Here is a 111729-nt window from a genome sequence, read left to right on the forward strand (position 1 = left end):
CGCGGGCTCGATGTGGCCCGCGGTTCCTCCGCCGGCGAGTACGACATGCACCGAAATTCACCGCTCTCCGGACGAACGCGCCGCCGAGGCGCGCCGTCGCATCGTGTTCCATCTCCGGGGTTCCCTGGTGGCAGCGGAACCCCCGGCACCCCGCTTTCTACCAAAGCGGGGTTGCCGCATCGAAAGCGCCGCCCGCGCAGCGGGCTCGTCACGTGCGAAGGCGATCAGCAGCCCGATGGCGAACATGGTCGGCAGCAGGGCCGACCCTCCGTAGGAGAACAGCGGGAGGGGGACACCGGCGATCGGCAGCAGACCGAGCACCGCACCGATGTTGATCACCGCCTGAGCGGTGATCCAGGTGGTCACGCCTCCCGCGGCATACCTCACGAACGGGTCTTCCGTACGTCCGGCCACGCGGATACCCGCATAGCCTAGAGCCGCGAACAGGGCGAGCACCGACAGCGTCCCCGCCAGGCCCAGTTCCTCACCGGTGACGGCGAAGATGAAGTCGGTGTGGGCTTCGGGCAGTTGTCCCCATTTCTCCACACTCGCCCCGAGCCCGGAACCGAAGATCCCGCCGGAGGCGAGCGCGTAGATCCCGTGCACCGCCTGCCAGCAGGCGTCGCCGGGCCCGGGGTCGGTGGCGGCCAGGCACTGCAGGCGGGCCATCCGGTTCGGGCTGGTCTTGATGAGGATCAGCCCGATCAGTCCGGCGACCGACAGCACCGCCACGAACAGCCGGGTCGGCGCGCCCGACAGCCACAGCAGGCCGAACAGGATCGCGGTGAGGATGATCGCGGTGCCCATGTCGCCGCCGAGCATGATCAGTCCGAGCAGCATGAAGGCGACCGGGACCAGTGGCACCAGCATGTGCTTCCACTGGATCAGCAGCTTCTTGTCCTGCTTGCGGGCGAGCAGGTCCGCGCCCCACAGCACCAGCGCCAGCTTGCCGAACTCGCTGGGCTGGAGCTGGAAGGGGCCGCCGACGGAGATCCAGTTCTGGTTGCCGTTGACCGCGACTCCTATCCCGGGCACCTGCACCAGGGCCATCAGGAAGACGGCGCCCGCGAGGATCGGATAGGCCAGCGCCCGGTGCAGTTTGATGGGCATCCGGGAGGCGGCGAGCAGCAGTCCGGCGCCGATCGCGGCGGCCAGCAGCTGCTTGCGGAAGAAGTACGAGCCCGGCAGCGACATCTGCAGCGCCGTGATCTGGGAGGCCGAGTAGACCATCACCAGACCGAGCACGGTGATCAGCAGACTGCCGCCGAGGATCAGGTAGTACGCGGTCAGCGGCCGGTCCCAGGCCCGCTTGGCGCGCAGGTACAGCCGGCGGACCGGGTTCTCGCGCGGGGTGCGGGTCGCAGTGGGGCGGCGGCCGGTCCGCTGAAGGGGAGGACGCCCCGTACGGCTACTGGACATCACCGGCTCCTCGCACCCGACCGCCGATCCCGAGCCACATCCGAGTCACCCCGTCCCTTAGTGGGTCCCGAAGCACCCTAAGCGGCCGAGACCCTCCGTCAGGCGCCGGCCGCGAGTTCGCGGACCGCTTCCGCGAACGCGTCGCCGCGCTTGTTGTAGTTGGCGAACATGTCCATCGAGGCGCACGCCGGGGCCAGCAGCACCGTGTCGCCCTCGGTGGCGAGCCGCTGGGCCTCCCGGACCGCCGCGAGCATCGCCCCAGTGTCGGTCCGGTCGAGGTCGACGACGGGCACTTGCGGGGCGTGTCGCGCGAGCGCTTCGCGGATCAGGGCCCGGTCGGCGCCGATCAGGACGACACCGCGCAGCCGCTTCGCCGACTTGCTGACCAGTTCGTCGAAGGTGGCGCCCTTGGCCAGTCCGCCGGCGATCCACACGATGGACTCGTAGGCGGCCAACGAGGCTTCCGCGGCGTGGGTGTTGGTGGCCTTGGAGTCGTCGACGTAGGCGACCCCGGCCACGTCCGCCACGTGCGCGATGCGGTGGGCGTCCGGGGTGAAGGCCCGCAGCCCGTCCCGTACGGCCTTGGCGGGGACGCCGAAGGCGCGGGCGAGGGCCGCCGCGGCAAGGGCGTTGGCGATGTTGTGCGGGGCGGGCGGGGTGACGTCGGAGACCTCGGCCAGCTCCTGGGCGTTCTTGTGCCGGTTCTCCACGAAGGCGCGGTCGACCAGGATGCCCTCGACGACGCCGAGTTGGGAGGGGCCGGGGGTGCCGAGGGTGAACCCGATGGCCCGGCAGCCCTCCTCGACGTCCGCCTCGCGCACCAGGTCCTCGGTCGCCTTGTCGGCGACGTTGTAGACGCAGGCGACGCGATTGCCCTCGTAGATACGGCCCTTGTCGGCGGCGTACGCCTCCATGGAGCCGTGCCAGTCGAGGTGGTCCGGGGCGAGGTTGAGGACCGCGGCGGAGTGGGCGCGCAGGGAGGGCGCCCAGTGCAGCTGGTAGCTGGAGAGTTCGACGGCGAGGACGTCGTACTGCTCGTCGCCGAGGACCGCGTCCAGCACGGAGACGCCGATGTTGCCGACCGCCGCCGTGCGCAGGCCCGCCGCCTTGAGGATGGAGGCGAGCATCTGCACGGTGGTGGTCTTGCCGTTGGTGCCGGTAACGGCGAGCCACGGCGGGGCGTCGGGACCGCGCAGCCGCCAGGCGAGTTCGACGTCGCCCCAGATCTCCACACCGGCGGCGCGGGCCGCCTCGAAGAGGGGCTTGTCCGGCTGCCAGCCGGGCGCGGTGACGACGAGTTCGGTGCCCTCGGGCAGGGTGGCGCCGTCGCCGAGGCGGACGGTGACGCCCAGCTCCTGGAGTTCCGCGGCCTGTTCGCGCGCGCGGGCGTCGTCGCCGTCGTTGACGACGGTGACGATCGCGCCGCGCGCGTGCAGCACCTTGGCGGCCGGGACGCCGGAGACGCCGAGCCCGGCGACGGTGATGTGCTTGCCCTGGAAGTCTTCGGGCCCCGAGGAGGTCACTTGTCCGCTGCCCATCCCGCGTAGAAGATGCCGAGGCCGACGATCACGCAGATGCCCTGGATGATCCAGAACCGGACCACCACGAGCACCTCGGACCAGCCCTTGAGTTCGAAGTGGTGCTGGAGCGGTGCCATCCGGAAGACGCGCTTGCCGGTGAGCCGGAAGGAGCCGACCTGGATGACCACCGACATGGTGATCAGCACGAACAGGCCGCCGAGGATGGCGAGCAGCAGCTCGGTGCGGGAGCAGATGGCGAGGCCGGCGAGGACACCGCCGAGCGCCAGCGAGCCGGTGTCACCCATGAAGATCTTGGCGGGCGAGGTGTTCCACCACAGGAAGCCGAGGCAGGCGCCCATCAGCGCGGCGGAGACCACCGCGAGGTCGAGCGGGTCGCGGACCTCGTAGCAGGCGCCCGGGTTGGTCAGGGTCTGCGCGTTGGCGCAGGACTCCTGGTACTGCCACACACCGATGAAGGTGTAGGCGCCGAAGACCAGGACGGAGGCGCCGGTGGCGAGGCCGTCGAGACCGTCGGTGAGGTTCACGCCGTTCGACATCGCGAGGATCATGAACAGCGCCCAGACCACGAACAGCACCGGGCCGATGGTCCAGCCGAAGTCCGTGATGAACGACAGCTTGGTGGAGGCCGGGGCGTTGCCGCGGACGTCCTCGAACTGCAGTGAGAGCACCGCGAAGGCGATACCGCCGAGCAGCTGTCCGGCCATCTTCGCCTTGGCCCGCAGACCCAGCGAACGCCGCTTGACGATCTTGATGTAGTCGTCGAGGAAGCCGACCAGACCCATGCCGACCATCAGGCCGAGCACCAGCACACCGGAGTACGTCGGCGGCTTGCCGGTGATGAGCTTCGACAGGAAGTAGGCCGCGACGGTCGCCAGGATGAAGGCGATACCGCCCATCGTGGGCGTACCGCGCTTGCTGGCGTGCTCGCGCGGGCCGTCGTCCCGGATGTACTGGCCGTAGCCCTTGCGGGCGAGCAGCTTGATCAGCAGCGGTGTGCCGATCAGTGTCAGGAAGAGGCCAATGACTCCTGCGAACAGGATCTGCTTCATCATCGGGCGGCAACCTCACCCTCGGCACCGGTCTCGATGAGCGCCTGCGCCACGCTCTCCAGGCCGACCGACCGGGACGCCTTCACGAGCACGACGTCCCCCGGGCGCAACTCGCTGCGCAACAGGTCGACCGCCGCCTGTGCGTCGGACACGTGCACCGACTCCTCACCCCACGAACCCTCGTTATATGCGCCCAGTTGCAGCCAGGACGCTTCCCTGCCCCCGACCGCGACGAGCTTGCTGACGTTGAGCCGGACGGCGAGCCGTCCGACCGCGTCGTGCTCGGCGAGCGCCTCGTCCCCGAGCTCGGCCATCTTGCCGAGCACCGCCCAGGTCCGCCGCCCCTTGCCCATCGCCGCGAGCGCGCGCAGGGCGGCTCGCATGGACTCGGGGTTCGCGTTGTAGGCGTCGTTGACGACCGTCACGCCGTCCGGGCGCTCGGTGACCTCCATCCGCCAGCGGGAGAGGGAGCCCGCCTCGGAGAGCGCGGTGGCGATCTCTTCCGCGGACATGCCCAGCTCGTGGGCGACGGCGGCCGCGGCGAGCGCGTTCGACACGTGGTGCTCACCGTACAGGCGCATGGTCACTTCGCTTGCACCGGAGGGTGTGTGAAGCATGAAGGAGGGCTGTCCGCTGTCCGTGAGTCGCACGTTCTCGGCGCGAACGTCCGCTTCGTCGGACTCTCCGAAAAGGAGCACCTTCGCCTTCGTTCGGGCGGCCATGGCCCGTACCAAGGGGTCGTCGGCGTTGAGGACCGCGACACCGCCGTCCGCCTCGGCGGGCAGCGCCTCGACGAGTTCGCCCTTGGCCTCGGCGATCTGCTCGCGGCCGCCGAACTCGCCGATGTGGGCGGTGCCGACGTTGAGCACCAGGCCGACGCGGGGCGGGGTGAGCCCGGTGAGGTAGCGGATGTGGCCAAGCCCGCGGGCGCCCATCTCCAGCACCAGGAAGCGGGTTTCCTCGGTGGCGCTGAGCGCGGTGAGCGGCAGCCCGATCTCGTTGTTGAGCGAGCCGGGCGTGAACACGGTCGGCGCCTTGCGCCGGAGCACCTGGGCGACCAGGTCCTTGGTGCTGGTCTTGCCGGCCGAGCCGGTGAGCGCCACAAGGGTGGTGCCGAGCTTGGCGACGACGTGCCGGGCGAGGGCTCCGAGGGCGGTCTGGACGTCGTCCACGACGATCGCGGGCACGCCGACGGGCCGCGAGGCCAGTACGGCCACCGCGCCCGCCTCGACGACCGCGGCGGCGAAGTCGTGGCCGTCGACGCGCTCGCCGACGAAGGCGACGAAGAGGCTGCCGGGGACGGCCTCACGGGAGTCCCGGACGACTGGTCCGGTGACCTGGACGGACGGATCCGGTATGTCGTACGTCTGCCCGCCGACGACTTCTGCGATCTCGGCGAGAGAGAGGGCGATCACAAGTTCATCCCTGGGTCTGCTGAATGGCTTCGCGGAGCACCTGGCGGTCGTCGAAGGGACGCACCACCCCGGCGATGTCCTGGCCCTGCTCGTGGCCCTTGCCCGCGACCAGCACGGTGTCGCCGGGCTGTGCGCGGGCCACGGCGGCGGCGATGGCGGCGGCCCGGTCCTCGAAGACCTGGACCTCGCCGCGCTCGTGCCGGGGCACGGAGGCCGCGCCCTGGAGCATGGTGGCGAGGATCGCGAGGGGGTCCTCGGAGCGGGGGTTGTCGGAGGTCAGTACGGCGGTGTCGGCGAGCCGGGCGGCGGCGGCGCCCATCGGCGCGCGCTTGGTGCTGTCCCGGTCGCCCCCGCAGCCGAGCACGATGTGCAGCTTGCCCTCGGTGACCTTGCGCAGGGCGCGCAGGACCGATTCGACGGCGTCGGTCTTGTGGGCGTAGTCCACGACCGCGAGATACGGCTGGCCCGCGTCCACCCGCTCCAGCCGCCCCGGCACGCCCGGAACGGCGGCGATGCCGTCGGCGGCGGCCTGCGGGTCGAGGCCCGCCTCGGCCAGGGCGACCACGGCGGCCAGGGTGTTGGCCACGTTGAACGGACCGGCCAGCGGGGAACGGGCGGCGATCCGCTCGCCCTTGGGGCTGACCACGGTGAACGTGGAGTCCATCGGGCCGACCTTGACGTCCTCGGCGCGCCAGTCGGCGTCGGGGTGGCCCTCGGCGGAGAAGGTGACGACGGGGACGGTGGCTTCCTTCACGAGCCTGCGCCCGTACTCGTCGTCGAGGTTGACCACGCCGCGTTTGCTGCGCTCGGGCGTGAACAGCTGCGCCTTGGCCCGGAAGTAGTCCTCCATGTCGGAGTGGAACTCCATGTGTTCCGGGCTGAGGTTGTTGAAGACTGCGATGTCGAAGACGCAGCCGTCGACCCGGCCGAGGACCAGCGCGTGGCTGGAGACCTCCATGGCGACCGCCTCGACGCCGCGCTCGCGCATGACGGCGAACAGGGCCTGCAGGTCGGTGGCCTCGGGCGTGGTGCGCTCGGACTTGATGCGCTCCTCGCCGATGCGCATCTCCACGGTGCCGATCAGGCCGGTGGAGCGGACGGTCTTCAGGCCGCCCTCGACGAGGTAGGCGGTGGTGGTCTTGCCGGAGGTGCCGGTGATGCCGATCTGGAGCAGGTCCCGGCCGGGGTGGCCGTAGATGGTGGCCGCCAGTTCGCCCATCTGCCCGCGCGGGTCGTCGACGACCAGGACGGGCAGGCCGGTGACGGCGGCGCGGTCGGCGCCGGTGGGGTCGGTGAGCACGGCGACGGCGCCGAGGCCGGCGGCCTGGGCGACGAAGTCGGCGCCGTGCAGCCGGGCCCCCGGCAGGGCGGCGTACAGGTCGCCGGGGCGGACGGCGCGCGAGTCATGGGTGATGCCCGTGACCTCGGCGTCCTGGTCCGGCTCGGTGGCACCCAGCTGGTCGGCGAGCTCCGCGAGGGGTGTGGCGGAGGGCTGGACCGGCCGGGGCGGCCCGGGATATGTCACGGGTGCGCCCTTCTGGGTGGTTTGGGACTGATCAGCGTGTGGCACGGCGGTGAGCGTACCGGGCTGACCCGCCTCGGAGCGAAGCGAGTGGGCCGACGGCTCCTGGTTCCCGGAGTCGGGGGTGATCGTTGTCACGGGGTGGTTCCTGGCTGCTCGGTGCTGGTCAGGGCTTGTAGGTGACCGGGAGGTTGGCGGGCGCGGCCCCGGTCGGGGGGACCTGGAGGGTCTTCAGGGCGAACTCCATGACCTGCTTGTAGACGGGGCCGCAGATCTGGCCGCCGAAGTAGCTGCCCTTGGTGGCGTTCTGGATGGCGCAGTAGACGGTGATCCGGGGCTGGTCGGCGGGGGCGAATCCGGCGAAGGAGGACGTGTAGCCGTGGTACTTGCCGGTGGCCGGATCCACGCGGTTGGCCGTACCCGTCTTGCCCGCGACCCGGTAGCCGGGGATGCGCGCCTTGGTGCCGGTGCCCTCCCGGTCGTCCACGACCGACTCCAGCATCCGGGCGAGGGTCTTCGCCGTCTTGGCGCTGACGACCCTTGTCCTCTCGGGCTTCGGGGCGGGGGTGAAGCGCCCGTCGGGTCCCTTGGTGCCGCGGACCAGGGTGGGTTCGACGCGGACTCCGCCGTTGGCGACGGTCGAGTAGACCGAGGCGGCCTGCATCGCGTTCACCGAGACGCCCTGGCCGAAAGGAATCGTGTACTGCTGCGAGGTCGACCACTCCTCGGGCGGGGCGAGGATGCCCTTGGTCTCGCCGGGGAAGCCGAGTCCGGTGTGGCTGCCCAGGCCGAACTTGCGCAGGTAGGAGTAGAGGACCTTGTTGGCCTCCTGCTGCGTCTTCCCGAGCTGGCCGGTGGCCAGGATGGTGCCGATGTTGCTGGACTTGGCGAGCACGCCGTTGAGGGTCAGGTACCAGGTCTCGTGGTCGATGTCGTCGCGGAAGAGGCGGTCACCGCGGTGCAGTCGGTTGGGGACCACGACATGCGTCTCGGGGGTGGCGGCGCCCTCCTCCAGGACGGCGGCCATCGACATCACCTTGGCCGTGGAGCCGGGCTCGTAGGCGTCCTCCAGGCTCCAGTTGTGCAGGGAGGCGCTGTCGGCCTTGGAGAGGTCGTTGGGGTCGAAGCCGGGCGAGTTGGCCATGGCGAGGATCTCGCCGGTGCGGGTGTCCTGGACGATCACATAGCCGCGGTCGGCCTTGGACTCCTTGACCTGCTCGCTGATGGCGTTCTGCGCGGCCCACTGGATGTCGCGGTCGATGGTGAGCTCGACGTCGCTGCCGGGCACCGCGGGGGTCTCGGTGGACCCGGCGGTCGGCACCTGGCGCCCGCCGGACTGGGCGTAGCGGATCTTGCCGTCCTTGCCGGACAGCTCCTTGTCGAGCTGTGCCTCGACGCCGCCGCCGCCCTTGCCCTCGTAGTTGACCCAGCCCAGTATCCCGGCGGCGAGGTCGCCGTTGGGGTACACCCGCTTGCTGCTGGAGACGGAGAAGACGCCGGCCAGGACGTTGACGGTGCCGGGGTCGGTCTCGGACTTGGTGGCCAGTGCGCGCTTGAGGTCCTTGATCTGCTTCCAGACCTGCGGGGTCTGCCGCCGGGCGAGCAGCACGTACTGCCCCTTGGCGCGGAGCTTCCTGGTGAGTGCCTCCTGCTCCTGGCCGAGGATCGGCGCGAGCAGCGCGGCGGCCTGCTCGGGACCGTCGCCGGTCTTGAGCGCCTTGCGCGTGAACATCGTGGGGTCGGCGGTGATGTCGTACGCGTCCACACTGGCCGCGAGCGCCACGCCGTTGCGGTCGGTGATCCCGCCGCGCTCGGCGGCCAGGGTGTAGCCGACGTACCGGTTCTTCTCGGCCTTGGCGGCGTACGTACTGGCGTCCACGGCCTGCACCTGGAGCAGCCGCACGGTGAAGGCGATCAGCACGAGGGTGAGCGCCAGCCCGACCATGCGCAGCCGGGGCCGGGGGCTGCCCAGCCGGAGCGGCTGCGGTGCCGCGGCGCTGCGGGGCCGCGCCGGGCGTCTGGCCGGCCGTGCGCCGGGCGAGGGAGTACGCCGGTTCCCCGCGCGCTCGGGCCTGGCGGGCCCGGGAACCCGGCGGCGCGGCGGTTGTTTCCCTGAGTCGGCCACGGGTGCGTCACCTGCCGGGGGTTGTCGGGGTCGCGGACGGCGTCGAGGTCGGGGTCGGCGACTTCGTCGGGTATGCCTCGGGGGTCAGGACCAAGGGGTCGGGGGCCTTGGTCGGGCGGGCCGGGGCGGCGGCCGGGGCGGGGACGCCCTTGACGGTGCCGTCGGGGTCGAGGAAGGCGGGGTCGCCGCCGGGCACCATGCCCAGTTCGCGGGCGCGGCGCTGGAGGGCGTCGGGTGCGGAGTAGGCGTCGACGTCGCGCTGGAGCGCCTGTTCCTCGTCGGTGAGGCTCTTGGTCTCCCGTTTCAGGTCGTCGAGCCGGAAGGCGCCCTCGCTGAGCGCGCTGTTGAGGACGAGCAGCCCGATGAGGCCGCCGCCGAGCAGGAGGACCACCAGCAGGACGAAGGGCGTACGGGCGGCCCGCCCGGGCCCCGCCGGAAAGAGCTGTGCGAGCCGGGCCGCCCGCCCCTTGAGCTCGGGTTTCCTACTCACTGGCCCTCCCGTGAGTACGGCTCACTCGACGTCCTCCCTGATGCGCTCCGCTCCCCGAAGACGCGCCGGCGCGGCCCGGCGGTTCTCGGCGACCTCTTCCTCGGTGGGAAGTTCGGCACCGCGGGTGAGCAGCTTGAGCCGGGGCTGGTACTGCTCGGGGACGACGGGCAGACCGGGCGGCGCGGTGGTGGCGGCACCGGCCGCGAACACCTGTTTGACCAGCCGGTCCTCCAGCGAGTGGTACGACAGCACGGCGATCCGTCCGCCCACCGCGAGGGCCTTCACGGCTGCCGGGATGGCCCGCTCCAGCACGGACAGCTCGCCGTTGACCTCGATGCGCAGCGCCTGGAAGGTGCGCTTGGCCGGGTTGCCGCCGGTGCGCTTGGCGGCCTGCGGCAGCGCGTCGCGGATCAGCTCCACCAGCCGCGCGCTGTTGCTGAACGGCTCCTTCTCCCGCTCGCGCACGATGGCGGCGACGATCCGCTTGGCCTGCTTCTCCTCGCCGTAGGCGCGCAGGATCCGCACGAGTTCACCGGCGGGGTAGGTGTTGAGGACCTCGGCGGCGCTGATGCCGGTCGTCTGGTCCATGCGCATGTCCAGGGGGGCGTCCTGGGCGTAGGCGAAGCCGCGGTCGGCCTCGTCGAGCTGCATGGAGGAGACGCCGAGGTCGAACAGGACGCCCTGGACGCGGGGGATGCCGAGCCGGGCGAGGACCTCGGGCAGTTCGTCGTAGACGGCGTGGACGAGCGTGGCGCGCTCGCCGTAGGGGGCGAGTCGCTCGCCGGACAGGCGCAGGGCCTCCTTGTCCCGGTCCAGGGCGACCAGGCGGGCCTCGGGGAAGCGCTGCAGAAGGGCCTCGCTGTGGCCGCCGAGCCCGAGGGTGCAGTCGACGACGACCGCGCCGGGGTCCTTGAGGGCGGGGGCCAACATGTCCAGGCACCGCTGGAGCATCACCGGGACATGTCGACTGTTGCTCAAGGGGCCCTCTCAGGTCCGGCGGGCGGTACGCACCGCCGGGTCCCCGCCCGCTCGTGAAGGGGAGGCCGACCGGCGCCGGAAGCGTCAGCCGGCCGGGAGCGGGAGGAGGCCGAGCCGTACGTACGCGCCGCGCACGTGGGGAAAACTCCGGCGGGCGCGCCGGGTCCTACGGGAAGTTCAGTCCAGCAGGGAGGTCTCGCCTCCCGCTTCGCGTCACTTTAGTCCACGGTGTCTCGCGGTCAATCAACCGGCCTGCGCGGCGCGGCCCGGGGTCGCGGTGAAGCGGTCGGCAGGTGTTTTTCACTCCTACAGGCCCCCTCGTACCCCCCTTGTGGGTTAGCTCACAACAGACCTCAATGACGTTCTTTGTCCCCTCTCACAGCGGGACGGGACAGGAGGTGACCAGTACCGTCGTAGCCATGACGACATCTGCACCGGTACCCGCGGGACCTCACGGCTCGATAGCCGACGCCGGCACGGTCACCGACCGCCTTGTCGAGGCCAACGCCCAGTACGCCGCCGCGTTCTCCGATCCGGGCATGGACGCCCGTCCGGTCCTGCATGTCGCCGTGGTGGCCTGCATGGACGCCCGGCTCGACCTGCACGCCGCGCTCGGCCTGGAACTCGGCGACTGTCACACCATCCGCAACGCGGGCGGAGTGGTCACGGACGACGTGATCCGCTCCCTGACCATCAGCCAGCGCGCGCTCGGCACCCGCAGCGTGGTGCTGATCCACCACACCGGCTGCGGCCTGGAGTCCCTCACCGAGGAGTTCCGGCACGACCTGGAGATGGAGGTCGGCCAGCGCCCGGCCTGGGCCGTGGAGGCGTTCCGGGACGTCGACCAGGACGTCCGCCAGTCCATGCAGCGCGTGCGGACCTCCCCGTTCCTGCTGCACACCGACGATGTGCGAGGCTTCGTCTTCGACGTGCGCACCGGTCTGCTGCGCGAGATCGACCCCGCCTGAACCCCTGCGGAAGCTGTCGTTCCGCTGTTGATTTCCAGCTACGGACCGCCCAAAAGGCAGTAAAGCTGGACATAACTCCGGCACTTGTCCACAGGCGAGTGACACGAATCGGTAACGGCAGCAAGAATGCCCGTGTGGCGTCGCGCGGAACTTTTCCCGTGTGGTGTCCGTGTTTCGGGGTGGGCCGGTCCGCATCGCAGCGTCGGCCCGGAAAGAACGGGCCGAGGAGGGCCGGGTGACGACCTATGACGATCGAGCGAGCCTCACTGATCTGACCGCCACCGTGGAGCGTGTCCGCAGTTCGGTGGAGGGAGTGATCGAGGGCAAGCCCGAGGTCGTACGGCTTTCGCTGACCGTACTGCTCGCCGAGGGGCATCTTCTGATCGAGGATGTGCCCGGCGTGGGCAAGACAATGCTGGCCAAGGCACTGGCACGGTCCATCGACGGCTCGGTGCGGCGTATTCAGTTCACTCCCGACCTGCTGCCCTCGGACATCACCGGGGTGTCCATCTGGGACCAGCAGCGGCGGGACTTCGAGTTCAAGCCGGGCGCGATCTTCGCGCAGATCGTGATCGGCGACGAGATCAACCGCGCCTCGCCCAAGACCCAGTCCGCGCTGCTGGAGTCCATGGAGGAGCGGCAGGTCACCATCGACGGGCAGACCTACGAGCTGCCCAGCCCGTTCATGGTGGTGGCCACCCAGAACCCGGTCGAGATGGAGGGCACCTACCCCCTGCCCGAGGCCCAGCGTGACCGCTTCATGGCCCGCGTCTCGATCGGCTACCCCAGCCCGGAGGCCGAGCTGCAGATGCTCGACATCCACGGCGGGGTGAACCCGCTGGACGACCTCCAGCCGGTGGCCCACACCCACGAGATCGTGAAGCTGATCGACGCGGTCCGCGGCGTCCACGTCGCCGAACCGGTCCGGCGCTACGCCGTGGACCTGGTCGCGGCCACGCGTACCCACCCCGACCTCAGACTCGGCGCCTCCCCGCGCGCGACGCTGCACCTGCTGCGCGCGGCGAAGGCGTCCGCGGCGCTGAGCGGCCGGGAGTACGCCCTGCCGGACGATGTGCAGGCGCTCGCCGTGGCCGTCCTGGCCCACCGGCTGCTGCCCACCGCCCAGGCCCAGCTCAACCGCCGTACGTCGGAACAGGTCGTGCAGGAGATCCTGCAGCGCACCCCGGTGCCCGCCGCGCCCCAGCAGGGCGGCCTGGCCGGCCTGCGCGGCGCCCCGGCCTACCCGCAGCAGCCGCCGCGGAGGCTGTGATGAGCACTGGGGGGACAGGACCGTCGCAGCCCGACCGGGGTGAACCGGGCGGAATGCGCACCGCGCTGTCGGGGCTGACCACCCGGGGCCGGTCCTTCCTGGCCGCCGGAGTGGCCGCCGCGATCTGCGCGTACGTCCTCGGCCAGAGCGATCTGCTCAGGGTCGGCCTGCTGCTCGCGGTGCTGCCCCTGGTCTGCGCGACCGTGCTCTACCGCACCCGCTACCGGGTGGCCGGCAGCCGCCGGCTCTCCCCCGCGCGGGTGCCCGCGGGCAGCGAGGCTCGGGTCCATCTGCGAATGGACAACGTCTCGCGGCTGCCCACCGGCCTGCTGATGCTCCAGGACCGGGTGCCCTACGTCCTCGGCCCGCGCCCCCGCTTCGTGCTGGACCGGGTGGAGGCGGGCGGCCGCCGCGAGGTGTCCTACCGGGTCCGCTCCGACCTGCGCGGCCGCTATCCGCTGGGCCCGCTCCAGCTGCGGCTGAGCGATCCCTTCGGCATGTGCGAGCTGACCCGCTCCTTCTCCACGCACGACACCCTCACGGTGATCCCGCGCGTGGAGGCACTGCCCCCGGTCCGCCTCAGCGGCGAGGCCAAGGGGTACGGCGACGGACGGCAGCGCTCGCTGGCGCTGGCCGGCGAGGACGACGTCATCCCGCGCGGCTACCGCTACGGCGACGACCTGCGCCGGGTGCACTGGCGCTCCACCGCCCGCTACGGCGAACTGATGGTGCGCCGCGAGGAGCAGCCGCAGCGCGCCCGCTGCACGGTGCTGCTGGACACCCGTGACCTGGCCTTCCACGGCGCGGGCCCCGACTCGGCCTTCGAGTGGGCGGTCTCCGGCGCCGCCTCGGTGCTGGTGCACATGCTGGAGCGGGGCTTCTCGGTGCGGCTGCTGAGCGACACCGGCAACTCGGTGCCCGGGGAGGGCGCCGACGGGTTCGCGGGCGCCAGCCAGGAGTCGGCCGACGCGGCCGGACTGATGATGGACACCCTCGCCGTGATCGAGCACTCCGACGGCACCGGCCTGTCCCGGGCCTACGACGTGCTGCGCGGCGGGAACGAGGGGCTGCTGGTCGCCTTCTTCGGCGACCTGGACGAGGAGCAGGCCGCGGTGGCCGCCCGGATGCGCCAGCGCAGCGGGGGCGCGGTGGCGTTCCTGCTGGACAGTGAGACCTGGACGCGCGAGCCCGCCGACGGGACCGGTCCCTCCCAGGCCGCCGAGGAGCGGCTGCGGATGCTGCGCGAGGCGGGTTGGACGGTGGTGAGCGTGCCGCGCGGTGCCGCGCTGGAGGAGCTGTGGCGGCAGGCGGACCGGGAGCGCAACGGCGTCGTCGCCGCGAGCGGTGGGGAGGTACCGGCATGAGCGGGCGGGCTCGACTGGCGGTGTGCGCCGCCGTGGCCACCCTGGCCGCGGCCTGCGCCCTGCTGCCCCTGGTCGACAAGGCCACCTGGCTCTTCCAGGCACTGTTCATCCTCACCGTGCAGACCGGCGTCGGCATGGCGGCCCGCCGGGTGCCGCTGGCCCGATCGCTGACCGTGTTCGCGCAGGCCCTGGTCACCCTGCTGCTGCTGACCCTGGCCTTCGCCCGGGAGCAGGCACTGTTCGGGCTGCTGCCGGGCCCGGAGGCCATCAGGCACTTCGCCGACCTGCTCCAGGCGGGCTCGGACGATGTCTCCCGGTACGCGATCCCGGCACCGCTGACCGACGGCATCCGGCTGATGCTGGTGGGCGGGGTGCTGATCATCGGTCTCGCGGTGGACGTCCTCGCGGTGACCTTCCGCAGCGCCGCCCCGGCCGGGCTGCCGCTGCTGGCGCTGTACTCGGTCGCCGCGGGCCTGTCCGACGGCGGTGCCGACTGGCTGTGGTTCCTGGTGGCCGCGGCCGGCTATCTGATGCTGCTGCTGGCCGAGGGCCGGGACCGGCTCTCGCAGTGGGGCCGGATCTTCGCCGGTGCCCCGCGCACTCCGGGGGCCGAGCCGGGCGCGGTGGCTCCGGTGCGCACCGGGCGGCGGATCGGCGCGGTCGCGCTCGGGATCGCCCTGGTGGTGCCGCTCGGGCTGCCCGCGATGAACGGCGGCCTGCTGGACGCGGCGGGCACCGGGGTGGGCACCGGGACGGGTGGCGGCGGGACGATCTCCGCGGTGAACCCGCTGGTCTCCCTGCGCGACAGCCTGAACGTGGACGAGGACCGCGAGGTCCTCACCCTGCGCACCACCTCGGAGAACCTCTCCGACCTGTACCTGCGGATCGTGTCCCTGGACGACTTCGACGGCACCACCTGGAAGCCGGCCAAGCGCAACATCACCGCGGTCCCGGACGACACCTTCCCCACGCCGATCGGGCTGAGCCCGGACATCAAGCGCGCGGAGGTCGCCACCCGGATCTCGGCGGCGAACTGGTACGCCCAGGACTGGCTGCCGATGCCCTACCCGCCGAGCGGCGTGGACGTCGAGGGCAACTGGCGCTACGAACCGCTCGGCATGACCCTGGTAGGCGACCACGGCCAGAACACCCGCGGTCTGACCTACACCGTGCGCAGCCTCGACGTGCAGCCCACGGCGGAGCAGCTCGCCTCGGCGCCGGAGCCTCCGGCGGCCATCGAGCGGGAGTTCACCAAGCTGCCCAAGTCGCTGCCGGACGTGGTCGCGGAGACCGCGCGCGAGGTCACCGAGGACGCGAAGAACCCGTACGAGCAGGCCGTCAAGATCCAGGAGTACTTCACGCTCACCGGTGGCTTCGAGTACGACACCGAGGTGGACGTCGGCAGCGGCTCCCGGGCGATCGCCAAGTTCCTGAGGGACAAGCGGGGCTTCTGCGTCCACTACTCCTTCGCGATGGCGTCGATGGCCCGCTCGCTGGGCATCCCGGCCCGGGTGGCGGTCGGCTTCGCGCCGGGCACCCCGCAGGGCGACGAGTCGGTGACGGTGGGCCTGAAGGACGCGCACGCCTGGCCGGAGCTGTACTTCGAGGGCGTCGGCTGGACCCGCTTCGAGCCGACCCCGTCCCGCGGCTCGGTCCCCGAGTACACACAGCCGGACACCTCCGGCAGCACGCTGCCGGACGTGGCGCGGCCGACCCAGTCGGCCAGTGCGGCGCCGAGCACCGAGCCGTCGCAGAGCGAGAGCTGTGCGACGGGCCGGCCGGAGCTGTGCGCGAGCGAGTCGCCCGAGGCCGCGTTGGTCACGAGCGACGACGGTCCGAAGTGGTGGGCGCTGCTGGCCTGGTCGCTGGCCGGGGCGGCGGCGCTGCTGATCCCGCTGTCACCGATGCTGTGGCGGCTGCGGACCAGGGCGGCGCGCCTCGGGGCGCACGGCCGGGGCGAGGACGACGCGGCCCCGCACATCCTGGCGGTGTGGCAGGAGCTCACCGACACGGCGTGGGACTTCGGGATCACGCCGGAGGAGTCGCAGACCCCGCGCAAGGCGGCGGCCCGGATCGTCCGGCTCGGCCATCTGGATCCGGAGGCCGCGGCCGCGGTGCACCGGGTGGCGGACGCGGTGGAGCAGGTGCTGTACGCGCCCCGGCCGCGACCGGCCGCGGGGCTCGCTGAGGACGTCCGCCGTGTGGTGGCCGCCCTGCGGGGCAGCCTCAGCCGCTCGACCCGGCTGCGAGCGCTGTTCATGCCGCGCTCGACCGTTCGTGTGGTGTGGACGGCCTCGGACCGCTGGCGCGGGTTCACCGCGCGGCTCGCCGCGCTCCGGCCGACGTTCCGCAGGCCCTCGGGGCAGCGGGGCTGACGGCCACCGGTCGCAGCGGAAAGGGCCCGGGCGGGTGCTCCCCGCCCGGGCCCTTCGTCGTACGCGCGTCCCGCGCCGAGGCATGCGTGAGGGGGCGACCACCCGACGGTGGTCGCCCCCTCCGCTATGTCCAGGAGCTGAGGCTCTCAGTGGCCCTGTTCGTCGCGGCGCCGCTGCCAGCGCTGCTCGATCCGGTCCATCATGGAGCGCTTGGTCCGACCCTGACGGCCGGTCTGATGACCGCCCGTGGGCTGTTCACCCGGCTTGGGAGCCTTGCGCCAGCCGGTCACGGCGAGTACCGCGCAACCCAGCATGACGAGGAAACCCACCACGCTGAGCCAGACCTGCTTGGCGACCATTCCAGCCATGAGGAGCGCGATACCCACGAGGAAGCCGGCGACTGCCTGGTACACCCTGCGTCGGGTGTACGTGCGCAGCCCGCTTCCCTCAAGCGCTGTCGCGAACTTGGGATCTTCGGCGTACAGCGCTCGCTCCATCTGCTCGAGCATGCGCTGCTCGTGCTCCGAGAGCGGCACGGAGTCCTCCTCATCGTGCAGTCGCCGGGGCGACCCGGGGGGTCCCTTCAGGATAGGCAGGGAATCGCCCCCGTGAAACCCGCCCCTCTACGCCAATTGGCCAACCGGGATCCGCCATGGACGTCCGGCCCGCTGAGATCTGCATTCCCCAGCAGCCGACCCGTCATGCCGGGCGGTCTCCCTCGATCATACGGCTCTGAGCGCTCGATCGGGGGGCCTGTGGCGTACTCCATGTGCCGTCAAGTCCCTGATCAGCGATGCGCCCCGGGAGGCGGCTCAGGCCCCGGCGCTCCCCCGGGTCTCACCGAGCACATGGAGCTGGGTGGCCACGGAGTGGAAGGCGGGCAGCTCGGCCGCCGCCTCCTCCAGCTTGAGCAGCGCCTCCAGGGCGCCGGGCTCGGTGTCCACCAGGACGCCGGGCACGAGGTCGGCGAAGACGCGCACACCGTGCACGGCGGCGACGCTCAGGCCCGCGCCCTCGACCAGCGAGGTGAGCTGCTCGGTGGTGAAGCGGTGCGGCACGGGGTCACCCGCGCCCCAGCGGCCGTTCGGGTCCTCCAGGGCCTGCTTGGCCTCCTTGAAGTGCCCGGCGAGGGCACGGGAGAGCACGGCGCCGCCGAGTCCGGCGGCGAGCAGGCTGAGCACGCCCTCGGGGCGCAGGGCGGCCACCGCGTTGCGCACGCCCTCGGCGGGGTCGTCGACGTACTCCAGGACGCCGTGGCACAGCACCGCGTCGTAGCGCCCCCGCTCGACCACGTCGAACAGGCCGTGGGCGTCGCCCTGGACCCCCTGGACGCGGTCGGCGACCCCGGCCTCGGCGGCGCGGCGCTCCAGTGCGAACAGCGCGTTCGGGCTGGGGTCGACCACGGTGACCCGGTGGCCGAGGCGGGCCACCTGCACGGCGAACTTGCCGCTGCCGCCACCGGCGTCGAGCACGTCCAGCGCCTCCCGGCCGGTGGCCTTGACCTGGCGGTCGAGGGCGTCCTTGAGGACCTCCCAGACCACGGCGGTCCGCAGCGACGCGCGGGGTCCGAAGGGGTCGGAACGCAGCGACGCCGGTTGCGGGTGCTGGTGGGCGACGGGCGGGCGCATCGGATCCGACACGGCTGTTGACTCCTCGGCGCGGCACCGCCTCAGGCGCGGCGGAGCGAACGGGGCGCCGTCCGGCCCGGAGTACCGGAGCGGGACGGCTTCAGGCTGGTCCCACCCTATTGCCTTCGGCACCGGTCCAGGTCACCGCATGGCCTGCGGCCTGCTGATCGCCGGCTGCCGCAGGACCGGCACGCCCCGGTCCGGGCCGCCGCCCGGCCCCGGCACCCGTCCGGGTCGGCGCGGTGTCCTCAGCCCGCGTCCGGGAAGTCCTGGCCCGGTGGCCCCTCCTCCGGCCGGTCGGTGTCCTGGCGGGGCTGCGGCAGCACGGGCTGGAGGACGAGCATCTTCTCCACCAGGCGCAGGAACATCGCGACGTCGCGGATCAGGTCGTCGGCGTCCCGGCGAGTGGCCGCGCCCTGGATACCGGCCTCGGCCCGGGCGCGGCGGCGGGCCCCGGAGGCGAACAGCGCGCTCCACTCGGTCAGCTCGGGCGCTATCTCGGGGAGCACTTCCCAGGCGCTCCGGATGCGGGCCCGGCGTCGGGGGTTGGGTTCGGGGCGGCCGCGGGCGGCGAGGACGGCGGCGGCGGTGCGCAGGGCGGCGAGGTGGGCGGTGGCGTAGCGCTCGTTGGGGGTTTCCAGGACGGCGGCCTCGTCGAGTCCGGCGCGGGCCTGGGCGAGCAGGTCGAGGGCGGCGGGCGGGGCCGTGGTCCGGCGCAGCACGGGGTGTACGTCGCTCGCCGGGCCGGTCAGTGAGGGGGCAGGGCCGGTGGCGCGGCGCCGGCGTGCGGCGGCTGCGTGGTAGCTGGCCATGACGAACCTCCTGTCGTCTGTGTGACGGCACGGGTGCCGTATGTGCCCATCGTGAGGTATGCCACTGACAATCCGTTCTGACCTGGGGTTTTGCTTCGATCGACAGTTCGGGCTAGTTTTTGCACTGACCAGTCAGTTCAAAAGACCGTGGACTACTCAGGGGAATGGGGGGAGCCGTGACGCCCGATGTCGGCATCGCGGCCCGGGGGCTCGGACTCGAAGGACCCCGCGGATGGGCATTCCGCGGGGTCTCCTTCGAGGCCGCCCCGGGATCACTGATCGCAGTGGAGGGGCCGTCCGGTACCGGGCGCACCTGTCTGCTGCTCGCGCTCACCGGACGGATGAAGGCCACCGAGGGCACCGCCCGGGTGGGCGGTGCCGCGCTGCCCAAGCAGCTCGGGGCGGCCCGCCGGTGCAGCGCCCTCGCCCATGTCCCCGGGGTCACGGATCTCGACCCCGCCCTCACCGTCGCCGAGCACCTGCACGAGCGGGCGCTGCTCCAGCGGCGGTTCGGCGGCTCCCTGCGGGGCCTGCTGCGCCCCCGCGCGGAGCGGGCGACGGAGACCCGGCTGCGGATCCGGCGGGCGCTGGACGCGGCCGGGCTCGACCCGGCGGCGCTGCCGAAGGGCTCGCGCACCGCCGTACGGGATCTGGAGCGGGTGGAGGCGCTGCGGCTGTCCGTGGCGCTGGCGCTGATCGGCGAGCCGGGGCTGATCGGCGTCGACGACACCGACCTCAAGCTCTCCGACGCCGAGCGCGAGGAGGTCTGGGCGCTGCTGCGGTCCCTCGCCGACGGGGGGACGACGGTGGTGGCGGTGTGCAGTGAGGCACCGGAGGGGGCGGTGCGTGTGTCGACGGTGGCTCAGGACGAGCCGGAGACCCCGGACGAGGACGACGCGTCTACCGAGGCCCCGGACGAGGACGACACGACCCCCGCGGCCCCGGACAAGGCCGACCCGGCCCCCGAGGCCGACGACGACACCCCCGAGGAGGTGCCCGCCGATGCGATCGCCGAGGCTGGCCGCGCTTGAGATCCGGCGGTTCGGGCGGGGGAAGCTCCCGCGGGCCGCGCTGGTGGCACTGCTCGTGCTGCCCCTGCTGTACGGCGCCCTGTACCTGTGGTCGTTCTGGGACCCGTACAGCAGACTGGACCGCATCCCCGTGGCGCTGGTCAACGACGACCGGGGTGCGCGGGCCGAAGGCAAGCGGATCACGGCCGGCGACGACATCGTCGAAGGGCTGCGCGACAGCGAGGTCTTCGACTGGCACGAGGTCAGCGCCGAGGAGGCACGCGCGGGCGTGGAGGACGGCCGCTACTACCTGTCGCTGACCATGCCCGCCGACTTCAGCGAGCGGATCGCGTCCAGCTCGGGCGACTCCCCCGAGACCGGCGCGCTCCAGGTGCGCACCAACGACGCCAACAACTACATCGTCGGGCAGATCTCCCGGACGGTGTTCGGCGAGGTGCGCGACGCGGCGTCGACCAAGGCGTCCCGTTCCTTCCTGGACCGGATCTTCATCTCGTTCTCCGACATCCACGGCGCCACCGTGGAGGCCGCCAAGGGCGCCGACAAGCTGGAGACCGGCATCGGCAAGGCGGAGAAGGGCTCGCGGGACCTCGCCGACGGGCTGAAGGACGCCAAGGCGGGCAGCGGCAAGCTGGCCAAGGGCCTGACGAAGCTGCACAAGGGCGCGGGGGACCTGGAGGAGGGCTCCGCCGACGTCGCCGACGGCACGCAGAAGCTCGCCGACAGGGTCAACGGCACCGTGGCGGAGGTCGGCCCCTTCATCAAGGACAACGAGAAGGCGATCGGCGTCACCGCGCAGCTGGTCGCCGACGCCTCCGGGACCGTCCGCGACAACCTCGACGCCCTGGTGGAACGCGCCCCCACCGCCGCCCAGGACGCCCGGGAGTCCGCCAAGGACCTCGGCCGTGTGTACAAGTCGCGCTGCGAGGACGCTCTCCTCGACGACACCGCCTGCCCCGACCTGAAGACGGCCAAGGACGCCGCCGAGACCGTCTCCGGGCTGGCCGCCGACGTCAACACGCTGGTCACCGACCACGCCGAGGAGTTGGAGAAGCTCGACGGCCACCTGGCCACCTTGGAGAAGCAGGCCCAGGCCCTCGCCGACCGCGCGCCGAACCTCTCCGAGGACATCGACGACGCCGTCACCAAGATCAACAAGCTGAACGAGGGCGCCGGCAAGGTCGCGGCCGGGGCGAAGAAGCTGAACAAGGGGCTGGGCACCGCCGACACCGGCGCCACCGACCTCGACAAGGGCGTCGGCGACCTCAAGGCCGGCGCCAAGGGCCTCAAGGCGGGCCTGTACAAGCTGGTCGACGGCTCCGGGGAGCTGTCCGACGGGCTGCACGACGGTGCGGAGCAGATCCCCGACTACGGCAAGCGGGACCGTGACGAGCGCACCGAGGTGATGGCCGACCCGGTCCGCCTGGTCGCCGAGGACCTGCACAAGGCGCCGAACTACGGCACCGGTTTCGCCCCGTACTTCATCCCGCTGTCGCTGTGGGTGGGCGCGATGGTGGCGTACATGCTGATCGCGCCGATGAACCGGCGGGCGCTCGCGGCGGGCGCCTCGGCCTGGCGGATCGCGCTGGCGGGCTGGCTGCCCGTGGTCGCGATCGGGGTGCTCCAGACGGTGGCGCTGATGTCGGTCCTGCACTGGGCGGTCGGGCTGCAGATGGCCCGCGCGGCCGGGACGGTGGGCTTCCTGTTCCTGGTGACGGCGTGCTTCGCGTCCCTGATCCAGTGGCTGAACGCCCGGTTCGGGGCGGCCGGACGGATCCTGGTGCTCGCCCTGCTGATGCTCCAGCTGACCTCGGCGGGCGGCACCTACCCGGTGCAGACCAGTCCCGGGTTCTTCAACGCGCTGCACCCGTTCCTGCCGATGAGCTACGTCGTGGAGGCCCTCAGGCGGCTGATCACCGGCGGCGGACTGGAACCGGTCTGGCACGCGTGCGTGGTGCTCGCCGCCTTCACCGCGGGCGCCCTGGCGCTGACCGCGCTGTCGGCGCGGCGCCGCCAGGTGTGGACGCTCGACCGGCTGCACCCGGAGCTGAGCCTGTGACGGGGCGCGGGACAATCATGGCCATGGAAAGCAGCAGCGCCGCACCGGGCGGCAGCACCCGCCGTGAGGCCACCCGGCAGAAACTCTACGAGGCCGCCGTCACGCTCATCGCCGAGCAGGGCTTCTCCGCCACCACCGTGGACGAGATCGCCGAGCGCGCCGGAGTCGCGAAGGGCACGGTCTACTACAACTTCGCGAGCAAGTCGGTCCTCTTCGAGGAGCTGCTGCGGCACGGCGTGGGTCTGCTCGCCGCCTCCCTGAAGGACGCGGCCGAGCGCACCGAGCGGGAGGGCGGCAGCAAGGTCGACGCCCTGGACGCGATGATCCGCGCGGGGCTCGGCTTCATCGCCGCCTACCCGGCCTTCACCCAGCTCTACGTGGCCGAGCTGTGGCGCACCAACCGGGCCTGGCAGTCCACGCTGATGGTGGTCCGGCAGCAGGTCGTGGCCATCGTGGAGGGCGTGCTGCGCGACGGTGTGGCGGCCGGTGAGTTCAGCGAGGAGATCGACATCCAGCTGACCGCCGCCGCGCTGGTCGGCATGGTCCTGGTGGCCGCCCTGGACTGGCAGTCCTTCCAGCCCGAGCGCTCCCTGGACGACGTCCACGCGGCCCTGTCCCGGCTGCTCCAGGGCCGGGTGAGCGGCCGGGGCTGAGACTCTCCCCGGCAGCCGACCCTCCCCACGCATACGAAAGCGCCGGTTCCCGCGGCCCTGTCCCCCGACTCGGGCCGCCGTGAACCGGCGCTTTCGCCGTACTCCCCCGTTCCCCCGTTGGTCCCCCGTCCGGTCGTTTTCCCCGGGTTCCCCGTGTCTCGCTTCCGCCGACGCGCGGCCGGCGGAAGGAGCGGATCAGGGCGGCTCCGTTCCGGCGCCCCGTGTCGCCGGTGCCGGAGCCGGTCCCCTTCTCCGTGTCTCCACTGTCTCGTCCGCGCAGGTCGGCCCCCATCCGCGCGCGTACTCATCTCCACGACTAGGTACGCGTACTCAGTCCTGCGCGCTCAGACCCACTCCGGACCTCCGCCGCGGTCACTGTCGGTGGCGGCGGATAAAGTCCCTGGCATGGCACGGATTGCGGTGATCGGCGCCGGGATGGGCGCGATGGCGGCCGCTGCCCGGCTGGCCGTCGCGGGCCACCGGGTGGCGGTGTACGAGCGGACGGAGACCTACGGCGGGGCGGTGCGCCGTCTGGCGCGGGACGGCTTCCGCTTCGACACCGGTCCCGGGCTGCTGACCCTGCCCGCCGTGTGGCGCGATCTGTTCCTGAAGACCGGCAAGGAGCCTCTGGAGGACCGCGTCGAGCTGGTCCAGGTCGACCCCTCCTCGCGGCACGTCTTCGCGGACGGCACCGAGGTGGCGCTGCCGAACGCCTCCCGCGCGGGGGTGGTCGCCGCCCTCGACGAGGCGCTCGGCGCGGGCGCGGGCGGACGCTGGGGCGATGTGCTGGTCCGTGCCCGGGAGGCCTGGGACCGCGGCCGCAGACCTCTCCTGGAGGAGCCGCTGTGGCCCAACTGGGACGTGCTGGCCTCCCGCGAGCCGTACCCGGCGGTGCCGCACAAGCGCCTGTTGCGCACCCGCCGCGCCACCACCCTCGCCGAGGTCGGTGCCTGGGAGCTGCGCGACCCCCGCCTCACCGCGCTGCTGGAGAGCCACGCCCTCGCGCACGGCCTGGACCCGGCGGCGGCCCCGGCCTACGCGGCGGTGCTGCCGTACATGGAGCACGCCTTCGGCACCTGGTACGTCCGCGGCGGCATCCGGGAGCTGGCCCGCGCGGTGCACGAGCGGTGTCTGGCCCGCAAGGTCGAGTTCCACTTCGGCGCCGAGGTGACCGGGGTGCTGGAGAAGGACGGCCGGGCCGCGGGACTTGAGCTGGCGGACGGCACCGTGGTGGAGGCCGACCTGGTGGTGGGCTGCGGGCCGTGGCGGCTGCGCGGGCTGGTGCCGGGCCGGGAACTGTACGGCGCCGAGGACGTCCGGCCCCGCCCCGAGGCGCCCGCCCGGGGCCGGGTGGTGGTCTGCCTGGCGCTGCGCGGGGCGCGGGCAGCGGGTGCCGCGCACCGGACGGTGGTGCACACCCCGGACCGGCAGAGCGAGCTGGACGCCCTGCGCCGGGGCGAACCGGCCGCGCTGCCGACGGTACGCGTGGACCGCCCGGACGATCCGGCGCTGCGGCCCGACGAGGAGCACGAGTCGGTGGTGCTGACCGCGACGGCACCGCCGCAGGGGACCTACGACTGGACGGCTCCCGGCGCCGCCGACGCCTTCGCGGACCGCATGGTGGAGGCCGCCGAGCGGGCGGTACCGGACCTTCGCGCGCGGACGCTGTGGCGCGAGGTGCGCACCCCCGTGCACACCCGCGCGGAGACCGGCGCCGAGGGCGGCGGGGTGCCCGCGCCCGCGCTGGCCGCGGCCGAGGGGGCGTACCTGCTCCCGGCCAACAGCACACGCGTGCCGGGGCTGTTCACGGTCGGCGGCTGGTCGCACCCCGGGGGCGGACTCCCGCACGCGGGCATGTCGGGGGCGCTGGTGGCCGGGCTGATCGTGGAGGGGCCGGACTTCCGGGGGTCGCAGTGAGCGCCGGGCGGGTCGCGCCGGGGACCCGAAGATCGCTCAGAAGCGGTACTGCTCGTCGTACCCGCCGCCCTGACCCTGCTGGCCGCCCTGGTACGGGTACTGCTGCTCCGGCGGGAGTTCACCGCCGTAGGAGTCGTCGCTGCGCTGCTGCGGGACCCACACCCCGCCGGCCGGGGTCGACTCGCCGGTGTAGGTGCCGGTGACGTACTGGTCCTGCGCGTAGCCCTGGCCGTACTGCTGGCCGTAGCCGTTGGTGTCGTAGGAGCCGCCGCCGTAGGTCTGGGTGCCGATGTACGGGTCCGAGTAGGCGGCGTACTGCTGCTGGCCGGTGGTGTCGTAGCCGTACTGCTGCTGGTCGTACCCGGTGTAGCCGTCGTAGCCGTAGCCCTGGTCCGTGCCCTGGGAGGCGGTCGCGTACTGGTCCTGGGGCTGGGCCGCGGCGTAGGAGTCGGTGCCGTAGACGCCGTAGGAGCCGGTGTCGTCGGGCAGCGGCTGCGGCTCGTAGACGGCGGTGGTCTCGGCGGCCGGGGACTGTGCCGGGCGGGAGGGCGTGAAGACGTCGTCGTGGTCGTAGGCGTCGTCGTCGCCGTAGCCCGCGCTGTCGCCGCGGTACCCGGGCTCGTCGCCGTACCGGCCCTCGCCCGCTTCGAGGTCGGAGACCTCCAGCGTGGGCTCCTGGCGGCCGAACCTGTCACGGTCGCGCTTGGAGCCGCCGAGCCCGGGGGCGTTCACCGCCCAGCCGGCCGCGAAGCCACGGCGGAAGGAGAGGGTGACGTAGGTCTGGCCGACCGCGAAGGTGGAGGCGCCGAGGCCGATGACGACCACGGACCGCGTCAGTACGCCGAGCACCACGATGAGGAAGCCGACGAAGGCGATCAGCCGCCAGCGCAGGCGCGCCTTGTACTGCAGCAGCACCTCGCCCAGCAGCCACAGCGCGACGATGCCGAACGCGATGTAGAGGACCGTCCAGCCCATGTACGCCCCTCTCCCAGTGGCCGTTACGCATAGTGTCGTACAGCGGTACGGCCGGTCTAGACCCGCGGGGGATGATGCAGGCCCAGGTTCTCGTAGATCTCCAGTGTCGCCGTGGAGTTGTTGAGCGTGATGAAGTGCAGACCCGGCACTCCCTCGGCCAGCAGCCGTGCGCAGAACTCCGTGGCGAATTCGATTCCAATGGAGCGTACAGCGGCCGGATCGTCTTTCGCTGTGAGGATCCGCTCTTTCAGGGCCGCCGGGAAGGCGGCGTTGGTGAGGGACGGGATCCGCTCCAGTGTCCGCACGCTGGCGATCGGCATGATCTCCGGGATGATCGGGGTGGCGCAGCCGGCCGCGTCGACCCGGTCGCGCAGCCGCAGGTAGTCCTCCGGCTGGAAGAACATCTGCGTGATCGCGTAGTCGGCGCCCGCGCGGCACTTGTCGACGAAGTGACGGACGTCCGACTCCCACTCCGCGGAGCGCGGGTGCATCGCCGGGAAGGCGGCGACGCCCACGCAGAAGTCACCGGAGTTCTTGATCAGCTCGACCAGTTCGGCGGCGTAGGTCAGGCCCCGCGGGTGCGGGACCCACTCACCCATCGGGTCGCCGGGCGGGTCGCCGCGCAGCGCGAGCATGTTGCGGATACCGGCGTCCGCATACTGACCGATGATGTTCCGCAGATCGGCCACCGAGTGGTCGACGGCGGTCAGGTGGGCGATCGGGGTGAGCGTGGTGTCGGAGGCGATGGCCTCGGTCGCCTTGACGGTGCCGGCCCGGGTGGTGCCGCCCGCGCCGTAGGTCACGGAGACGAAGTCGGGGGCCACGGCCTCGACCCTGCGCAGCGCGTTCCACAGGTTGCGCTCACCCTTGGGGGTCTTGGGCGCGTAGAACTCGAACGAGTACGTCGTCTTGCCGGTCGCGAGCATCTCGCGCACGGTACGAGCGTGGTCCGACCTGGTGGATGCGGTGCCTAGGGCCATACCCGCAGGTTAGCCAGGGGTTGCGGGTCCCCCAACCGGATCCCGGATATTTGCCCGATTTGCCGGTTTCTTGTCCAGTCCGTGGACAAAACGCGGACAACAGCGGCCACCCCGCCCCTCGGCTACGCCTCCCGGAGCCGCTTCACGAACTCCGCCGCCGCGGCGCCCGGGTCGTCCGCCTGCGTGATCGCCCGGACCACGACCACCCGGCGGGCGCCCGCCGCGAGCACCTCGTCAAGGTTGCCGAGGTCGATGCCGCCGATGGCGAACCAGGGGCGGTCGGTGCCCAGGGCGGCGGTGTGCCGGACCAGGCCGAGGCCCGGGGCGTGGCGGCCCGGCTTGGTCGGGGTGGGCCAGCAGGGGCCGGTGCAGAAGTAGTCCACGCCCTCCTGGACGGCGGCGGCCTCCGCCTCCGACTCGGCGTGGGTGGAGCGGCCGACGAGGACGTCGTCGCCGAGGATCGCCCGCGCGGCCGGGACCGGCAGGTCGCCCTGGCCGAGGTGGAGCACGGCGGCGCCCGCGGCGTGCGCGACGTCCGCGCGGTCGTTGACCGCGAGCAGCTTGCCGTGCCGGGCGCAGGCGTCCGCGAAGACCTCCAGGTGCTCCAGCTCCTCGGCGGCCTCCATGCCCTTGTCGCGCAGCTGCACGATGTCGACCCCGCCCGCGAGGGCCGCGTCGAGGAACTCGGCGAGGTCGCCCTGGCGCTTGCGGGCGTCCGTGCACAGGTAGAGCCGGGCGTCGGCGAGGCGTTCGCGTGCGGTGACGGACATACGTGTTCCCCCGTGATCGGTGGCGCACGGGCCGCGGACGCGCCGGGGCCCGTGCACCGGGACTGCTTCGGATCAGGCTCGGATCAGACGGCGAGCGCCTGGGCGCGGCGCTTCACCTCTGTGCCGCGATTCTCGCTCAGCGCCTGAGCCGGGGTGCCGGGCAGGCTGTCGTCGGGGGTGAAGAGCCACTCCAGCATCTCTTCGTCGGTGAAGCCGTCGTCCCGCAGCAGGGTCAGGGTCCCGGACAGGCCCTTGACCACCTTGTCCCCGTCGATGAAGGCGGCGGGGACGTGCAGCGCGCGGTTCTCACCGCGGCGTACGGCGATGAGCTGGCCCTCCTTGACCAGCTGCCGCACACGTGTCACCTCGACGCCGAGCATCTCGGCGATGTCGGGGAGGGTGAGCCAGGCGGGGACGAGAGCATCGATCTTTGCGTCAATCTCGGTCACACGACAAGCCTGCCATCCCGCACTGACATCAGGAAGCCGGCCCACTCCGGCCCGCGCCGGGACAGCCGGGGCGGGCTACACCGACACCGCCGGGCGGACCTACGCCGTGGCCGCCTTCAGCGGTCTCGCCGGGTCCGCCAGCAGCTCCGGGTCCATGTGGACGCCCGCCTCGATCAGGCGGCGGCCCTGCGCCAGATCGCGGGGGCGGCCCACCGCCAGGAGGGCGACGAGGCGGCCCTCGCGGAGCCAGCACACCGTCCAGGCGGGACCGGCCGGGTCACCGCGCCACACCGTGCGGTCGGCCGAGGCGTGGTGGCCGGCGTACTGGACGAAGCGGCCGAACTGCTCGGACCAGAAGTACGGCACCGGGTCGTAGACCACCGGCCCCTCGCCCACGATGTCGGCGGCGACCGTGCGCGGGCCCTGGAGGGCGTTGTCCCAGTGGTGGACGAGCAGGCGCTCGCCGTAGCGGCCGGACGGGAAGGAGGCGCAGTCGCCGACCGCGTACACGTCCGGGGCCGAGGTGCGCAGCCGCTCGTCGGCGACCACCTCGCCATGGGCGCCCAGCTCGATCCCGGAGCCCGCGAGCCAGCCGGTGGCCGGGCGGGCCCCGATGCCGACCACGACGGCGCCCGCGGGCAGGCGAGTGCCGTCGTCCAGGACGACCACGCCCGGCTCGACGCGGTCCACGCGCGCGTGGGTGCGCAGTTCGGCCCCGCTGTCGGCGTACCAGGCGGCCATCGGCGCGGCGACCTCGGCGGGCAGCGCGCCCGCGAGCGGCCGGTCCGCGGCCTCCACGACGGTCACCGCGCAGCCCGCCTCCCGGGCCGCGGTGGCGAACTCGGCGCCGATCCAGCCCGCTCCGACGACCACGATGTCGTGCTGCCGGGCCAGCACCGGCCGCAGCCGCTCGGCGTCGTCCAGCGTGCGCAGCAGATGCACCCCGGGGACGCCCTCGGCGCCCGGCAGCCGGATCGGTTCGGCACCGGTGGCGACGACGAGCACGTCGTACGGGACGGGCCCCGCCTCGGTGTCCAGCTCGTGGTCGGCCGGGCGCACCCCCAGCACCTCGCGGCCCAGGACGAGCTCGATGCCGAGCCCCTCGAAGTCCACGTCGAAGGCGGAGTCCTCGGCCTTGCCGAGCAGGACCGCCTTGGACAGCGGGGGCCGGTCGTAGGGCTGGTGCGGCTCGGCGCCGATCAGCGTGATGGTGCCGGTGAAGCCCTGCTCCCGCAGGGCGACCGCGGTCTGCACCCCGGCCATGCCCGCGCCGGCCACCACCACCCGCCGCTGCGACGTCGTCGTCTGCTCGCTCACCTGATCACCATAGACAACTGACAAATTGTCAGTCAGCCGTCGTGCCGCGTGACCTGCTCCACAACGCTGGTCCCGCTGCCCTCCTGGGACTCCCACTCCCAGCTCTCCTCCAGCCGCACCCGCCCGTCGGGCAGCTCCACGACCGTCGACACACAGTGCCCGGAGGAGGTGGTGCCGTCCTGCTTGAGCTGCACGTACCGGAAGTCCAGCCGGTCCCCCTCCCGGGTGCCGACCAGATACCCGCGCACGACGTCGCCGCCCGCGTAGTCGGCCCAGATCCGGCCGTCCTCCTCGTGGTAGGCGAAGCGGGTACGGGTGCCCACCTGGCCGGGTGCCTGATCGGCGACCGGGGCGAGGACGAGACCGTCGAGCGAGCGGGCCATGGTGACGAGGCTCCCTACAAAAGGCACGGAACGAGCGGCTAGGGTGGCCAACGTACAAGCACTCGCGGGAGCCCGGACGCACCGGGCTGAGAGGGAGGCTGGCGGCCTCCGACCGTACGAACCTGATCCGGGTCATGCCGGCGAAGGGAGGGGCTGGACGCCCATGTCGCCTACGCGTTCCTCAGACGTCCTCGTCCTCGGGGGCGGAATCATCGGCCTGGTCACCGCGTGGCGGGCCGCACAGCGCGGGTTCGCCACCGCCGTGGTGGACCCCGAACCGGGCGGCGGCGCCGCCCAGGTGGCGGCCGGCATGCTCGCCGCCGTCACCGAACTGCACTACGGCGAGCAGACCCTGCTCGGCCTCAACCTCGCCTCGGCCCGTCGCTATCCGGGCTTCGCGGCCGAGCTGACCGAGGTGACCGGGCTGGACGTCGGCTACCGCCAGTGCGGCACGCTCGCCGTCGCGCTGGACGCCGACGACCGGGCCCACCTGCGTGAACTGCACGCCCTGCAACGGGAGTCGGGCCTGGACTCGGAGTGGCTGTCCGGCCGGGACTGCCGCCGTCTGGAGCCGATGCTGGCGCCGGGTGTGCGCGGCGGGCTCCGGGTGGACGGCGACCACCAGATCGACCCGCGCCGTCTGGCGAAGGCCCTGGTGACCGCCTGCGAACGGGCGGGCGTGGTCTTCCACCGGGTGTGGGCGACCGGACTGGCCGTCGCCCACGGCCGGGCCGCGGGCTGCGTGACCGAGGACGGAACCCTGCTCCCCGCGGGCCAGGTGGTGCTCGCCACCGGCAGCCTCAGCGGACAGCTCAACGGCGTCCCCAGGGACGTCCTGCCCCCGGTACGGCCCGTCAAGGGCCAGGTGCTGCGGCTGTCCGTGCCGCGCCGCCACGCTCCCTTCCTCAGCCGCACCGTGCGCGCCATGGTCCGCGGCAGCCAGGTCTACCTGGTGCCCCGGGAGGACGGCGAACTGGTCGTCGGCGCCACCAGCGAGGAGCAGGGCTGGGACACCACGGTGACCGCGGGCGGCGTCTACGAGCTGCTGCGCGACGCCCACGAGTTGGTGCCCGGCATCACCGAACTGCCGCTCACCGAGACCCGTGCGGGCCTGCGCCCCGGCTCCCCCGACAACGCCCCGCTGCTCGGCCCCACCGAACTCGACGGACTGCTGCTGGCCACCGGCCACTACCGCAACGGCGTGCTGCTCACCCCGGTCACCGGCGACGCCCTCGCGCACGCCCTGGCCACCGGTGAACTCACCGAGGAGGCCCGCCCGTTCAGCCCCAAGCGGTTCGCACTCACGGAGCAGCCCGTATGAACATCTCGGTCAACGGCGAGCCGCGCCGCATCGAGCCGGGCACGGCTCTCGACGCGCTCGTGAAGTCCCTCACCGCGGCCCCCTCCGGCGTGGCCGCAGCCCTCAACGAAACCGTCGTCCCGCGCGCGCAGTGGCCCGTCACCCCCCTCTCCGAGGGTGACCGTGTCGAGGTCCTGACCGCCGTCCAAGGAGGCTGACCCATGGCCGACGATCCCTTCGTCCTCGCCGGAACCACCCTGTCCTCCCGGCTGATCATGGGCACCGGCGGCGCGCCGAGCCTGGACGTGCTGGAGCGGGCGCTGGCGGCCTCCGGCACCGAGCTGACCACGGTCGCCATGCGCCGCGTGGACCCCTCCGTGCACGGCTCGGTCCTGTCGGTGTTGGAAAAGCTCGGCATCCGCGTCCTGCCCAACACGGCGGGCTGCTTCACCGCCGGAGAGGCCGTCCTCACCGCCCGCCTGGCCCGCGAGGCCCTCGGCACCGACCTGATCAAGCTGGAGGTCATCGCCGACGAACGGACCCTGCTGCCCGACCCGGTCGAGCTGCTGGACGCCGCCGAGACCCTCGTCGACGACGGCTTCACCGTGCTGCCGTACACCAACGACGACCCGGTCCTCGCCCGCAAGCTGGAGGACGTCGGCTGCGCGGCGATCATGCCGCTGGGCTCCCCCATCGGCTCCGGGCTCGGCATCCGCAACCCGCACAACTTCCAGCTGATCGTCGAGCAGGCGGGCGTGCCGGTGATCCTGGACGCGGGCGCCGGCACCGCCTCGGACGTGACGCTCGCCATGGAACTGGGGTGCGCGGGTGTGATGCTCGCCTCGGCCGTGACCCGCGCCAAGGAGCCGGTGCTGATGGCCGACGCGATGCGGCACGCGGTCGAGGCGGGCCGCCTCGCCCACCGCGCGGGCCGTATCCCCAAGCGCCACTTCGCCCAGGCGTCCTCACCCGTGGACGGCAGGGCGGTCCTCGACCCGGAGCGCCCCGCGTTCTGACAACGGTGGGTTGCGTCACAGGTCGGCTTCAGTACCGCCCCTGTTCCCGACGGGACGGCAGTCCTGTCAGCCACGGCTCGTACACTCGCCTGCGTGGATACGACCCTTCAGGACCCGCTGGTCGGGCAGGTGCTCGACGGACGTTATCGCGTCGAGGCGCGGATCGCCGTCGGGGGGATGGCCACGGTCTACCGCGCCGTGGACACCCGGCTCGACCGCGTGCTCGCGCTGAAGGTGATGCACCCCGGCCTCGCGGCCGACGGCACTTTCGTGGACCGGTTCATCCGCGAGGCCAAGTCGGTCGCCCGGCTCGCGCACCCCAACGTCGTGCAGGTCTTCGACCAGGGCACCGACGGGTCGTACGTCTACCTCGCCATGGAGTACATCGCCGGCTGCACCCTGCGCGACGTCCTGCGCGAGCGCGGCGCGCTCCAGCCGCGGGCCGCCCTGGACATCCTGGAGCCGGTCCTGGCCGCGCTGGGCGCCGCGCACCGGGCCGGGTTCGTGCACCGGGACATGAAGCCGGAGAACGTCCTCATAGGGGACGACGGCCGGGTCAAGGTCGCCGACTTCGGTCTGGTCCGCTCGGTGGACTCCGTCACCAACACCACCGGCGCCGTCCTCGGCACCGTCTCCTACCTCGCCCCCGAGCAGATCGACCAGCCGGGCGCCGCCGACGCGCGCGTGGACGTGTACGCGTGCGGTGTCGTGCTCTACGAGATGCTCACCGGCGAGAAGCCGCACGACGGGGACTCCCCCGCGATCGTGCTCTACAAGCATCTGCACGAGGACGTCCCGCCGCCCTCCGCCGTCGTCCCGGGCCTGCCCTACGCGCTGGACGCGCTGGTCGCCTCAGCCACCGCCCGCACCCCCGACGTCCGCCCGTACGACGCCGTCGCCCTGCTCGCCGAGGCCCGCGAGGCCCGCGCCGCGCTCAGCGAGGAGCAGCTCGACGCGCTGCCGCCGCAGGCGCTGTCCGCCGAGCACGACAACGCCGAGGACCGCACCAGCGTCATCCCGCGTTCGCTGACCGTGCCGCGCCCGCTGCCGGTCAACGAGCCCGAGGACCCGGCCCTCGCCAACCGGACCAGCCGCTTCGAGCTCCCGCCGCCGCCACCGACGCCGTCCCGGCCGCGCCGCGGACTCGCCCGCGGCCCGCTCGCCGCGGTCGTCGGGGTCCTGCTGCTGCTCGGTGTCGGCGTGGGCGTCTGGTACATCAACTCCGGCCAGTTCACCCGGGTCCCGGCGCTGCTGAGCCAGCCCGAGGCCAAGGCGAAGGAGCGGCTGGCGGACGCCGGTCTGGAGGTCGGCGAGGTCGAACGCGCCTTCAGCGACACGATCAAGCGGGGCCGGGTCATCAGCACCGACCCCGAGGTAGGCAGCCGTATCCGGCAGAACTCCTCGGTGAACCTGGTCGTCTCCAAGGGCCCGCAGGTAGTGAAGGTCCCCGACGTGGCGGGCTACAGCCTGGACAAGGCGCGCGAGCGGCTCAAGGCCGAGGGCCTGGAACCGGGCATGGTGACACGGGAGTTCGACGACACCGTCCCCCGGGGCTTCGTCGTCTCCACGACCCCGCAGGCCGGTACCGAGCGCCGCTCGGGCTCCGCCGTCGCCCTGGTCGTCAGCAAGGGCAGGCCCGTCGACGTGCCCGACGTCACCGGCGAGAACCTGGAGGACGCCAAGGAGGAGCTGGAGGAGGCCGGTCTGAAGGTGAAGGTCGCCGACGAGCCGGTGACCTCCGCCGAGTTCGACAAGGGCGAGGTCGCCGCGCAGACCCCGGAGCCCGGCAGCCAGGCCGTCTCCGGCGACACGGTCACGCTGACCCTGTCCAAGGGACCGGAGATGGTCGAGGTCCCGGACGTGGTCGGGGAGAAGGTCGACGACGCCAAGGCCGAGCTGGAGGCCGCGGGCTTCCAGGTCGACGAGGACCGCGGACTGCTGGGCCTGTTCGGCGACACCGTGGAGAGCCAGTCCGTCGAGGGCGGCGAGACCGCGCCCAAGGGCTCGACGATCACCATCAAGATCAGGTGACGGGACACGCACGACCGATGAACCGCAACCCCGTCGGCGGCCATGTCCCCGTGGCCGGCGGACTCCACCGCGTCGGCCTGGCCTACGCCCGTGAGCTGGAGGCGGAGACCGTGCAGGTCTTCGTCGCCAACCCGCGCGGCTGGGCCACCCCGGCGGGCAACCCGCGCCAGGACGAGGAGTTCCGCGCGGCCTGCGCCGAGGAGTCGATACCGGCGTACGTGCATGCCCCGTACCTGATCAACTTCGGCTCGCACACGGAGGCCACCGTGGAGCGGTCGGTGGAGTCGATGCGGCACTCGCTGCGGCGGGGCAGGGAGATCGGCGCGCTCGGCGTGGTCGTGCACACGGGCAGCGCGACCGGCGGCCGGGACCGCGCGGTGGCGCTGAAGCAGGTACGCGAGCACATGCTGCCGCTGCTGGACGAGCTGACCCACGACGACGACCCGTTCCTGCTGCTGGAGTCCACCGCCGGACAGGGCTCCTCGCTCTGCTCGCGGACCTGGGACTTCGGCCCGTACTTCGAGGCCCTGGACGCCCACCCCAAGCTGGGCGTCTGTCTGGACACCTGCCACATCTTCGCCGCCGGGCACGACCTGACCGGCCCGCACGGTATGCACCAGACCCTGGACCTGCTGGTGGAGACGGTCGGCGAGGGCCGCCTGAAGCTCATCCACGCCAACGACTCCAAGGACGTGGTCGGCGCCCACAAGGACCGGCACGCCAATATCGGTGCCGGTCACATCGGCGAGGACCCGTTCCGGGCACTGATGACCCACCCGGCCACCGCGGGCGTACCGCTGCTCATCGAGACGCCCGGCGGCAAGGAGGGGCACGCGGCGGACGTGGCGCGGCTGAAGGAACTCAGGGACGCATAACGCCCCGCGCTCCTACAGCTCCGGGCCCTCCCCCGGTTCCTCCTGGTAGGAGTAGCGCTGTTCCTTCCAGGGGTCGCCGACGTTGTGGTAGCCCCGCTCCTCCCAGAAGCCGCGGCGGTCGGCGGTCATGTACTCCACGCCGCGGACCCACTTGGGGCCCTTCCAGGCGTACAGGTGCGGCACCACGAGGCGGAGCGGGAAGCCGTGCTCGGCGGTGAGCAGCTCACCGTCCTTGTGGGTGGCGAAGATGGTGCCCTCGGCGGTGAAGTCCGACAGCCGCAGATTGGAGCTGAAGCCGTACTCGGCCCACACCATCACATGGGTGACGGCCGGGTCGGGCGGCGCGATCTCCAGGATGGTCCGGGCGGGGATCCCGCCCCACTCGGCGCCCACCATGCTGAACTTCGTCACGCAGTGCAGATCGGACACCACGGTGGTGTACGGAAGCGCCGTGAACTCCTCGTGGTTCCAGCAGTGCTTCTCGCCGTCGGCGGTGGCCCCGAAGACCCTGAATTCCCAGCGCTCGGGACGGAACTTGGGCACCGGCCCGTAGTGGGTGACCGGCCAGCCGCGCTGCAGGCGCTGCCCCGGCGGGAGCTCCGGCTGTACCGCCCCTCCAGATTCGCTCTCCACCGGCTGACCCATGTCTCCATCCTGACAGACCTGAGGCAGTGCCCTTGACCACGAAAGCCCAAAGCGGTCGAAGCGGTCAAATAACGGTAAGCATGCCCTTACTTACTAAGCCCAGACTTACTGGACGATCTTCAGTGCCGGTGCAAGGATGCGGCGCAACCTGCCAGTTCCCCCCGTTCTTCTGGAAGGAGCCTCTGCGATGCAGGGCGACCCCGAGGTCATCGAGTTCCTGAACGAGCAGCTCACCGGCGAGCTGACGGCGATCAACCAGTACTGGCTGCACTACCGGATCCAGGACAACAAGGGCTGGACCAAGCTCGCCAAGTACACGCGTGAAGAATCCATCGACGAGATGAAGCACGCGGACAAGATCACCGAGCGCATTCTGATGCTGGACGGCCTGCCGAACTACCAGCGGCTGTTCCACGTCCGGGTCGGGCAGACCGTCACGGAGATGTTCCAGGCCGACCGGCAGGTGGAGGTGGAGGCGATCGACCGCCTCAAGCGCGGGATCGAGGTGATGCGCACCAAGGGCGACATCACGTCCGCGAACCTCTTCGAGTCGATCCTGGAGGACGAGGAGCACCACATCGACTACCTGGACACCCAGCTGGAGCTGATCGACAAGCTCGGCGAGGCGCTCTACATCGCCCAGCAGATCGAACAGCCGAGCTGATTCATTAAGGGATGCGTCAGGCCGCGTCGGCCAGGTTCGTCAGGACCGGCTTGCCCTGGTCGGCCAGCTCACGGCGGGGGCACGCGCCCCGGCCCAGCAGGGCCTGGATCCGGCGTACGCACGACCCGCAGTCCGTGCCCGCCTTGCAGGCGGAGGCTATCTGGCGGGGGGTGCAGGCACCGTCCTCCGCGTGCTGCTTGACCTGCTGCTCGGTGACTCCGAAGCAACTGCAGACGTACACGCGGTTCACCTCCCCGGCGGGATCGATGTGCCATCCCCTTGATCGGTGAGGCTAACCTAACCTTACCCGGCTCACCGGAACCACAAAAGTGCTGAGGGGCGCGGATCGCATGTGATCCGCGCCCCAAGCAGGTGGCTGTAATAACCGAACCGGCTACTGGTCCCTGTACATCTCCGCGACCAGGAACGCCAGGTCAAGCGACTGGCTGCGGTTCAGCCGCGGGTCGCAGGCCGTCTCGTAGCGCTGGTGCAGATCGTCGACGAAGATCTCGTCGCCGCCGCCCACGCACTCGGTGACATCGTCACCGGTGAGCTCGACGTGGATGCCGCCCGGGTGCGTGCCGAGCGACTTGTGCACCTCGAAGAAGCCCTTGACCTCGTCGAGCACGTCGTCGAAACGGCGCGTCTTGTGGCCGGAGGCCGCCTCAAAGGTGTTGCCGTGCATCGGGTCGGTCACCCAGGCCACGGTGGCACCGGAGGCGGTGACCTTCTCCACCAGCTCGGGAAGCTTGTCCCGGATCTTGTCGGCGCCCATCCGGACGATGAAGGTCAGCCGGCCCGGCTCGCGCTCCGGGTCCAGACGCTCGATGTACTGCAGCGCCTCCTCGGCCGTCGTCGTCGGGCCGAGCTTGATGCCGATCGGGTTGCGGATCTTCGAGGCGAACTCGATGTGCGCGTGGTCCAGCTGCCGGGTGCGCTCACCGATCCACACCATGTGCGCCGAGACGTCGTACAGCTGCCCGGTACGGGAGTCGACCCTGGTCAGGGCGGACTCGTAGTCCAGCAGCAGCGCCTCGTGCGAGGAGTAGAACTCGACCGTCTTGAACTCCTCCGGGTCGGCCCCGCAGGCGTGCATGAAGTTGAGCGCGTTGTCGATCTCCCGGGCGAGCTGCTCGTAGCGCTGGCCGGACGGGGACGACTTCACGAAGTCCTGGTTCCAGGCGTGCACCTGGCGCAGGTCGGCGTAGCCGCCGGTGGTGAAGGCGCGCACCAGGTTGAGCGTGGAGGCGGAGGCGTTGTACATCCGCTTCAGCCGCTCGGGGTCCGGGACGCGGGCCTCCTCGGTGAAGTCGAAGCCGTTGACGGAGTCACCGCGGTAGGTCGGCAGCGTCACGCCGTCACGGGTCTCGGTCGGCTTGGAGCGCGGCTTGGAGTACTGGCCGGCGATCCGCCCCACCTTCACGACGGGGACGGAGGCGGCGTACGTGAGCACGGCGCCCATCTGCAACAAGGTCTTCAATTTGTTGCGGATCTGGTCCGCGGACACCGCGTCGAACGCCTCGGCGCAGTCGCCGCCCTGGAGGAGGAACGCCTCTCCCTTGGCGACGGCCGCCATGCGGGCGCGCAGCTGGTCGCACTCGCCCGCGAAGACGAGCGGCGGATACGACTCAAGGTCCGCGATCACTGCGCGCAGAGCCTCGGGGTCGGGGTACTCGGGCTGCTGCGCCGCGGGCAGGTTTCGCCAGGTGTTGCCAGCGCTCGCGCTGGTCTTAGCGTTCACGGTCACGCCCTCAACATTACGGGGTCGTGTCGGGCGTCCAGCCCCATGCCCAGCAATTGAGACACGGGGTACATCACGTGGACATCGGGTAAGGTGCCCCACATGTTCGCGCACTCGACCCAGAACTGGTGGTGGACCGCTCATCCGGCGGCCCACTGACTGCGCGTACGCAAGACTTCGCGAAGGCCGCCCGAGGGGCGGCCTTCGGTGTTTCCCGGGGTCCGTTCCTCTCCAGCCCACCTCACGGACCAGGAGTACGGACCCCATGAATCTGCTCGGCCTGCTCGACGACCCCCGACCGTTCGCCCTGCTGCGCCGCCGCACGCCCGGGCACGACGAGAACACCGTGGAGGTGTTCCTCGGCCCGGTCTCCACCCGTGACCGGCTCGCCGACCTGCCCGACGAGGGGCTCGCCCTCGTCCCGTTCCGGCAGATCCGCGAGCGCGGCTTCGACGTCCGCGACGACGGCACCCCGCTGACCGTGCTGGTCCCCGAGGAGTCGTACGCCCTGCCGCTCGCCGACGCGCTCGACCAGCTCCCGGCGCACGAGGTGCGCGTCGAGGGCGGGGGCTTCGACGTCGGGGACGAGGAGTACGCGCGGATCGTCGGGCGGGTGCTGGACGAGGAGATCGGGCGGGGCGAGGGCGCGAACTTCGTCATCCGGCGGACCTACGAGGGGCAGATCCCCGGGTTCGGGCGCGCCGACGCGCTCGCGCTGTTCCGGCGGCTGCTCGAAGGGGAGCGGGGCGCGTACTGGACGTTCGTCGTGCACACCGGGGAGCGGACCCTGGTCGGGGCGAGCCCCGAGGTGCATGTGCGGATGTCCGGCGGCACCGTCGTGATGAACCCGATCAGCGGGACGTACCGCTATCCCGCCGAGGGCCCGACCCCGGAGCATCTGCTGGACTTCCTCGCCGACGGCAAGGAGATCGAGGAGCTGTCGATGGTCGTCGACGAGGAGCTGAAGATGATGTGCACCGTCGGCGACATGGGCGGGGTCGTCGTCGGCCCCCGGCTGAAGGAGATGGCGCACCTCGCGCACACCGAGTACGAGCTGCGCGGGAAGTCCTCGCTGGACGCGCGGGAGGTGCTGCGCGAGACGATGTTCGCGGCCACCGTGACCGGGTCGCCGGTGCAGAACGCCTGCCGGGTGATCGAGCGGCACGAGGTGGGCGGGCGCGGCTACTACGCCGGCGCCCTGGCCCTGCTCGGCCGGGACACCGGCGGCGCCCAGACGCTGGACTCCCCCATCCTCATCCGCACCGCCGACATCGACGCGGACGGCGGGCTTCGCGTCCCGGTCGGCGCGACCCTCGTGCGGGGCTCGGACCCGGGGAGCGAGGTCGCCGAGACCCACGCGAAGGCGGCGGGGGTGCTGGCGGCGCTGGGTGTCACCGCGGGCCGGCCGCGCGAGGAGGCCGTACGTCCGGGGCTGGCCGACGAGCCGCGGGTGCGGGCCGCGCTCGACGGGCGCCGGGCCTCGCTGGCCCCGTTCTGGCTGCGGATGCAGGAGCGGTCCGCCGAGCTGACCGGGCATGCCCTGGTCGTGGACGGCGAGGACACCTTCACCGCGATGCTGGCGCACGTACTGCGGTCGGCCGGGCTTGAGGTGACGGTACGGCGCTACGACGAGCCGGGGCTGCGGGAGGCGGTACGGGCGCACGAGGGTCCGGTCGTGCTCGGTCCCGGACCCGGGGACCCGTCCGACACGGCCGATCCCAAGATGCGGTTCCTGCGCGCGCTGACGGCGGAGGTGATCCGGGGGCACCGGCACGGGGTGCTCGGGGTGTGCCTGGGGCACGAGCTGATCGCGGTCGAGCTGGGTCTGGAGATCGTCCGCAAGGAGGTGCCCTACCAGGGCGCCCAGACGACGGTCGATCTGTTCGGGCGCCCGGAGACGGTGGGCTTCTACAACAGCTTCACGGCCCGCTGCGACGACGAGGCGGCCGAGGAGCTGGCCGCGCACGGCGTCGAGGTGAGCCGGAGCGCCTCGGGCGAGGTGCACGCGGTGCGCGGGCCCGGCTTCGCCGGGGTGCAGTTCCACCCCGAGTCGGTGCTGACGCTGAACGGTGCCGAGATCGTCCGGAAGCTGGTGGGTCAGGTGCGCGGCACCAGTACGTTCGCCGAGCGGCGGCCCTCCGTGTAGTCGAGGACGTTCTCCACCGTGGTCGCCACGATCTGGCCGACGGCGTCCTCGGTGTAGTACGCCTGGTGGGAGGTGACCAGGACGTTCGGGAAGGTCATCAGGCGGGCCAGGGTGTCGTCCTCGATCGCCTCCAGGGACTTGTCGAGGAAGAACAGGCCCGCCTCCGCCTCGTACACGTCGAGGCCGACGCCGGTGAAGCGGCCGGCGCGCAGTTCGGTGACGAGGGCCGCGGTGTCGATCAGGCCGCCGCGGCTGGAGTTCACCAGGATCGCGTCGTCACGCATCGTCTTCAGCGCGGCGGCGTCGATCAGGTTCTGGGTCGAGGGCAGCAGCGGGACGTGCAGGGAGATCAGGTCGGACTCGGCGAGGAGGCGTTCCTTGGGGACGTAGGTCATGCCGAGTTCCTTGCAGGCCGGGTTCTCGGCGACGTCCCAGCCGAGCAGTTTCATGCCGAAGCCGTGGGCGATACGGGCGAAGGCCTCGCCGATCTTGCCGGTGCCGATGACGCCGGCGGTGCGGCCGTGCAGGTCGCGGCCCATCAGTCCGTCGAGCCGGAAGTCGAAGTCCCGGGTGCGGATGGAGGCGCGCACGATACGGCGGTTGACGGCCATGGCGAGGGTCCAGGCGAACTCGGCGACCGAGTACGGGGAGTAGTACGAGACCCGGGCGACCGTCATGCCGAGCCGTTCGGCGACGTCGAGGTCGATGTTGTTGAAGCCGGTGGAGCGCTGGGCGACCATCCGGGTGCCGCCCGCCGCGAGGATCTCCAGGACCCGGGCGCCGAGGTCGGCGTTGACGCTGGTGGAGATGATCTCGTGGCCGGCCGCGATGGGGGCGGTGTCCTCGTTGAGGAAGACATCCAGGCAGCGGACGTCGTGGTGGCCGGCGAAGGCCCGCTCGATCAGGGGCTTCTCGTCCGCCTGGACACCGAAGGCAAGGATCTCCAAGGCTGCTCCCGCTGCTGGTGGGTTATGGGCCGAATATACGGCCCATAACCCTGAGGTGCGGGGTGGTGCCGGTCAGCCGAAGAAGACGCCGACCTCCTCGTACAGCGCAGGGTCCACCGTCTTCAGCTTCGCCGTCGCCTCGCCGATCGGGACGCGGACGATGTCCGTGCCGCGCAGGGCGACCATCTTGCCGAAGTCGCCGTCGCGGACCGCCTCGATGGCGTGCAGTCCGAAGCGGGTGGCGAGCCAGCGGTCGAAGGCGCTGGGGGTGCCGCCGCGCTGGACATGGCCGAGAACGGTGGTCCGGGCCTCCTTGCCGGTGCGCTTCTCGATCTCCTTGGCCAGCCACTCGCCGACGCCCGACAGCCGCACATGGCCGAAGGAGTCCAGCGACTCGTCCTTGAGCACCATGTCGCCGTCCCTGGGCATGGCGCCCTCGGCGACGACCACGATGGGCGCGTAGGACGCCTTGAAGCGGGAGGTGACCCACCCGCAGACCTTCTCCAGGTCGAAGCGCTGTTCGGGGATGAGGATGACGTTGGCGCCGCCCGCGAGGCCGGAGTGGAGTGCGATCCAGCCGGCGTGACGGCCCATCACCTCGACCACGAGGACCCGCATGTGGGACTCGGCGGTGGTGTGCAGCCGGTCGATGGCCTCCGTCGCGATGCCGACGGCGGTGTCGAAGCCGAAGGTGTAGTCGGTGGCGGACAGGTCGTTGTCGATGGTCTTGGGCACGCCCACGCAGGGCACGCCGTACTCGTCCGACAGCCGCGCGGCCACCCCGAGGGTGTCCTCGCCGCCGATGGTGATGAGCGCGTCGACCTCCTGCTTGGCGAGGTTGTCCTTGATCCTGCGGATGCCGTTGTCGTGCTTGAGCGGGTTGGTGCGCGAGGAGCCCAGGATGGTGCCGCCGCGGGGCAGGATGCCGCGCACCGCGGGGATGTCGAGCCGTACGGTGTCGCCGTCGAGCGGACCGCGCCAGCCGTCCCGGAATCCGGTGAATTCGTAGCCGTACTCCTGTACGCCCTTGCGGACGACGGCCCGGATGACGGCGTTGAGCCCGGGGCAGTCGCCGCCTCCGGTGAGTACTCCGACCCGCATGGAAATGTCCCTTCGCCGCGGTTGCTGGTGAGGCAACGCTAGTAGTGATCCAGGTCACACAGCGAGGGTCGGGTTCGGGCAATTCCGGTGAATCGCCGGGCGGTTGGTTTACGCGTCGTCAAGCCCGCGTTCTATGGCGTACCGCACGAGTTCGACGCGGTTGTGCAGTTGGAGCTTGCCGAGGGTGTTCTGGACGTGGTTCTGCACGGTGCGGTGGGAGATGACGAGGCGTTCGGCGATCTGCTTGTAGCTCAGGCCCTTGGCGACCAGCCGCAGTACCTCGGTCTCCCGCTCGGTGAGCTGGGGGGCGCCCGGCTGGTCGGAGTCCCGGTCGGCGGGCGCGGGTTCGGCGGCCAGGCGGCGGTACTCGCCGAGGACGAGACCGGCGAGGCCGGGGGTGAACACCGGGTCGCAGACGGCGGTGCGGCGCACCGCGTCCAGCAGTTCCTCGGTGGAGGCCGACTTCAGCAGGTAGCCGGTGGCGCCGGACTTGACGGCCTCCAGGACGTCGGCGTGCTCGCCGCTGGCGGAGAGCACCAGGACGCGCAGGGCGGGGTTGTGGGCGACGAGTTCCTTGCAGACCTGGACGCCGGGTTTGGCGGGCAGGTTGAGGTCGAGGACGAGCACGTCGGGGCCCGCGGCCTTGGCACGGCGCACGGCCTGTTCGCCGTCGCCCGCGGTGGCGACCACCTCGAACCCGGACTCGGACAGGTCGCGGGCCACGGCGTCGCGCCACATGGGGTGGTCGTCGACCACCATGACCTTGATCGGGCCGGTCTGCTGCTCGCTCATCGCGTCCCCCGGGACATCTGCTTCGGTACTTTCAGTTCGACTTCCGTGCCCTGGCCGGGCACCGAGATCAGCTCGGCGCTGCCCCCGATGTCGCGCAGCCGGCCCCGGATCGACAGGGCGACCCCGAGCCGCCCCTCGCTCTCGGCCTGCGCGAGGCGCCCCTCGGGGATGCCGGGGCCGTCGTCCCGGACGGTGACGACGACCTCGTCGGGCTCGTCCTCGACCAGGATCCAGGCGCGGGCCTGTTCGCCCGCGTGCTCCCGCACATTGTCCAGGGCGGCGCCGACGGCAGCGGCCAGCTCGCGGGCCGCGGCGGGGGGCAGTTCCACCGGCGCGCCGGGTTCGGCGAGGCTGACGCGGGAGCCCGCGTAGCGGGAGAGCAGTCCGCGCAGGTCGAGCGGCCGGTCGTCGTCGGGTTCCTCCTCGACGGCCCGGACCAGGGCGCCTTCGGAGGCGTCGGTGGAGACCCGGGAGACGGGGGTGAGGCCGCCGGAGACCAGGGTGCGCAGGGCGACCTCCTGCTCGCCGGCCAACCGGCCCAGTTCGGCGGCCTCCCCGCCGATGACCGCGCCGCGCCGCTGCACCATGGCGAGCACCTGGAGCACGCTGTCGTGGATGTCCCGGGCGAGGCGCTCGCGTTCGCGGGTGGCGGCCTCGATCTCCAGGGCGCGGGCGAGGGTGCGCTCGGAGGCGCGGGCGACCTCGACGACGTAGCCGATGGCGATGGAGGCGACCCAGACGAGGATCACGGCGTGGACGGTGTCGCGGGTCGGGGAGCCGCGGTACGCCAGGTTGGCGGCGGCGACCAGGGTGGAGGCGAAGGCGGCCCAGCGCCAGCCGCCCTTGATGGCGAAGGCCAGGACGGAACCGGCGGTCCATATCGACGGCAGGGTGGGGGCGCCGGAGTCGATGTGGGCGGCGGAGTCGGCGAACCGGGTGAGCAGGATCCCGAAGAGCGCGAGGGCCAGGTCGGCGGCGAGGAAGCGCTTGGTGCAGGCGGCGGCGCCCGCGACCTTGGGGAGGGTGGCGAACGTCCACACCGCGAGTACGGCGAAGTAGGCGATGGCCGCCCAGGGGCGGGCGAACTGGTCGTAGGCGCTGATGAACAGGCCTATCGCGTACAGGAGGGTGAGGACGCGGTAGCCGCGCAGCGCGCGCCACAGCGGCTGCTCCACGGACATCCTCAGAACGCGTTCGCGCTTGGCCAACTCCCCCACCCCCGAACCGACGACGCCGTCGTCAGGACCCGGACTTCTCTTTGTCCGCCTGGTCCTGGTCGGCCTTGGCGAGTGCGGCTCTGGCCGCCTTCTCGGCTTCCTTCTCGGCCTTGGCGGCCTCCGCGATCTGCCGCTTGGCGGCGGTCGCGTACATGTCGACGTACTCCTGGCCGGAGAGCTGCATGATCTCGTACATGACCTCGTCGGTCAGCGCGCGCAGGACGAAGCGGTCGTGCTCCATGCCCTGGTAGCGGCTGAAGTCGAGGGGCTTGCCGATCCGGATGCCCGGGCGCATCAGCTTGGGCACGACCTTGCCGGGCGGCTGGATCTTCTCGGTGTCGATCATGGCGACCGGGATGACCGGGGCGCCGGTGGCGAGCGCCACGCGCGCGAGGCCGCCGGGCTTGCCGCGGTACAGGCGGCCGTCGGGCGAGCGGGTGCCCTCGGGGTAGATGCCGAACAGCTCACCGCGTTCGAGGACCTCTATGCCGCTCTTGATGGCGGCCTCGCCCGCGCCGCGCGCCCCGGAGCGGTCCACCGGGAGCTGGCCGACCCCCTTGAAGAACGCGGCGGTCAGCCGTCCCTTGACGCCCGGGGTGGTGAAGTACTCCGCCTTCGCGATGAAGGTGACCTTGCGGTCGAGGACCGCGGGCAGGAAGAACGAGTCGGAGAACGACAGGTGGTTGCTCGCCAGGATGGCGGCACCCTCGGCGGGAATGTTCTCCAGGCCCTCCACCCAGGGCCTGAAGGCGACCTTCAGCGGTCCCCCGATGGCCACCTTCATCGTGCCGTACAACAACCGAGTGCCTCCTGTGTCTGTCGGTCAGACCTTAACCCGGAGCGGCGGCAAAGACTCCGACGACCCTGGTCGGTGTCAGTGCGGTCGCGTACGGTGAAGTACCTGCAACCGACCTCATGAACAGGAGACCGAAGGTGCCGGTCCTTCCTGGAGCCGAGCCGTACCGCCATGAGGGCGGGGAGATCTCCGTCCTCCTCTGCCACGGCTTCACCGGTTCCCCGCAGTCGCTGCGCCCCTGGGCGGAGTATCTCGCCGAGCGCGGTCTGACCGTGTCGCTGCCGCTGCTGCCCGGGCACGGCACCCGCTGGGAGGACCTCCAGCTCACCGGCTGGCAGGACTGGTACGCGGAGGTGGACCGCGAGCTGCGGCGGCTGCGGGAGCGGCCCGGGCCGCTGTTCGTGGCCGGCCTGTCGATGGGCGGCGCGCTGGCGCTCAGGCTGGCGGCCAAGCACGGGGACGCCATCGACGGCGTGGTCGTCGTCAACCCGGCGAACAAGGTGCACGGCCTGGCCGCGCACGCCCTTCCGGTGGCCCGGCACCTGGTGCGCTCGACGAAGGGCATCACCAGCGACATCGCCAAGGGGGGCAGCGAGGAACTGGGCTACACCCGGGTGCCGCTGCACGCGGCGCACTCGCTGCGGAACTTCTTCCGGCAGGTCGACCGCGAGCTGCCGCAGGTCACGCAGCCGCTGCTGCTTCTGCACAGCGCGCAGGACCATGTGGTGCCGCCCGCCGACTCGGCGCGGGTGCTCAGCCGGGTGTCGTCGGGAGACGTGACGGAGATCGTGCTGGAACACAGCTACCACGTGGCGACGTTGGACCATGACGCGGAGCGGATCTTCGCGGAGAGCCATGCGTTCATGAGCCGGCTCGCCCAAGGTCTCGGCAAGGAAGGGACGGCTGTAGGTGGCTGAGCACGACTCCGACCGCGGGGAGCGCGAGCCGGACGACCAGGGCGCCCGTTTCGACGAGGACGCGGCCTGGGCCGCCATCGTGGCCGGGTACGGCGAGGAGCCGCCGGACCCGCCGGGCGCCAAGCCGTTCAAGTCGGTGGAGGACCTGGCCCTGCTGGAGGCCGAGACCAACGAACCCGAGGAGGCGGAGCCGGAGGAGAAGCGCCCCGCGGCCCCGCTCGGCGGCTCGGTCACCTTCGCCCCCGGGGTCGGCCCGCGCGACTACTCCCCGCCGGAACCGGCCGAGCACGACATGGCCGAGGACGACGACGAGGAGGGTCACTTCGTCCCGCCGGAGCCCCCGCCGCTGCCGGAGGCGGACACCACCACGAAGTTCGCCTGGCTGGCGGTGCTGGGCGGACCGATACTGCTCCTGCTCGCCGTGCTGCTGGGCTGGGAGATGACCTGGTGGCTGACCACGGTCGGCATCGGCGGCTTCCTGGGCGGCTTCGCCACGCTGGTGATGCGGATGCGCCCGGGCGACGAGGACGACGACGACCCGGGGCGCGGGGCGGTCGTCTGATCCCGCGTCCCACCGCACGCACCAGGGCACATGCGCGCCTCGGGCGACGGCGAGGACAACCTAGGACACGGGAACTTCGAGGGTGGCCAGGACCGGGAGGTGGTCCGTGGCCGCCCTCAGGTCTTTTCCGGTGATGCCGGGCAGGTCCAGGGGGACTCCGCAGCCGGTGACCTCGATGCCCTTGGTGGCGAAGATGGCGTCGATGCGGCTGTGCGGCTCGGTGCGGGTCCAGGTGTGCTCGCCGCCGCGGGGGGCGGTGGCCCAGCAGTCCTGGAGGGTGCCGGTCAGTCGGGTGAAGGTGCGCCCGCCGGGGCGTTCGTTGAGGTCGCCGCCCGCGACGGCGTGGTCGACGCCGAGGCCGGCCAGGCGGTCCAGGAGCATGCCCGCCTGTTCGTGGCGCTCCCGCTTGTCCAGGCTGAGGTGACAGCTCAGGACGCCCAGGCGGGCGCCACCGAGGCGGACGACGGCGGTGGCGAAGCCGCGGCGGTGCTGTCCGGGGGTGAGCGGCAGCAGGACGTCCTCGGTGCGTTCGACCGTGGCGCGCAGGCCGCACAGGATCGCGGGACCGGCCGCGGTGGCCCCGCCGGTGAGAATGACCAGGTCGGAGGCCTTGGCGAGGCGGGCCAGTTTCTTGCGCCAGCGGAAGAAGCGGGGGGCTTCCTGGACCAGGACCAGGTCCGGGGAGCAGGCGCGGATCACCCGGGCCAGGGCCACGGTGTCGTCGCGCATCGAGCGGATGTTGTAGCTCAGGACTCGGACGAGGGCTGAACCGTCAGGCATGCGGATCAATCTACGCCTCATGGCTCGGGGCGCGAGGTTCATGCGCGACCGCCTTTCGGCCAGTCGTCGGTCGCGCCGTCCCCGCGCCCCCCGAGTGAGAGCGTGCGCCCCGCTTACATGATCGGGTCGGGCTCCCGGGCCAGGTCGGCCGCGCCCACCAGGCCCGCCTTGTTGCCCAGCTGGGCGGCGATCACATCGGCCACCGGGCGCCAGTTGCCGCCCACCAGCCAGCGCTTGTAGGACTTGCGGATCGGGTCCAGGACCAGGTCGCCCTCGTCGGACAGGCCGCCGCCGACGATGAAGGCGGACGGGTCGAAGAGGGAGGCCAGGTCGGCGAGACCGGCACCGGCCCAGCGGGCCAGCTCGCGGTAGGAGTCGACGGCGACCGGGCAGCCCTGGCGGGCGGCCATGGAGATGTGCTTGCCCTCGATGCCGTCGGGCGTGCCGTCGCCGAGCGCGAGCAGCACCTCGGCGCGCTCGGGGGTGGCGTTGGCGCGCTGCTTGGCGTACCGGACGAGGGCGCGGCCGGAGGCGTACTGCTCCCAGCAGCCCTGCGAGCCGCAGCCGCAGAGCAGGCCGTCCGGGACCATGCGGATGTGGCCGAACTCGGCGGCCACGCCGAAGTGGCCGCGGCGCAGCTTGTTGCCGATGATGATGCCGCCGCCGAGGCCGGTGCCGAGCGTGATGCAGATGACGTTGCGGTGACCCTTGCCCGCGCCGAACTTGTACTCGCCCCAGGCCGCCGCGTTGGCGTCGTTCTCGACGACGACGGGGAGGCCCACGCGGGCCTCGACCTTCTCCTTGAGCGGTTCCTGGCGCCAGTCGATGTTCGGCGCGAAGTAGACGGTCGAGCGCTGGCGGTTGACGTATCCTGCGGCACCGATTCCCACGCCGACGATGTCATGACCGGCGCGCGCCCCCTCCACCGCGGAGGCGATGGCGTCCACGATGCCCTCGGGCGTGCCCGGTGTCGGCACCGTGTGGGTCGAGAGGATGTTGCCTTCCTCGTCGACCACGCCGGCCGCGATCTTCGTGCCGCCGATGTCGACGCCGATGGTGAGTCCCATGAATCCCTCAGTTTCGGTCGAGCCCCGCTATGGCCAACCGTACCCGAGCGGCTTCAGTCCAAGTCGATGCGTTCCCCGGGACCGGACTCGTCGCCGGGGTCCCGGCGCTCGCGCAGATCGCGGTCGTCGCCGGTGGTCCAGCGGCGTTCCTGGGCCTGGACGGCGGAGCGGTAGGCGGCGAGAAGTTCGTTGCCGGCCGCGGCGAGGTGGTCGAAGACGTCAGGGTTTCGTTCGATGACGGGTTCGACGGCGGCCTTGGCCTGCTGGACGACCTGCTTGACCACCTGCTGGGCGGCGGGTCCGGCGACCGCGCCGAGCAGCGGCGAGTTGAGCGAGGTCAGCTTCTCGCCGACGGCGTCGACGAGCTTGCGCAGTTCCTCGGCGGCCGAGCCGGGCGGCGGGCCGTACTGGGTGCGGCGGCGGGCCTGCTCCTCGGCGAGGTCCTCGGCGCACGCCGTCGCCCAGGCGTCGGCGTCCGTCGCCCGTACCTCGTCGAGCGGCTCCTCGCCCGGGACGTCGGAGGGCTGGGCCTCTTCGCTCATGACGGACTCCTGACTACGGTTCGTCCCTACGACGTTACCCGAACGGGCGTATCGGGTTCACCGGGCCGCGGGCCACAGCGCCGGATCGGGCGCGAACCGGACGCGCAGTTCGCCCTCGCGCAGGGAGGCGCCGTCGACGGTGCAGCGGCGCAGTGCGGAGGGCAGCGGGACGATCCGGCGGAACGGCCCGGCGGTGACGACGAGTTCGTCACCGCGCCGGACGAGGTCGAGGTCCTCGCGTATGGCGCCGGGCAGCGGGATGGTCCACACCAGGACGCCGTCGTCGGAGAGGTGGTCGGTGATGGGCCACTCGACCGTGGAGGGTGCCGCGTTGACGGCCGTCCGCGCGCCGAGCGCGGCGAGGTCGTCGGCGCCGCGCGGGTCGTGCCCGAGGTGCGGGAGGACCTGGACGTCGTAGGACTCCTGCCATTCCTCCAGCGTCTTGCGCTGCTGGGCGACGAGGGCGGGCGGCCAGTCCTCGGGGACGGCCCGGTTGGCGATCAGGGCCTCGGGGCGCAGTCCGCGCAGGGCGAGGGCGAGGACGGCCTCGCGTACGGCGTCGGAGCCGGCCGGGCCGGGCTCGGCGACCAGGCGTACGGCGGTGTCGCGGTCGGCGACGACGGCTTCGACGGCGGCGAGTTCGAGGTCCCAGCGGGCTGCGGTCTCGTAGAGCCACTCGGCGGGCATGGGGACCCCGGCCAGGCGGCCGAGAACGGGGCGCAGGGCGCGGGCGGCCTGGCGTTCCGGCGGGAGCAGGCGGCGCAGGTAGCGGCGGAGCTGCTCGGGGAGGGCGAGCAGGGCGAGGGCCTGCGCGGTGGCGGGGAGGTCGACGACGAGGAGGTCGTGCCGCTCGGAGAGGGCGGCGTCGCGCAGGGCGCGCAGCAGGGTCAGTTCCTCGGCGCCGGGGAGGGGGGTGACCTCCTCGGGGTCGAGGCGGGAGGCGCCGAGCAGGTCGAGGGCGGCGGTGGCGCGTTCCTGGAAGGCGGCGAGGTCGGCGCGGAATCCGGCGGCGGCGTCGGGTCGCCAGAGGGTGAGCCGTTCCCCGGCCCGCACCGGCGCGGGGCCCGTGGCGGTGCCGAGGACGGCGCCCAGGGTGTCGGACCGGTCGGCGCTGAGCAGGAGGACCCGCTCGCCGTCACGCGCGGCGGTGAGGGCGGTGGCGGCGGCGACCGTGGTACGGCCGCTGCCGCCGGGCCCGGTGATCAGGAGGGTGCGCATGAGGGTGAACGGTAGGGCACGGCTCCGCGCTACTTGCTACCCGACTCCACCCGCTTCTTCAGTCCGGCCAGCGCGCGGTCGATGATGACCTTCTCCGCCTTGCGCTTGATCATGCCGAGCATGGGGATCTTGACGTCGACGGTCAGCACGTAGGTGACCTCGGTGGAGCCGGCGCCGGCCGGCTTGAGGATGTACGAGCCGTCCAGGGAGCGCAGCATCTGGGACTTCACCAGGGTCCAGGAGACCTCGTGGTCGCCGGTCCAGGTGTAGGCGAGCACCTGGTCGTCCTTGATCGCGCCGGCGTCCATCACCAGGCGCACCTGCTCGGCGCGGCCCTGGGCGTCGGTGGCCAGCACCTCCGCCTCCTTCACCTCGCCGGTCCAGTCGGGGTAGCGGGCGAAGTCGGCGATCACCCCCATGACGTCGGCCGGTGCAGCCTCGATCGTGATGCTCGAACTGGTGTGTTCCGCCATCGTCGTGGCTCCTCCAGATGCGGGCCGAAAGGTCGTCCTCATACGCACGTGTGTGCAGCGTGAAGGCTACCGCGCGGCCGACCCGCCGAACTCCAGCGCCCATGGCTTCCCGGTCCCGGCGAAGTGGCCGACGTTCACGCACTCCGTCGATCCGACCCGCATCCGGCGCACCAGGGGCTGGTGCACATGCCCGAACAGGGAGTAACGGGGCCGGGTCCGCCGGATCGCCTCCAGCAGGGCCCGGCTGCCCCGCTCGAAGCGGCGGGCGACGGTGTCGTAGACCAGTTCCGGGACCTCCGGCGGGATGTGGGTGCACAGCACGTCCACCTCGCCGACCGCCTCGATCTTCGCGGCGTACTCCTCGTCGCTGATCTCGTACGGGGTGCGCATCGGGGTCCTCAGGCCGCCGCCGACGAAGCCGAAGGTCCAGCCGCCGATCTCGACGCGCTGTCCGTCCAGCACGGTGGTGCCGGGCCCGGCGTACTCCGGCCACAGGGGCGGCATGTCGACATTGCCGTAGGTGGCGTACGTCGGGGTCGGGAAGGCCGCGAAGAGTTCGGCGTACTGCTTGCGGACCGCTTTCTCGATCACCGCGCCCCGGTCGGCGCCGATTCCGGCCCACAGCCGGGCGCCGAATTGGCGGGCTTCCTCGTAGCGGCGGGCGGTGCGCAGCTCCACGATGCGGTCGGCGTTCTCCACGCCGAACAGATCGGGGAAGATGCCGCGGGAGTGGTCGGCGTAGTCGAGGAAGAGGACCAGGTCACCCAGGCAGATCAGGGCGTCCGCGCCGTCGCCGGCTCTGGCCAGGTCACGGACGTTGCCGTGTACGTCGCTGACCACATGAACGCGCGTCCTGCTGTTACCGGCTGGTGTGGATGCCATGGCGATCAAGCGTAGGCCTGTGCGCCATGCGTGAACAGTGGCGGCCGGACCTGCGGTTACTGGCTAGTCGTCAAACCGGTCGACTACTGTGCGCAGCAGAAGCACCCATGCTTGCGGTAGCGAACCGTGTGACGCAGCGAACATCTCGCCGGACCCTCTGTCGAAGAAGCCATACCGGCGGGTAACGTCCGGGCAGTCCAGTCGTGCTCAGGATTTCAACCACCGGGATTCCTGGGTACCTGCCCGAGCCTTGGACCGCACCGTCGCATCACACAATGTCGTGGCGCCGGCGCCCTATGAGGAGCAGCAGTCTTGCGCGAGTTCAGCCTTCCGGCTATGTACGAGGTCCCCGCGGACGGCAATCTGACCGACATCGTCCGCAGAAACGCCGCGCAGCATCCCGACGTCGCCGTCATCGCCCGCAAGGTCGACGGTGTCTGGCAGGACGTCACGGCCACCGCTTTCCTCGCCGAGGTGCGCGCCGCCGCCAAGGGCCTGATCGCGGCCGGGGTGCAGCCGGGCGACCGGATCGCCCTGATGTCCCGCACCCGCTACGAGTGGACCCTGCTGGACTTCGCGATCTGGTCCGCGGGCGCGATCACGGTCCCGGTGTACGAGACCAGCTCGGCCGAGCAGGTGCAGTGGATCCTCGGCGACTCGGGCGCGACCGCCATCGTTACCGAGCTGGACACCCACACCGCGGCCGTGGAGTCGGTGCGCGACCGGCTGCCCGCGCTCAAGCACCTGTGGCAGATCGAGGGCGGCGCCGTCGAGGAGCTGACCCGGCTCGGCCAGGACGTCAGCGACAAGTCGGTCGACGAGCGCAGCTCGCTGGCGAAGGCCGACGACCCGGCGACCATCGTGTACACCTCGGGCACCACCGGCCGTCCCAAGGGCTGTGTGCTCACCCACCGCAACTTCTTCGCCGAGTGCGGCAACGTGGTGGAGCGGCTGCGGCCGCTGTTCCGCACCGGTGAGTGCTCGGTGCTGCTGTTCCTGCCGCTGGCGCACGTCTTCGGGCGGATGGTGCAGATCGCGCCGATGGTGGCGCCGATCAAGCTGGGCACGGTCCCGGACATCAAGAACCTCACCGACGAGCTGGCGACCTTCCGCCCGACGCTGATCCTGGGCGTGCCGCGGGTCTTCGAGAAGGTCTACAACTCGGCCCGCGCCAAGGCGCAGGCGGACGGCAAGGGCAAGATCTTCGACAAGGCCGCGGACACCGCGATCGCCTACAGCAAGGCGCTGGACGACCCCTCCGGCCCGTCGATCGGCCTGAAGCTCAAGCACAAGGTCTTCGACCGGCTGGTCTACAGCAAGCTGCGCGCGGTCCTGGGCGGCCGGGGCGAGTACGCGATCTCCGGCGGGGCGCCGCTGGGCGAGCGGCTCGGTCACTTCTTCCGCGGTATCGGCTTCACGGTGCTGGAGGGCTACGGCCTGACCGAGACCTGCGCGGCCACCGCGTTCAACCCGTGGGACCGGCAGAAGATCGGCACGGTCGGCCAGCCGCTGCCGGGCTCGGTGGTGCGCATCGCGGACGACGGCGAGGTGCTGCTGCACGGCGAGCACATCTTCAAGGAGTACTGGAACAACCCGGGGGCCACCGAGGAGGCGCTGCGGGACGGCTGGTTCCACTCGGGCGACATCGGCACCCTCGACGAGGACGGCTACCTCAGGATCACCGGCCGCAAGAAGGAGATCCTGGTGACCGCGGGCGGCAAGAACGTCGCCCCGGCGGTGATCGAGGACCGGATCCGGGCGCACGCGCTGGTCGCGGAGTGCATGGTGGTCGGCGACGGGCGGCCGTTCGTGGGCGCGCTGGTCACCATCGACGAGGAGTTCCTGGGCCGGTGGGCCGCCGAGCACGGCAAGCCGGAGGGGTCCACCGCGGCGTCGCTGCGTGAGGACGCGGACCTGCTGGCCGCCATCCAGTCGGCGGTCGACGACGGCAACGCCGCGGTGTCCAAGGCGGAATCGGTGCGGAAGTTCCGCATTCTGTCCTCCCAGTTCACGGAGGAGTCGGGCCACCTGACGCCGTCGCTGAAGCTGAAGCGGAACGTGGTGGCGAAGGACTTCGCGCAGGAGATCGAGGCGATCTACGCGAAGTAGTCACGGCCTGCGGCTATGGCGCGGTGTCCTCCACGAGGACCCGCGCCATCGTGCGTTCGGCCAGCGCGGTGATGGTGACGAAGGGGTTCACCCCGAGCGAGCCGGGCACCAGCGAGCCGTCGGTGACATAGAGCTTCGAGTAGCCCTTGACCCGGCCGTAGTCGTCGGTGGCCCGGCCGAGCACACAGCCGCCCAGCGGGTGGTACGTGAAGTCGTCGGCGAAGGCCCGGTTGCCGCCGAACAGGTCGTACCGGTAGATCGTGGCGTTGGCCCGGTTGATCCGGTCGAACAGTTTCTTGGCCATCGCCGAGGAGACCGCGCTCTGTGCCGCGGTCCAGCTGAGCGCCAGTGAGCCGCCGGAGTACGAGAAGGTCGCGCGTTCCTGGTTCTTGGTGATCGCCAGGTAGAGGCTGACCCAGTGTTCGAGCCCCATGGGCAGGGGCGCGATCTCGGCGAAGACGGGGTTGGCGGTGTTGGCCCAGTCGTCGATGCCCATGACCGGCACGGTCGACTGGTGCGCCCCGACCGTGTCCCACAGGTGGTTGGCCCGGCCGAGCATCACATTGCCGTTGGTGCCCCAGCCGGTGCCGACACTGGCGTCGAGGTCGGGCAGGGCGCCGGTCTCCCGGGCGCGCAGCAGCAGCTCGGTGGTGCCGACGCTGCCGCCGCCGAGGAAGAGGTAGCCGCAGCCGTACTCCTTGGTCTCGACGACGTTCCCGGCGTTGTCGATCCGCTGGGTCTGCACGACGTACGTCCCGCCCTCCCCGAGCCGGATCGCGCTGACCCGTTCCAGGGTGTGGATGGTGACGTTGCCGGTGCCGACGGCGGCGGCCAGGTAGGTCTTGTCCAGGCTGCGCTTGCCGTGGTTGTTGCCGTAGAGCAGCTCGGCGGCGAGCGCGGACTTCGGGGCGGTGCCGGCCTCCTCGCGCTGCATGTGGCCGAAGTCGTAGACGTTCGGCACGAAGGTGGTCCGCAGGCCGGTCCGCTCGGCGTGCTTGCGCGAGACGCGGCTGAAGCGGTACCAGTCGGTGGCCTCGAACCAGGCCGGGTCGATGGGGTTGACGCCGAGCTGGGAGCGGGCGCGGGGGTAGTACGTGGAGTACATCTCGTCCGCGTCGACGGTGGGGAACTGCTCGGCGAAGTACGACTTGAGCGGGGTGACGGCCATGCCGCCGTTGACCAGCGAACCGCCGCCGACGCCGCGGCCGCAGTAGACGGACATGTGGGCGAAGCGCACACGGTCCAGGACGCCCGGGTAGGGGCTGATGTCCTTGTTGACGAGGTCCAGCCACAGGAAGGTGGCCAGCGGGGCCTCGGTGCGGGTGCGGAACCACGTGGAGCGGTGGTCGGGGGCGGTGGTGGAGCAGAACACCTTGCCGTCGGGGCCCGCGGAGTTCCACAGGCGGCCCATCTCCAGCACGATCGTGCGGATACCGGCCTGGCCGAGGCGGAGGGCGGCGACGGCGCCGCCGTATCCGGAACCGACCACGATGGCGGGGGCGTTGTCGAGGGCGGGGGGCTCGGCCGCGTGGGCCGAGGAGAGGCCGATACGGGTGAGGCCGGTGGCGGCGGCCGTCTGGAGGGCGACCATGCCCAGTATTTGACGTCTTGTCAGCTGACGCTGCATCAGGTTTGATGTCATGTGCGCAGCATGGGCGGAATTTCGGGTTCCGCCTAGGTTGTCGGCGTGTTTTGAACCGGTGTCTTCAACCAGTTCTCACAGCAGCGTCCTCAACCTCTCCGCCAGCAGGTCCCAGCGCCACTTCTCCTCGACCCACTCCCGTCCCCGCTCCCCCATCCGGCGCCGCAGTTCGGCATCGCCGAGCAGGGCGGTGATGCGGTCGGCGGCCTGGCTCGGGGAACCGCCGCGGACCACCCAGCCGGTCTCGCCGTCGAGGACCGCGTCGGGGGCCCCGCCGGAGTCGCCCGCGACCACCGGCAGCCCGGTCGCCGAGGCTTCGAGGTAGACGATGCCGAGGCCCTCCACGTCCAGGCCCCGGCGACGGGTGCGGCACGGCATGGCGAACACGTCACCGGCGCCGTAGTGGGCGGGCAGCTCGGCCCAGGGCACCGAGCCGGTGAAGCGGACCGAGTCGGCCACGCCGGTGTCCCGGGCCAGCCTGCGCAGATCCTGCTCGTACGGGCCGCCGCCGACGATCAGCAGCACCGCGTCCGGCTCCTTCGCGAGGATCCGGGGCATCGCGAGGATCAGCGTGTCCTGTCCCTTGCGCGGGACCAGCCGGGAGACGCACACCACCACGGGCCGGTCGGTCAGCCCCAGCCGGGCCCGGACCCCCGCGCCGCCGGAGCCGGGGTGGAAGGTCTTCTCGTCCACGCCCGGGGGCAGCTGCACCATCCGGGAGGCCGCCTCCGGAGAGAGCGCGCCCGCGATCCGCGACCGGGTGTACTCGCCGAGATAGGTGATCGTGTCCGTGGAGTCCCCGATCCGCCGCAGCAGTTGCCGCGAGGCGGGCAGCTGGGCCCAGCCGGCCTCGTGCCCGTGGGTGGTGGCGACCAGCCGCCGCGCCCCCGCCTTGCGCAGCGCCGGAGCCATCAGGCCGAGCGGGGCCGCGGCCCCGAACCACACCGAGGTGCAGCCGTGCTCCCGCAGCAGCCCGACCGCGCGCCGGGTCACCCCCGGGGTCGGCAGCAGCATCGTCGTGGAGTCGCGTACGACGGTGAAGGGCTGTTCCGCGTCGAAGGCGGCCGTCGCCTCGGCGCCCTCCCGGCCGCGCTTCCAGGTGGAGGCGTAGACGACCAGCCGCTCCGGGTCCAGCCGCAGCGCCATGTTGTGCAGGAAGGCCTGGATGCCGCCGGGGCGGGGCGGGAAGTCGTTCGTCACGATGAGCGTCTTGTGCATCGCGGCCGACCCTATCGGAGGCGCCGCGCACAGCGCGTCACGGCCGCCCTGGTGGCCGACCCACAGCCCGGCGGGACATCATGGTGCCCTCGACGGCGAGCACGAACGGCAGGGGACCAGGTGGAGACGACGGGCGCGCGGTGGTCCCTGGCCGGCCTCCTCGGCATCTGGTCCGCGACCAGGATCGTGCTGCTGCTCCTCGTGTTCAAGGTGTGGGTCTTCCCCGGCCCGGACGTCACCTCCGACGTCGCCGTGATCTACCAGGGCTGGTCCGAGGTGCTGGGCACCGGATCGTTCCCGCAAAACGACGTCACCTGGCAGTACCCGCCCGCCGCCGCGCTCGCGATCCTCTCCCCCAAGCTGCTGTTCCACCTGGACTACGCCTCCGCCTTCTTCGTCCTGGCCTTCACCGCCGACCTGGCCGTCCTCGCCCTGCTGCTCTACACGGGCCCGCGCCCCGGCCGCAGCATGCGCGGCGCCTGGGTCTGGGCGGTGGGCGTCCCCCTGCTCGGGCCGACCGTGTACGCCCGCTACGACGTGATGGTGACCGCGGTCGCGGTGGCCTCGCTGCTGGCGGGCGCCCGGCACCCACGGGCCCTGGGCGCGCTGGCCGCGTTCGGGGCGCTGCTGAAGGTGTGGCCGGTGCTGCTGCTGGTGGCCGTCCGCGACCGCACCGCCTGGGCGTCGGCCGCGGTGACCGGGGCGGTCCTGGCGGCGCTGTTCGCGGCGGGGATGCCGGGCGCGTTCGCGTTCCTGACCTTCCAGCGGGACCGCGGCACCGAGGTGGAGTCGCTGGGCGCGCTGGTCTTCCATGTGGCCCGCCACCACGGCTGGGACGGGGAGGTGCTGCTGAACTACGGCTCGGTGGAATTCCTCGGCCCGTACGTGGACGTGGTCAGCACGGCCGCCCTGGTGCTGTCCGCGCTGGCCTTCGGCTGGCTGCTGCTGTGGCGGCTGCGGGCCCGGCGGTTCCGGTCGCACACGGTCGCGGACGCGGCGTTCGTGGCGGTGCTGCTGTTCACCACGACCAGCCGCGTGATCAGCCCCCAGTACCTGGTGTGGCTGGTCGGTCTGGCGGCCGTCTGCCTGTGCTTCCGGGGCAGCCGGATGGGCCCGCCGGTGCTCGCGCTGCTGGCCGCCTGCCCGGTGACGATGCTGGAGTTCCCGCTCTGGTTCGCGCACGTGGTCGCCAGCGACGGCCTCGGCATCACCCTGCTGTCCGTCCGCAACGGCCTGCTGGTGCTCGCCACCGTCCTCGCCGCCCGCGTCCTGTGGCGCTCCACGGTGTCCGGGGCCGCCGCCACCCCGCTGCCCGCTCAGGCCACCCGCACGAGGGAGACCTCGCTGCCCTCCTGACGCCGGGCCCGCCACCCGAGCAGGGCGCACTGGAGGGTCATGGCGAGCGCCAGCGCCAGACACACCCCCGGCAGCCCGAGCCCGGACAGCAGGTACGCCAGCGGCAGTTGGACGGCCGTCCCCAGCAGCGTCACGCGCAGCAGCAGCGGGGAGCCGCCGCTGCCCTCGAAGACCCCGCCCAGGGCGATGAAGCAGCCCATGAGCAGCAGGTAGGGGCCGATGCAGCGCAGGAAGAGCACGCCCTGGTCCGCGACCCGCGGTCCGGCGCCGAAGGCGGCCATGAGCCAGGGCGCGGCCACCGCCAGCAGCGCGGACGCGGTCAGCGCCACCGCCCCGGCCACCAGGACGACCTGCCGTCCGATGGCCCGCCGCTCGTCGTGTCCGGCGCCGCGGGTGTGCGCGGTGTGGATGGCGGCGGCCTGGCGCAGCGCGTAGAAGGCCATGGTGGCGACGTAGAGGACCTTGTAGGCGATCGCGTACGCGGCCACCGCGGTCACCCCGAGCCGGGCCACGATCGCCACCAGGGCCAGCGCGCCGGTCTGCCGGACGGTGAAGTCGGCGGCCATGGGCAGGCCGGTGGCCAGGGTGCGGCGGGGCGAGAACGGGGCGGGTGAGCGGGAGGCCTCGCGCAGCAGTGCGTTGCGGCGCAGGGCGATCAGGCCGACCGCGAGGGCGGCGGTGCGGCACAGGACCGTGGCGGCGGCGGCGCCCTCAACGCCGTAGTAGTGGATCGCGAAGGGGTCGCAGACCAGGATCAGGCCGTTGGCGAGGAGCGCGAGGCGCATCGGGGTGCGGGTGTCGCCGGTGCCCTTGAGGATGCCGTCGAGCAGGGTCTGGGCGAAGAAGACTGCGATGCCGGGCAGGGAGATCGCGAAGTAGGCCGTGGCCAGGGGCACCGCCGGGCCGTCGCCGCCGAGGACCAGGCGGGCCAGGGGCTCGCACAGCAGCAGGCCGCCGCCGATGACCACGGGGGTGAGAAGGGCGTACAGCGCCCAGCCGCCGCGTACGGCCGCGCGTACGGCCGCCGGGTCGCGGGCGCCCCTGGCGTGCGCGACCAGCACGGTGGTGCCGGAGCCGAAGACCAGGGCGACGCCGAGGAGCACGTTCTCGGTGTTGGTGGCGACGGCCACGGCGGCGACGGCGGGGCCGCCGAGCCGGGAGACCCAGACGGTGTTGATGATCCCGGCGGCGACGGAGGCCAGGAGCGAGAAGTAGACGGGGTGGGCGAGCGAGACGAGTGTCCGGCGATGAGCGTCCATCAGCGAGTTCCCTCTTTCCGAGCTACATCGAATCGAGGTAGCTCGGAAAGAGGTAGCATGGCGGCCACGTCACCCGCAAGGAGGTACCGGTGCTGGAGCTGTCGATCCTGGGCTTCCTCGCCGAGCAGCCGCTGCACGGCTACGAGCTGAAGGAGCGCATCAAGGCGCTCAGCGGGCACGTCCGGCCGGTGAGCGACGGCGCGCTGTACCCCGCGATCACCCGGCTCACCAAGGCGGGCCTGCTGGACCAGCGCACCGAGCCCGGCGCGAGCGCCGCCCCGCGCCGGATCCTGTCACTGACCGAGGAGGGCCGCGCCGAGTTGCTGGAGCGGCTGCGGCACCCCAAGCCGGTGGAGATCAGCGACCAGGTCCGCTTCAACACCGTGCTGTCGTTCCTGCGGCACCTGCCCGACCGGCGCGAGCAGGCCGCCGTCCTGCGCCGTCGCCTGGAGTTCCTGGACGCGCCGTCGAGCTTCTTCTACCGGGACGGCGAGCCGGTGCGGGCGGAGGAGGCCGGCGATCTGTTCCGGCAGGGCATGCTGCGGGTGGCGCGGGCGACGGGGGCGGCGGAGCGGGCGTGGCTGACGGAGGCGATCGAGGTACTGGACCCGGCCGACGGGGCTCAGTCGAACTGACCGCGCAGGTACTCCTGCCACTGCGCGGTGAACTCCTCCGGGCTCGTCCCGAGCACCTGCTCCATCGCCTGCTCGACCGCGCCGGAGCGGGTCTCGTGCGCGCCGACGGCCCGGTAGAACTCCCCCAGTTTCGCCTCGCCCCAGCGGTCGGCGATCATCCGGCAGGCCATCCAGCCGCTCTCGTACGCCTGGGCGAGGCTCGCCGAGTCCCCGGTGAACGCGAAGTCCTCGTCGGTCGGCAGCCCCGACGGGATCTCGTCCTCGCTCACCGCCCGCCACAGCTCGGGCGCGGCGTCGGAGGGCTTGCGGCCCGAGCCGAGGTAGCCGACCCAGTCGGCGTAGCCCTCGGAGAGCCACAGCGGGGTGGCGGGGCCGGTGTGGGCGCGGGTGGCGACATGGGTGGTCTCGTGGGTGAGCACGACCTGCTTGCCACTCTGGCCCAGGACGCCGTACGCGACCGGGTTGAGGATGATCCGGTCCGCCGGCGCGTGGGCGCGGGTGCCGGTCTCGCCGGTGGTCACGGCGGCGATCCCCCGGTACGAGGAGGCGGGCGACCCGAGCAGCCCGGCCATGCCCTCCAGCGACTCCGGTACCAGCACGACGGTGCCGCGCGGCCACTCGGTGCCCCAGGCCCGGTTCACCGCGGGCACGGCCCGGTCGGCCATCCCGGCAAAGGCCCGCAGCCGCTCGTCGGACTGCCCCACCCCGAGGACGGTGCTGTGCTCGCCCCGGACGACCTCCACCCGCCCCTGGTCCCACAGCTGCTCGGGCGCCTTGGCCGCGGGCCGCTCGGAGGCCACGTACCACTCCCCCGAGGCGTCGAGCCCGAGCCGCACGGTACGGCGGACGACGACCGGGGCCCGGTCGTGTCCCTCGATCCGGTAGCTCAGCTCGACATCGGCGGTGGCGCTGTCGCCCGCCCGCTCCACACCGGTCACCCGGTACACCCAGTCGGCGAACGGCACCGCCGCGAGCTCCTCGAACCCGGTCCGCGTCCCGGTCCGCGCGAAGGCCGCCGCGTCGTCCGCGACGACGGCCTCGGCCCGCCGGTCCAGCACCCGCTGCACCGAGTCCCGGGCCGCGTCGGTGACATCCCGTTCCCCGCACGCCACCAGCGACCCGAGCAGCATCCAGAGCACCACCACCCCGGACGCCCACCGCCGACCAGCCATGCGGAGATCGTACGGTGCGAAACGGACGAAGGTCAGACCGTGTGACGGGACCGGCCCGGTCAGACCCTGGTCACCGTCGCACCCGGCATCATCCCCACCGGGTCGTAGCGGACCGGGGCGCCCGGGTAGGGGGCGTGGATGACCTGGCCGTTGCCCACGTACATGCCCACATGGCTGGCGTCGGAGCGGTAGGTGACCAGGTCGCCGGGGCGGGCCTGGGAGAGCGGGACCTGACGGCCCGCGTGGCGCTGGGCCTGGGAGGTGCGCGGCAGGGAGACGCCCGCCTGGGCGTAGGACCACTGCATCAGGCCGGAGCAGTCGAACCCGCTGGGGCCGTTGGCGCCCCAGACGTACGGCTTGCCGAGGGCGGAGCGGGCGGCGGCGATCGCGGCGGCGGCGCGGCCGGAGGCCGGGACACCGCCCCCGAGGTCGGGCATACGGCCGGAGCGGGAGGCCCGGTCGTAGGCGGCGCGCTCGTCCAGCGGAAGGGAGTTGAGGAGCCGGCGGGCCTTGGCCAGCTTGTTCTCCACCGTCCGCTTGTGCGCGGCCACGGCCTTGCGGCTCTTCTCCAGTTCCCCGAGCTTGCGCGTGGCCTCGGCGCGGTCCTGCGCCAGTCCGCGCATCGCGTCCTGAAGGTCCTTCAGCTCGCCCGCCTGGTGCGAGGTGATCCGGTCCAGGACGGAGGCCTTGTCGAGGTAGTCGTCCGGGTCGTCGGAGAAGAGGAGGGCGAGCGACGGGTCGATGCCCCCGGACCGGTACTGCGCCCCGGCCAGCGAACCCAGCGACTCCCGCATGGAGTTGATGCGCTCCTGCTGCCGTGCGATCCGGTCCTGTGCGGTGCTGACCTGCGTGCGCAGCGAGTCGGCGCGTTCATCGGCCTTGTTGTACGCCTCGGTGGCTTTCTCGGCCTCCTCGTAGAGGCGGTCCACCTCGGCCCGGGTGTCGTCGTGCGGCGCTGCCGAGGCCGGTACGACCGCGAACGCGGCGGCCGCCGCTGAGATGACGCAGAGCGCGGCACTCGCGCCGCGGTCGAACCCGGACGGTACAAGGCGACGATGGGACCCCACAGGAAGCCGCACCCCTTCCGCTGGCGGACAAGGACCGTTCCCCGTCGAGGGGGAAACGCGGCAGACAGTAGCCCCGCGGCAGGGCACCGACCAACGACCTCCGTGCCCGCAAACGGTGACGCCCCGCCTATGACGCAGGTCATGGGCGGGGCGCGGGGTCAGTTCCGCTCGGTGTGATTCGCCCGAACGGGCGGCACCGTGTCCTGATCTTGGAAGGGTCAGATCCGGACGCCGAACTGGAACGGCATGTTGTTGATCGACTCGTAGCGCACGACCGTGCCGGTGCGCGGGGCGTGCAGCACCTGGCCGTTGCCGGCGTAGAAGCCGACGTGGTGCAGGTCGCCGTAGAAGATGACCAGGTCGCCGACCTTGAGGTCGGACTGGCTGTAGATCCTGGTACCGGCGTTGGCCTGCGCCTGCGAGGTGCGCGGGATGGAGACGCCGGCCTGGGCGAAGGCCCAGGAGGTCAGGCCCGAGCAGTCGAAGGAGGACGGGCCGGAGGCGCCGTAGACGTAGGGCGAGCCGATCTTGCTCTGGGCGGCCTGGAAGGCGGCCATGGCCCGGCCGGAGCCCTGCGCGGCGTTGCCGAGGTCGACGCGGTCGGCGGAGGAACGCGTGGCGCGCTCCTCCTCCTTGGCGAGGGCGGCCTTCTCCGCGGCGGTGAGGGAGTTCAGGAGCTTCTGCGCCTCGGCGAGCTTGTCCTGGACTTCCTGCTTCTTCTTGCCCAGTTCGGTCCGGGTGGAGGCCAGGTCCTTGAGCTTCTCGGTGGCCTCGGCGCGGTCCTGGGCGAGTTCGCGCTGCTTGTCCTGGATCTTCTTGAGCTGCTCGACCTGCTGGCTGCTCAACTGGTCGAGCGTGGAGGCCTTGTCGAGGTAGTCGTCCGGGTCCGCGGAGAGGAACAGCTGGACCGAGGAGTCGATGGAGCCGGTGCGGTACTGCGCGGCGGCGGCCAGGCCTATGGAGTCACGCATGTCGTTCAGGTCTTCCTGACCGCGCGCGACGTTGTCCTGGATGGTGGAGATCTCCTTCTGGAGCTTCTCCTGCTTCTCCTTGGCCCCGTTGTACTTCTCGGTGGCCTGCTCGGCCTCCTCGTAGAGCTTGTCGACCTTGGCCTTGACCTCGTCCTTGCTCGGCTTCTCGCTGGGCGCGGCGTTGGCCGCCTGAGAGCTGATGGCCACGGCGGCGGCAGCGGCGGTGGTCAGCACGGTCACACGTGCGCGGCTCGGCTGCTTGGGTCGACGGTGGGACGCCACGGAGGCGAACTCCTTCTTCTCAGTGATCTTCCGATCGAAGGTTCGAAGGCAGACCCTAGTGATACCGCTGTGATGAGTTCAAATCCCTGGGCGATTTATCCCGCGCTTAGCCCGGATTCTTTACCTTCAACCCACGTGCCGTGATAGCCACTTGACGCTGGGTTGCGCGACAGACCCGCCAATTCGGGCATTACCGCTCTACGTTGACCTTCAGGACAGTCGCTTCAGAAGCACCGCAGAAGCCACCGGCCGGGCGCCCGCCCTGGCGATGCCGTCGGCCACCTCGCGGTCGGTCGAGACGACGATGACCGGACGCCCCGGCGGCTCCGCCCGCACCAGCTGGCGGATCAGCTCGTCCGCGGTCACCCCGGGCTTGGAGAACAGCACCCGCACCCCGCGCGGCGGCGCCAGCAGCACCGGCGCGGCCAGTTCGGCCCCGTCGAAGACGCAGGTCACCTCGGCGCCGGTCTGCGCGGCGAGCTGGGAGAGCTGGCCGAGGAGTCTGAGCCGCTGCTTCTCCAGCGGCATCTGGGGATAGCCGGTCTTGGTGACGTTGTAGCCGTCGACCACCAGATGCGCCTGCGGCAACGCCAGCAACTGGTCGAGGATGGCCGGATCGTTCTCGGACAGCGCGCGGGCGGCGATGTCCTTCGGGGTCATACGTCCCGGTTCGACCGCGTCCACGGTCTCCGCGGGACGCACCGACACCGGGGGCAACGCCAGCTCCCGGCGCAGCCCTTGGGTGGCGTCCAGCAGGGTGTCCAGCAGCAGCCGCACCCGCATGTCCTCCACGCTGCGGCCCTCGCGCGCCGCCTTGCGGGTGGCCTCCAGGGCGGCCTCGGCCTCCCCCAGCCGGGACTTCAGCCGCCGGGTCTCGCTCTCGGCCGCCGACACCTGCCCGTGCGCCTCGGCGCGCACCGCCTCGATCTCGCCCTGCGCCTTGCGCAGCGCCGCCTCCCCGCGCTTGACATCGCTCTGGGCGGCGCGCAGCTTGCGGTGAAGCGATTCGGCTTCCTTCCTGGCCGCGTCCAGCTCGGTGCGCAGCCGTTCGGTCTCGGTGCGGACCTGCTCCCGCGCCTGGGCGAGTTCGGCGCGCAGCCGCTCCAGCTCGGCCCGGCTCTCCTCGTCGGCGCGCTCGGCGTGGGCCCGCTGGGCCTCCTCGCCGGCCGCGGTGACCAGCTTCACCCAGTCGGTGGGCCGCAGCACATAGGCCGCGGCCGCCACATCGAGCGGGTCCGCGGCCGGGGGCGGCGAGCCGGAGTCCAGGGCGCCGGCGAGTTCCGGCTGCGCCTCTCTGAGCTTCTCCCCGATCCGCTGGCGGAAGAGCGGATCGGTCTCCAGCGCGGCGGCCATCGCGTTCCCGGCGAACTTGGCGCGCCGGTTCGGGGCGAACCGGGCGTACTGCCGCAGCTGTGCGGGCAGTTCGCCGATCGTCAACTGGCCGAAACCGTCCGAGACGATCTGGACGACCCGCTTGCGCACGCCCTCGGGCAACGGACGGTCGAGCACCTCAGCGGCGCCGTCGCCCGGCCCCCCGCCTGCGGTCTCCACCATCCGTCGTCACCCCAATACCTGTGCGGGATCCCCCGGCTGAGGGGATCACCCGAACGGGGCCCGCTCCCGCTCAGGAGCCGGCGCCCGGCCTGTCCACGAGTTCCACCTGGTCCACGGCGTTGCACCAGCGGCAGCGCACCGACTCGATGGTCTCATTGACCACCTCGCGCTCCTCGACCTTGGGCTCACCGGCGAGGTCGAGGTGGACGTACTCGACGACCTTCGACGAGCGCGTCACATCGAAGCGGGTGAGGTTGCCGCAGAGCGTGCAGCGCCACCGCGTGGTGGCGGTCGGCAGGGGAACCGTCATCTCGACCGTTCTTTCCTTCCAGTGTCGGTGACCCACCGGTATCCCGGTGCGTATGGCTCGTAACCCTACGGCCTGTGCACGACTCGCCGCTCGGCTGTCCACGGCGGCGAGGCACTCTGTCAGAGTTGCTCCCTTTACGTCATGCTCTGTGTTCATGATCAGCAAGTGGAGCAGCACGGTCCGAGGGCTGCGGATGCCGTCCGCACCGGTCACATACACCCTGGTCGGGCTGTGCACACTGATCTTCCTGATCGGGCCCGCCTCGGGCCTGAACCCGGGGTACGGCACCGGCGAGGAGCTGATCGCGACCCAGCGGGCCTACTTCCGGCGCTGGGGGGTGGTCCCGGCGGTGCTGTTCGAGGGCGAGGCGCGGGCCGCGCTCACCCCGGCGACCGCGCTGTTCGTGCACGGCAGCTGGGTGCACCTGCTGGGCAACATGCTCTTCCTCTACGTCTTCGGCGTGATGACCGAGGAGCGCATGGGCCGCGTGCAGTTCCTCCTCTTCTACCTGGGCTGCGGCTATCTCGCGCTGCTCGGGTACGCGGCCGCCAACGCCGACTCCGAACAGTCACTGGTCGGCGCGTCCGGCGCGATCTCGGCGGTGCTCGGCGCCTTCCTCGCGCTGTTCCCGCGGGCCCGGGTGACCAGCCTGCTGCCCTTCCTCCTCTTCCTGCCCCTGCGCTTCCCCGCGTATGTCGTGCTGCCCTTCTGGGCGGCCCTTCAGTGGCTGGCGGCGGGGCAGGCCACGAGCGGTCCCGGAGTGGCCTATCTGGCCCATCTCGTGGGCTTCGGCCTGGGGTGCGGCTTCGCCTGGGTGCGGTTCGGCCGTACGACTAGAGTGAGGCCGAAGCCTGCGACGCCGGCCCCCGAGGGAGAGAAACAGCCGTGATCACCGCGATCGTCCTCATCAAGACCAGCGTGGACCGGATCCCCGAGATCGCGGAGCAGATCGCTTCGCTGGACAGCGTGAGCGAGGTCTTCTCCGTCACCGGCACCTACGACCTGATCGCCATGGTCCGGGTCAAGGAGCACGAGGACCTCGCCGAGGTCATCCCCGGCAGCATCAGCAAGATCCCCGGCGTCGAGGCCACGGACACCCACGTGGCCTTCAGGACGTACTCCCAGCACGACCTGGAGGCCGCGTTCTCCATCGGCCTCGACGGCTAGCCCGGCTCGCATTCATACCGCCGGGACGCAGCGGCCGTCCTCGGTGCGGTAGTTCCACTTGGCGCCGTCGCGGACCAGTTCGCGGGCCGCGGCGACGAAGCGGTCCACGTGCTCGTCGGGGGTGCCGGCGCCGAAGCTGACGCGGATGGCGTTCAGGGACTTCTCGCCGGGAGCCGCCTCGGGGGCCCCGCACTCGCCCTGGGTCTGCGGGTCGCTGCCGAGCAGGGTGCGCACCAGGGGGTGGGCGCAGAACAGACCGTCGCGCACCCCGATGCCGTACTCGGCGGAGAGGGCGGCGGCGAAGTGTGAGCTGTTCCAGCCCTCGACGACGAAGGACAGCACACCCACGCGCGGGGCGTCGTCGCCGAAGAGGGAGAGGAAGCGGACCTCGGGCACGTCCGCGAGACCCTCGCGGACCTTCTCGATCAGGTACCGCTCGCGGGCCACCAGGGTGTCGAACCCGGCCTCGGTGAGGGCCTTGCAGGCCGAGGCGATGGAGTAGGCGCCGATGACGTTCGGGGAGCCCGCCTCGTGCCGCGCGGCGCTCTCGTGCCACTCCACGTCCACTCCCCCGTCCGCGCGCCGGGTCACCTTGCGGCTGGCGCCGCCGCCCGCCAGGTACGGCCGCGCCTCCCGCAGCCAGTCGGCGCGTCCCGCGAGCACGCCGGAGCCGAAGGGGGCGTACAGCTTGTGCCCGGAGAAGGCGACCCAGTCGACGTCGAGGTCCTGGACGGAGACCGGGTGGTGCGGGGCGAGCTGGGCGGCGTCGAGGACGATCCGGGCGCCGTGCGCGTGCGCGGCGGCGGCCAGCTCCCGCACCGGCCACAGCTCGCCGGTGACGTTGGAGGCGCCGGTGACGCAGACCAGGGCCGGTCCGTGCGGGTCCCGGTCGGCGAGGGCCCGCTCCAGGGTTGCCACGGCCTGCTCGGGGGTGCGCGGGGCGTCCAGGTAGGTGACCTCGGCGTCCTGCCAGGGCAGCAGCGAGGCGTGGTGCTCGGTCTCGAAGACGAAGACCTGGCAGCCGGCCGGCAGCACGGCGGCCAGCAGGTTCAGCGAGTCGGTGGTGGACCGGGTGAAGACCAGCTGGTCGTCGGCGCGGCAGTCGAGGAACTCGGCGACGGTCCTGCGGGCGTTCTCGAACAGGTCGGTGGACAGCTGCGAGAGGTACCCGGCGCCCCGGTGGACGCTGCCGTAGTACGGGGCGTAGGCGGCCACGTCGTCCCAGACGCGCTGGAGCGCGGGGGCGCTGGCGGCGTAGTCGAGCGCGGCGTAGGTGACCTCGCCGCCGGTGACGAGCGGGACGGTGACATCCCGCCCCAGAACGGGCAGCGGGGCACAAACGGAACGGTCGGAGGCAGCGGTGAGGACGGACATGGCGAAGCTCCCGTGAAAGGACGGCGCGCAGAGCGCAGCGCGAAGTGAAGGAAGGAAAGGGGGTACGCGGAGGCGGGGCTCGGCGGCCCTATCGCATTCGCTTGCTCACGGAAGACTCCCTCGAACGACCAGGACCCCTGGTTTCGAGAGGGGTCCGCGCTTGCCGCAGACCTCGCTGCCTACGGCCTGGTCTTCACCCGGGGCACCCCGCCACGGACGGAGGGTTGCCGGACAGTCGGCCGGGGCCTCATGACTGTCACTCATGACCTGGTACAGGAACCTAGGGCAAAAGATCGCCGTCCCGCAACCCGAGTCCGGATTGCGGGACGGCGACACCTGACGTCTTACGCGTTGCTGGCGGCGACCCAGCGCTCCAGGGTCCGCTTGGCGGACCCCGAGTCGATCGACTCCGCCGCCTTCGCCATACCGGCCCGGATCTGCTCGGCCAGCGGCTCCTCGGTGGGGTGCAGGGCCACCAGGGCGGCCGCCGAGTTGAGCAGGACGGCGTCCCGGACGGGGCCGGTCTCGCCGTTCAGCAGGCGCCGGGCCACATCGGCGTTGTACGAGGCGTCGGCGCCGCGCAGCGCCTCCACCGGGACGAGGTCGATGCCGACCTCACGGGGGTCGAAGGTCTCCTCGACGACCTTGCCGTCGCGGACGATCCAGACCCGGGAGGTCGAGGTGGTGGTCAACTCGTCGAGGCCGTCGTCGCCGCGGAACACCAGGGAGGAGTTGCCGCGCTCGGCGAACACGCCCGCCACGATCGGCGCCATCCGCGGATCGGCGACGCCGACCGCCTGCGCCCGTACCCGGGCCGGGTTGGTGAGCGGGCCGAGCACGTTGAAGACGGTCCGGATGCCCAACTGCCCGCGCGCGGCGCCCGCGTGACGCATCGCCGGATGGAACTTGGCCGCGAAGCAGAAGGTGATCCCGGCCTCCTCGGCCACCTGGGGCACCCGGGCCACCGGCAGTTCCAGGTTCACCCCGAGCTTCTCCAGCACGTCCGAGGAGCCGGAGGCGGAGGAGGCGGCCCGGTTGCCGTGCTTGACGACCTTGGCGCCCGCGCCGGCCACCACGATCGCGGACATGGTGGAGATGTTGACGGTCTTGGCGCCGTCGCCGCCGGTACCGACGATGTCGACGGTGTCGCCGGACACCTCGATGACGTTCGCGTGCTCGTACATCGTGCGGACGAAACCGGTGATCTCCTCCACCGTCTCGCCCTTGGCCCGCAGCGCCACCACGAACCCGGCGATCTGCGCGTCGGTCGCCTCGCCGCGCATGATCAGGTCCATCGCCCAGGCCGTGTCGTCGGCGCCGAGGTCCCGCCCCTCCAGCAGACCGTTCAGCAGCAGGGGCCAGGAGCGGCCCGCCGCGGTGTCGCCTCCAGCGGGGGTCACAGCGCTCATAAGGCCGCTCCTGAGTGTCGTAGCAGAGTGTCCGCCCCGGTACACGGGGTTGTGCTCCCACCCTATCCAGCCGGGGGCACGGAGAAGGGCCCCCGTCCGACAACCGGACGGGGGCCCTTCTACCGCGCGTGGCGAGCGCAGCGATCAGTGGTGGCCGTGGCCGCTCGTGATCTCCTTGTACTCCTCGACGGTCGGCTTCGGAATCTGGGACTCCTCGCCGTAGTACGCCTTGCTGAGCTTGGCGCGCAGCTTCTCGGTGCCCTTCACCTTGCGCTCGACGCCGTTCTCGTCGACCGTCGGGCCGATCTCGACCGGCTTGTACTGCTCGTGCGCGGTGAGGGTGTGCAGCGCGTCCTGGCTGAGCGGCTCGTGCACCTCGATGAACTCACCGTGCGGCAGGCGCTTGATGATGCCGGACTCGCGTCCGTGCAGCACCTTGTCCTTGTCCCGGCGCTGCAGGCCGAGGCAGATCCGCTTGGTGACGATGAAGGCGACGACCGGGCCGACGAAGAACGCGATCCGGACGAACCAGGTGATGGCGTTGATCGACAGGTGGAAGTGGGTGGCCCACAGGTCGTTTCCACCACCGATCAGCAGGACCATGTACCAGGTGATCCAGGCGACACCGAAGGCCGTGCGGGTCGGGGCGTTGCGCGGGCGGTCCAGGATGTGGTGCTCGCGCTTGTCGCCGGTGACCCAGGACTCGATGAACGGGTAGACCGCGATCGCGACCAGGACCAGCGGGAAGATCATCAGCGGGATGAACACACCCAGGACGAGCGTGTGGCCCCAGAAGTTGATCTCCCAGCCCGGCATGACACGGATCAGGCCCTCGGAGAAGCCCATGTACCAGTCGGGCTGGGCGCCGGTGGACACCTGGTCCGGACGGTACGGGCCGAGCGCCCAGATGGGGTTGATCGTGGCGATCGCCGAGATGACCGCGATGACACCGAAGACCAGGAAGAAGAAGCCTCCGGCCTTGGCCATGTAGACCGGCAGCAGCGGCATGCCGACGACGTTCTTGTTCGTCTTGCCCGGACCCGCGTACTGCGTGTGCTTGTGGTAGACGACCAGGATCAGGTGGCCGACCACCAGACCGAGCATGATGCCCGGCAGCAGCAGGATGTGGACCGAGTAGAAGCGCGCCACGAAGTCGCCGCCCGGGAACTCCCCGCCGAACAGGAAGAACGCCAGGTAGGTACCGACGATCGGCACGGACAGGACCGCGCCCTCCATGAAGCGGACACCGGTGCCGGAGAGCAGGTCGTCCGGGAGCGAGTAACCGGTGAAGCCGGTGAACATGCCGAGGACGAACAGCAGGAAGCCGAAGACCCAGTTGATCTCGCGCGGCTTGCGGAACGCGCCGGTGAAGAAGACGCGCATCATGTGCACGAACATGCCCGCGAGGAAGATCAGCGCGGCCCAGTGGTGGATCTGCCGGATGAGCAGACCGCCACGGACGTCGAAGGAGATGTGCAGCGTGGAGCTGAACGCCTCCGACATCAGCTGGCCCTGCAGCGGGACGTAGCTGCCGTGGTACTCCACCTCGTTCATCGACGGGTGGAAGAACAGCGTCAGGTACACACCCGTGAGGATGATGATGATGAAGCTGTAGAGGCAGACCTCACCCAGCATGAACGACCAGTGGTCGGGGAAGATCTTGCGCATGTTGGCCTTGGCCAGGCCGTAGATGCCCAGCCGGCCGTCGGCCCAGTCGGCGACGCGCTCGCCGGCCGGCGCCTTCCCGCGTGCGCGGGACTCAGTGGTCTCTGTAGTGCTCATCCGCGCTCCCAGAAGGCAGGACCGACGGGCTCCTCGAAGTCGCCGAGCGCTTCGAGGTACCCCTCGTCGTTCACGCCGATGCGCAGCTGCGGCAGGGCGTGACCGGCGGGACCGAAGATCACTCGGGCACCGTCGGACAGGTCGAAGGTGGACTGGTGGCAGGGGCACAGGGCGTGGTGCGTCTGCTGCTCGTACAGGGAGATCGGGCAACCCACGTGGGTGCAGATCTTCGAGTACGCCACGATGCCCTCGTGCGACCACTCAAGCTCGCGCTTGTCCTTGATGTTGTCCGGCTGGATCCGGACGATCATCAGGGCGGCCTTGGCGATCTCCTTCTGGAAGTCGTGGTCGTGCTCCTCCAGGCCCTCCGGCTTGGCGAAGGTGAGGGAACCGACGACGACGTCCGAGGGACGCAGCGGCTCGTTGGTGTTCATGTTGACGAGCAGCTTGCCCTTGGACCACAGGGTGTGGCGGAGCTTGGTGCCGGGCAGCGGACCGAGGTCGCGCAGCAGGACGACACCGGAGAGCGGGAACAGGGCCAGCGCGCCGAACATCGTGTTGCGGATCAGCTTGCGACGGCCGAGCGCGGACTCCTTGGCGCCCTCCTTGAAGTCGGCCAGGACCTTGGCCTTGACCTCAGGGGCGGAGGCGACCGGGTGCCGCTCCTCGGCGACCTCGACGTCCGACATCAGCGTGCGGGCCCAGTGGACCGCGCCGGCGCCGATGCAGAACAGGGAGACGCCGAGCGTCATGCCGAGGGCGAAGTTCAGCGCGCTGATGTGACCCAGCGGCCAGATGTAGACCGACTGGTCGGCGTCGATCGCCACGTAGGAGGCGATGAAGCCGATGGTGGCCAGCATCGACACCGTGAACAGCAGGGCGACCGTGCGCTCGGACCGCTTGGCGGCCCGCTCGTCGATGTCCTGGATCCGGTGCTCGTGGGGCGGCAGACCGGGGTCCGCGAACGGGTCCTTGTCGTCCGCGACGCCTACCGCGCCGTGTGCGTCCTGCGCTGCGGGCAGGTTCTCTTCAGGAATGTCTTGGCTACTCATGACTTCTTGGCCTTTGCGGTCCGAGCGGCGACCCAGACGGCGACCGCGATCAGCGCGCCGAGTCCGAAGACCCAGGCGAACAGGCCCTCACTGACCGGACCGAGTCCGCCCAGCTCAAGACCACCGGGGCTCTCGGTGTCATCGCCGTTGACCGCGTCGAGGTAGGCGATGATGTCCTTCTTGTTCTGCTCCGACAGGATCGTGTCGGGGAAGGAGGGCATGTTCTGCGGGCCGGTCTGCATGGCCTCGTAGATGTGCTTCGGGTCGACACCCTCAAGGGACGGCGCGTACTTGCCGTGGGTCAGCGCGCCACCCTTGCCGGTGAAGTTGTGGCACTGCGCGCAGTTGGTGCGGAACAGGTCGCCACCCTTGGCGATGTCGGCACCCTCGGGGCCGTACTCCGCCTCGGTCGGAATGTTCGGACCGGCGCCCAGCGAGGCGATGTACGCCGCGAGCTGGTCGATCTCGGCCTGCGTGTAGACAACGTCCTTCCGCGGCACCTGGGCGCCCTGGGAGGTCGCCGCCGGCATACGGCCGGTGCCCACCTGGAAGTCCACGGCCGCGGCGCCGACGCCCACCAGGCTCGGGCCGTCGGAGGTGCCCTGACCGCCGGTTCCGTGGCAGCTGGCGCAGCCGACGGCGTAGAGCTTCTTACCCTCGTCGATGGCGAGAGACTGGGCGGTTTCATCGGCCTGCGCCTTGCCCGTGGGCGCGACAAAGGCGTACAGCCCCCCAGTGGCCGCCAGCGCGAGGAGTAGGACGACGACCGCCGCCAGCGGATGGCGTCGTCGTGCGGAGAGCTTTTTCACGGATTACCCCGGTGTCAGGATCTTCTGCGTCGATGCTTCTGGGATGTGCTGCTCGCGTGCCTGCTCGCAGCGCTCGGGACGGGCCCGGCTACTTGATCATGTAGATCGTGGCGAAGAGGCCGATCCAGACGACATCGACGAAGTGCCAGTAGTAGGACACGACGATGGCGGCGGTCGCCTGCTCATGAGTGAACCTCTTGGCCGCGTACGTACGGCCGAGGACCAGCAGGAAGGCGATGAGGCCACCCGTCACGTGCAGGCCGTGGAAGCCGGTGGTCAGGTAGAAGACCGAGCCGTACGGATCCGAGGAGAGCGAGAGGCCCTCGTGCTTCACCAGCTCGGTGTACTCGTAGACCTGGCCACCGATGAAGATCGCACCCATGACGAAGGTGACGATGAACCACATCCGGAGCTTCTTCACGTCACCGCGCTCGGCGGCGAACACGCCGAGCTGGCAGGTGAGGGAGGAGAGCACCAGGATCGTGGTGTTGGTAGCCGAGAAGGGGAAGTTCAGGAAGTCTGCCTTCTCCTTCCAGAACTCGGCTCCGGTCACCGATCGAAGGGTGAAGTACATCGCGAAGAGGGCCGCGAAGAACATCAGCTCGGAACTCAGCCAGATGATGGTTCCGACGCTGGTGAGGTTCGGCCGATTGACCGACGGGTGCGCGTGCCCGGTTTCTACTGTCGTTGCTGTCGCCACGACCGACATTATGTCGGTCGCTTATCCCGCCCTCACTCCGGGGGGTGCCGTTCGGAGTGTCTCCCTGCTCCATACCGGTGTTGACGTGGTGTTCAAGGGAGTAGCATCCGCCTCAACGGGCTTGTCCTTACGACGCTGACGTCACGGAGGAACCATGCGGCCGACCGCCACGGTGCTGGTCTACAGCGACGACTCCAACACCCGCGAGCAGGTGCGGCTGGCCACCGGCAGGCGGCCCGCTCCCGATGTACCGCTGGTCGAGTTCGTGGAGTGCGCGACCCCGGCCGCCGTGCTCAAGGAGCTGGACAAGGGCGGTATCGACGTCTGCGTCCTGGACGGCGAGGCCGTGCCCATGGGGGGCATGGGGATGTGCCGTCAGATCAAGGACGAGGTGTTCAACTGCCCGCCGGTGCTGCTGCTCATCGGGCGCCCGCAGGACGCCTGGCTGGCCACCTGGAGCCGCGCCGAGGCCGCGGTGACGCATCCGGTGGACCCGGTGGAGTTCGCCTCCGCCCTGGCCTCCCTGCTGCGCACCCAGCGGCTGCAGAGCGCCTAATACGGGCGGCCGGGGGCACTCAGACCGCCGCCGGCCGCAGTCTGGCCACCTGTTCCGGCTTCGGGGTCTCGGGGGTACCGCCCACCAGGGCGCTGCCCTTGCGCCACTTCTGCCAGTCGACGTTCCAGTCGCCGAAGCCGTTGCCGAACGGTTCCATGGTGTCGCCGTAGGAGTTGACCACCTTCACCAGGTCGCCCTCGCGCACGTTCTTGAAGAACCAGGCCGCGTTGCCGGTGCTCATGCCGGTGCAGCCGTGGCTGACGTTGGCGGCGCCCTGCGATCCGACGGACCACGGGGCGGCGTGCACGTACTCGCCGCTCCAGGTGACCCGGGTCGCGTAGTAGACCGGCAGGTCGTACGACTCCGCCGAGCCCTCCGCGATACCGATGCTGGTACCGCGCATCCGTACGAAGTACTCCTTGGCCAGCACCACCTTGACGCCGTTGCGGGTCTCGAAGCCCGGCTTGCCGGTGGTGACCGGGATGGAGTTGATCTCCTCGCCGTTGCGGTAGACCGTCATCCAGTGCGTGGCGGCGTCCGTGACGGCGACGATCTTGTCGCCGGTGGTGAGGCGCAGCGGCTTGGCCTTGCCGCCCCGGAGCCGGTCGCTGATCCGGACGCCGTCCAGTTCGCTGCGGACGCGGATGGTGGCGTGGGCCGGCCAGTACTCCTTGGGCCGGTAGTGGAGTTTCTTGTCGTCCACCCAGTGCCAGGTGCCCTCGACGGCGGGTACCGACTCGACCCTCAGGCCCCGTTCCACGACGGCGCGCTGGGCCCGGTCCTTGACCGGCTTGCTCAGTTCGGCGGTTATCGGCTGGCCCACGCCGTACGTGCCCGACTTGGGGCCGAAGGTGACCTTCAGCCGCTTCTTGGTGAGCGGCTTGCCGGTGTCGAAGGTGAGCAGGCGGCGGCCGGGGGCGCCGTCGTCGTCCTCGGTGGACACCCGGACCGTGTAACGGGCGTCGGCGGCCAGCGGGGAGGTGCTGTGCCACCGGCGGCCGTCGGCGGAGAGTTCGCCGCTGACGTGGCGTCCTGTGGCGTCCTTGGCGGTGACGTCCGTGATGCGTCCGTCCTCGGCGGTGACCTCCAGGGGCTTGTCCGGGTCGGCCTTCTTCCCGTCCTCGGTGGAGGCGTTGAAGGCGATCTGGTCCGCCGCGTCGTAGGGCGCGGCGGACAGCGGGTTGCCGTCGCCGCCGCACGCCGTGCCGCTCGCGCCGAGCGCGATCACCAGCAGCGTGCATCCGACGACGGTGCGGGTGCGCGGATGTGTGTTCATGGAGTTGACGCTAGGGAGCCGCGTCAAGGGCGGCGCGCCGGGCAATCCGTACGAGTGACCAAACGCGCGGCAAAAGGGGGAGCCCGGACCCTCCTGTCGGAGTGTCCGGGCTCCTGAGCGCTCGGCGCGTGTTACTGGGTGCGGTTCTCACCGCGGTAGTACTCGAAGACCCAGCCCCAGATACCGACCAGGATGAGCGGGGCCGAGAAGTACATCAGCCACCAGCCGATGGCGACCGAGAGGAACGCGAGCGCGCCACCCAGGGCCAGCGAGAGCGGCTGCCAGCTGTGCGGGCTGAAGAACCCGACCTCGCCGGCGTCGTCCGCCACATCGGCGTTCTTGTTGTCCTGGGCGCCCACGTCGACCCGCCGGGCGGTGAAGCCCAGGTAGAAGCCGACCATGATGCACAGGCCGAAGGCCAGGAAAAGGGCCGTCGTACCGGCCGGCTCCTTCGACCACACGCCATAGACGATCGCCATGGCGAGGACGAAGACGCTCAGCCAGATGAACATCCTGCCTTGGATCTTCACTTGCCGGCCTCCTTGCCGCCAGCCAGGGCCTTGTCACCGTGAGGGGCGTTCTCAAGCTGGTCGAGAGCGGCGATCTCAGGGTGGTGCAGGTCGAACGCCGGGGATTCGCTGCGGATCCGCGGCAGGGTGAGGAAGTTGTGCCGCGGGGGCGGGCACGAGGTGGCCCACTCCAGCGAACGGCCGTAGCCCCAGGGGTCGTCGACCTCGATCTTCTTGCCGTACTTGGCGGTCTTCCAGACGTTGTAGAAGAACGGCAGGAGCGACAGACCGAGGACGAAGGAACTGATCGTCGAGATCGTGTTCAGGGCGGTGAAGCCGTCGGCCGCGAGGTAGTCCGCGTAACGACGCGGCATGCCCTCGGCACCCAGCCAGTGCTGGACGAGGAAGGTGCCGTGGAAGCCGAAGAACAGCGTCCAGAACGTGATCTTGCCGAGCCGCTCGTCGAGCATCTTGCCGGTGAACTTCGGCCACCAGAAGTGGAAGCCGGAGAACATCGCGAACACCACGGTGCCGAAGACGACGTAGTGGAAGTGCGCCACCACGAAGTACGAGTCCGAGACGTGGAAGTCCATCGGCGGCGACGCCAGGATCACACCGGTCAGACCACCGAAGGTGAACGTGACCAGGAAGCCCGTCGCCCACAGCATCGGCGTCTCGAAGGACAGCGAGCCCTTCCACATCGTGCCGATCCAGTTGAAGAACTTCACGCCTGTCGGCACCGCGATCAGGAACGTCATGAAGGAGAAGAACGGCAGCAGCACACCGCCGGTGACGTACATGTGGTGCGCCCACACCGTGATCGACAGACCCGCGATCGAGATCGTCGCCGCGATCAGACCCATGTAGCCGAACATCGGCTTGCGGGAGAAGACCGGCACGACCTCGGAGATGATCCCGAAGAACGGCAGGGCGATGATGTACACCTCTGGATGCCCGAAGAACCAGAACAGGTGCTGCCACAACAGCGCGCCGCCGTTGGCGGAGTCGAAGACGTGGGCACCGAACTTGCGGTCCGCCTCCAGCGCGAACAGAGCCGCGGCCAGCACCGGGAAGGCCAGCAGGACCAGCACACCGGTCAGCAGCACGTTCCACGTGAAGATCGGCATCCGGAACATCGTCATGCCCGGGGCGCGCATGCAGATGATCGTGGTGATGAAGTTGACCGAGCCGAGGATCGTGCCGAAGCCGGAGAAGGCCAGACCCATGATCCACATGTCGGCGCCGATGCCCGGCGAGCGCACCGCGTTGGACAGCGGGCTGTAGGCGAACCAGCCGAAGTCCGCCGCGCCGTCCGGGGTGAGGAACCCGGCCACCGCGATGAGCGAGCCGAACAGGTACAGCCAGTAGGCGAACATGTTCAGCCGGGGGAACGCCACGTCGGGCGCGCCGATCTGCAGCGGCATGATCCAGTTCGCGAAACCGGCGAACAGCGGCGTCGCGAACATCAGCAGCATCACGGTGCCGTGCATCGTGAACGCCTGGTTGAACTGCTCGTTCGACATGATCTGCAGACCGGGCCGGGCGAGCTCGGCGCGCATGAAGAGCGCCATCACGCCACCGATCACGAAGAACACGAACGACGTGATGAGGTACAGCGTTCCGATCGTCTTGTGGTCAGTGGTCGTCAGCCACTTGACCACGACATTGCCGGGCTGCTTGCGCCTGACCGGCAGCTCGTCCGTGTAGTGGGACTCCGCCGCCGCGGCACCCTGGGGTTCGTTGAGGATGCTCACAGGTTGTTCGTCTCCCGGTTCTTCTCGTGGCTCGTCTGCGCGATGCCTGCGGGAACGTAACCGGTCTGCCCCTTCTTCACGAGGTCCTGAAGGTGCTGCTCGTACCGCTCCTGGGAGACGACCTTCACGTTGAACAGCATCCGGGAGTGGTCGACGCCGCAGAGCTCGGCGCACTTGCCCAGGAAGGTGCCCTCCTGGTTCGGGGTCACCTCGAAGGCGTTGGTGTGGCCGGGGATGACGTCCTGCTTCATCAGGAACGGCACCACCCAGAAGGAGTGGATGACGTCGCGCGAGGTGAGCACGAAGCGGACCCGCTTGCCCTCGGGCAGCCACAGGGTCGGACCCGGGTTGCCGGTCTGCGGGTTCTTGGTGCCCGGGATGCCGCAGTCGTAGACACCGCCGGCGTTGGCCGGGAAGTCCTTCTTGTAGCGGTCCGGGATCGCGTTCAGGTCCTTGGACTTGGTGGCGTCCCCGGTGGAACCTTCGACGTCCGCGATGTAGTTGAAGCACCAGCTCCACTGGAAGCCGACGACGTTGACGGTGACGTCGGGCTCGTCCTTGAGCTCAAGGAGCTTCGACTCGTCGCGGGCGGTGAAGTAGAAGAGCACCGAGACGATGATGAGCGGGACCACCGTGTACAGAGCCTCGATGGGCATGTTGTACCGGGTCTGCGGAGGCACCTCGACCTTGGTGCGGCTGCGCCGGTGGAAGATGGCGCTCCAGATGATCAGACCCCACACCAGCACGCCGACGGCGAGCGCGGCGGCCCAGGAGCCCTGCCACAGGGAGAGGATCCGCGGAGCCTCTTCCGTGGTCGGGGTGGGCATACCAAGGCGGGGGAAGTCCTTGTATGTGCAACCGGTGGCGGTCGCCAGGACCAGGCCCGCGGTCATTGCCTGCAGCAGCTTCCGCCGCATCGGGCGCCGCGGCGAGCGGTCGGAGCCGTTGGGACTCACGTAGCGCCTTCCCGAGAGTCTCGCCCGCGCGGTTCGGCTGCGGCCTGGCCTTCTCGCTGGTCGGTCGCCGCCCTGCGTCGGGCAGGGGTTTGGATGTTTATGCGGACCAAACCCTAGCCGACGCTCTTCGAGGGTTCGCAGGGAGGGGTGCCTAGTGGGTTGGGGGTTCGCTGGATTGGCCGCTGCGGGTTTGTTGTGGCTGGTCGCGCGGTTCCGTGCGCTCCCGCGGAGCTAGCGTGTTCATGTGTCCTATTTCGATGCTGCTTCCGGTGCCCCGCTCCATTCCGTCGCCCGTCAGGCGCTGTTGGCCTCCCTGGATGAGGGGTGGGCCGATCCCGCCCGGTTGTACCGGGAGGGGCGACGGGCCCGGATGCTGCTGGACGCGGCCCGGGAGGCCGCTGCCGAAGCCGTGGGGTGCCGTCCCGACGAGCTGAGTTTCACCACCTCGGGCACCCAGGCCGTGCATGCCGGGATCGCGGGCGTGTTGGCCGGGCGGCGGCGGGTGGGACGTCACCTCATCGTGTCAGCCGTTGAACATTCTTCCGTGCTCCATTCGGTCGAAATCCAGGAGCGGGAGGGCGGCTCGGTCACCCGGGTGACCGTCGACCGCTCGGGAGCCGTCGACCCGGCGGCGTACGCGGAGGCCCTGCGCCCGGACACCGCGCTGGCCTGTCTCCAGTCGGCCAACCACGAGGTGGGGACCGTGCAGCCGGTGGCCGAAGTGGCCGCGCTGTGCCGGGAGGCGGGGGTGCCGCTGCTGGTGGACGCGGCGCAGTCGCTGGGGTGGGGGCCGGTCGAGGGCGACTGGTCGGTGCTGGCGGCCAGTGCGCACAAGTGGGGCGGTCCGGCGGGGGTGGGACTGCTCGTGGTGCGCAAGGGGGTCCGGTTCGCTCCGCAAGGTCCGGTGGACGAGCGGGAGTTCGGGCGGGTCCCCGGGTTCGTGAATCTGCCGGGCATCGTGGCGGCGGCGGCCTCGCTGCGGGCGGTGCGGGCGGAGGCGGACCGGGAGGCGGCGCGGCTGCGGGAGCTGACGGAGCGGATCCGGGCGCGGGTGCCGGAACTGGTGCCGGATGTGGAGGTGGTGGGCGATCCGGAGCGGCGGCTGCCCGGGATCGTCACCTTCTCCTGTCTCTATGTCGATGGGGAGACATTGCTGCACGAGCTGGACCGGGCCGGTTTCTCCGTGTCGTCCGGATCGTCCTGTACGAGCAGCACGCTGACGCCCAGCCATGTGCTGAAGGCGATGGGGGTGCTCAGCGAGGGGAACGTCCGGGTGTCGCTGCCACTCGGGGCGCCCGAGGAGGACGTGGAGCGGTTCCTCGACGTACTGCCGGGGGCGGTGGCCGCGGTACGGGAGAAGCTGGGTGCCCCGGCCCCTCGTACCGCCGTCGAGGAGGACGCGCTGGTGGTGGACGCGCTGGGCAAGCGGTGCCCGATCCCGGTCATCGAGCTGGCGAAGGTCATCGGTGACGTGCCGGTCGGCGGTCTCGTCCGGGTGCTCTCCGACGACGAGGCGGCCCGGCTGGACATCCCGGCGTGGTGCGAGATGCGGGGGCAGGAGTACCTCGGGGAGGAACCGGCGGACCGAGGCACCGCGTACCTGGTCCGCCGGGTGAGCTGAGGCGCGGGTCAGCTCAGGTGACCCTGGACCTCGGCCGCGGCCTCGTCGCCGTACGCCTTGGTGAAGCGCTCCATGAAGTGGGCGCGGCGCAGCTGGTACTCCTGGGTGCCGACGGTCTCGATGACCAGGGTGGCGAGCATGCAGCCGACCTGCGCCGCGCGCTCCAGGGAGACACCCCACGCCAGGCCGGACAGGAAGCCGGCGCGGAAGGCGTCGCCGACGCCGGTGGGGTCGGCCTTGCGCTCCTCGTCGGGGCAGCCGACCTCGATGACGGGCTCGCCGACGCGCTCGATCCGCACACCGCGGGAGCCGAGGGTGGTGACGCGGTGGCCGACCTTGGCCAGGATCTCCTCGTCGCTCCAGCCGGTCTTGGTCTCGATCAGGCCCTTCTCGTACTCGTTGGAGAAGAGGTAGGTCGCCCCGTCGAGCAGTATCCGGATCTCGTCGCCGTCCATGCGGGCGATCTGCTGGGAGAAGTCCGCGGCGAAGGGGATGCCGCGGGTGCGGCACTCCTCGGTGTGGCGGAGCATCGCCTCGGGGTCGTCGGCGCCGATGAGGACCAGGTCGAGGCCGCCGACGCGGTCCGCGACGGTCTTCAGCTCGATCAGCCGGGCCTCGCTCATGGCGCCGGTGTAGAAGGAGCCGATCTGGTTGTGGTCGGCGTCGGTGGTGCACACGAAGCGGGCGGTGTGCAGGGTCTCGGAGATGCGCACCGACTCGGTGTCCACGCCGTGCCGGTCCAGCCAGGCGCGGTACTCGTCGAAGTCGAAGCCCGCGGCGCCGGCCAGGATCGGCCGGGTTCCGAGCTGTCCCATGCCGAAGGCGATGTTCGCGCCGACACCGCCCCGGCGTACGTCCAGGTTGTCGACCAGGAACGACAGCGAGACCGTGTGCAGCTGGTCCGCGACGAGCTGGTCGGCGAAGCGGCCGGGGAAGGTCATGAGGTGGTCGGTGGCGATGGAGCCGGTGACTGCGATGCGCACGGCTGGGATTCTCCTGCACTGCGGAGGCGGATTGACAGTTAACGCTACTAGGTTTCGGGCACCGCTCAGAAGCAGCCAAAACTACCTGATAGTAGATCTTTCTTGGCGGCCCGGACCGTGCTTACGGTTCCGCTATGACGAAACTCAAGGCTCCGCTTCCTGTCACGGCGGACACGGACGGCGATCTCGCGTCGCTGCGCGGCGACTGCGCCCGGATGGCTCCGCACTGGCACGCTCCCGACCGGGTCAACGCACACCCGGTCTCCCCCTCGCTGATCCACGGGGTGGAGGTGCCGAGCGCCTACGCGCGGCTGCTGGACGCCATGTCGGACTACGGCGACTGACCGGACCGCCCGACGGGAACCGCGGGCTCGTCTGTCGCGTCCCATCGACGTCCCCCGGAAAGGGGATGCGGGATACGACTCAAGGAGCGATGCGGTGAACACCGAGCGACCCGGGAACGACGACGCGGCCGAGCCCGACGCCGTCGGGGCCGAAGAGAAGACGGAGCCCGGTGAGGGCTCCGGTCCGGGGCGACGCCGGTCCCTGGTGGTCATCGCCTCCGTCGCCGCCGCCGTCCTGCTCGTCGGTGGCGGCGGGGCGTACCTCGCCGCCACCGCGGCCTCCTCGGACGGCTCCGGCGGCGGTACGTCCTCGGGCAAGCCCGGGGACACTCCCCCGCCGCTCGCCCTCGACGGGTACTCCGAGGAGTCCGGCGGCCCCGGGATCGCGCCCGGGGAGCCGAACCCGTACGGCAGCACCTTCCGGGCGGACGGTCCGCTTCCGAAGGGGCCCGGTTCGGCGCCGGTCCACTACGCCCGGGGCCAGGTCACCGAGGACGAGGTGGCCCGGCTGGCGAAGGCGCTCGGGGTGGACGGGAAGCCGGTGCTGAGCGGGCAGACCTGGCGGATCGGCGGCCAGGACGGCTCGGGGCCCTCGCTGCAGGTGAACCGGCAGGCGCCGGGGACCTGGACCTTCCAGCGGTACGCGCCGGGCACCGACAACTGCGAGGGCACCACGACGTGCGGCAAGAAGCCGAGCGGCGCGACCGCCGACCCGGTGGGCGAGGCGGCGGCGAAGAAGGCCGCGGCGCCGGTGCTGAAGGCGGTCGGGCAGGACGACGCCAAGGTGGACGCGAGCCAGGTCATGGGCGCCGAGCGGGTGGTGAACGCCGATCCGGTGGTCGGCGGGCTGCCCACCTACGGCTGGACGACCGGCATCCGTATCGGCGCGCAGGGTGACGTGGTCGGCGGCGGCGGGCAGCTGAAGGTGCCGGTCAAGGGCGACACGTATCCCGTGCTGAGCGCGGAGAAGACCCTGGAGCGGATGAACGAGGCGCCGGGGCAGGACCCCCGGTCGGGCATCGCCGGCTGCGCCAGCCCGGTGCCGCTGGAGGGCGAGGAGACCTGCGGGAAGCAGGACAAGCCCGGCAACCAGGAGACCATCGAGGTCGAGAAGGCCGTCTTCGGGCTCGCCGCGCACTACGTGGACGCCAAGCAGGCGCTGGTGCCGTCCTGGCTGTTCCAGGTGCGCGCGCCGGGCGCGCAGGACAGTTTCACGGTGACCCATCCGGCCGTGGACCCGAAGTTCCTGGCCTCGCCGGCATCGTCCGCCGGTCCCACCGAGCAGCCGAGCCCGCGGCCGACCGGCCCGGACTCGGGGCAGACCACGAGCAAGGTGGCCGTGCAGGGCTACACCGCCGAGGGCAAGGAGCTGACGGTGTACTTCACCGGCGGGGTCTGCGCCGACTACGACGTCAGCGTCAAGGAGAGCGGCGACAAGGTGACGGTCACGGTGACCGAGACCCCGTGGCCGGACAAGGTCTGCATCCTGATCGCCAAGGTCTACGACCGCACGGTCCGGCTCGACAAGCCGCTCGGCGACCGCGAGGTGGTGGACGCGGACGGCGCGAAGGTCCCGCAGGAGAAGCCGGGTGCCCGGCTGCCGGAGACCTCCGGGGCCCGGTAGGACACCTGGGAACACGACGAAGGCGGCGACCCCTCTCAAGGGGCCGCCGCCTTCGTCGTAGGTCCTTCTGAGCGGGACCGGAAGGGCTTAGCTGAACGAGTCGCCGCAGGCGCAGGAGCCGGTGGCGTTCGGGTTGTCGATCGTGAAGCCCTGCTTCTCGATGGTGTCGACGAAGTCGATGGTGGCGCCACCGAGGTAGGGGGCGCTCATGCGGTCGGTGACGACCTTCACGCCGCCGAAGTCCTTCTCCACGTCTCCGTCGAGGGAGCGCTCGTCGAAGAAGAGCTGGTAGCGCAGGCCGGAGCAGCCACCGGGCTGGACGGCGACACGCAGGGCGAGGTCGTCACGGCCTTCCTGGTCGAGCAGGGCCTTGACCTTGGACGCGGCGGCGTCGGTCAGGACGATGCCGTCGGTGACGGTGCTGGTCTCGTCCGATACGGACATCTACATCTCTCCCGGGTTGTACGGAGACTGCTTGCCGACGGTTGTAACCGGCGCGGCGGCGGATTCATTCCGGACCGGGCGCGTGTCTTACCGGTTCGTGCGGTTGCTTTCTCATGCTCGCACACGCGCCGGGGAGCGGAAAACGGCCCTTTCGGGAATGAAAGACCGCTCACAGGGATTCACGTCACATGGACGCTATGGCCCATCGTCAAACTGACGTGAAGCGGTTATGATAGATAGCGTCATTTCGACGAAAAGCCAGATGGTGACCCCGCCGCCCGGACCCCACCGGGCGGCGAGCCGCAGAACAGAAAGGGTGCGTGTCGTGACCACCGCCCAGACCCAGGAGCTCGACGTACAGCCGACGCCCCTCGCCCTGCTGCTCCTCGGCCGGGAGGCCGACCCGAAGAGCGAGCGGGGTGTGGAGTGCCCCGGTGACCTGCCCTCGCCGTCCGACCCGGACCTGGTGGAGCGGGCCCGCGCGGCCAAGGCGAAGCTCGGCGACAAGGTCTTCGTGCTCGGCCACCACTACCAGCGCGACGAGGTCATCCAGTTCGCGGACGTCACCGGCGACTCCTTCAAGCTGGCCCGGGACGCGGCCGCCCGCCCGGAGGCCGAGTACATCGTCTTCTGCGGTGTGCACTTCATGGCCGAGTCGGCGGACATCCTGACCTCCGACGACCAGAAGGTCGTCCTGCCCGACCTCGCCGCCGGCTGCTCGATGGCCGACATGGCGACCGCCGAGCAGGTCGCCGAGTGCTGGGACGTGCTCACCGAGGCCGGCATAGCCGAGCAGGTCGTCCCGGTGTCGTACATGAACTCCTCGGCCGACATCAAGGCGTTCACCGGCAAGCACGGCGGCCTGATCTGTACGTCCTCCAACGCCAAGCGGGCTCTTGAGTGGGCCTTCGAGCAGGGCGAGAAGGTCCTCTTCCTGCCCGACCAGCACCTGGGCCGCAACACGGCCGTGCGGGACATGGGCATGTCCCTGGACGACTGCGTGGTCTACAACCCGCACAAGCCGAACGGCGGTCTGACCGCCGAGGAGCTGCGCGCCGCGAAGATGATCCTGTGGCGCGGCCACTGCTCGGTGCACGGCCGGTTCAACATGGACTCGGTCAACGACGTGCGCGAGCGCATCCCGGGCGTCAATGTGCTGGTGCACCCCGAGTGCAAGCACGAGGTCGTGGCCGCCGCCGACTACGTCGGCTCGACCGAGTACATCATCAAGACCCTGGAGGCGGCCCCGGCCGGCTCGAAGTGGGCCATCGGCACCGAGCTGAACCTGGTCCGCCGGCTGGCCAACCGGTTCGCGCCGGAGGGCAAGGAGATCGTCTTCCTGGACAAGACGGTCTGCTTCTGCTCGACCATGAACCGCATCGACCTCCCGCACCTGGTCTGGGCGCTGGAGTCGCTGGCCGAGGGCAAGCTCGTCAACCGCATCGAGGTCGACAAGGAGACCGAGGCGTTCGCGAAGCTGGCCCTGGAGCGGATGCTCGCCCTGCCGTAGCCCGCGAACCCCGCACGCTCACCCCGGCACGGGCTTCCGGTCGGGGTGGGCCGGGTCGAGGGAGAAGACGTCGCCGTCCGGGGTGTTGACCACCACGGCGCCCCGGTCGAGCAGCACCTCGGGCACCTGCCAGTTCGGGGTCACCCGCTCGGCGCGCGGCAGGGTCTCCCACAGCAGTTCGCCGTTCCCGGCGTCGAGGGCGGCGACCCGGCCGCTGACGCTGGCCATGTAGACCACCTGGTTGCGCGGGTCGTGGGTGACACCGCTGGGCTCCTCCAGGCTGGTCGGGGTCCGCCACAGCTTCTTCCCGGTCTTCGCCGACACGGCCGTGACCTGGCCGGAGGTGCCGGTGAACCACAACGTGCCGCCCGAGAGCGTGACGTTGCCCTCGAACCGTTCGGCCAGCTTCGTCGTCGTGGCCCGGCCGCTCTCCACATCCACCAGCCGGATCCGGGAGAACGGTCCCGTCTCCCCGGTCGCCGGTTCGCCCTCCTCGTCCTCGGCCGGGTCCAGGATGAGCAGCCGCCCGTCCAGCGTCCCGGCCGGGGTGCCCTCCGAGGGCACCGAGGCCCGCTGTTCCTCGCCGTCGTCCGGATCGAAGCGCACCAGCAGTGCCTGCTTGGCGGGCGCGTTTCCCGGACCGCAGGTCAGCAACGGCCCGCCGTCGATGTTCAGCAGCCCGCAGTACAGGCCCTTCGGCAGCGGCGCCGTCCAGTGCTTGGCGCCGGTGCGCGGCGAGCGCGCGGTGACGGTGCTCCCGTCGCCCTCCGGGACGACGACCAGGTCGTCCGCGAGGTACGCGCCGTCCGTCCAGCGGGTGTTGACCTCGCGGTGCCACAGCCGCTTGCCGGTACTGGTGTCCAGGGCGACGACCGTGGTCACGTACTCGCCTCCGCTGGGCTCGGGGAAGTACCGCTGCTGGACCAGCAGCGCGTCGTCCGCCGCCCCCAGAACCGTGTACTCGTAACTCCCCTCGCCGGTGCCGGGCGGTGCCACCCCGGCACGCCAGTCGACCCGCCCGGTGAGCCCGTCGACGCGCATCGGGAGCACTCCGGCGCCCGCGCAGTAGACGGCGCCGCGGTGCACGCTGCACTGCGGGGCGTCGGACTGGTAGTCGGCGACCGTCCGCCCCTTGCGCACCCCGCGCCCGGCGTCGGCGTGCACCGTCGTCTGCCAGGGACGCCAGCCGTCCGGCAGGACCGCCCAGCGGGAGGGGGCGGCCGCCTCCTCGCTCACCGTGCCGCCCTCGCCCCCGACCTCCGCCCAGCCCGGGACGGTCAGCAGATACACCGTCAGCGCCAGGGCCACCGCACCGGTCGCGGCCAGCACCGGCCGCAGTCGACGGCGTCGGCGGGCCGGAGCGGTGAACGGCGGGGCGTCGGTGTCGGACTCGTGCGGCAGGGCGCCGCCGGGGGCCACGGTCGGCAGGTCGTCGGCCGGGTCCTCCTCGGGCAGCAGCCGGGCGAACTCCTGGGCGAGGCGGTCCAGTCCGGGCCGCTTCGCGGGGTCCTTGGCGAGGCAGCTCTCCAACACCTCGCGCAGCGGCTGCCGTACGCCGTCCAGGACCGGCTCGTCGTGCACCACCCGGTACGCCGTCAGATAGGGGCTGTCCGCGTCGAAGGGGCCCCGGCCGGTCAGGGTGTACGTCAGCAGCGCGCCGAGGGAGAAGACATCGGAGGGCGGGCCCACCGAGCGGGCGTCCGTGAGCTGTTCCGGGGACATGAACGGCGGGGTGCCGATCATCTGGCCGGTCTCGGTGAGCGGGAGGTTCTCCGCGGCCCGGGAGATACCGAAGTCGATGACCCGGGGGCCGTCGTCGGCGAGCAGGACATTGGCCGGTTTCAGGTCCCGGTGGACCACCCCGGCCCGGTGGATGTCGCGCAGCGCCTCCACCAGCCCCAGCGCCAGCCGCCGCAGCCGCTCCTCGGGCAGCGGGCCCAGCTCACGGATGCGCGAGGCCAGGGAGCGGCCGGGCACGTACTGCGTGGCCATCCACGGGCGGTCCGCCTCCGGATCGGCGTCCACCACGGGCGCGGTGAAGGCGCCGCTGACCTTGCGGACGGCCTCGATCTCCTGCCGGAACCGGGTGCGGAAGACGGCGTCCGCCGCGTACTGGGCGTGCACCACCTTGACCGCGACATCACGCCCGGAGCGGGCCCTGCCCCGGTAGACGACGCCCATGCCGCCGGCGCCCAGCCGGTCGACGAGCCGGTACCCGCCGAGCGACTTCGGATCGTCCTTGTGCAGCGGCACTCCCCGATCCCTCTCCCCCGTGTGTCGATTGGGACCACAGAATACGGCCGGGCCCCGTACCTGCGTGTACGGGACCCGGCCGTGCGGTGACGCGTCAGACGCCCGCGGGTTCCGGCTCCTCGGAGGTGGCCGGGGCGGGCACGCCCGCCTTCTTCAGCCGCTTCGCCGCGCGCTTCTTCGCCCGGCGCTCCTTGCGCAGCTCCAGCATGGCGTAGAGCGTCGGGACGAGGAGCAGGGTGAGCAGCGTCGAGGTGATCAGACCGCCGATCACCACCACCGCCAGCGGCTGGGCGATGAAGCCGCCCTCGCCGGTGACGCCGAGCGCCATCGGGAGCAGGGCGAAAATCGTCGCCAGGGCGGTCATCAGGATCGGGCGCAGCCGGTGGCGGCCGCCCTCGATCACGGCCTCGACCACGCCGTAACCCTGCCCGCGGTACTGGTTGATCAGGTCGATCAGCACGATCGCGTTGGTCACCACGATGCCGATCAGCATCAGCATGCCGATCATCGCGGGGACGCCCATCGGGGTGCCGGTGAGGACCAGCAGGCCGATCGCGCCGGTGGCCGCGAACGGGATGGAGACCAGCAGGATCAGCGGCTGGGCCAGCGACCGGAAGGTCGCCACCAGCAGCATGAAGACGATCGCGATGGCCGCCAGCATGGCCAGGCCCAGGTTGGCGAACGCCTCGTCCTGGTCCTCGGAGACCCCGCCGATCGCTGCCGTCGCGCCCTCGGGCAGGTCCAGGCCGTTGATCGTCGACTGCAGGTCGGCGCTGACCGCGCCGGTGTTGTCGCCGGTCGGCTTGGCCGTGATGGTCGCGGCGCGCTGCCCGTCGATCCGGGTCATCGACACCGGTCCGTCGACCAGCTTCACGGTGGCCACGTCGGACAGCTTCACCGGGCCGAGGCGCAGGGCCTTCAGTTCGGCGAGCGTCTCGGCGGGCTTGGCCGAGCGGATGACGATGTCGCGCTCGGCGTCGTCCAGGGTGGCCCGCGCGGCGGTGGTGCCGCGGACGGCCTGGGCGACGGCCGCGCCGAGGGTGGCGTCGTCGAAACCGGCGGCCGCGGCCCTGTCGTTGGCCTTGACCGAGATGCGCGGCACGCTCTGGGAGAGGTCGCTGGTGACGTCGGTGACGTCGTCCAGTCCGGCCACGGCCTCGCGGACGTCCTCCGCGGCCTCGCGCAGGACATCGGCGTCGGCGGCCTTGACGACCACGCTGAGGTCCTGGTTGCCGAAGCCGTCACCGGCGGCGATGGTCGTGGTGCCGATCCCGTCGAGCTTCTTCAGCCCGGACTCGATGCGGTCGATGACGTCGTCGGAGGAGGCGGAGTCCTCCAGCATCACCGAGTAGGACGCCTGGTTGGTGTCCGTGCCGCCGCCGAAGGCCGCCATGAAGCCGGACGAGCCGATGGTGACCTGGTAGTCCTTGACACCCTCGGTCCGGCCGAGGAGCCGCTCGACCTTCTTCGCCTGCGCGTCGGTCGCCGCCAGGCTGGTGCCGGGCTTGAGCTCCTGCTTGACGGTGAGGACCTCCTGCTCGCCCTGGTCGAAGAAGTTCGTCTTCAGCAGCGGCGCCATGCCGAAGGTGCCGAGCAGGACGACGACCGCGAGGGCCACGCTGGTCAGCCGGCGCCGGGTGGCGAACCGCAGGACCGGCACGTACAGGCGCTGAAGGCGGCTCCTGGCCTCCTTCTCCTCCGCGGCGCGGCGGGCCTCCTCGGCGTCCTCGGGGGTGCCCTTCGGGGCGCGCAGGAACCAGTACGAGAGCACCGGCACGACCGTCAGCGACACCAGCAGGGAGGCCAGCAGCGCGGCGGTGACGGTGAGGCTGAACGAGCCGAACAGCTCGCCCACCATGCCGCCGACCAGGCCGATGGGCAGGAAGACGGCGACCGTGGTGAGCGTCGAGGACGTCACCGCGCCCGCCACCTCGCGGACCGCCTTGAGGATGGCCTGCTCGCGCTCCTCGCCGTAGCCGAGGTGGCGCTTGATGTTCTCCAGGACCACGATCGAGTCGTCCACGACCCGGCCGATGGCGATGGTCAGGGCGCCCAGCGTGAGCATGTTCAGGGACAGGTCCCGGGTCCACAGCACGATCAGCGCGAGGACCACGGACAGCGGGATGGACACCGCCGTCACCAGCGTGGAGCGGACGGACGCCAGGAAGACCAGGATGACCAGGACCGCGAAGAGCAGACCGAGCGCGCCCTCGGTGGTCAGGCCGTCGATGGCCTTGGCCACCGCCGGGCCCTGGTCGGCGACGACGGTCACCTCGGCACCGGCGCCGAGGTCGGCGCGCAGCTGCGGCAGCTTGTCCTCGACGGCGTCGGAGATGGCGACCGCGCTGCCGTCGCGGTCCATGGTGACCATGACCGCGAGGCTCGGCTCGCCGTTGGTGCGGGTCAGCGAGTCGGCCGGGGCCTCCTCCTGCTTCACGTCCGCGACATCGGCGAGCCGGACCGGCTTCTTCTCGCCCTTGATCCGCAGGTTCTCGATCTGCTCCAGCGAGGTGAAGCCGCCGCCGACCTGGACGGTGCGGTTGGCGCCCGCCTCGTCGAAGGAGCCGGCCGGCACGGTCGCGCCGCCCGCCTGGAGGGCCTGGGCGAGGGACTGCGCGGTCAGCCCGGCCGCAGCCAGCTTCGGCTCGTCGGGCGTGACGGTGACCTGGAGGTCGCGCACCCCGTCGACGGTGACCTGACCGACGCCGTCGATCTCCTTCAGCGCCGGGACGACCGTGGTGTCGAGCTGGTCGGCCAGCGCCTGCTGGTCCTTGTCGGCGGTGACGGCGAGCACCACGGTGGGCATGTCGTCCGTGGACCCGGCGATGACCTGCGGGTCGACGGAGTCCGGGAGCTGCGCGCGGGCCCGGTTGACGGCCTGCTGGACGTCGGCGACGAGCTGCTGGGTGTTGTTGCCGTAGTCGAAGGACGCCATGATCACGGCGTTGCCCTCGCTGGCGGTGGAGGTGACACCGGTGATGCCGTCGACGCCTTCGAGGCTGTCCTCGATGGGCTCGACGACCTGCTTCTCCACCACGTCCGGCGAGGCGCCCTGGTAGGGGGCGAGCACCGAGACCATGGGCAGTTCGATGGACGGCAGCAACTGCTGCTTGAGCTGGGGTATCGCGATCGCTCCGAAGGCGAGCGCGATGATCGACACGAGCCCGATCAGGGCTCGTTGCGCGAGGCTGAATCTGGACAGCCAGGACATGGGATCAGGGTCTCTCTTCTGTTGAGACGAGCGGCGCCTTAAACCCTGATCCATCCGGAACCCCTGATTCGTAGGCCCGAGGTCCCGTTTCCTTATCCCGCGCCTACTCCACTCGCAGTACGCCCGGCCGCCCTCACTCCACCCTTGGACGGACCAGCCCGGACTCGTAGGCGATCACCACGAGCTGCGCCCTGTCCCGTGCGCCCAGTTTGGCCATGGCCCGGTTGACGTGCGTCTTCACGGTGAGCGGGCTGACTTCCAGGCGCTCGGCGATCTCGTCGTTGGAGTGGCCGGCCGCGACCTGCACCAGCACCTCCCGCTCCCGCACGGTCAGCGCGGCCAGCCGCTCGGAGCGGACCGGGCCGGCGTCCTCGTCGCCCGTGTCGCCCTGGGCGAGGAAGCGGGCGATCAGGCCCTTGGTGGCGGCCGGGGAGAGCAGTGCCTCGCCGCCCGCGGCGACCCGGATGGCGTTGAGGAGTTCGTCGGGCTCGGAGCCCTTGCCGAGGAAGCCGGAGGCCCCGGCGCGCAGCGACTGCACGACGTAGTCGTCGACCTCGAAGGTGGTCAGGATGACCACGCGGACCTGGGCGAGGGACGGGTCGGCGCTGATCAGACGGGTGGCGGCGAGGCCGTCGGTGCCGGGCATCCGGATGTCCATCAGGACCACGTCGGCGCGCTGCTCCTTGGCCAGTTGCACCGCCTCGGCGCCGTCGGAGGCCTCGCCGACGACCTCCATGTCGGGCTCGGAGTCGACCAGGACGCGGAAGGCGCTGCGCAGCAGTGCCTGGTCGTCGGCGAGCAGGACGCGGATGGTCATACGGTCTCCCCCGGCTCTCCCGTGGCGGTACGGGTCCTGACGGGCAGGATCGCATGGACGCGGAAGCCGCCGCCGTAGCGGGGACCCGTGGTGAGGGTGCCGCGCAGGGCGGTGACGCGTTCGCGCATGCCGAGCAGTCCGTGGCCGCCGCCGGAGTTCGGGGCCGTGTCGTCGGGGGTGCCGTTGTCGAGGACGGTGATCTCCATATGGGGTCCCACCCGGACGACGCTGACCTCGGCCTTCGCCGAGTTGCCGGCGTGCTTCTGGACGTTGGTGAGGGCTTCCTGGATGACCCGGTACGCGGCGAGGTCGACGGCGGCGGGGAGGGTGGTGCCCTGGTCGGCGCGGGCCACCTCGACCTGGAGACCGGCGCTGCGGAAGGTGCCGACCAGTTCGTCGAGGAGGTCCAGGCCGGGCGCGGGTTCGGTGGGGGCCTCCGGGTCGCCGGACTGGCGCAGCAGGCCGACGGTGGCGCGCAGTTCGTTCAGCGCGGAGCGGCTGGCCTCGCGGACGTGGGAGAGGGCCTCCTTGGCCTGGTCGGGGCGCTTGTCCATGACGTGGGCGGCGACTCCGGCCTGCACATTGACCAGGGCGATGTGGTGGGCGACCACGTCGTGCAGGTCGCGGGCGATGCGCAGGCGTTCCTCGGCGACCCGGCGGCGGGCCTCCTCCTCACGGGTGCGCTCGGCGCGTTCGGCGCGCTCCTTGATGGCGTCGACGAAGGCGCGGCGGCTGCGGATGGCGTCGCCGGCGGTGGCGGCCATGCCGGTCCAGGCGAAGATCGCGAGGTTCTCCTGGGCGTACCAGGGCAGGGGGCCCGCGAGCATGGCGGCGCCGGTGAGCACGGTCATGGTGAGCAGGCCGATGCGCCAGGTGGTGGGGCGGTCGGTGGTGGAGGCGACGGTGTAGAGCGCGATGACCGCGGACATGGCGACGGGGGCGCGGGGGTCGTCGCCGGTGACGCTCTCGATGACGGAGAGGGTGCCGGTGACGGCGAGGACGGTTCTGGGGGCGCGGCGGCGGAAGACGAGGGCGGTGGCGCCGAGGGTGATGAGGGTGAGGCTGGCGAGGTCGGGGGTGCGCAGGGTCCAGGTGACGCCGTCCTGGCTGTGCGGGTCCACGAACGAGCCGGCGACCATGCAGGCGAGGACGGCGGCGGCGAGGGCCGCGTCCAGGGCCATGGGATGCGCCTTGAGATGGGCTCGGGCGCGGTCGAGGGTGTTCACGGCTGTTTACGGTAGCCGGGGTGGGGGTCGGTGCGAATGGTGCCCGGCGCCGGGGGCTGGGGTGGGGGTGGGTCGCGCAGCCCGGCGCGTGCGGGGTGCCGCTGCGGGGCGGGTTTCGCTTGCCCGCGCTTGCGGGGTGCCTCCCCCAGAGGGGGGACCCCCAGCCCACCCGTGCCGCCTGGGGGTCCCCCCTCTGGGGGAGGCACGACTGCCCGCAGCTACGCGGATATGGCGGTACCGGCTGCCCGCAGCTACGGCGATCGCGCGGCACCGGCTGCTCGGCTCACCCCGGGATCAGGCCGTCGTCGCTCAGGAGTTCCTGGACCTCTTCCAGGGTGGCGTCCGGGGACGGGAGGATGAGGTCCGAGGGTTCCAGGGCGTCGTCGGGGAGGGGGTCGCCCAGCTCGCGGACCTTGGTGAGGAGGGCCTGGAGAGTACGGCGGAAGCCGGGGCCGTCGCCGTTCTCCATCTCGGCCAGAAGCTCGTCGTCCAGCTTGTTGAGCTCGGTGAGGTGGCTGTCGGCCAGCCTCACCTGTCCCTCCCCCATGATCCGTACGATCATGTCGCCCTCCTAGGCGTGGGCCCCTACTGCTTGTCGAAGCGCGGGGTGTCCTGCGGCTGCTGCTGGGGCTGGGACTGGCCGGTGCCGCCCTCGATGGCCTGCTGCTGCCCCGAGGTGCCCCCGGCCAGCTCCGCCTTCATGCGCTGAAGCTCCAGCTCTACATCCGTACCACCGGAGAGCCGGTCCAGCTCGGCCTGGATGTCGTCCTTGTGCATGCCGGACTGGTCGTCGAGGGCACCGGAGGCGAGCAGTTCGTCGATGGCGCCGGCGCGGGCCTGGAGCTGCGCGGTCTTGTCCTCGGCACGCTGGATCGCCAGGCCGACGTCGCCCATCTCCTCGGAGATGCCGGAGAACGCCTCGCCGATCCGGGTCTGCGCCTGGGCCGCGGTGTAGGTGGCCTTGATGGTCTCCTTCTTCGTACGGAAGGCGTCGACCTTGGCCTGGAGCCGCTGCGCCGCGAGGGTGAGCTTCTCCTCCTCGCCCTGGAGGGTGGCGTGCTGGGTCTCCAGGTCGGTCACCTGCTGCTGGAGCGCGGCCCGCCGGGACAGCGCCTCGCGGGCCAGGTCCTCCCGGCCCAGCGCCAGCGCCTTGCGGCCCTGGTCCTCCAGCTTCGACGACTGCGACTGGAGCTGGTTGAGCTGCAGCTCCAGGCGCTTGCGGCTGGTCGCCACGTCGGCGACACCGCGGCGCACCTTCTGGAGCAGTTCCAGCTGCTTCTGGTACGAGTAATCGAGGGTTTCGCGCGGGTCCTCGGCCCGGTCAAGGGCCTTGTTCGCCTTCGCGCGGAAGATCATCCCCATACGCTTCATGACACCGCTCATGGGCTTCGCGCGCCCCCTTCTGACGGACTCCAGCTCCAGCTCCTGCGACAGAACCCACAGTACGGGCCCTGCATCCATTACCGCACTGTTCGGGGACGGATGCGCTCATCCCCAAGGACGACTGACGGCGTCCGGGCTCCGGCGTAAGGAGTAGGTGCTCCCCGGGGTTCCCCAAAACGCTGCCAACGTCCCCTCTGTCCCTTACAGGACGACTGGTGTTGCCGATTCGTTCCCCACCGGGCTGGGGTCCATGCGTGCGGACCCCGTACCCTTGGGTTTTGTGTTCCGTAGCCGTGCCAAGGAAGAGAAGGCATCGGTGGCCGACAAGGCGCCGGTGAACTTCTCCAAGCAGCCCCGCGACCCGCAGGCCCCGAAGGGCAGGCCCACGCCCAAGCGCAGTGAGGCCCAGTCCCAGCGCCGCAGCGTCGCCAATACGCCGACCACACGCAAGGAGGCGGCCAAGCGCGCCCGGGAGGAGCGCCGCCAGGTGCTGACCCGGCAGCGCGAGGCACTGGCCAACGGCGACGAGCGGTACCTGCCCGTACGGGACAAGGGTCCGGTGCGCCGTTTCGCCCGTGACTTCATCGACTCGCGCTTCAACGTCGCGGAGTTCTTCCTCCCGCTGGCCGTGATCATCCTGGTGCTGAGCATCACGCCGTCGGTGGCCGTCAAGAACATCTCGCTGCTGCTGTGGCTCATCGTGATCGTGCTGATCGTGCTCGACTCGATCGTCACCGGCTTCCGGCTGAAGAAGCAGCTCAAGGAGCGCTACCCGGACGAGAACAAGCGCGGCGCGGTCGCCTACGCCATCATGCGCTCGCTCCAGATGCGCCGGCTCCGGCTGCCCAAGCCGCAGGTCAAGCGCGGGGAGCGGCCCTGAGCACGACGCCGTTCTCCGGGGGCGCGGCGGATGCCTGGCTGAGCAAGCTGGGCGGACTGCGGGATGTCGTACGACAGGAGCTGGTGGCCCGGCAGCTCGACGAGCAGATAGCCGGGCGTTATCCGGTGGGGCGGCGGCTGCGCATCCTGGACGTGGGTATGGGCCAGGGCACGCAGGCGCTGCGGCTGGCGCGGGCCGGTCATCAGGTGACCGGCCTGGAGCAGGACGCGACGATGATCGCCGCGGCGCGGGAGTCGCTGGCGTGCGAGCCGGACGGCATCCGGGAGCGGATGCGGATCATCGAGGGCGACGGCCGGGACACCGGTGTGCACTTCCTGCCGGGCAGCTTCGACGTGGTGCTCTGCCACGGCGTACTGATGTACGTCGAGGAGCCCGATCCGCTGCTGGCGGGGCTGGCCCGGATGCTCGCCCCGGGCGGGCTGCTGTCGCTGCTGGTCCGCAACGGCGACGCGCTGGCGATGCGGCCCGGCCTGTCCGGCGACTGGGCCGGGGCGCTGGCCTCCTTCGACACCACCACCTACCGCAACCGCCTGGGCCTCGACGTCCGGGCGGACCGGCTGGCCACGCTGAAGGCGACGCTCGCCGGGATCGGCGCCCCGCTGCACACCTGGTACGGCGTGCGGGTGTTCACCGACACCGCGGCGGACGGCGCCGAGGTCCCCGCCGACCTGGAGAGTCTGCTGGCCGTGGAGGAGCGGGCGGGCCGCACGGACCCGTACCGCGGGATCGCGGCCCTGCTGCACCTGTGCGGGGTGCGGGGCTGAGCCCATCGGCCGAGCCCCACCGGCCGAGCCCCATTCGGGCGTTCAGGGAAAGCCCGGCACCGGCTTCACGGCGAGACTCGGGGCATGAACGCTTCCCGGGCCCGCACGCCGCTGTCCGCCGCCGCGCTGCTGTGCGCGGCGGCCCTGGTCTCCGGGTGCACCGGCTCCGGCCGGGACTCCGGTTCCGGGGCCGCGGCGCGTGCGACGACGACACAGGCGGGCGTACCCCGGGCGGCCAGTGACCTCCAGGAGGACTACCGGCGGGTGATCCGCGACGTCCTGCCGTCGGTCGTGCAGATCCAGGCCACCCAGGATCTGGGCTCGGGGGTGGTCTACGACGACAAGGGGCACATCGTCACCAACGCGCACGTGGTGGGCGACGAGAAGACCCTCCGGGTGACGACCGCCCACAGCGAGGACGCGCTGACCGCGCGGCTCGTGTACGCCTACCCCGAGCAGGACCTCGCGGTCATCAAGCTGGACGAGGTGCCGGACGGGCTGCGGGCCGCCGAGTTCGGGGACTCCTCGAAAGTGGACGTCGGCCAGGTCGTGCTGGCGATGGGCTCCCCGCTCGGCCTCTCCTCCAGCGTGACCGAGGGCATCGTCTCGGCGACCGGACGGACCGTCACCGGGGGCGGCTCCGGCGGCGATCCCGTCGCGACCATCCCCAACATGGTGCAGACCTCGGCCGCCATCAACCCCGGCAACAGCGGGGGCGCGCTGGTGAACCTGGACGGCGAGGTGATCGGCATCCCGACGCTGGGCGCCGTCGATCCCACCCTGGGCAAGGGCTCGGCGCCCGGGATCGGGTTCGCCATCCCGGCGTCGACGGTGAGGACGGTCGCCGACCAGATCATCGAGAACGGCAGGGTGACCGACTCCGGCCGGGCGGCGCTGGGCATCACCGGACGGACGGTCGTGGACGCGGACTACCGGCCGGTCGGTGTCGCCGTGGTGGCGGTCCGGGACGGCGGGGCGGCGGACGAGGCGGGCATCCGGCCCGGGGACGTCATCACCGGGTTGGGTGACACCGACATCACCACCATCACCTCGCTCTCCGAGGCACTGGCGGGACGGGAGCCGGGCGAGCGGACGACGGTGACGTTCCTGCGCGACGACAGCGAGGAGAAGGCGGACGTGACACTGGGCGAGCAGTGAGCAGGGGCGCCGGTACGGGAGTACGTACCGGCGCCCCTGCTCACTTCTGCTGTGCTGCGCCTACTCGTCGGCGTGCAGGCTCATGGGGCCGTAGATCTCGGTGGTGTCCTCGAACAGCCGTACCTGGTCCACGCCTCCGGCGAGCAGGTCCTTCCACACCTCACCGATCCAGGACTCGGCGTCGCCCTGCGTCGAGAACTCCTCGGGCTCCACCGCGGGCGCGGTCTCGGTCCCGTCGGACTTCTCGAACCGCCACGTCCATGTCGCCATGCATGCCTCCCCTGGGTGAGCACTGGTGCTGGTCAGCCTATAGGTGGGTGCCCGCAGCGCACGTCATGGCGTCAACAGTGAAAATCATGGTGTGGAACTGACATTGCTGGGCACCGGTGCCCCCGCGGGCCTCCCCCGCCCCGACTGCCCCTGCGCGGCGTGCGCGACCGCCCTCGGTCCGGACGCCCGGGCGGCGACCGCGCTGCTCGTGGACGGGGCGCTGCTGCTGGACCTGACGCCCGGTGCCGCGTTCGCGGCGGCGCGGGCGGGCAAGTCCCTGGGCGGCGTACGGCAGGTGCTGCTCTCGCACCCGCACGACGGACCGGCCGTCGAGGTGCCCGCCGGACTCCCCGCCCCCGGACGGGTGCCGGACGGACGGGAGTTGACGCAGCTGACGGGGCACCGGGTGCGGGCGCTGGCGATGGACGCGGGCGGCACCGGGTACGCGGTGACCGGGCCCGGCGGACAGCGGCTGCTGTATCTGCCGCCCGGGAGCGCCCCGGCCGGGATCGAGGACGGCGGCATCGGTACGTACGACATGGTCGTCGCCGATGTGATGGGGCGGCCGGACGCGCTGGCGCGGCTCAGGGCGGTGGGGGCGATCACGCCGACGACGGATGTCGTCGCCGTCCACCTGGACCACGACGTGCCGCCGGGCGCGGAGTTGCGCCGCCGCCTGGCGTCCCTGGGGGCGCGGGCGGTACCGGACGGGGCGACGCTGATGGTCGGGGCGTACGAGGAGGTGCCGGACGTGCCGCGGCGGACGCTGGTGCTGGGCGGCGCCCGGTCGGGGAAGTCGGTGGAGGCGGAGCGGCGCCTGGAGGCGTTCCCGGACGTGCTGTACGTGGCGACGGGCGGGCAGCGCGGCGGGGACACCGAGTGGGCGGCGCGGGTGGCGGTGCACCGGGACCGGCGGCCGGGGTCGTGGCGTACGGAGGAGACGTGCGACCTGGTGCCGCTGCTGGCCGAGGACGGGCCGCCGCTGCTGATCGACTGTCTGTCGCTGTGGCTGACGGACGCGATGGACGCGGTCGGGGCGTGGGACGACGCGATGTGGGCGGACGGCGGGGAGAAGGCGCTGCGGGAGCGGGTGCGCGAACTGACCGAGGCGGTGCGGGTGACGCGGCGGACCGTGGTGGCGGTGTCCAACGAGGTCGGTTCGGGGATCGTGCCGGCGACCGCGTCGGGGCGGCGGTACCGGGACGAACTGGGGCGGCTGAACACGGCGTTCGCGGCGGAGTGCGAGCACGTGCTGCTGGTGGTGGCGGGGCAGGCGCTGGTGCTGCGGGGATGAGGGGGCTACGCGGGGATGAGGGGGCTACGCGGTGCCTTCCTTGCGGGCGATGACCCGGTAGGTGCCCGCGAAGGCGGTGTGGCGCAGCAGCGGGTACCGGATGTGCTGGGTGGTTCTGACGACCGTGCAGGAGCGGGAGTGCAGTTCCGCGCGGAGGTTCTCCAGCGGCAGCAGGTGCGCGTGGCGGGGTTGCGGCCGGGGCTGCCACCAGCGGCCGAGGAGCCGGGCGGGCCGGCTGTGCGGGTCGGGGAGTTCCAGCAGGAGGTGGCCGCCGGGGCGCAGGGCGGCGAGGGCGGCCTTGAGGAGTTCCCGGGGGTCGGTGGTGTGCGACAGGTGGTGCAGGACGCTGACCACGTCGTAGCGGGCGCGCAGCCGGGCCGCCAGGTGGGGGTTGGTCGGATCGCCCGTGTACGCCTCCTCCAGATGGCCCGCGGCCAGGGCCTTTTCGAGGCGGGAGGCGGGGTCGACGCCGTCGAAGGCGGTGTACGGGAAGAGTTCCTTCGCCGCCGCCGGGAACGCCGCGTCTCCGGTGCCGATGTCCAGCCAGCTCTCCGGTTCCGGGAAGGGCAGCATCGCGCGGGCCGTGGCCCTCAGGTCCCGGCGGCCGGGCCGGTACGGGGGGCGGCCGGGGCTGGCCGGGCAGGGGTTCTGGAAGGCGTGGGCGCAGTCGTGGCACTCGGTCAGGGGGAGCAGGGTGCGCAGGCGCTTGGAGCCGCACCAGGGGCAGTCGTCGCGGCGGGGGGTGTGGGCGGGGCCGGTGGGCTCGGTGGGTTCGGTGGGTTCGGCGAGGTGGGCGGACATGGGCGACTCCGGGCGCGAGGGGCGTACGACAATCCGCAGCAAAACGGAACGTATGGGATCACGATCTTGGGTGCAACGACGCCGCCCCGGAGCCGGGGTGACGTGGCGGGGTGTCCCGTGCCGATCTGGCGCCGTTCCGTTCGACCGGTGCCGGTACTGTTCGGCGAATGAGCTCGCTTAATCTCGACGACTTCACCGATCTGATCGAGCGCCCCGACAGCAAGGTGCGCCGCGACGCGGAGGCGCGCCGGGAGCGCCAGATCGTGCCGCCCGGATCGCTGGGACGCCTCGACGACCTGGGTGAGTGGCTGGCGGCCGCGCAGGGTGCCGTGCCGGTGCGGCCGGTGGAACGGCCGCGGGTTCTGCTCTTCGCCGGTGACCACGGGATCGCCGAACTGGGGGTCTCGCGGCGGCCGGCCGGCGGCGCGGGGCAGTTGGTGCGGGACATCCTGGAGGGCGGCCGACCGGTGTCCGTGCTGGCGCGGCAGCTCGGCGTGCCGGTGCGGGTCGTGGACATGTCCCTGGACTGCGACCCCGACTCACTGCCCGAGACGGTCGTACGGCACCGGGTGCGGCGAGGCAGCGGCCGGATCGACATCGAGGACGCGCTGACCCTTGAGGAGGCGGAGGCGGCGTTCCGGACCGGGGTCGCCCTCGCCGACGAGGAGGCCGACTCCGGGACCGACCTTGTCGTGCTCGGTGATGTGAGCGTGGGCGGTACGACGGTGGCGGGTGTGCTGGTCGCCGCGCTGTGCGGGACCGACGCGTCCGTGGTGACCGGGCGGGGTGGGCTGGCCATCGACGATCTGGCCTGGATGCGCAAGTGTGCGGCGATCCGGGACGCGTTGCGGCGGGCGCGGCCGGTGCTCGGGGATCAGTTGCAGTTGCTGGCGACGGTGGGCGGGGCGGACTTCGCCGCGCTCACCGGGTTCCTGTTGCAGAGCGCGGTGCGGAAGGTGCCGGTGCTGCTGGACGGGGTTGTCGTGGCGGCGTGTGCGCTGGTCGGGCAGCGGGTTGCCTTCCGGGCGCCGGACTGGTGGCTGGCGGCGCACGACAGTGGGGAGCCGGGGCAGGCGAAGGCGCTGGACCGGATGGCGTTGGAGCCGCTGCTGGCGCAGGGGGTGAAGGTCGGCGAGGGGGCCGGGGGGTTGTTGGCGCTGCCGCTGGTGCGGGCGGCTGCCGCGTTGGCGGCGGAGCTGCCGGAGGTCTCCGACGGGTCGGCCAAGCCGGAGGACTGACCCGGGGTTCCGGTGGGTGCCGCCGGCCGGTGGTGCCGTGGCGGCGGGTGCCGCTCGCCGGCGCTCGCGGGGTGCCTCCCCCAGAGGGGGGACCCCCAGCCCACCCGTGCCGCCCTGCGGCACGACTGCCGGCAGCTACGGCGGCATGGGGCTGCCCGCGGCTACGGCGGCATGGCTGCCTGCAGTCAAACGCCAGCACGCCGCTGCATGGGTGGGCGCCGCCCTGCGGCACGACTGCCCGCAGCTACGTGGATACGGCGGTGCCGTCTGCTTGGGTGGGCGCCGCCTCGGCGGCACGACTGCCCGCAGCTATGCGGATACGGCGGCACGAATGGGCCCGCGGCTGGGATGGCTACGGCATGTCTGGTTTGCCGCCCAGCCAGTCCTGGAGTTTTTGCATGGGGACTGTCCATCGGCGGTCGTGGTGGTAGGCGCGGAGCATGGCTCGGGCTCGGGCTCTGGGGCGGTTTTTGTAGAAGCGGCGGGACCACGGAGTGTCGGGGCGGGCCAGGCGGATCGCGGCGATCAGGGCCAGGAACGGGATCACCACACCGAAGACCGCCATCTTCGCCTTGCCCTTCGCCAGGGCGATCAGGGAGAACAGGAAGCTGGTCGCCACCGTCCAGATGACCGTGCCGCGGTCCTGGAGTTCGTCCTCGTCGAGGTCGTTGACGCCGAACGGGGAGAAGCCGGACAGGACCAGGCCCACCAGCGCCGCCGTGAGGATGACCATCTCCACGCTCTGGCGGCCCTCCTCCGTCCAGTACACGTCGGCCAGGTGCAGGATCAGCGCGAACTCGTCCAGGACCAGTCCCGCGCCGATCCCGAACACCACCGCGAACACGGCCGACCCGAACCCGTGCCGACTGCTCGCCACGGCACCGAAGCCGCCGATCACGGTGAGGATGACCCCGGGCACGACGTGATGAATGTGCACCCCGCCCGCGCTGACGTTGCCGAAAGGGCCCCGGCCCGCGCGGATGAGGCGGGTGATGAGCCGGGTGACGAGGAAGGTCACGACGAAGGCGGTCAGGGCGAGCAGAAGGGGCAGTTTGCCCGGTTCGATGATGTTGCGATGCAGCCATTGCCCCATGTCCCGAGTGTCACCGGGGTCCCGGACCGGCGCGGCCGGGATTGGGCTGCCTGACGTAACCTTCCGCCCGTGTCCACAACCAGTCTCGACCACGGCCTCCGCTTCGCCTTCGGCACCCTCACCGTCCTCCCCGTGAAGGTCGAGCGCTGGGACCGGGACGCCGCGCGCGGCGGCATGCTCTGCGCTCCCGTGGTCGGACTGGTGGTCGGCGCGGGCGCCGCGGCCGCCGGAGTGACCCTGCTCTACCTCGGCGCCGGCGCCCTGCTCGCCGCCGTCGGCTCCGTGGCCGTCCCCGCCCTGCTCACCCGCGGGCTGCACCTGGACGGCATCGCCGACACCGCGGACGGGCTCGGCAGCGGCAAGCCCGCCGAGGACGCGCTGCGGATCATGAAGCAGTCGGACATCGGGCCGTTCGGGGTGATCACCCTCCTGTTCGTCCTGCTCGCCCAGGTCGCCGCCCTCGCGCAGGTGTACGCCGACTCCTGGGCCCGGGGTGCCCTGGCCGCCGTCGTCGCCGCCGTGGCCGCGAGGCTGGCGCTCACCCTGGCCGCCCGCAAGGGGGTGCCCGCGGCCCGGCCGGAAGGGCTCGGCGCCGCCGTCGCCGGAGTGGTGCCCGTACGGTCGGCGGCCGTCGTCACCGTCGTCGCCGCGCTGGCCGCCGCTGCCGCCGGGACCCTCTTCGGCGCCGACGACGCCGTACGCACCGCCCTCGCCCTCCTCGCCGCCCTCGCCCTCGCCGAACTCCTGCTGCGCCGCTGCGTCCGCCGCTTCGGCGGGGTCACGGGCGATGTCTTCGGCGGGCTGGCGGAGACAGCGGCCACGGCGGCGCTGGTGGTACTGACCTTCGCGGCCTGACGGGACGGGCGCCTAGGGCCTGTCGTTTGGATCATCCTGGCGTCGCGGGGTCTGGCACGCACTCCCCCAGAGGGGGGACCCCCAGCCGCGTTGTCGTCGGTCGCCGACTCCCCCACGCTCGGCTTCGCTCGCGCGGGAGGGACCCCCATCGCGTCGACTCCCTCCTCCGCCTTGCAGCTGCACGCTCCCCCACGCTCGAACAACCTCGCGCGGGGGCACCCCCATCGCCCCCGCTCGGCTCAGTCACGACGGACCGTCGATCAGAGCCAGGCTGATCCAAACGAAAGGCCCTAGCAGGCCTCCCGCCACACCCCCAGCTCGTACTTCTTCAGCAGCGAGCTGAGGCCAAGCCGACGGGACTGCGGGCAGAAGCGGCTGGTCGGGAGTTCGTACTCGACGTGGAACACCGCCTTGTCCGCCTCGATGAACGGCGTCAGCGTCTCGCACTCGTCGTACTGCGCGCACTGCTCGTTGACCGCGAAGTCGAAGTCCTCCACCAGCTCCGGGATCTGGTCGAGGTCGTTCTTCAGGCCGACGGCCATGCCGCGGTCGTGGACCAGTCTCGCGATCAGGCGGTTGTAGCGGAGCTGGTCCTTCGCGGTGAGCGGGAAGCCGGTGCGGTTGAGGTAGCCGTCCATGTTGTCCGGCTCGACCGCGTCGAAGCCCTTGTCCCGGCACATGTCGATGCGCTCGGCCATCAACGGTTCCAGGACGTCGACGCGGCGGATGTCCAGCCAGCGCTCGCCCTTCCAGCCGTTGCCGCGGCCGAGCAGCGACTCGGGGAATTCGTCGGCATCCGGGCGGAACTCCTCCCAGGCGCCGGTGGAGAGGTAGCAGATCACCTTGCGGCCGTCCTTGTGCAGGTCGGCGACCGTCTGCGCGGAGTGGTCGAAGCCGTCGATGTCGTACACGGGTACGTCCACGGACGGGTCGAGGCGGCCGCTGAGCTGCCACTGCCAGTCCGTGCCTGGGCGGGGCTGCCAGCGTGGACCGGTGGGGCGCTTGTCGTCCGACGACGAGGTGCAGGCGGCGGTGAGCAGCAGGGCGAGCAGGACGGCCAGGGTGGGGATGCGTCTCACCCGGTGATGATCTCTCATCGGTGCGCGGTGGCCCTTCCGAGGTGGATGCGGACGAGGGTCAATTGGGCGATCGCGGCCAGGACATGGACCGTCGCGGTGTCGGCGAAGGGCTGGGCGAGGGCGGCTGCGGTGCAGACGAGGGCGGGGCCGGTGACCGCGCCGAAGGACTGGAGGAGGAGGCCCGTCCAGATGACCGTGCCGAGGATGAGCAGGGTGGGGTCCGGGGTGGCGAGGGTGAGGGTGGAGGTGAGGGCGAGGAGGGTGGCCAGGTAGGTGGTGAGGGTGAGGGCTATGTGGTGGGTGGTTCTGCGGCGGAAGGCGCGGGGGGTGGTCGCGGAGCGGAGGGTGGTGCGGGTGGCGCTGCGGAAGCGGTACAGGAGGTATTCGGCGGGGCCCATGCTGAGGGTGAGGGCGGCGGCGGTGCGTACGTCGTCGAGGGCCGTGTGGACGACCAGCGCGCCGCTCGCCAGGGCGAACAGGGCGTACGGGAGCGAGCCGGCCAGCGGGGGTGCCGTGGGGGTGGGTCTCGCTTGCCCGCGCTCGCGGGGTGCCGCTGCGCCCACCCGTGCCGCCCTGCGGCACGCCTGCCCGCGGCTGAGGACGTCCAGCAGGGCCAGGGTTACGACCGACGTCAGCGACAAAGTCAGCACTCCCACCCTCGCCGCGACCGGGATCGGGTGCACCAGTGTCACCGTCGCCCCCGCTGTCAGCGGCAGCAATGCCGTCAGCAACGCCCTTTCGCGGCCCAGTACCAGGAGTGCCGTTGCCGCGGCCAAGTAGCAGGACTGGGCCGCCGCCGCGAACAGGAGGGGCGTGGATGCGAAGGGTGCCGCCGTCACAGTGCCCAGTACCGCGCCCGTCGCCCCGCCCCGTAGCAGCGTGTCGCGTGCCGCCCGTTTGTCGCCCAGTCCCAGCCATGTGTACGCCCGGTGCGACACCCCCTGGTTCCATGCCCAGCCGAAGAGGGCGGCCGTCAGGAGAGGGAGTGTGGCCGACGGGCCCAGCAAGGGAGCCGCCAGGACGTACCCGAAGCCCGGCAGGGCGAAGACGATGCCGCGCAGCAGGCAGGGGAGCAGGCCCACCCGCCAGGGATCCGCGGCGGGCCGGGGCTCGGGGTGGCGGCGGGGGACGCGGGTGTACAGATGCTCCGCCAGGGCGAAGGAGCTGTCCGCGCCGTAGCGTTCGCGGATCAGGTCGTCGGTGAGGCCGTCGGACTCCAGCAGCGCGGCGATCTCGTCGGGGTGGACCGCGGCGGCCACGAAGTCGTCGAGGCGGTCGGCGAGTTCGGTGACCGGGTCGGGGCGGGTCACCAGTCCGTCCCCACGGTCGCGAGCTTCTCGTACCAGGGGTCGCGCAGTTCGAGGGTCCAGTCGGCGACGGTCTCCACGGACGGCTCGTACCGCTCGGGCAGGCCCGCGAGTTCCCGGTAGATCGTGCGGAAGGCGTCCACCGAGCGGCGCAGGGTGAAGCGGTCGATGACCCGTTGGCGGGAGAGCGCGCCCAGGCGCAGGCGGCGTTCGTCGTCCTTCAGCAGGGTCAGCGCGGCGGCGGCCATGTGCTCCGGTTCACGGGGCGGGACCACCAGCCCCGTGTCGCCGACCGCCTCGCGTACTCCCCCGACGTCCGTGGAGACCGTCGTACGGCCGCAGGACATCGCCTCGATGAGGGAGAACGGGAAGCCCTCCGAGATGGAGGAGAGCATGACCACGTGCCCGGCCGCGTACGCCCGCCAGACCTCGCTGACCCGGCCCTCGAAGGTGAGGCCGTCGGCCACGCCGAGTTCGGCGGCGAGTTTCTCCAGCCGGGTGCGGTAGGCCTCGCCGCCGGGCGGGACGGGGCCGAACAGCCGCAGCCGGGTCTCGGGGAGTTCGGCGCGGACCAGGGCGTAGGCCCGCAGCAGGGTCTCCAGGTCCTTGATGGGGTCGACGCGGCCGCACCAGGTGAGGGTGGGGACGTCGGGTTCGGGTCCGGCGTGCGGGAAGGCGTGCGGGTCGACGCCGTTGTAGACGGTGCGGATGCGGTCGGCGTCGGCGCCGCCGCGCTCCTCCCAGCGCCGGTTGTACTGGTTGCACGGTGTGATCAGGTCCGCCGCCCGATATCCGTGTGAATTCAGTTCACGGTAGAAGCCGAGCATGAACGCCTTCACGGGCCAGCTCTGTTCGGCGTCCCGGTAGCCGAGGTAGCGCTCCCGCAGATAGATGCCGTGCTCGGTGAGGAGGAACGGTACGCCGTCCAACTCCCGTGCGGCGAGCGCGGGCAGCGTGGCGAGGCCGCTGCTCACCGCGTGCGCCACGGAGTCCTCCGGGAGCCGCACCGCCAGCGGGCGCAGGGCGTGTTCCAGCAGGTCGAGCGCGGTGAGCGCGTCCTGGACGGTCGGGTCGGCGGTGGCTGTCGGCAGATGCGGCATCGTCCAGATCCACATCAGCGACCGCAGCGCGGCCTCGCCGCGCAGTGCCGCCGACAGGCGTCCCGCCCGCGCCAGTTCGGCCAGCTCGTACAGGGCCTCCCCGAAGTCGGCGCGGGAGTCGGGTTCGAGGAAGGAGAGCAGGAACCGTTCGTAGGAGTCGAGGAACCTGCGGCGGGTACGGCCGAGCAGCGGGCGTCCGCTACCGGGCGGTGTCGGCCCCCACAGCGGGACCGGCACATGGCGGCGGACGTTCGGCGGCAGTTCCCAGGTGACGGGCTCCCGGCCGGTGCCGGTGAGCGAGACGACGTGGAAGTCGACCTCCGGCATGCCGCGGACGAGCTGGTCGCACCAGGTGCTGACGCCGCCGTGAACATGCGGGTAGGTGCCTTCGGTGAGCATGGTGACAGGACGGCGCATCGCTGCGCGGCTTCCCCCCTGTGATGCGGACGAGAGGCGGGGCCGCGGAGCCGCGAACGGTCACGGCCCCGCGCCCTCGCGGTGGCGTGGCAGCCCTACGGCAGGTTCAGCGTGAGCGCCGACTGGAGCAGGCCGGGCGCCGCCCAGGCCGAGCGCTTGCCCGCGTACGAGGTGCCGAAGGAGGTCGTGCCCAGGAGCTGCTGCTGCCTGGTGCCCTCCGGCGCGGTCACCGGGATCTGGGTGCCGGACGGCGCGCTGACGGTGACGGTCCGTCCGATGCGGTACGCGGTGACCTTGTTGTTCGCCACCGCCTTGCGCCATGCCTCGCGGCGCTGGAGCTCGGTGCCGATGGCCTTCTGGGAGAGGTTCTGCACCGGGGTGTTGTCGGCGAACAGGCCCCGGTAGTCGCCGAGGATCCGGTTGAGCACCGGGTAGAGGATGCGTTCCTCGGCGAGGTTGGACTGGTGGACGTAGTGCGGGCGCGGGTCGTTGCTGATGACGTGCCCGAGGGCGATACGGGCCTCCTGCGGGACGATGTACTCGGCGTAGCCGGTGGCCACGTCGAGCGGTTCGTCGAGGCAGGTGGAGGCGGGGTTGGCGGAGCAGATGCCGCTGCCGCCGTCCTCGGCGGAGGTGTAGATCCAGTTGTACTCGTCGGCCATCTCGGCGGCGGTGCCGGTGTTGTAGTACACGTTCATGGGGTGCCGCGGCACGGTCAGGGCGTTGCCGACCGCGCGCTGCTCGGGCTCGCGGGAGTTGTCCGAGGCGGTCCACTTGACGCCGTTGTCGGCGAGGGCGCCGGCCAGGTTCGGGTTGTCGGCGGGCTGCTGGGGCAGGGTCTTCAGGCCCGAGTGCTCGCCGGTGACGAGTTCGGTGCGGTCGACCTGGATGCCCTTGCCCACGGCCCAGTTGTGGTTGTCGCGGATCTGCTGGGAGATCTCGGAGCGGCTCATGTACTTGACGGAGCCGTCGGCGTTCTTCGCGCAGGTCCACGGCACGGTGGAGGTGTCCTGGACGCAGCCGAGGAAGGGGTGGGTCCAGGTGTGGTTGATCCAGCGGTACTGCGCGCGGTCGGCGACCAGGCGGGTGGCGAGCGGGTCGGTGCCGCCGTGCTCGCTCTTCCACTCCTCGCCGGACCCGGCGTTGTAGACCATGTCGAGGGTGAAGCCCTGCCCGCGCTGCCACTGGGCGGCGTAGGCGGCGTCCTCGGCGGTCATGCGGATCGGGTCGGTCTCCTCGCCGCCGCCGACGCAGTCGATGTCGCCGGGGGTGCAGTTGCGCTCGGTGTCCCAGCGGGCGTCGGGCGCGAGGACGTCGTCGACGTGGACGGCGAGGTAGTTGCGGTCCTGGCCGAGGTGGACGCCCTGGGTCAGCCACTCCACGATGCCGCGGGCGAGCAGCCGGAACTGCCGCTGGTGCTGGTTGTAGGCGAAGGTGACGACCAGTTCGCGGCGGCCGTCGTGGGCGTACTCGCCGACCAGGCTGCCGCGTCCGCTGCCCTCGGGGACGGGCAGGTCGACATAGCTGGTGAAGCCGGTGCGGGGCCGGGCGACGTAGCCGTAGCTCTCCTGGACGGCGGGCGAGTTGTCCTCGAAGGCGAAGGCCCCGTCGAGGTAGCCGAACGCGGACGACTTCCCGGCGGCGGTGACGGCGGCCTCCCGGCCGTCGAGGCTGCCCGCCCAGCCGCCCTCGCTGGTGTAGTCGAGGCCGACGCCGGGGTGGGCCCAGGTGTAGGCGTCGACCTGTGGGACGCCGAAGGTCCGCTCGAAGGTCTCCAGCGCGGTCTGCTCTGCGGACCCGGCGCCGAACGGGGCCTCGTTGGGCAGCACCACGCCCTGGAACTTCGCCCGCGGCCGTCCGCCCACCGTGTCGCTGAGGAAGCCGGCGGTCAGGGCCGGACGGGCAGAATCGTTCAGGTCGACGGTGATGTACGGAATGCCCGTGCTCCGCAGCTGGGCCACGATGGCGCCGACCGCGCTGCCGCCGTCGTCCACCACCAGGACCCGCAGGTCGACGCGCGGCTCCACCGCGGCCGCCGCGCCGGGCGCCCCCGGGCCCAGCGTCATCGCGCCCACGGCCGTCAGTACGGCGGCGGCGCATCTCCATCGGTACGCGCGGTGCGTCATATGGTGTCTCCCCCCACAAGATCCCCCGTTACCTATGGACGGGGATCCTCGGAAATCATGCGAAGCGGTCAGCCGTCGCCTCACCGGAACGCGTTGAGTGTGTCTCAGGTCACCGGGAGTGAGAGCGGTGAAGCCGCCACGACGCCACTGACAGGTGAACGCCCGCAGGAATGAGCGAACGGGACACACGCGCGTAGGCTCAAGCCCGAGTGTCAGCACCGGGGAAGGCCCCGCTGAGCCGCACCTGTGATGTCGGAATTAGGGTCGGCCGTCGGGCCCGGTCGACCCACCATCTTTCGGCCACTGCAACTTCACATCGGAAGCGAGAACTCACCACCGTGACTGCTCTGACTCTCAGCACCGCCGCGGCGGCCGGCCTTAGGGCCGACGCGATCGTGATCGGTGTCGCCAAGGGCGCCAAGGGCCCCGTGGTCGCCCCTGGTGCCGAAGCCCTGGACAAGGCATACGACGGCCGCCTGGCCGGCGTCCTGGAGACCCTCGGTGCCTCCGGCGGCGAGGGCGAGGTGACCAAGCTCCCGGCCCCGGCCGGATTCAAGGCGCCCCTCGTGGTCGCCGTCGGCCTGGGCGCGGAGCCCGAGAAGGACGCCGAGTACGACGCGGAGGCGCTGCGCAAGGCCGCCGGTGTCGCGGCGCGCACCCTCGCCGGCTCCAAGAAGGCCGCCTTCGCCCTCCCCCTCACCGACGCCGCCGACGCCGGGGCCGTCGCGGAGGGCGCGCTGCTCGGCGCGTACTCCTTCGACGCCTACAAGGACAGCGGCAAGGACGGCCGGGCCAAGGGCAACGGCAAGGCGCCGCTCGCCGAGATCGCGCTGCTCGGCGGCAAGCCCCGGGACAAGGCGTACCGGGCCGCGATCGAGCGGGCCACCGCCGTCACCGAGGAGCTCAACCGCGCCCGCGACCTGATCAACACCCCGCCGAACGACCTCTACCCCGAGGCGTTCGCGGCCGTCGCGCAGGCGGCGGGCAAGGAGCACGGCATCAAGGTGCAGGTGCTCGACGAGAAGGCGCTGACCAAGGGCGGCTACGGCGGCATCCTCGGCGTCGGCTCCGGCTCCGCGGCCGGTCCGCGGCTGGTGAAGCTGTCGTACACGCACTCCAAGGCCAAGAAGCACCTCGCGTTCGTCGGCAAGGGCATCACCTACGACTCGGGCGGCATCTCGCTGAAGCCGGCCGGTCACAACGAGACGATGAAGTGCGACATGAGCGGCGCCGCCGCGGTGTTCGCGGCCGTCGTCGCGGCGGCCCGGCTGGGCCTGGAGGTCAATGTCACCGGCTGGCTGGCGCTGGCCGAGAACATGCCGTCCGGTTCCGCCACTCGCCCGGGTGACGTGCTGCGCATGTACAGCGGCAAGACCGTCGAGGTGCTGAACACCGACGCCGAGGGCCGTCTGGTGCTGGCCGACGCGCTGTGGGCGGCCTCGGAGGAGAAGCCGGACGCCATCGTGGACGTGGCGACGCTGACCGGTGCCATGGTGCTGGCGCTGGGCAACCGCACCTTCGGTGTGATGGCCAACGACGACGCGTTCCGCACGGCGATCGTGGAGGCCGCCGAGGAGGTCGGCGAGCCGTCCTGGCCGATGCCGCTGCCGGACCACCTGCGCAAGGGCATGGACTCCCCCACCGCCGACATCGCCAACATGGGCGAGCGGATGGGCGGCGGCCTGGTCGCGGGCCTGTTCCTGCGCGAGTTCGTGGGCGAGGGCATCACCTGGGCGCACCTGGACATCGCGGGCCCGGCCTTCAACGAGTCCGGTCCGTTCGGTTACACCCCCAAGGGCGGTACGGGGTCGGCGGTGCGCACGCTGGTCCGGCTCGCCGAGCTGACGGCCGAGGGCGACCTGGGCTGATCCACTCGACGGGGCCTCGCGTGCGGGTAGTGCGAGGCCCCGTCGCCTTGTGTTTCCCGTGTTCGCTTATGAGCGTGTGGTGTCTCACACGTCGGCCCCGCGTCTCGTTCCCCTCCGACAAGTGCGAAGATGGGCGTCGGCAGGACAGGGCCCCACCAAGGGCCGAAAGAACGAGCGGCCGGACACCAGCCGCCGACCGGTCACTGGAGACCGGCGTGGCGCACATGCATGGAGGACGTGACGTGGCGAACGACGCCAGCACCGTTTTCGACCTAGTGATCCTCGGCGGTGGTAGTGGCGGTTATGCCGCGGCCCTGCGCGGGGCTCAGCTGGGCCTGGACGTCGCCCTGATCGAGAAGGACAAGGTCGGCGGTACCTGCCTGCACCGGGGTTGCATTCCCACCAAGGCTCTGCTGCACGCCGGTGAGATCGCCGACCAGGCCCGCGAGAGCGAGCAGTTCGGTGTGAAGGCCACCTTCGAGGGCATCGACATCGCGGGGGTCCACAAGTACAAGGACGGCGTGATCTCCGGCCTGTACAAGGGCCTGCAGGGTCTGGTCGCCTCCCGCAAGGTGACGTACATCGAGGGCGAGGGCCGGCTGTCCTCCCCCACCTCCGTCGACGTCAACGGCCAGCGCGTGCAGGGCCGTCACGTCCTGCTGGCGACCGGCTCCGTGCCGAAGTCGCTGCCGGGCCTGGAGATCGACGGCAACCGCATCATCTCCTCCGACCACGCCCTCGTCCTGGACCGCGTGCCGAAGTCCGCGATCATCCTGGGCGGCGGTGTCATCGGCGTCGAGTTCGCCTCGGCGTGGAAGTCCTTCGGCGCGGACGTCACCGTCATCGAGGGTCTGAAGCACCTCGTCCCGGTCGAGGACGAGAACTCCTCCAAGCTTCTTGAGCGCGCGTTCCGCAAGCGCGGCATCAAGTTCAACCTGGGCACCTTCTTCCAGAAGGCCGAGTACACCCAGGACGGCGTCAAGGTCACCCTCGCCGACGGCAAGGAGTTCGAGGCCGAGGTGCTGCTGGTGGCCGTCGGCCGCGGCCCGGTCTCGCAGGGCCTGGGCTACGAGGAGCAGGGCGTCGCGATGGACCGCGGCTACGTCCTGGTCGACGAGTACATGCGCACCAACGTTCCCACCATCTCCGCCGTCGGCGACCTGGTCCCCACCCTCCAGCTCGCGCACGTCGGCTTCGCCGAGGGCATCCTGGTGGCGGAGCGTCTGGCCGGTCTGAAGACCGTCCCGATCGACTACGACGGTGTCCCCCGCGTGACCTACTGCCACCCGGAGGTCGCCTCCGTCGGCATCACCGAGGCCAAGGCCAAGGAGATCTACGGTGCGGACAAGGTCGTCGCTCTGAAGTACAACCTGGCGGGCAACGGCAAGAGCAAGATCCTGCAGACCGCGGGCGAGATCAAGCTCGTCCAGGTCAAGGACGGCGCGGTGGTCGGCGTCCACATGGTCGGCGACCGCATGGGCGAGCAGGTCGGCGAGGCCCAGCTGATCTACAACTGGGAGGCCCTGCCGGCCGAGGTCGCGCAGCTCATCCACGCCCACCCGACGCAGAACGAGGCGCTCGGCGAGGCCCACCTGGCCCTGGCCGGCAAGCCGCTGCACGCGCACGACTGACCCCTCGGTCGACAACGCGACGACACAGACTTCCGCAATCCGTTAGGAGCAACCGAAACCATGGCGGTTTCCGTAACCCTTCCGGCGCTCGGCGAGAGCGTCACCGAGGGCACTGTCACCCGCTGGCTGAAGGCCGAGGGCGAGCGCGTCGAGGCCGACGAGCCGCTGCTGGAGGTGTCGACCGACAAGGTCGACACCGAGATCCCCTCCCCTGCCGCCGGTGTCCTGGCCTCCATCAAGGTCGCCGAGGACGAGACCGTTGAGGTCGGCGCCGAGCTGGCCGTCATCGACGA

General features: G+C 71.4%; 102 protein-coding genes and 2 riboswitches (1 of these 104 cut by a window edge). Of the genes, 37 read left to right on the plus strand and 65 right to left on the minus strand.

Features of this window, described 5'->3' with window-relative positions; all coding sequences use genetic code 11:
* The 9 genes from murG to rsmH all read right to left on the minus strand — a co-directional run.
* Positions 1 to 51 carry the start of an undecaprenyldiphospho-muramoylpentapeptide beta-N-acetylglucosaminyltransferase gene (gene murG / locus GA0115233_RS03305; RefSeq protein ID WP_093718524.1) on the minus strand. The gene continues 1041 nt to the left of window position 1, outside the view, so the window shows 51 of its 1092 coding nt (coding positions 1-51); it begins with the start codon at positions 49 to 51; the stop codon falls past the left edge of the window.
* A gap of 6 nt (positions 52 to 57) precedes the next feature.
* The gene (gene ftsW, locus GA0115233_RS03310) at positions 58 to 1419 is read right to left on the minus strand and encodes a putative lipid II flippase FtsW (RefSeq protein WP_093718525.1); all 1362 of its coding nucleotides are present in this window, start codon (positions 1417 to 1419) and stop codon (positions 58 to 60) included.
* 98 nt (positions 1420 to 1517) lie between these two features.
* The gene (gene murD / locus GA0115233_RS03315) at positions 1518 to 2957 is read right to left on the minus strand and encodes a UDP-N-acetylmuramoyl-L-alanine--D-glutamate ligase (RefSeq protein WP_176711627.1); all 1440 of its coding nucleotides are present in this window, start codon (positions 2955 to 2957) and stop codon (positions 1518 to 1520) included.
* A complete protein-coding gene (gene mraY / locus GA0115233_RS03320; protein WP_093718527.1) occupies positions 2939 to 4012 on the minus strand; it encodes a phospho-N-acetylmuramoyl-pentapeptide-transferase in 1074 nt (357 codons plus the stop codon). The genes murD and mraY overlap by 19 nt, the downstream gene beginning before the upstream one ends.
* Positions 4009 to 5424, minus strand: a complete 1416-nt coding sequence (gene murF / locus GA0115233_RS03325; protein WP_093718528.1) for a UDP-N-acetylmuramoyl-tripeptide--D-alanyl-D-alanine ligase — start codon at positions 5422 to 5424, stop codon at positions 4009 to 4011. Before murF ends, mraY begins: the two co-directional genes overlap by 4 nt.
* A 4-nt stretch (positions 5425 to 5428) precedes the next feature.
* On the minus strand, positions 5429 to 6949 hold the full coding sequence (locus GA0115233_RS03330; RefSeq protein ID WP_093718618.1) for a UDP-N-acetylmuramoyl-L-alanyl-D-glutamate--2,6-diaminopimelate ligase: 1521 nt from the start codon (positions 6947 to 6949) through the stop codon (positions 5429 to 5431).
* Between the two features lie 163 nt (positions 6950 to 7112).
* Positions 7113 to 8891 (minus strand): peptidoglycan D,D-transpeptidase FtsI family protein, encoded by a 1779-nt coding sequence (locus tag GA0115233_RS03335; protein WP_284717666.1) that lies wholly within the window; start codon positions 8889 to 8891, stop codon positions 7113 to 7115.
* A 187-nt stretch (positions 8892 to 9078) separates the two neighbouring features.
* Positions 9079 to 9561, minus strand: a complete 483-nt coding sequence (locus GA0115233_RS03340; protein WP_093718530.1) for a septum formation initiator family protein — start codon at positions 9559 to 9561, stop codon at positions 9079 to 9081.
* 21 nt (positions 9562 to 9582) lie between these two features.
* Complete coding sequence (gene rsmH / locus GA0115233_RS03345) at positions 9583 to 10539, minus strand: 16S rRNA (cytosine(1402)-N(4))-methyltransferase RsmH (RefSeq protein ID WP_093718531.1); 957 nt, start codon at positions 10537 to 10539, stop codon at positions 9583 to 9585.
* Positions 10540 to 10958: 419 nt separating this feature from the next.
* On the opposite strand from rsmH, the gene GA0115233_RS03350 reads away from it, so the two are divergent.
* The 4 genes from GA0115233_RS03350 to GA0115233_RS03365 all read left to right on the plus strand — a co-directional run bounded on the left by GA0115233_RS03350 (position 10959) and on the right by GA0115233_RS03365 (position 16516).
* Positions 10959 to 11507 (plus strand): beta-class carbonic anhydrase, encoded by a 549-nt coding sequence (locus GA0115233_RS03350; RefSeq protein WP_093718532.1) that lies wholly within the window; start codon positions 10959 to 10961, stop codon positions 11505 to 11507.
* 235 nt (positions 11508 to 11742) lie between these two features.
* Entirely contained in the window at positions 11743 to 12777 is a 1035-nt protein-coding gene (locus GA0115233_RS03355) for an AAA family ATPase (RefSeq protein ID WP_093718533.1), read from the plus strand.
* A complete protein-coding gene (locus GA0115233_RS03360) occupies positions 12777 to 14141 on the plus strand; it encodes a DUF58 domain-containing protein (protein ID WP_093718534.1) in 1365 nt (454 codons plus the stop codon). Before GA0115233_RS03355 ends, GA0115233_RS03360 begins: the two co-directional genes overlap by 1 nt.
* Entirely contained in the window at positions 14138 to 16516 is a 2379-nt protein-coding gene (locus GA0115233_RS03365) for a transglutaminase TgpA family protein (RefSeq protein ID WP_093718535.1), read from the plus strand. The genes GA0115233_RS03360 and GA0115233_RS03365 overlap by 4 nt, the downstream gene beginning before the upstream one ends.
* A gap of 146 nt (positions 16517 to 16662) precedes the next feature.
* On the opposite strand, the gene GA0115233_RS03370 is transcribed toward GA0115233_RS03365, so the two are convergent.
* The 3 genes from GA0115233_RS03370 to GA0115233_RS03380 all read right to left on the minus strand — a co-directional run bounded on the left by GA0115233_RS03370 (position 16663) and on the right by GA0115233_RS03380 (position 18956).
* Positions 16663 to 17052 carry a DUF3040 domain-containing protein gene (locus GA0115233_RS03370; protein ID WP_093718536.1) on the minus strand — a complete coding sequence of 130 codons (390 nt, stop codon included), beginning with the start codon at positions 17050 to 17052 and terminating at the stop codon, positions 16663 to 16665.
* A gap of 276 nt (positions 17053 to 17328) precedes the next feature.
* Positions 17329 to 18156 carry a methyltransferase gene (locus GA0115233_RS03375; RefSeq protein ID WP_093718537.1) on the minus strand — a complete coding sequence of 276 codons (828 nt, stop codon included), beginning with the start codon at positions 18154 to 18156 and terminating at the stop codon, positions 17329 to 17331.
* A gap of 236 nt (positions 18157 to 18392) precedes the next feature.
* Complete coding sequence (locus GA0115233_RS03380; RefSeq protein WP_093718538.1) at positions 18393 to 18956, minus strand: SAV_6107 family HEPN domain-containing protein; 564 nt, start codon at positions 18954 to 18956, stop codon at positions 18393 to 18395.
* A gap of 164 nt (positions 18957 to 19120) precedes the next feature.
* On the opposite strand from GA0115233_RS03380, the gene GA0115233_RS03385 reads away from it, so the two are divergent.
* From GA0115233_RS03385 to GA0115233_RS03400, 4 genes are all read left to right on the plus strand, one after another.
* Complete coding sequence (locus GA0115233_RS03385; RefSeq protein WP_093718539.1) at positions 19121 to 19987, plus strand: ATP-binding cassette domain-containing protein; 867 nt, start codon at positions 19121 to 19123, stop codon at positions 19985 to 19987.
* Positions 19959 to 22043, plus strand: a complete 2085-nt coding sequence (locus GA0115233_RS03390) for a YhgE/Pip family protein (protein ID WP_093718540.1) — start codon at positions 19959 to 19961, stop codon at positions 22041 to 22043. Before GA0115233_RS03385 ends, GA0115233_RS03390 begins: the two co-directional genes overlap by 29 nt.
* Before the next feature lie 23 nt (positions 22044 to 22066).
* Entirely contained in the window at positions 22067 to 22696 is a 630-nt protein-coding gene (locus GA0115233_RS03395) for a TetR/AcrR family transcriptional regulator (RefSeq protein WP_093718541.1), read from the plus strand.
* Positions 22697 to 23101: 405 nt separating this feature from the next.
* Entirely contained in the window at positions 23102 to 24613 is a 1512-nt protein-coding gene (locus GA0115233_RS03400) for a phytoene desaturase family protein (protein WP_176711628.1), read from the plus strand.
* Positions 24614 to 24649: 36 nt separating this feature from the next.
* Here the strand turns inward: GA0115233_RS03400 and GA0115233_RS03405 are convergent, their stop codons facing one another.
* The 6 genes from GA0115233_RS03405 to GA0115233_RS03430 form a co-directional block, all read right to left on the minus strand.
* Positions 24650 to 25588 carry an SCO2102 family sporulation regulator gene (locus GA0115233_RS03405; RefSeq protein ID WP_093718542.1) on the minus strand — a complete coding sequence of 313 codons (939 nt, stop codon included), beginning with the start codon at positions 25586 to 25588 and terminating at the stop codon, positions 24650 to 24652.
* 56 nt (positions 25589 to 25644) lie between these two features.
* Complete coding sequence (gene metF, locus GA0115233_RS03410; RefSeq protein ID WP_093718543.1) at positions 25645 to 26568, minus strand: methylenetetrahydrofolate reductase [NAD(P)H]; 924 nt, start codon at positions 26566 to 26568, stop codon at positions 25645 to 25647.
* 122 nt (positions 26569 to 26690) lie between these two features.
* Positions 26691 to 27338 (minus strand): thiamine phosphate synthase, encoded by a 648-nt coding sequence (gene thiE / locus GA0115233_RS03415; protein ID WP_093718544.1) that lies wholly within the window; start codon positions 27336 to 27338, stop codon positions 26691 to 26693.
* A gap of 83 nt (positions 27339 to 27421) precedes the next feature.
* Complete coding sequence (locus GA0115233_RS03420) at positions 27422 to 27787, minus strand: Rv2175c family DNA-binding protein (protein ID WP_086171562.1); 366 nt, start codon at positions 27785 to 27787, stop codon at positions 27422 to 27424.
* A 99-nt stretch (positions 27788 to 27886) separates the two neighbouring features.
* Positions 27887 to 29104, minus strand: a complete 1218-nt coding sequence (locus tag GA0115233_RS03425) for an NAD(P)/FAD-dependent oxidoreductase (RefSeq protein WP_176711629.1) — start codon at positions 29102 to 29104, stop codon at positions 27887 to 27889.
* Positions 29105 to 29136: 32 nt separating this feature from the next.
* Positions 29137 to 29487, minus strand: coding sequence for a hypothetical protein (locus tag GA0115233_RS03430; RefSeq protein WP_093718546.1), 351 nt, complete (start codon positions 29485 to 29487; stop codon positions 29137 to 29139).
* A 54-nt stretch (positions 29488 to 29541) separates the two neighbouring features.
* Positions 29542 to 29653: riboswitch (TPP riboswitch) on the plus strand.
* Between GA0115233_RS03430 and thiO the strand changes: the two genes are divergently transcribed.
* The 5 genes from thiO to GA0115233_RS03455 all read left to right on the plus strand — a co-directional run bounded on the left by thiO (position 29651) and on the right by GA0115233_RS03455 (position 34709).
* Positions 29651 to 30808, plus strand: coding sequence for a glycine oxidase ThiO (gene thiO / locus GA0115233_RS03435; RefSeq protein WP_093718547.1), 1158 nt, complete (start codon positions 29651 to 29653; stop codon positions 30806 to 30808). It overlaps the preceding riboswitch by 3 nt.
* Positions 30805 to 31005: a sulfur carrier protein ThiS gene (thiS, locus tag GA0115233_RS03440; protein ID WP_093718548.1), complete on the plus strand. Its 201-nt coding sequence runs from the start codon at positions 30805 to 30807 to the stop codon at positions 31003 to 31005. Before thiO ends, thiS begins: the two co-directional genes overlap by 4 nt.
* 3 nt (positions 31006 to 31008) lie before the next feature.
* Positions 31009 to 31803: a thiazole synthase gene (locus GA0115233_RS03445; RefSeq protein ID WP_093718549.1), complete on the plus strand. Its 795-nt coding sequence runs from the start codon at positions 31009 to 31011 to the stop codon at positions 31801 to 31803.
* Positions 31804 to 31896: 93 nt separating this feature from the next.
* The gene (pknB, locus tag GA0115233_RS03450; RefSeq protein WP_176711630.1) at positions 31897 to 33834 is read left to right on the plus strand and encodes a Stk1 family PASTA domain-containing Ser/Thr kinase; all 1938 of its coding nucleotides are present in this window, start codon (positions 31897 to 31899) and stop codon (positions 33832 to 33834) included.
* 17 nt (positions 33835 to 33851) lie between these two features.
* Positions 33852 to 34709 carry a deoxyribonuclease IV gene (locus GA0115233_RS03455; protein ID WP_093718551.1) on the plus strand — a complete coding sequence of 286 codons (858 nt, stop codon included), beginning with the start codon at positions 33852 to 33854 and terminating at the stop codon, positions 34707 to 34709.
* Positions 34710 to 34721: 12 nt separating this feature from the next.
* On the opposite strand, the gene GA0115233_RS03460 is transcribed toward GA0115233_RS03455, so the two are convergent.
* Entirely contained in the window at positions 34722 to 35354 is a 633-nt protein-coding gene (locus tag GA0115233_RS03460) for a sulfite oxidase-like oxidoreductase (protein WP_093718552.1), read from the minus strand.
* A 187-nt stretch (positions 35355 to 35541) separates the two neighbouring features.
* Between GA0115233_RS03460 and bfr the strand changes: the two genes are divergently transcribed.
* Positions 35542 to 36018, plus strand: coding sequence for a bacterioferritin (gene bfr, locus GA0115233_RS03465; protein ID WP_093718553.1), 477 nt, complete (start codon positions 35542 to 35544; stop codon positions 36016 to 36018).
* A 16-nt stretch (positions 36019 to 36034) separates the two neighbouring features.
* Here the strand turns inward: bfr and GA0115233_RS03470 are convergent, their stop codons facing one another.
* Together GA0115233_RS03470 and GA0115233_RS03475 are read right to left on the minus strand one after the other, a co-directional pair.
* Positions 36035 to 36268 (minus strand): (2Fe-2S)-binding protein, encoded by a 234-nt coding sequence (locus GA0115233_RS03470; RefSeq protein WP_176711631.1) that lies wholly within the window; start codon positions 36266 to 36268, stop codon positions 36035 to 36037.
* A gap of 144 nt (positions 36269 to 36412) precedes the next feature.
* On the minus strand, positions 36413 to 37765 hold the full coding sequence (locus GA0115233_RS03475; RefSeq protein WP_093718555.1) for a class II 3-deoxy-7-phosphoheptulonate synthase: 1353 nt from the start codon (positions 37763 to 37765) through the stop codon (positions 36413 to 36415).
* 96 nt (positions 37766 to 37861) lie between these two features.
* Here GA0115233_RS03475 and GA0115233_RS42300 point away from each other — a divergent pair, with 96 nt between their 5' ends.
* Together GA0115233_RS42300 and GA0115233_RS03485 are read left to right on the plus strand one after the other, a co-directional pair.
* A complete protein-coding gene (locus GA0115233_RS42300; protein ID WP_071528813.1) occupies positions 37862 to 37918 on the plus strand; it encodes a trp operon leader peptide in 57 nt (18 codons plus the stop codon).
* Between the two features lie 106 nt (positions 37919 to 38024).
* Positions 38025 to 39905, plus strand: a complete 1881-nt coding sequence (locus tag GA0115233_RS03485; RefSeq protein WP_093718556.1) for an anthranilate synthase family protein — start codon at positions 38025 to 38027, stop codon at positions 39903 to 39905.
* On the opposite strand, the gene GA0115233_RS03490 is transcribed toward GA0115233_RS03485, so the two are convergent.
* The 5 genes from GA0115233_RS03490 to GA0115233_RS03510 all read right to left on the minus strand — a co-directional run bounded on the left by GA0115233_RS03490 (position 39857) and on the right by GA0115233_RS03510 (position 44746).
* A complete protein-coding gene (locus GA0115233_RS03490) occupies positions 39857 to 40852 on the minus strand; it encodes a 2-hydroxyacid dehydrogenase (protein WP_093718557.1) in 996 nt (331 codons plus the stop codon). The genes GA0115233_RS03485 and GA0115233_RS03490 overlap by 49 nt on opposite strands.
* A 72-nt stretch (positions 40853 to 40924) precedes the next feature.
* Entirely contained in the window at positions 40925 to 41953 is a 1029-nt protein-coding gene (locus tag GA0115233_RS03495; RefSeq protein ID WP_093718558.1) for a 6-phosphofructokinase, read from the minus strand.
* Between the two features lie 108 nt (positions 41954 to 42061).
* Positions 42062 to 42745: a response regulator gene (locus GA0115233_RS03500; protein WP_093718559.1), complete on the minus strand. Its 684-nt coding sequence runs from the start codon at positions 42743 to 42745 to the stop codon at positions 42062 to 42064.
* Entirely contained in the window at positions 42742 to 43953 is a 1212-nt protein-coding gene (gene macS, locus GA0115233_RS03505) for a MacS family sensor histidine kinase (RefSeq protein WP_093718560.1), read from the minus strand. The genes GA0115233_RS03500 and macS overlap by 4 nt, the downstream gene beginning before the upstream one ends.
* A gap of 31 nt (positions 43954 to 43984) precedes the next feature.
* Positions 43985 to 44746, minus strand: a complete 762-nt coding sequence (locus GA0115233_RS03510; RefSeq protein ID WP_093718620.1) for a lysophospholipid acyltransferase family protein — start codon at positions 44744 to 44746, stop codon at positions 43985 to 43987.
* Between the two features lie 149 nt (positions 44747 to 44895).
* Here GA0115233_RS03510 and GA0115233_RS03515 point away from each other — a divergent pair, with 149 nt between their 5' ends.
* Together GA0115233_RS03515 and GA0115233_RS03520 are read left to right on the plus strand one after the other, a co-directional pair.
* The gene (locus tag GA0115233_RS03515) at positions 44896 to 45675 is read left to right on the plus strand and encodes an alpha/beta hydrolase (RefSeq protein WP_093718561.1); all 780 of its coding nucleotides are present in this window, start codon (positions 44896 to 44898) and stop codon (positions 45673 to 45675) included.
* Complete coding sequence (locus tag GA0115233_RS03520; RefSeq protein ID WP_093718562.1) at positions 45668 to 46237, plus strand: hypothetical protein; 570 nt, start codon at positions 45668 to 45670, stop codon at positions 46235 to 46237. The genes GA0115233_RS03515 and GA0115233_RS03520 overlap by 8 nt, the downstream gene beginning before the upstream one ends.
* A 60-nt stretch (positions 46238 to 46297) precedes the next feature.
* Here the strand turns inward: GA0115233_RS03520 and GA0115233_RS03525 are convergent, their stop codons facing one another.
* The 6 genes from GA0115233_RS03525 to GA0115233_RS03550 all read right to left on the minus strand — a co-directional run bounded on the left by GA0115233_RS03525 (position 46298) and on the right by GA0115233_RS03550 (position 51199).
* Entirely contained in the window at positions 46298 to 47017 is a 720-nt protein-coding gene (locus tag GA0115233_RS03525; protein ID WP_093718621.1) for an endonuclease/exonuclease/phosphatase family protein, read from the minus strand.
* Between the two features lie 113 nt (positions 47018 to 47130).
* On the minus strand, positions 47131 to 48084 hold the full coding sequence (locus tag GA0115233_RS03530; protein WP_093718563.1) for an ROK family glucokinase: 954 nt from the start codon (positions 48082 to 48084) through the stop codon (positions 47131 to 47133).
* 53 nt (positions 48085 to 48137) lie between these two features.
* Positions 48138 to 48626 (minus strand): DUF5304 domain-containing protein, encoded by a 489-nt coding sequence (locus GA0115233_RS03535; RefSeq protein WP_093718564.1) that lies wholly within the window; start codon positions 48624 to 48626, stop codon positions 48138 to 48140.
* 57 nt (positions 48627 to 48683) lie between these two features.
* Positions 48684 to 49844 carry an ArsA family ATPase gene (locus GA0115233_RS03540; RefSeq protein WP_093718565.1) on the minus strand — a complete coding sequence of 387 codons (1161 nt, stop codon included), beginning with the start codon at positions 49842 to 49844 and terminating at the stop codon, positions 48684 to 48686.
* A gap of 29 nt (positions 49845 to 49873) precedes the next feature.
* The gene (locus GA0115233_RS03545; RefSeq protein WP_093718566.1) at positions 49874 to 50317 is read right to left on the minus strand and encodes an SRPBCC family protein; all 444 of its coding nucleotides are present in this window, start codon (positions 50315 to 50317) and stop codon (positions 49874 to 49876) included.
* A gap of 66 nt (positions 50318 to 50383) precedes the next feature.
* Positions 50384 to 51199, minus strand: coding sequence for a metallophosphoesterase family protein (locus GA0115233_RS03550; RefSeq protein WP_093718567.1), 816 nt, complete (start codon positions 51197 to 51199; stop codon positions 50384 to 50386).
* A gap of 312 nt (positions 51200 to 51511) precedes the next feature.
* Between GA0115233_RS03550 and GA0115233_RS03555 the strand changes: the two genes are divergently transcribed.
* Complete coding sequence (locus GA0115233_RS03555; protein WP_093718568.1) at positions 51512 to 53308, plus strand: AMP-dependent synthetase/ligase; 1797 nt, start codon at positions 51512 to 51514, stop codon at positions 53306 to 53308.
* A gap of 13 nt (positions 53309 to 53321) precedes the next feature.
* Here the strand turns inward: GA0115233_RS03555 and GA0115233_RS03560 are convergent, their stop codons facing one another.
* Positions 53322 to 54899 (minus strand): GMC oxidoreductase, encoded by a 1578-nt coding sequence (locus GA0115233_RS03560; RefSeq protein ID WP_093718569.1) that lies wholly within the window; start codon positions 54897 to 54899, stop codon positions 53322 to 53324.
* Between the two features lie 126 nt (positions 54900 to 55025).
* Positions 55026 to 56168, minus strand: coding sequence for a glycosyltransferase family 4 protein (locus GA0115233_RS03565; RefSeq protein ID WP_093718570.1), 1143 nt, complete (start codon positions 56166 to 56168; stop codon positions 55026 to 55028).
* Positions 56169 to 56288: 120 nt separating this feature from the next.
* On the opposite strand from GA0115233_RS03565, the gene GA0115233_RS03570 reads away from it, so the two are divergent.
* Complete coding sequence (locus GA0115233_RS03570; protein WP_093718571.1) at positions 56289 to 57524, plus strand: glycosyltransferase 87 family protein; 1236 nt, start codon at positions 56289 to 56291, stop codon at positions 57522 to 57524.
* Here GA0115233_RS03570 and GA0115233_RS03575 read toward each other — a convergent pair.
* Positions 57485 to 58783 (minus strand): MATE family efflux transporter, encoded by a 1299-nt coding sequence (locus GA0115233_RS03575; RefSeq protein ID WP_093718572.1) that lies wholly within the window; start codon positions 58781 to 58783, stop codon positions 57485 to 57487. The genes GA0115233_RS03570 and GA0115233_RS03575 overlap by 40 nt on opposite strands.
* An 89-nt stretch (positions 58784 to 58872) precedes the next feature.
* On the opposite strand from GA0115233_RS03575, the gene GA0115233_RS03580 reads away from it, so the two are divergent.
* Positions 58873 to 59418, plus strand: coding sequence for a PadR family transcriptional regulator (locus GA0115233_RS03580; RefSeq protein ID WP_093718573.1), 546 nt, complete (start codon positions 58873 to 58875; stop codon positions 59416 to 59418).
* On the opposite strand, the gene GA0115233_RS03585 is transcribed toward GA0115233_RS03580, so the two are convergent.
* The 5 genes from GA0115233_RS03585 to GA0115233_RS03605 all read right to left on the minus strand — a co-directional run bounded on the left by GA0115233_RS03585 (position 59406) and on the right by GA0115233_RS03605 (position 64774).
* On the minus strand, positions 59406 to 60590 hold the full coding sequence (locus tag GA0115233_RS03585) for a hypothetical protein (protein ID WP_093718574.1): 1185 nt from the start codon (positions 60588 to 60590) through the stop codon (positions 59406 to 59408). The genes GA0115233_RS03580 and GA0115233_RS03585 overlap by 13 nt on opposite strands.
* A 59-nt stretch (positions 60591 to 60649) precedes the next feature.
* Positions 60650 to 61657 carry a C40 family peptidase gene (locus GA0115233_RS03590; protein WP_093718575.1) on the minus strand — a complete coding sequence of 336 codons (1008 nt, stop codon included), beginning with the start codon at positions 61655 to 61657 and terminating at the stop codon, positions 60650 to 60652.
* Between the two features lie 218 nt (positions 61658 to 61875).
* Positions 61876 to 62910 (minus strand): C40 family peptidase, encoded by a 1035-nt coding sequence (locus GA0115233_RS03595; RefSeq protein WP_093718576.1) that lies wholly within the window; start codon positions 62908 to 62910, stop codon positions 61876 to 61878.
* A gap of 210 nt (positions 62911 to 63120) precedes the next feature.
* Entirely contained in the window at positions 63121 to 64464 is a 1344-nt protein-coding gene (locus GA0115233_RS03600) for an NYN domain-containing protein (protein ID WP_093718577.1), read from the minus strand.
* A gap of 70 nt (positions 64465 to 64534) precedes the next feature.
* Entirely contained in the window at positions 64535 to 64774 is a 240-nt protein-coding gene (locus tag GA0115233_RS03605) for a hypothetical protein (protein ID WP_093718578.1), read from the minus strand.
* 154 nt (positions 64775 to 64928) lie between these two features.
* Here GA0115233_RS03605 and GA0115233_RS03610 point away from each other — a divergent pair, with 154 nt between their 5' ends.
* Together GA0115233_RS03610 and GA0115233_RS03615 are read left to right on the plus strand one after the other, a co-directional pair.
* Positions 64929 to 65663 (plus strand): rhomboid family intramembrane serine protease, encoded by a 735-nt coding sequence (locus GA0115233_RS03610; RefSeq protein ID WP_093718622.1) that lies wholly within the window; start codon positions 64929 to 64931, stop codon positions 65661 to 65663.
* A complete protein-coding gene (locus tag GA0115233_RS03615; protein WP_093718579.1) occupies positions 65660 to 65941 on the plus strand; it encodes an Lrp/AsnC family transcriptional regulator in 282 nt (93 codons plus the stop codon). Before GA0115233_RS03610 ends, GA0115233_RS03615 begins: the two co-directional genes overlap by 4 nt.
* A 12-nt stretch (positions 65942 to 65953) precedes the next feature.
* Here the strand turns inward: GA0115233_RS03615 and GA0115233_RS03620 are convergent, their stop codons facing one another.
* From GA0115233_RS03620 to GA0115233_RS03645, 6 genes are all read right to left on the minus strand, one after another.
* On the minus strand, positions 65954 to 67315 hold the full coding sequence (locus GA0115233_RS03620; protein WP_093718580.1) for an aminotransferase class V-fold PLP-dependent enzyme: 1362 nt from the start codon (positions 67313 to 67315) through the stop codon (positions 65954 to 65956).
* A gap of 151 nt (positions 67316 to 67466) precedes the next feature.
* A riboswitch (SAM riboswitch) is annotated at positions 67467 to 67583 on the minus strand.
* 76 nt (positions 67584 to 67659) lie between these two features.
* Positions 67660 to 68724: an anthranilate phosphoribosyltransferase gene (gene trpD / locus GA0115233_RS03625; protein WP_093718581.1), complete on the minus strand. Its 1065-nt coding sequence runs from the start codon at positions 68722 to 68724 to the stop codon at positions 67660 to 67662.
* 144 nt (positions 68725 to 68868) lie between these two features.
* On the minus strand, positions 68869 to 70506 hold the full coding sequence (locus GA0115233_RS03630) for a cytochrome bc1 complex cytochrome b subunit (protein WP_093718582.1): 1638 nt from the start codon (positions 70504 to 70506) through the stop codon (positions 68869 to 68871).
* A complete protein-coding gene (locus GA0115233_RS03635; RefSeq protein WP_093718583.1) occupies positions 70503 to 71558 on the minus strand; it encodes a cytochrome bc1 complex Rieske iron-sulfur subunit in 1056 nt (351 codons plus the stop codon). The genes GA0115233_RS03630 and GA0115233_RS03635 overlap by 4 nt, the downstream gene beginning before the upstream one ends.
* Positions 71555 to 72367: a cytochrome bc1 complex diheme cytochrome c subunit gene (locus GA0115233_RS03640; protein ID WP_093718584.1), complete on the minus strand. Its 813-nt coding sequence runs from the start codon at positions 72365 to 72367 to the stop codon at positions 71555 to 71557. Before GA0115233_RS03640 ends, GA0115233_RS03635 begins: the two co-directional genes overlap by 4 nt.
* Positions 72368 to 72455: 88 nt before the next feature.
* Positions 72456 to 73076 carry an aa3-type cytochrome oxidase subunit III gene (locus tag GA0115233_RS03645; protein ID WP_093718585.1) on the minus strand — a complete coding sequence of 207 codons (621 nt, stop codon included), beginning with the start codon at positions 73074 to 73076 and terminating at the stop codon, positions 72456 to 72458.
* Positions 73077 to 73221: 145 nt separating this feature from the next.
* Between GA0115233_RS03645 and GA0115233_RS03650 the strand changes: the two genes are divergently transcribed.
* Positions 73222 to 73623, plus strand: a complete 402-nt coding sequence (locus GA0115233_RS03650; protein ID WP_093718586.1) for a hypothetical protein — start codon at positions 73222 to 73224, stop codon at positions 73621 to 73623.
* Between the two features lie 19 nt (positions 73624 to 73642).
* On the opposite strand, the gene GA0115233_RS03655 is transcribed toward GA0115233_RS03650, so the two are convergent.
* The 4 genes from GA0115233_RS03655 to coxB all read right to left on the minus strand — a co-directional run bounded on the left by GA0115233_RS03655 (position 73643) and on the right by coxB (position 78118).
* Positions 73643 to 74899 carry a L,D-transpeptidase gene (locus GA0115233_RS03655; RefSeq protein WP_093718587.1) on the minus strand — a complete coding sequence of 419 codons (1257 nt, stop codon included), beginning with the start codon at positions 74897 to 74899 and terminating at the stop codon, positions 73643 to 73645.
* Positions 74900 to 75030: 131 nt separating this feature from the next.
* On the minus strand, positions 75031 to 75429 hold the full coding sequence (locus GA0115233_RS03660; protein ID WP_093718588.1) for a cytochrome c oxidase subunit 4: 399 nt from the start codon (positions 75427 to 75429) through the stop codon (positions 75031 to 75033).
* Positions 75426 to 77162 (minus strand): aa3-type cytochrome oxidase subunit I, encoded by a 1737-nt coding sequence (ctaD, locus tag GA0115233_RS03665; protein ID WP_093718589.1) that lies wholly within the window; start codon positions 77160 to 77162, stop codon positions 75426 to 75428. The genes GA0115233_RS03660 and ctaD overlap by 4 nt, the downstream gene beginning before the upstream one ends.
* Positions 77159 to 78118 carry an aa3-type cytochrome oxidase subunit II gene (gene coxB, locus GA0115233_RS03670; protein WP_093718590.1) on the minus strand — a complete coding sequence of 320 codons (960 nt, stop codon included), beginning with the start codon at positions 78116 to 78118 and terminating at the stop codon, positions 77159 to 77161. Before coxB ends, ctaD begins: the two co-directional genes overlap by 4 nt.
* Before the next feature lie 244 nt (positions 78119 to 78362).
* Here coxB and GA0115233_RS03675 point away from each other — a divergent pair, with 244 nt between their 5' ends.
* Positions 78363 to 79739, plus strand: a complete 1377-nt coding sequence (locus tag GA0115233_RS03675; protein WP_093718591.1) for a cysteine desulfurase/sulfurtransferase TusA family protein — start codon at positions 78363 to 78365, stop codon at positions 79737 to 79739.
* Between the two features lie 8 nt (positions 79740 to 79747).
* Here GA0115233_RS03675 and GA0115233_RS03680 read toward each other — a convergent pair whose 3' ends face one another.
* Positions 79748 to 80722, minus strand: a complete 975-nt coding sequence (locus tag GA0115233_RS03680; protein ID WP_093718592.1) for a carbohydrate kinase family protein — start codon at positions 80720 to 80722, stop codon at positions 79748 to 79750.
* A 134-nt stretch (positions 80723 to 80856) separates the two neighbouring features.
* On the opposite strand from GA0115233_RS03680, the gene GA0115233_RS03685 reads away from it, so the two are divergent.
* Both GA0115233_RS03685 and GA0115233_RS03690 read left to right on the plus strand, forming a co-directional pair.
* Positions 80857 to 81066, plus strand: a complete 210-nt coding sequence (locus GA0115233_RS03685; protein WP_093718593.1) for a hypothetical protein — start codon at positions 80857 to 80859, stop codon at positions 81064 to 81066.
* Between the two features lie 94 nt (positions 81067 to 81160).
* Positions 81161 to 82690, plus strand: coding sequence for a hypothetical protein (locus GA0115233_RS03690; RefSeq protein ID WP_093718594.1), 1530 nt, complete (start codon positions 81161 to 81163; stop codon positions 82688 to 82690).
* 87 nt (positions 82691 to 82777) lie between these two features.
* On the opposite strand, the gene GA0115233_RS03695 is transcribed toward GA0115233_RS03690, so the two are convergent.
* Positions 82778 to 83134, minus strand: coding sequence for a HesB/IscA family protein (locus tag GA0115233_RS03695; protein WP_004001854.1), 357 nt, complete (start codon positions 83132 to 83134; stop codon positions 82778 to 82780).
* A 325-nt stretch (positions 83135 to 83459) separates the two neighbouring features.
* On the opposite strand from GA0115233_RS03695, the gene nadA reads away from it, so the two are divergent.
* Entirely contained in the window at positions 83460 to 84644 is a 1185-nt protein-coding gene (gene nadA, locus GA0115233_RS03705; protein WP_093718596.1) for a quinolinate synthase NadA, read from the plus strand.
* A gap of 18 nt (positions 84645 to 84662) precedes the next feature.
* Here nadA and GA0115233_RS03710 read toward each other — a convergent pair whose 3' ends face one another.
* From GA0115233_RS03710 to GA0115233_RS03735, 6 genes are all read right to left on the minus strand, one after another.
* Positions 84663 to 86897 (minus strand): serine/threonine-protein kinase, encoded by a 2235-nt coding sequence (locus tag GA0115233_RS03710; RefSeq protein ID WP_093718597.1) that lies wholly within the window; start codon positions 86895 to 86897, stop codon positions 84663 to 84665.
* Between the two features lie 94 nt (positions 86898 to 86991).
* The gene (locus GA0115233_RS03715) at positions 86992 to 90108 is read right to left on the minus strand and encodes an efflux RND transporter permease subunit (protein WP_093718598.1); all 3117 of its coding nucleotides are present in this window, start codon (positions 90106 to 90108) and stop codon (positions 86992 to 86994) included.
* Positions 90109 to 90241: 133 nt separating this feature from the next.
* On the minus strand, positions 90242 to 90925 hold the full coding sequence (locus tag GA0115233_RS03720; protein ID WP_093718599.1) for a response regulator: 684 nt from the start codon (positions 90923 to 90925) through the stop codon (positions 90242 to 90244).
* Positions 90922 to 92151, minus strand: coding sequence for a sensor histidine kinase (locus GA0115233_RS03725; protein ID WP_093718600.1), 1230 nt, complete (start codon positions 92149 to 92151; stop codon positions 90922 to 90924). The genes GA0115233_RS03720 and GA0115233_RS03725 overlap by 4 nt, the downstream gene beginning before the upstream one ends.
* Positions 92152 to 92434: 283 nt before the next feature.
* Positions 92435 to 92713, minus strand: a complete 279-nt coding sequence (locus GA0115233_RS03730) for a PspA-associated protein PspAA (RefSeq protein ID WP_093718601.1) — start codon at positions 92711 to 92713, stop codon at positions 92435 to 92437.
* A gap of 23 nt (positions 92714 to 92736) precedes the next feature.
* Positions 92737 to 93522: a PspA/IM30 family protein gene (locus GA0115233_RS03735; protein ID WP_261718156.1), complete on the minus strand. Its 786-nt coding sequence runs from the start codon at positions 93520 to 93522 to the stop codon at positions 92737 to 92739.
* 292 nt (positions 93523 to 93814) lie between these two features.
* On the opposite strand from GA0115233_RS03735, the gene GA0115233_RS03740 reads away from it, so the two are divergent.
* The 3 genes from GA0115233_RS03740 to GA0115233_RS03750 all read left to right on the plus strand — a co-directional run bounded on the left by GA0115233_RS03740 (position 93815) and on the right by GA0115233_RS03750 (position 96357).
* Positions 93815 to 94414 (plus strand): DUF3043 domain-containing protein, encoded by a 600-nt coding sequence (locus tag GA0115233_RS03740; RefSeq protein WP_255310035.1) that lies wholly within the window; start codon positions 93815 to 93817, stop codon positions 94412 to 94414.
* 83 nt (positions 94415 to 94497) lie between these two features.
* Complete coding sequence (locus GA0115233_RS03745) at positions 94498 to 95199, plus strand: class I SAM-dependent methyltransferase (RefSeq protein ID WP_093718603.1); 702 nt, start codon at positions 94498 to 94500, stop codon at positions 95197 to 95199.
* 84 nt (positions 95200 to 95283) lie between these two features.
* Positions 95284 to 96357: a S1C family serine protease gene (locus GA0115233_RS03750; RefSeq protein WP_093718604.1), complete on the plus strand. Its 1074-nt coding sequence runs from the start codon at positions 95284 to 95286 to the stop codon at positions 96355 to 96357.
* Between the two features lie 60 nt (positions 96358 to 96417).
* On the opposite strand, the gene GA0115233_RS03755 is transcribed toward GA0115233_RS03750, so the two are convergent.
* Positions 96418 to 96627 (minus strand): hypothetical protein, encoded by a 210-nt coding sequence (locus GA0115233_RS03755; RefSeq protein ID WP_093718605.1) that lies wholly within the window; start codon positions 96625 to 96627, stop codon positions 96418 to 96420.
* A 91-nt stretch (positions 96628 to 96718) separates the two neighbouring features.
* Between GA0115233_RS03755 and GA0115233_RS03760 the strand changes: the two genes are divergently transcribed.
* Positions 96719 to 97921, plus strand: coding sequence for a bifunctional adenosylcobinamide kinase/adenosylcobinamide-phosphate guanylyltransferase (locus GA0115233_RS03760; RefSeq protein ID WP_093718606.1), 1203 nt, complete (start codon positions 96719 to 96721; stop codon positions 97919 to 97921).
* Between the two features lie 24 nt (positions 97922 to 97945).
* Here the strand turns inward: GA0115233_RS03760 and GA0115233_RS03765 are convergent, their stop codons facing one another.
* Entirely contained in the window at positions 97946 to 98722 is a 777-nt protein-coding gene (locus tag GA0115233_RS03765; RefSeq protein ID WP_093718607.1) for a class I SAM-dependent methyltransferase, read from the minus strand.
* Positions 98723 to 98889: 167 nt separating this feature from the next.
* Here GA0115233_RS03765 and cobT point away from each other — a divergent pair, with 167 nt between their 5' ends.
* Positions 98890 to 99960: a nicotinate-nucleotide--dimethylbenzimidazole phosphoribosyltransferase gene (cobT, locus tag GA0115233_RS03770; RefSeq protein ID WP_093718608.1), complete on the plus strand. Its 1071-nt coding sequence runs from the start codon at positions 98890 to 98892 to the stop codon at positions 99958 to 99960.
* Between the two features lie 352 nt (positions 99961 to 100312).
* On the opposite strand, the gene GA0115233_RS03775 is transcribed toward cobT, so the two are convergent.
* On the minus strand, positions 100313 to 101053 hold the full coding sequence (locus GA0115233_RS03775) for a hypothetical protein (RefSeq protein ID WP_093718609.1): 741 nt from the start codon (positions 101051 to 101053) through the stop codon (positions 100313 to 100315).
* A gap of 69 nt (positions 101054 to 101122) precedes the next feature.
* Here GA0115233_RS03775 and GA0115233_RS03780 point away from each other — a divergent pair, with 69 nt between their 5' ends.
* Positions 101123 to 101908, plus strand: a complete 786-nt coding sequence (locus GA0115233_RS03780; RefSeq protein ID WP_093718610.1) for an adenosylcobinamide-GDP ribazoletransferase — start codon at positions 101123 to 101125, stop codon at positions 101906 to 101908.
* A gap of 290 nt (positions 101909 to 102198) precedes the next feature.
* Here the strand turns inward: GA0115233_RS03780 and GA0115233_RS03785 are convergent, their stop codons facing one another.
* The 4 genes from GA0115233_RS03785 to GA0115233_RS03800 all read right to left on the minus strand — a co-directional run bounded on the left by GA0115233_RS03785 (position 102199) and on the right by GA0115233_RS03800 (position 107937).
* Positions 102199 to 103005, minus strand: a complete 807-nt coding sequence (locus GA0115233_RS03785) for an endo alpha-1,4 polygalactosaminidase (protein ID WP_093718611.1) — start codon at positions 103003 to 103005, stop codon at positions 102199 to 102201.
* Positions 103002 to 104297: a hypothetical protein gene (locus GA0115233_RS03790; protein WP_093718612.1), complete on the minus strand. Its 1296-nt coding sequence runs from the start codon at positions 104295 to 104297 to the stop codon at positions 103002 to 103004. The genes GA0115233_RS03785 and GA0115233_RS03790 overlap by 4 nt, the downstream gene beginning before the upstream one ends.
* Complete coding sequence (gene pelF, locus GA0115233_RS03795) at positions 104294 to 105811, minus strand: GT4 family glycosyltransferase PelF (RefSeq protein ID WP_093718613.1); 1518 nt, start codon at positions 105809 to 105811, stop codon at positions 104294 to 104296. Before pelF ends, GA0115233_RS03790 begins: the two co-directional genes overlap by 4 nt.
* Positions 105812 to 105906: 95 nt before the next feature.
* A complete protein-coding gene (locus tag GA0115233_RS03800) occupies positions 105907 to 107937 on the minus strand; it encodes a hypothetical protein (protein WP_093718614.1) in 2031 nt (676 codons plus the stop codon).
* A 338-nt stretch (positions 107938 to 108275) separates the two neighbouring features.
* Here GA0115233_RS03800 and GA0115233_RS03805 point away from each other — a divergent pair, with 338 nt between their 5' ends.
* From GA0115233_RS03805 to GA0115233_RS03815, 3 genes are all read left to right on the plus strand, one after another.
* The gene (locus GA0115233_RS03805) at positions 108276 to 109805 is read left to right on the plus strand and encodes a leucyl aminopeptidase (protein WP_093718615.1); all 1530 of its coding nucleotides are present in this window, start codon (positions 108276 to 108278) and stop codon (positions 109803 to 109805) included.
* Between the two features lie 242 nt (positions 109806 to 110047).
* The gene (gene lpdA / locus GA0115233_RS03810; protein WP_176711634.1) at positions 110048 to 111436 is read left to right on the plus strand and encodes a dihydrolipoyl dehydrogenase; all 1389 of its coding nucleotides are present in this window, start codon (positions 110048 to 110050) and stop codon (positions 111434 to 111436) included.
* Positions 111437 to 111496: 60 nt separating this feature from the next.
* Positions 111497 to 111729: biotin/lipoyl-containing protein (locus GA0115233_RS03815; protein WP_023551330.1), on the plus strand; the 233-nt coding region annotated here is incomplete at its 3' end.

It is taken from the genome of Streptomyces sp. DI166 (assembly GCF_900091315.1).
Classification (GTDB): Bacteria; Actinomycetota; Actinomycetes; order Streptomycetales; family Streptomycetaceae; genus Streptomyces; species Streptomyces fuscus.

Bases quoted from the DNA above. Each gene is read 5' to 3' on its own strand.
- ftsW (WP_093718525.1), bottom strand. From the start codon at position 1,419: ATGTCCAGTAGCCGTACGGGGCGTCCTCCCCTTCAGCGGACCGGCCGC.
- murD (WP_176711627.1), bottom strand. From the start codon at position 2,957: ATGGGCAGCGGACAAGTGACCTCCTCGGGGCCCGAAGACTTCCAGGGC.
- mraY (WP_093718527.1), bottom strand. From the start codon at position 4,012: ATGATGAAGCAGATCCTGTTCGCAGGAGTCATTGGCCTCTTCCTGACA.
- GA0115233_RS03335 (WP_284717666.1), bottom strand. From the start codon at position 8,891: ATGGTCGGGCTGGCGCTCACCCTCGTGCTGATCGCCTTCACCGTGCGG.
- GA0115233_RS03350 (WP_093718532.1), top strand. From the start codon at position 10,959: ATGACGACATCTGCACCGGTACCCGCGGGACCTCACGGCTCGATAGCC.
- GA0115233_RS03360 (WP_093718534.1), top strand. From the start codon at position 12,777: ATGAGCACTGGGGGGACAGGACCGTCGCAGCCCGACCGGGGTGAACCG.
- GA0115233_RS03365 (WP_093718535.1), top strand. From the start codon at position 14,138: ATGAGCGGGCGGGCTCGACTGGCGGTGTGCGCCGCCGTGGCCACCCTG.
- GA0115233_RS03380 (WP_093718538.1), bottom strand. From the start codon at position 18,956: ATGGCCAGCTACCACGCAGCCGCCGCACGCCGGCGCCGCGCCACCGGC.
- GA0115233_RS03385 (WP_093718539.1), top strand. From the start codon at position 19,121: ATGGGGGGAGCCGTGACGCCCGATGTCGGCATCGCGGCCCGGGGGCTC.
- GA0115233_RS03390 (WP_093718540.1), top strand. From the start codon at position 19,959: ATGCGATCGCCGAGGCTGGCCGCGCTTGAGATCCGGCGGTTCGGGCGG.
- GA0115233_RS03395 (WP_093718541.1), top strand. From the start codon at position 22,067: ATGGAAAGCAGCAGCGCCGCACCGGGCGGCAGCACCCGCCGTGAGGCC.
- GA0115233_RS03400 (WP_176711628.1), top strand. From the start codon at position 23,102: ATGGCACGGATTGCGGTGATCGGCGCCGGGATGGGCGCGATGGCGGCC.
- GA0115233_RS03405 (WP_093718542.1), bottom strand. From the start codon at position 25,588: ATGGGCTGGACGGTCCTCTACATCGCGTTCGGCATCGTCGCGCTGTGG.
- metF (WP_093718543.1), bottom strand. From the start codon at position 26,568: ATGGCCCTAGGCACCGCATCCACCAGGTCGGACCACGCTCGTACCGTG.
- thiE (WP_093718544.1), bottom strand. From the start codon at position 27,338: ATGTCCGTCACCGCACGCGAACGCCTCGCCGACGCCCGGCTCTACCTG.
- GA0115233_RS03430 (WP_093718546.1), bottom strand. From the start codon at position 29,487: ATGGCCCGCTCGCTCGACGGTCTCGTCCTCGCCCCGGTCGCCGATCAG.
- thiO (WP_093718547.1), top strand. From the start codon at position 29,651: ATGTCGCCTACGCGTTCCTCAGACGTCCTCGTCCTCGGGGGCGGAATC.
- thiS (WP_093718548.1), top strand. From the start codon at position 30,805: ATGAACATCTCGGTCAACGGCGAGCCGCGCCGCATCGAGCCGGGCACG.
- GA0115233_RS03445 (WP_093718549.1), top strand. From the start codon at position 31,009: ATGGCCGACGATCCCTTCGTCCTCGCCGGAACCACCCTGTCCTCCCGG.
- GA0115233_RS03455 (WP_093718551.1), top strand. From the start codon at position 33,852: ATGAACCGCAACCCCGTCGGCGGCCATGTCCCCGTGGCCGGCGGACTC.
- GA0115233_RS03460 (WP_093718552.1), bottom strand. From the start codon at position 35,354: ATGGGTCAGCCGGTGGAGAGCGAATCTGGAGGGGCGGTACAGCCGGAG.
- bfr (WP_093718553.1), top strand. From the start codon at position 35,542: ATGCAGGGCGACCCCGAGGTCATCGAGTTCCTGAACGAGCAGCTCACC.
- GA0115233_RS03485 (WP_093718556.1), top strand. From the start codon at position 38,025: ATGAATCTGCTCGGCCTGCTCGACGACCCCCGACCGTTCGCCCTGCTG.
- GA0115233_RS03495 (WP_093718558.1), bottom strand. From the start codon at position 41,953: ATGCGGGTCGGAGTACTCACCGGAGGCGGCGACTGCCCCGGGCTCAAC.
- GA0115233_RS03500 (WP_093718559.1), bottom strand. From the start codon at position 42,745: ATGAGCGAGCAGCAGACCGGCCCGATCAAGGTCATGGTGGTCGACGAC.
- GA0115233_RS03510 (WP_093718620.1), bottom strand. From the start codon at position 44,746: ATGAAGGTGGCCATCGGGGGACCGCTGAAGGTCGCCTTCAGGCCCTGG.
- GA0115233_RS03525 (WP_093718621.1), bottom strand. From the start codon at position 47,017: ATGCCTGACGGTTCAGCCCTCGTCCGAGTCCTGAGCTACAACATCCGC.
- GA0115233_RS03530 (WP_093718563.1), bottom strand. From the start codon at position 48,084: ATGGGACTCACCATCGGCGTCGACATCGGCGGCACGAAGATCGCGGCC.
- GA0115233_RS03535 (WP_093718564.1), bottom strand. From the start codon at position 48,626: ATGAGCGAAGAGGCCCAGCCCTCCGACGTCCCGGGCGAGGAGCCGCTC.
- GA0115233_RS03540 (WP_093718565.1), bottom strand. From the start codon at position 49,844: ATGCGCACCCTCCTGATCACCGGGCCCGGCGGCAGCGGCCGTACCACG.
- GA0115233_RS03545 (WP_093718566.1), bottom strand. From the start codon at position 50,317: ATGGCGGAACACACCAGTTCGAGCATCACGATCGAGGCTGCACCGGCC.
- GA0115233_RS03550 (WP_093718567.1), bottom strand. From the start codon at position 51,199: ATGGCATCCACACCAGCCGGTAACAGCAGGACGCGCGTTCATGTGGTC.
- GA0115233_RS03560 (WP_093718569.1), bottom strand. From the start codon at position 54,899: ATGGTCGCCCTCCAGACGGCCGCCGCCACCGGCCTCACCCGTATCGGC.
- GA0115233_RS03565 (WP_093718570.1), bottom strand. From the start codon at position 56,168: ATGCACAAGACGCTCATCGTGACGAACGACTTCCCGCCCCGCCCCGGC.
- GA0115233_RS03575 (WP_093718572.1), bottom strand. From the start codon at position 58,783: ATGGACGCTCATCGCCGGACACTCGTCTCGCTCGCCCACCCCGTCTAC.
- GA0115233_RS03585 (WP_093718574.1), bottom strand. From the start codon at position 60,590: ATGGCTGGTCGGCGGTGGGCGTCCGGGGTGGTGGTGCTCTGGATGCTG.
- GA0115233_RS03600 (WP_093718577.1), bottom strand. From the start codon at position 64,464: ATGGTGGAGACCGCAGGCGGGGGGCCGGGCGACGGCGCCGCTGAGGTG.
- GA0115233_RS03605 (WP_093718578.1), bottom strand. From the start codon at position 64,774: ATGACGGTTCCCCTGCCGACCGCCACCACGCGGTGGCGCTGCACGCTC.
- GA0115233_RS03610 (WP_093718622.1), top strand. From the start codon at position 64,929: ATGATCAGCAAGTGGAGCAGCACGGTCCGAGGGCTGCGGATGCCGTCC.
- GA0115233_RS03620 (WP_093718580.1), bottom strand. From the start codon at position 67,315: ATGTCCGTCCTCACCGCTGCCTCCGACCGTTCCGTTTGTGCCCCGCTG.
- trpD (WP_093718581.1), bottom strand. From the start codon at position 68,724: ATGAGCGCTGTGACCCCCGCTGGAGGCGACACCGCGGCGGGCCGCTCC.
- GA0115233_RS03630 (WP_093718582.1), bottom strand. From the start codon at position 70,506: ATGAGCACTACAGAGACCACTGAGTCCCGCGCACGCGGGAAGGCGCCG.
- GA0115233_RS03635 (WP_093718583.1), bottom strand. From the start codon at position 71,558: ATGAGTAGCCAAGACATTCCTGAAGAGAACCTGCCCGCAGCGCAGGAC.
- GA0115233_RS03645 (WP_093718585.1), bottom strand. From the start codon at position 73,076: ATGTCGGTCGTGGCGACAGCAACGACAGTAGAAACCGGGCACGCGCAC.
- GA0115233_RS03650 (WP_093718586.1), top strand. From the start codon at position 73,222: ATGCGGCCGACCGCCACGGTGCTGGTCTACAGCGACGACTCCAACACC.
- GA0115233_RS03655 (WP_093718587.1), bottom strand. From the start codon at position 74,899: ATGAACACACATCCGCGCACCCGCACCGTCGTCGGATGCACGCTGCTG.
- GA0115233_RS03685 (WP_093718593.1), top strand. From the start codon at position 80,857: ATGACGAAACTCAAGGCTCCGCTTCCTGTCACGGCGGACACGGACGGC.
- GA0115233_RS03695 (WP_004001854.1), bottom strand. From the start codon at position 83,134: ATGTCCGTATCGGACGAGACCAGCACCGTCACCGACGGCATCGTCCTG.
- GA0115233_RS03715 (WP_093718598.1), bottom strand. From the start codon at position 90,108: ATGTCCTGGCTGTCCAGATTCAGCCTCGCGCAACGAGCCCTGATCGGG.
- GA0115233_RS03720 (WP_093718599.1), bottom strand. From the start codon at position 90,925: ATGACCATCCGCGTCCTGCTCGCCGACGACCAGGCACTGCTGCGCAGC.
- GA0115233_RS03730 (WP_093718601.1), bottom strand. From the start codon at position 92,713: ATGATCGTACGGATCATGGGGGAGGGACAGGTGAGGCTGGCCGACAGC.
- GA0115233_RS03735 (WP_261718156.1), bottom strand. From the start codon at position 93,522: ATGAAGCGTATGGGGATGATCTTCCGCGCGAAGGCGAACAAGGCCCTT.
- GA0115233_RS03750 (WP_093718604.1), top strand. From the start codon at position 95,284: ATGAACGCTTCCCGGGCCCGCACGCCGCTGTCCGCCGCCGCGCTGCTG.
- GA0115233_RS03755 (WP_093718605.1), bottom strand. From the start codon at position 96,627: ATGGCGACATGGACGTGGCGGTTCGAGAAGTCCGACGGGACCGAGACC.
- GA0115233_RS03765 (WP_093718607.1), bottom strand. From the start codon at position 98,722: ATGTCCGCCCACCTCGCCGAACCCACCGAACCCACCGAGCCCACCGGC.
- cobT (WP_093718608.1), top strand. From the start codon at position 98,890: ATGAGCTCGCTTAATCTCGACGACTTCACCGATCTGATCGAGCGCCCC.
- GA0115233_RS03775 (WP_093718609.1), bottom strand. From the start codon at position 101,053: ATGGGGCAATGGCTGCATCGCAACATCATCGAACCGGGCAAACTGCCC.
- GA0115233_RS03785 (WP_093718611.1), bottom strand. From the start codon at position 103,005: ATGAGAGATCATCACCGGGTGAGACGCATCCCCACCCTGGCCGTCCTG.
- pelF (WP_093718613.1), bottom strand. From the start codon at position 105,811: ATGCGCCGTCCTGTCACCATGCTCACCGAAGGCACCTACCCGCATGTT.
- GA0115233_RS03800 (WP_093718614.1), bottom strand. From the start codon at position 107,937: ATGACGCACCGCGCGTACCGATGGAGATGCGCCGCCGCCGTACTGACG.